We start from the raw sequence: 115,343 nt of genomic DNA on the forward strand, positions 1-115,343 counted from the left end.
CGGTGCCGTTACCATCCCTGAGCGGCATAACCTGCTGAAGGATGAGGATGTCAGGATACTGGATAAAATGAGCAGTGGGGTATCGTATTTTATTTCACAATGTATTTTCAATCTTGACTACGCGAAGCAGGTAATTGAAGACCTGGTAATCAGTTGTAAAGAAAAGAATATCGCTCCTCCAACGGTTATTTTTACAATTACTGCCTGTGGCTCGGCTAAAACGCTCCAGTTTATGGAATGGCTGGGTATTCATGTGCCGGATGAATTGAAGGAAGAACTTAAAAAGTCGGACGATATTCTTGAGAAATCGGTAAAGATATGCCTTGATATTGCCTCCGAGCTGACCACATTTTGCATGGAAAGCTCCATTCCTTTCGGCTTCAATATCGAAAGCGTGGCCATTCGCAAAGCTGAGATCGAAGCGTCTATCAGCATAGCAGACGGGATAGGCCAGATGCTGAAAGACAAAGGCGTCAGGAAAGGGGCGAAAGATTACGAAGTGCAGGTTGTGAAATAGACTCTTCTGTCTGGCATACTCTCAGCAAATGGTTTTCCGGGTAGGTAGGCAAACACAAGGTACCATCGTTACGGTGATAAATCACCTCTCATAACCCCTATCTGCCGCTAAGCCTGTTCCGGTTGTAGGATGCGAAGTCATTGAATTGTTTTGGCTCCTCTAATCTGAATATACTTTTAGCCATGCAGCACAATCACCCAATGGATTCAATAACAGCAGCGCAAACGAACATGAGAAGCGAGTACCGTAATGGCGCTACTGGGGTACTTGTTTCAGGAATTGTTTGGCTCACAACGGCCGGTGTCATCGACAACTTTTCTACGAAACACGGTATCTGGGCACTCCTTATTGGTGGTGCCCTCATTTATCCTGTAAGCACGCTGCTCCATAAAATGATGGGTGTTACTGCCGCTTCTAACAACAACCCGTTGACTGGCCTGGCTATGGAAGGAACCGTTTTTATGCTGATGACGATTCCCCTTGCGTATGGCCTCTCGCTACTGCGGTCAGAGTGGTTTTTTCAAGGCATGTTATTCATCATCGGTGGCCGGTACTTAACGTTTCACACCCTATATGGCAACAAATTATTCTGGGTATTAGGGGGATTATTAGGCGTATCGGCTTATGGCTTATTTGCTACAAACACCCACTCGTTGGGCACTACGCTGGTAGGCGGATGCATCGAAGTATGTTTCAGCCTTATTCTTTTTCGAGATGTGAGGTTGGCGAAGCCCTGAATTCGACGCTGTAAGACTACCCTTTGTCAGCCGATGCATTAACCTTTTTGTGAAATTATTTCACTTATTCTGAAGAGCTGCTGCTTTTCCAATTTAGATTCTATAGATTTTTTGGATTCTATTGCCATTGATTATCAGTCCAATAGGATCAAAAGGAGCTATAGGGTCATCTAGAATCTATTTTGCTTGAGAACTAGTTTCATGAGTCTCTTTAGCTCGTCAATCTCCCGTTGTTGCTTTTTGTTTTCAGCGTCTAACTGCTGATCTTTTTGACGAAGCCGTTGATTCGTTTTCTCTAACTCAATACTATACAACGTCAACTCTTCAATCTTCTCTAATAAGGTGGCATTCATCTTCACCAGGTCAACGCCTTCTCTGGCAACCTGTTCGGCTGAGGGCACACCCGGCAAATGCTGATTAGCCTGAACGAAGGTAGCCAGAGAAGACAGAGGCTGAAGTTGATAGGATGAGCTAAATACCTTATCGCTCCATTCAGAAGGATTGGTGATGTGCAGTTGATAGCGGGCTTTAACGATTTCGCCTTGTTCATTGACCGTTAGAAACTGGTCGGTTGTGCGACTGGCCGGGCTGGCCGTAGTCAGATTGGTTAGGGTTAATCCGCTGGTGTTGGGTAGTCCACTAACGACTTCCAAGCGATTGGTGGGTGCCGATGTACCAATGCCTACGTTGACCTGATTTCCTAAAATCAAGGCGTTACTGGCCGCTACCCGGCTATGGGCCCCGATGGCAATGGCATTCTGCAGCCCATCTTCGGCTTGGCTGTTGTAGCCCATCAAGACGTTGTCGTCACTGGTCGTAATGGCCGTACCTGAGTTTGGACCAATAATAATGTTGTTGCTGCCAGTATTATTATTAAATCCAGCCTGATAGCCCACAAACGTATTGTTATTGCCTGTAGTGGTATTACCCCCACTTGAAGCACCCATGAATGTGTTGTTGATACCTGTATTATTGCTATACCCTGTACTACTACCTACAAACGTATTGTAACTTCCTCTCCCATTGCTATAGCCAGCCTGACCACCCAGAAATGTATTGCTGGCCCCGGTAGTGTTGCCGATGCCAGCCGTGGAACCGGTAAACGTGTTGAGTGAACCGGTCGTATTTGAATAACCGGCCTGATTGCCATTAAAGGTATTATCCGAACCTGTCGAGTTATAGTAACCCGCCTGACTTCCGCCAAATGTATTGGCACTGCCTGTGGTGTTGGCATAGCCAGACCGATTACCCATAAACGTATTTTGGGCGCCGGATGAATTGGTATAGCCTGCCAGGGAACCGATCATTACATTCTCGGATACGGTGTTGTTATAACCCGCTGAGTCGCCGATCATGACGTTATGATGACCTGCGGCATTGCCATACAAGGTTTTGACCCCCATAGCAATATTGGCGTAGCCAGACGTATTGCTGTAACCGGCAAAGTACCCTGTGAAGCTATTCGCTCCACCTGTTTTATTATTGTAGCCTGCCTGGTTACCCTGAAAGGTATTATTCAACCCCGTCGTAGTTGCATAGCCTGATCGATAGCCAATCATCACATTGCCACTCGTTGTCGCGAAATACCCCGCCGAATCGCCGATAAATACATTATTACTACCCGTACTATTGGTTAGGCCTGCTTTGTAGCCAATCATCACATTACGGGCCCCCGTTGTCAGGCCAGCGCCAGCCGTGCTTCCCAGCACGACATTAAATCCACCGGAGACGATGACTCCACCGGATAAGTAGCCCATAAAGACGTTGTGACTAGCCGACGAGGGATTATCTGTGCCGCCACCACTCCCTACGATTGTATTATAGGACCCCGTTCCATTCCTATTACCAGCGGCCCCGCCCAAAAACGTATTGTTGGAACCAGTCGTATTTAAAAAACCAGCATTCACTCCTAAAAACGTATTGCTTTCCCCACTGTTATTGTTTTTCCCCGCCTGAAAGCCAAAGAAGGCATTAGCCGTACCGGTTGTGATCGAATTACCCGCTGCACTACCCACAAGTGTATTGTAATTAGCGGGCGTAGAGGAGTTGGCCGTATTGGCGACATAATTTGTTTGCGCCCATGAGGCAGATATACTTAGTGAGAGCGCGGCTAGTAAAGGCGGTGTTTTCATTCAGTTGCAGAAGTAAGTCAGCCTGACTGCGGTTAATATGCAACCCGCTAACGATGTCAGGCCAGAAACAGGGCAATGTTATCGATTCCGCAACTGAATGTCAATCGGATAAACATATGAGGCAGAGCCTACCTCCTTAAATTGGCTAGTACTCATTTAGTTTAGTTTCTATCGTTTCTTTGGCTTCTATTTCTCAGATAACCAGGGCTACTTAACTAGAAAGAATCGATAGAATCCCCTAGAATCTATGGTGCCACAGCACGAGTTCACCGTTGCTTTAGCTGTTTGAGCGACTAACTGACTTAGAATGAAACAAGACACGCAGAAGAAATAATCTGCGCGTACTGTTGAGGCTGTTTATGCAACCTTGGATAACGCCAAAAGAGAAGTTGTTTGCATATTTGGCCGGGCGTTTGGCTGTAGCATAATTCTGTTACAGCAGCTCCCTGAATGCTTTGGTTACCAGATCGACTCGTGGCAGTTTGTCGGACGATTTAGTTTGTTCCAAATAGTACGAAAGAATCAAGGCAACCAGGGCATTGCAGGTATCTTTCAGTAAGAAGGGATGCTACTTCTAATGGCTTTGCCGGAGCAAGGTCTTCCAACCATTTCAGAAGTCATGTATTGACGGGGATGGATTTTGTTTTTTAGCCGTTGATTTTGAGTTGCTGCACCTGTTTAAATTTGCCTCGAAAAGCCATTTTTGTCATTCCTTCTTCGACTACGCGTCTCGGCCGGAATGACAAAATATTCATTTTAAGCTTATTCTAAAAGGTTAAAATGCTTCAATTTAGCCCCTTTGCGGAGCGAGCCCAGGCTATTCGGTGGCTAAGCCAATAGGGAACTAACAAGACGCTTAGCTTACCAAGGGCTTATTCCGGTATCGGGGGCGTTGTCGTCGCTAAAAAACTGGCCTGTTGGGCCATCTGGACCCAGGGTGGCCACCTTTACCAACCGTGCTGCGGCATCAGGTACTGTGCCGGGGCCACTGTGGTGATTGAAATCGGTAGCCGTATAACCCGGATCGACCACGTTGACCTTGAACGGTGTATCGCGCAGTTCATAGGCCAATACAATAGTATAGGCATTGAGGGCCGCTTTGGAGGCTGTGTAGCAAGCTCCTTTTACATGATAGTATTTCCAGCTGGGATCACTATGTAGCGTCAGCGAACCTAAACCAGAGGTGACGTTGACAATTCTCGGTTCCTCAGATGCTTTCAGCAGGTCGATAAACACTTGCGTGGTTTCGATTATCCCAAACAGATTGGTTTCAAACACCTGTTTGAACACGCTGATGTCGGTGTCAAGTGCCGTTTGTGGAAAGCCCCCACTAATACCTGCATTATTAATCAGAACATCCAGCACAGGAGTTTTCTGACCCAGGGTTTTACGCGCAGCTTTTATAGATTCCAGATTGTCAACGTCGATGGCAATAGGCTCGACGCTGTCAAATCCTTCTGACTTTAATTGATCGACTGCCTGCTGGCCTTTTTGCGGATCGCGACTTCCCAGGTATACGTAGTAGCCCGCTTGCAATAACTGCCGGGCCGTTTCGAAACCGATGCTTTTGTTAGCGCCGGTAATTAACACTGTTTTCATTTTTCATCCGTTTGTGATGAGACAAAACTACGGCGTCCTTCACTGGCAGCTGACACACATTCTTCGGTATTACTGGTACATTTCGCGGGTGGACGCCCGATATTGTGCCGGGGTCATGTTCGTCTCTCGTTTAAAGAAGCGGCTGAAGTAGGAAGCATCGGAAAATCCGAGTTCAAAAGCGATTTCCTTTAAGGAATGCTGGGTGTGAAACAGTAGCCGTCTGGCTTCCAGCACCAGCCGTTCATGGATGTGCGTAATGGCGGAGCGACCACTTTGAGTTTTCACCACCTCACTGAGGTAGCCAGCCGACACATGTAGTAAGGACGCATATTCGCTCACCTGGTGCAATTCCCGGAAGTGTTCGTCAATCGTGGCCTGAAAGTTCTTAAGTAATAGTTTATCGATGGCAAATGGATCGTTCTCAAACTGCTCCATATACAGCCGGCTCAGATAAGTTAGTAACACCGTCAGGTAGGCGGTTATCATGCGTTGCTGCCAATCGCCAGGGCGGGTATATTCGGTATACAACTTGTCCAACAGCTCTTCGATGAATTGCACGGCGTCGGTCGACAGGCGTATCTCGTGGGCGTTGTGTGGATTTCGGATCAAGGGCAGTGTGGCGAGGGAAGCGCTCTCCTGTAAGGCCAGAAACTCGGTGGTAAACGCCAGCGCGGTGGCCCACATGGGTTTGGGTTCTTCCTTTACGGTTAACTGGTTTGGGGAGAAGATATAAAACGTGTTATCCCTGGTGATATAGGGGGCCATGTCTACCCAATGACGGCTATTGCCCCGGCGGGCAAACACCAGCAGGTAATAATCTTTGCGGTGTGGAATCAGTAATTCCGACTGATGCGTAAGCATGCCTTCAAAACTGGCCATACTAAACAGTTGGCCTCCCAGTACGGGGTCCTGGGCTAAGGAATAGATCGGTATTGGTTGATCAGGCTGGGTTAAAATCATTCCTAAAACTACATAAATACGGGAAGGTGATTGACTATTGTCGGCTACGGAACTTCGTTGCCGCCGATGTAGGTAAATTCTCAGTTATTTACGCACTTTTGGCGCTGGCTCCGGCGCTTTCAAATAGGGCAATAGTTTGGCTACGAATTGCCGATAGCCTTCGGCGTTTGGATGGAGTCCATCGCTGAAAAAAGACTCGTCAATTTTCCCATCTGGCTTTAGAAATACGGTGCCCGGCTGGATAAACGTAGCATTCACCTCACCCGCTACTTGAGCAATACGCTGATTCAGACTTGCAATACGTGCTTCCATTTGTCGGCGGGGCAGTATACCAATCATCAAAATGGCTGCGTTGGGCTGGCGAGCCTGTATGGCACGGACCAGAAAGCCAAGCCCTTCACTGATCTCGGCGTCGGTGTTATTCTGAAGGTTATTCGTGCCAATCATCAGAACAATCTGCGCTGGCGAATAGCCATCAAGTTCGCCATGATAGACTCGCCACAAAACGTTTTCGATCCGATCCCAGCCGTAGCCCATGTTCTGAACGCCCAATGGCTCCATGCTGGCATTCCAACTGTCAATGCCATTTGCTGGGGTCGATTTGGGCTCACCACCCCAGAAATGCGTGATGGAGTTACCGAAGAAAACGATGCGTGGGGGCTTGCTTTTCAGACGGGCCAGAATATCGTTATGGCGGGTTTCCCAATCGTAATTACGCGCGTCGCGGTATTGCGTAATCGGTTTCATGGTAGAAATTTCGCCAATAGGCTCGTTCAGAATTGGGCGAATGCTGCGTTCGTAAGCATCGGCATACTGCTCCATACCCAGATCAGTTGGGTGCGTACCATCGACCATCGAGTCATTGCTTAAATTGATGGCCGATTTTGGCAAGAGATACAGTTTTTGGATGCCTTCGCTTTTCAACTGGGCAAAGGCTTGTTGCATTAACTCATTTACCTCTGTGTAAAGTTGCCGTCGGGTTGGGTTCAACGATCCCTCTGTGTAGCCCGCATGCTCGACCAAGAGAATAGGCGTTGATGGTTTTCGTTGCCGGAGCGTTTTGACTGATTCAATGATGCGGTTTTTTATCTCGTCGGGTTTAATGCCGACTGTGGCTACCAGATTGGGTAAGCAATCCAACACATATAATTTCGCGTCTATTTCTGGCAACAGATCAACAACTTCCTTTTCCAACCGGCCATTGCCCGAAAAGCCCAGGTTGATGATGGGTCGATCCAGTTTGCGACCTAAAATGGCGGTCCAGGCCATGCCCGGCCGAGATGCACAAGCTCCCTGAGCGATGGATGTTCCATAAATAACGATTGGTTTATCGTTTCGAACAGCTAACGGAGTGAACGTTATGCCTTGAGGTACGCCAATTTCGAGCCAGCTAACAGAATTATAAAGGGGAAGATACAGCCGATATTCGCGTCCTTTCTGGTGGTAAGGATCATTAGGTTCGAGGCCGGTAAATCGGTACTGAATGGTATCACCGAATGTATATTTCCCGGCACACCAAAGCTGGTTACCGTCGCTATTGACGGCGTATAAGTCAACGCCACTAACTCCAGTGGCAGGCATGTGTGGCAAAGCCGTTTGTTTTCCGCTTACGGTGTATCGAACAACAACCTGATCGGTGCTGGCTCTGAATCGGATAAGGAGCCCCGCTGCATTATGAGATAGATTCCAGACTTCCTTCCGAACGCTTTTCTCGGCCTGAGCGGGTAAGCGATCGTAAGGTTTTTGAATCGACTGTCCCGACCAGCCCTGGCCTTCGATAACCGGAAACGTAGCCTGAGCCGGATTCCACCAGACGTACTCTGTAGCCTGTTGAGCAAAAACGGTCAGGTTCGTGAAACAAATGAATGCAACTAAAATGAATATTGTTTTTTTCATAGTCGAATGGTAAAACGGGCTGATCTATATTTTTCGACATGATTTACAAGATGCACAGGATTGATTTCTTTAATGGCCATCCTGTAAATCTTGTAAATCCTGTCGAAGAAAAACTTGTCCTACGACTAAAGCTGAGTATAGTCATCTACTAATGTGTTTTTGATAAGGTAGGGTACTAATTACGCAAGTATTTTTGCATCATGAATATCTCCCAGATGAGCCAAACGCTGTTTTATCTGATTGAACAGCAACCCAATTCTGAAAAAGCGGTAAACTACCTGCGCCAACAGGTAGATGCCTTTCACGCCAATCCGCAGGTTTCGGCGTTCTATCGTGTGTTTACGGCCTTACCTCGTTTTGTCGGGAAACAACAGGTTGAAGTGCCCAAAGACATGGCTTTTGCGTTGGAGCGTGTTCGGACGGGTTTTACCGTTACGGGTTGGACAATGGACCGACTAGCGCGGGTGTGGTGGCTGCTTCAACTTCCGGCCGATGACAAGGACGCGTATCACAATACCATCAGCCAGCTATTTAAAGCGGCTGAGATGAATGAATTAGTCGCACTTTATTCGGCGTTGCCTGTGCTGGCTTATCCCGAATCGTGGAAATTTCAGGCAACAGAAGGTATTCGAAACAACATCGCAGATGTGCAATCGGCGATTATGTTACACAACCCATTTCCAGCCGATTACTTCGATGAACTAGCCTGGAATCAGTTGATTATGAAAGCGTTTTTTACTGATAAAGATGTCACCCAAATTATTGGGCTGAACGAACGCAACAACGCCCGACTCGCCCAAACGCTGGCTGATTTTGCTGCCGAACGCCGAGCTGCCGGGCGAAGTTTGCCGGAGCATATGGAAGAGTTGATGTAAGTCTAATTTACCGTTTTTGGTTTTAGGTTTACGGTGGGCTAGCGCAAGCAGTATTCGTGCGTCAGCCCACCGTAAACCTAAAACCAAAAACGGTAAACTAAGCTAATACCACCGATACACAAGCCCTGCCGACAGCATCAGCGAGGGAGCTGAGTTCTTCAGCAGGTCATAATTGAAAAATACATTCTGATACTGCGCCTGAATTTCGGCACCAAACCCTTGTTCACGTCGGCCATAGTATTTCAAGCCGATGGCAGGGGCAATGGCTCCTTTGAAGCCATTCTTCTGATCGGCGAGTGGGCCGAAATAGTTAGTGTAATCCACAAAAGCACCACCGCCTGCTATTTGTATATAGGGTCGAATAGCGGCTGAGTTCTCCGCGAAGTAATACGAGAGGGAAGCCATAGCCGGAATGACGGACAACGTTCGGGTTTGGACCGCTGAAATCGACTGATCTTCATACTGGTACACCTGCCTTGGGAAACGCTGCTTGGTGTACTGATAGCCCGTTTTTAAACCTATTGAAAATCGTTTCGGAAATAGCCACTCAGCATCCAGCGCCAGGTTAGTTGGCGACACTTTATTAATGTAATCCTGCTGACTGCCCATTGGGAAAGCCACGCCGTACCGGGCCGAAAGATTGAACGTGACGTACCGGTCATAGATGGATGACTCAGGATTATACTCATTTTTATATTGCGCCCAGGCCGACGTTGTCAGGCCAAGCAGCGCAATGACTGCGATGATCCGTTTCATGATGTCTTAGCGGGTTACCTGTAAATAAGGTGATTGGTTAAAAATGGCGGTGGTTGCCAGATCGACGGCTTGCGTATCCGTAACATCTGTTCCCCGGATGGTGGCGTCATAAATGACATTCAACTGCTGTTGCTGACCATTACTGGTGGCGGGCCGGTTTTTTAGATCGACAATCTGAATTTCCCAGTATTGGTCTGTCACCTGATACGTGTAATAGCTGGGATAATAAGGCGAATAACCATAACCCCCGAAACCGCCATATCCCCAATAGTTTGAGTAGTACGAATAGGGGTTTGACGCAATACCCGTGTATTGGTTGTTGACCCGAATAATGGCCACACCCAAATCGGCACTATCACCTTTGGCCACTCGCTGAAACCCACGGCTGGTTAATGCACTAGCCACGTTCGTCACAAAGCGCGTTGAGATGCTGTTCTGCGCCATCGCATAGGCATCATTCGACTCTACGATTACCGAATCGGGCAGGCTGAACGTTTTGTATTGGCCAAAGTTTACGGATTGATCGTAATTCGTGATATAAACGGGGCTATCGGCTGGGCTTAAATCATTGATGGCATTTTCACGGCAGGCAGTAAACCCAATGCCTACCATCAGCAACAGTAGTATCGCCCACGGGCTTCCTTTTCCTGACTTGCGTTGTTGAAGCGTATTCATAATTAAATTTGTTGTCTACCCATAAAACGAATAGACTACTCGGAGGTTTGCAAAAGTTGAATTAAAATGTGGGTAAAAATCATCTGGGATAGGGTTAGATTTTTCAAGAACTTTGCCTGCTTATTACCCGCCGTGTTTACCCAATACGGTTAACCAAGACGTATTATGGATTTTATGGATTCCATTCGGGGCATGTCGTTTTTCGATATGCACGTCCACATGACCTCCCGAACTACTGACGATTATCAGGCTATGGCCGACGCGGGCGTAGTCGCTTTGGTTGAGCCTGCTTTCTGGCTGGGACAACCCCGCACGGGTGTTGATTCATTCCGGGATTATTTCGCTAGCCTGGTTGGCTGGGAGCGATTCCGGGCTTCGCAGTTTGGTATTCGACATTATTGTACTATTGGCCTCAATTCAAAGGAAGCGAATCAGGAAGAACTAGCCGAGCAGGTTATGGAAATCCTGCCGTTGTTCATCTATAAAGAAGGGGTAGTTGGTGTTGGCGAAATTGGTTTCGATGATCAAACAGCTGCCGAGGATAAATACTACCGAGCGCAACTGGATTTGGCGAAAGAAGCCGGTCTGCCGGTTCAAATCCACACTCCCCACCGTGACAAAAAACAGGGTACAACTCGCAGTATGGACATTGCCCTGGAACATGGTCTGGACCCAGGTATGGTGATTGTCGATCATAACAATGAAGAAACGGTGCGCGAAGTGCTTGATCGCGGTTTCTGGGCTGGTTTTACCATTTATCCGTTTACCAAAATGGGGAACGAACGGATGGTTGAGATTGTAAAACAGTACGGACCCGAACGTATTATGATCAACTCAGCCGCCGATTGGGGCATCAGCGATCCACTCGCTGTTCCGAAAACGGCTGCTTTGATGAAACAACGCGGTATTTCGGACGAAGCGATTAAACTGGTAACGTTTACCAATGCGGTAACGGCCTTTGCCCAAAGTGGTCAACTGAGTCTGGAAGAGCTTACTCAACCAATAGGCATCGACCAAAGCCAACGGTACAATGGCAGCTCAATCCTCCGTGGAGGACAGGCACCACGAGTAGACAAGGAATCAACGATAATTAAATAATGGTGAAAGAGCGAAAGAGTGAATGAGCGAAAAGTTACCCCTGATAGTCTTCGCCCATTCACTCTTTCGCTCTTTCGCTCTTGTACCATGCTAAAAGCACTTCTTTCCCTAACTCGCCCGGCCAACCTGGTTACGGCTATTGCCGATGTACTAGCGGGAATAGCTATTGCGGGCTATTTTCTGATCCCTGATTCGTCGCCCGCGCCTGCTGGCTGGCTTTCGCTGGCAACGGTTGGCCTCTATGGGGGAGGAGTCGTTTTTAACGATGTGTTCGATGGCGAATTAGATGCTATCGAACGGCCGGAACGCCCCATACCAAGCGGCATTGTTAGTAAATCGATGGCTATTGGCCTGGGTATTGCCTTACTAATTGTAGGAATTGGCGCTTCGTTTATCGTTAACCAGACGTCGGGTTTTCTAGCTATTGCCATTTCCATTGCATCGCTGGTTTATGACCGTTTCGGGAAACACCATAATTTACTGGGGCCGATTAATATGGGCTTGTGCCGGGGACTGAATTTGCTGTTGGGGGTCAGTATCATGCCCGATCAGGTGCTGCCTTGGGCGTGGGTCGGGCTAGTTCCGATTGCCTATATTGCCGCCATCACCATGATTAGTCGGGGAGAAGTGCATGGCGGTAGCCCGACTACTCTGCGTTTTGCAGGCATTCTGTATGCACTTGTGATTGGTTGTGTAGCCGCGCTGGCCCAACGTCAGCAGCAATTGGGTACAGCCTTACCTTTTCTGGCCTTGTTTGGTTACTATATTTTCCCACCCCTCTGGCGTGCGGTAAAAGAACCCGTTGGCAAAAATATAGGAATGGCCGTAAAGGCAGGCGTCTTATCCCTGATTGTAATGAATGCCGCCTGGGTTGCCGCTTTTGCGAATTTCCCGATGGCTTTTCTGGTATTTTGTTTATTACCGCTGTCGCGATTTCTGGCGAAGGCGTTTGCGGTTACATAAACGTAAAGCGGACATCCTGTCCGCATAGCTCAAACTACTGATTTGTTTTGAACTATGCGGACAGGATGTCCGCTTTACTCACTAATTATGCGTTGGCTGGCGTACAAAACTCTTCCAGCGCCATTTCGAGGTGTTGGGCAATCATCTGTGCCGAACGACCTTCAATGTGGTGCCGCTCAATGAAATGCACTAATTCGCCATCTTTGAAAATACCAATAGCTGGCGATGATGGAGGGTAAGGTAACAGATACTCCCGCATTTTAGCGACCGCATCCAGATCACCACCGGCAAATACAGTCACCATTTTATCGGGCTTCACTGCACTCGCAGCTAAAGCCGCTTTCACGCCCGGACGAGCTGCACCAGCTGCACAACCACATACCGAATTCACGACAACAAGCATAGTGCCTTCGGCATTTTCCATTGTGTTCACCACTGCATCGGCAGTCGTTAATTCTTCGAACCCAACGCTGGTCAGGTCTTCCCGCATTGGGACAAGCAAATGAGGAGGATACATAATTTTATTTACGATTTTTTATTTACGAATTACGATTTTGGGTAGCGGTTGCAATTCCTAAATTACGTTACGAACTACTTCGTAAATCGTAATTCAGAAATCGTAAATCACATAAATCCCAGTTCTAATTTAGCTACTTCCGACATAAGTTCGGTAGAGTAGGGGGGATCGAAGGTCAGTTCAACGCTTACATCGTTGACACCGTCAATAGCCCGTACTTTCTCTTCGATCTCAGCAGGAATAGAGCCTGCCGAAGGGCAAGAAGGCGAGGTCAGCGTCATCAAGATATAGACGTTGTTGACCGGAAATATCTTGATATCGTAAATCAGCCCCAGCTCGTATACATCCACCGGAATCTCGGGGTCATACACACCCTTAAGCGCTAATACAACTTGTTCTTTTAATTCTTCGTCTGTCATTTTCGTTGTCACGTTTTGTCAAGATTGGCCAGAGAGAAACAACCCTTGGCCATACCTGACTATTTTGACTATTCATTACCTGCAGAATAACCTCGACCATAGGCTTTCATTCGTTCAATCATCGAGGCCAGCCCACCAGCCCGCAACGATGTAATCAGGTTGCCCATACCCACTCTTGGAATGAAGTATAAGTCGGCATTGGCAATATCTTCGGGCTTTTCGCCCGATAATACCCGAATAAGCAAGCCAACTAATCCCTTGGAAATCTGAGCGGTTGGTTCGCTATCTCCATAAAAAAATAGCTTACCATCCTTCAACTCAGCATCAACCCATACTTTCGACTGACACCCCATAATCCGGTTTTCATCGTTTTTCTGAGATTCAGGCATGGGCGGGAGCTTCTTGCCTAGATCAATAATATATTGTGTTTTGTCGAGCTGATCGTCAAATAACTCAAACTCGTCAATGATTTCGTCCTGCTTTTCGTTAATGGTCATAATCATAACTTACCTAAGGGTCGGCCCATTGGACGAATGGCAAGTATTTTCAGAGTTTCTTCCTGCGTACTGTAAACTAATCTGTATCTGCCTACAAAGACTTCGCGAATAAATGAAATATAAAAGTCTGGTACCATTCGACCCATTTCTGGGAATTTAGTGATCAGATTTAGCTTCTTCTCTAACTCGTCTGTCCATTCATCAGCTACAGCAATTGATTGATCAAATAGGTACTCGTAAATTTCCCGGACATCTTCTCTGGCCGACTCTTTCCAGGCAATCATACTTTCTTGTTTAGCTCAGCCAACTTCTTCTGTTTTATGTCTTTTAGCTCCTGCATGACCTGATCATGAGTAACTTCAGTTGTTTCCCGTAATCGGCTTTCAATCAATTTTATAAACAGAATACGCTCGATTAAGTCTTCGGAAGATACTTTATCGGGTAATTCATTAAGACTGGCAAGTACCTGATTTTTGTCTAATAAAATTTCGTCAGGAAACATAGTAGTACGATTTAGCAATCACAACATCATTTTCTGAACCCGACGCAAGCCCTGTACCAGCCGGTCAACCTCATCTCTGGTGTTATAAACCGCAAAGGAGGCCCGCGTAGTTCCGGCAATACCCAGTCGTTGCATCAAAGGCATGGTGCAGTGATGGCCCGTCCGAACGGCAATACCTTGCTGGTCTAAAATGACACCAATATCCTGGTGGTGAATACCGTCCAGCACGAAAGAAATAACGCCAATTTTATCTTTGGCCTGCCCGATAATTCGTAATCCGTCCAATTCACTTAACTGCGCCGTTGCGTACTGAAGCAGATCATTTTCGTGAGCGGCAATGTTCTCTTTACCCAAACCTGCCATGTAGTCAAGGGCCGTTTTAACTGCTACCACATCGGCAATGTTAGGCGTACCCGCTTCAAACTTGTAGGGTAGATCGCTGTAAGTTGTTTTGGCGAACGTAACTTCCTTTATCATCTCCCCGCCACCTCGGAAAGGAGGCATGGTGTCTAGAATAGCCTTCTTGCCATACAGAACGCCCATGCCCGTTGGGCCATAAAGTTTATGCGCTGAAAGAACATAGAAATCAGCATCGAGTGCCTGAACATCAAGTTCGAGGTGGGAGCTGGCCTGGGCTCCGTCAATCAGGACAACGGCACCAACTTCGTGGGCTTTATCGATGATGAATTTAACGGGGTTGATCGTACCCAGTGAATTGGAAACGTGCACACAGGAAACGAACTTGGTTTTCTCCGACAGCAGTTTTTCGTATTCATCCAGCAGCAATTCACCCTCGTCATTGATCGGAATGACTTTCAGAATACAGCCTTTTTCTTCACAGAGCATCTGCCAGGGAACAATGTTGGAGTGGTGCTCCATCGTCGAGACAATAATCTCATCGCCTGCTTTCAGGAAGTTTCGCCCGTAACTCTGAGCCACCAGATTAATGCCATCGGTGGTGCCGTAGGTGAAGATGATTTCCTGCCAGTGTTTGGCGTTCAAAAAGGACTGAATTGCCCGACGTGACGCTTCAAAAGCCGCCGTTGCCTGCTCGGCCAAGTGGTGAATACCTCTGTGAATATTGGCATTATAGCCCTCATAATATTGGGTCAAGGCATTAATAACCGGCAGCGGCTTCTGATTAGTAGCCGCATTGTCGAAATAAACCAACGGCCGGCCGTTGATTTCCTGATCAAGTATCGGGAAATCCTGACGAATCCGTTGAATATCAAGGGTATTATCTATGGCTGGTTGCATGGGCTATTCGCGAAGAGGAGAATAAACTAAATACTGACAAAAGAGTCATCCGTAAAACGTAAATCGAGTACGGTTAGGTTCGGTCTGTTGTCTATCGTTTTCGTAAAACAATCACCTGATTTCGTAGCGTTCGATTGACTCGGAAATTATCGTCGGCTATGAGTACCAGCGTTTGGTGCTGTTCGTCGGCCCAGGCCATGGCTTCGAGGTTGCAGACATTACCGGGAAACTGGCGATTAAAATCGAAGGCCAGTTCTTTGGTTAAGGTATGTGTTTGCTCGTTGGGCATGGCTACGTATAAATTAGCCGTAACTCGTTTTTGACTGGCATCGTAGCATCGCTCTAATACCAGTACGCGCTGATCATCAATAGCTAATATTTCCGAAATACCACCTACGCGTTCTTCTCCCTGCGCAAACGAGCAACGATTGATAGGATAGGCAAAGCGTTCGACAACCGGATCGGCAGCGAGTGGATTTGGGTAGCGAAAGAATGTAATAGTATCCTGACTCATGCGGGTTTCGCCTTCCCAACCCGCTTCGGGAACTACCCACAAAGCACCTGTGGAGGTCATGGCCAACCCTTCGAGTCCTTTGTTCGGAGCAGCAAGCGGTATTTTTAGTAAAATTTGACTGGCGCTGTCACGCACGGTTTTTCCATACAGTACCGATGTGACAAACTCATGCTCATCAGTCCAGAAATAAGTGCTGTTTCGGGCGTCGTAGCGGATGCTTTCAAACCAGAACGGGTTTTTCTGTGCCAGCGTCAGGTGTGAGTCATCGCGTAAATCGCGGATGCTTTTGATGTTAGTAAAGACAAAATGCCAGCCACGGTCGCTCACAAAATGCCACTCGCCTGTAGCTGGAACGATCTCAAGACCTGAAATTCCCCGCAGACTATCCCGAACCGGTGGCAGCGTCAGCGAATCACCTTCAAAGGAGAATTGAAAGCCTTGCCCGAATGCGACATCACCCGAGGCACCGCCAAGAGTAAGCCAGCAGGTAAGTACAAGTAGGAATCTCATGGTTTATGTACGATAGGTTAGGAAGCAAATCGGTCAGCCACACAGCAAAAACTGGTTGACTGACCGATTTATTTACAGCCTCACAGGCAAATTACTTCGTTAATTTCTCGGTAACAACCCGCTCCAGGTATTCGCGGATGGGTTGAATTTTGATCTGGCTGATAACGTCCTGCGAGAAGGCGTATAATAATAACGTACGCGCTTCGTCTTTCGGAATACCCCGCGAACGCATGTAGAACAAGGCTTCGTCGTTAAGCTGTCCTGTGGTTGTCCCGTGAGAACATTTAACATCGTCGGCAAAGATTTCCAACTGAGGTTTCGTGTTCATCGAGGCTCCCGGCGACAATACGACGTTCTTGCAAGACTGGTAAGCATTGGTTTTCTGCGCATCGGGACGAACGAAAATCTTACCGTTGAAAACCCCCGTGCTATTGTCGTCCAGAATCCCCTTGTACAGCTCGTTGCTGTACGAATTCGGCATGGCGTGATCAACAAGCGTGTGGTTGTCCACGTGCTGGCGACCATTGGGCATATACAAACCGTACATAAACGCTTCGGCATACTGGCCGTTGAGCACAATGTTCAGGTTGTTTCGAACGAAGTTGCCGTTAAGGGTAATCGTAGCCGAATAAAAGTGGCTATTGTCTTTCTGGTTTACCTGTGTTGTACCGATGTGGTAGGCTTTCTCGGTTTCGTTCTGCACTTTATAAAACTGCATACGAGCATCACGATCGAGCACGATTTCGGTTACTACATTAACAAAGCTTGTTCCTTCGCCGAGGGTCCGATACGATTCGGCCATCATGACTTCTGCGTTTTTACCAACCACAACCAGGTTACGAGGTTGAGACGCCACGTTTTTGGTGCGTGCGTCGGTAATGAAACGAAGGATAATTGGCTGCTCAACGGTTGTATTATCGGGCACACGAATTACTACACCGTCAGTAGCCAGCGCCGTATTCAATGCTGTAAAAGCGTTGTCCTTATACTCGGCGTAATGCGCAAAGTGGGTTCCAATTAACTCCGGTTCACTTTTAATAGCTTCGGCTAAACTGGTAATTTTTACCTGTTCGGCAGGGCTGACAAGGCGAGAAAGTTCAGGATGGTACTGGCCATTGATGAAGTACAATAGATTGCCATCGAGGTTCGGAATTTCGAGCGGGGCCAGATCTTCAGCTGTTACCGTCGCGTTATCGTCGAGGTCAAACGATTGCTTTAATAAACCACTGACACTGGAATATTTCCATTCTTCGTTGCGAGTCGTTGGAAAGCCAAGCTGATCAAATTGCTTCAAAGCCGCCCGGCGGAGTTGATGTAACGGGGCTTTTCGCTCGCCGTTCATGCGCTCCTCGTTGTCCCGGAAAGCCGCCAGCAACTGGTCTTTAAAATCGTTATAGGATGCGTAAGAGGGAGTCATGTATTAATTTACGATTTCTGATGTACGATTTACGAGTTGTGAATTATGACGTACCTGAATTCGTACATCGTAATTCGTAATTCGTAAATCAGACCGCTTCAGCTTTTATCCAGTCGTATCCTTTTTCTTCCAGCTCAAGCGCCAGTTCTTTCGGTCCCGATTTTACAATCCGACCTTTGTATAATACGTGAACAAAATCAGGCACGATATAGTCGAGTAAACGTTGATAGTGAGTTACGACAATTGTAGCCCGTTCTGGTGAACGCAGCTTGTTAACGCCATCAGCCACAATCCGTAACGCATCGATGTCCAGACCCGAATCGGTTTCGTCCAGGATCGCTAATTTCGGTTCGAGCATCGCCATCTGGAAAATTTCGTTCCGCTTTTTCTCTCCACCCGAAAAGCCTTCGTTCAATGAACGACTCAGCAAGGATTGGTCGATGTTAACGAGCTTCATTTTCTCTTTCATCAGCTTCAGAAACTGAACCGCGTCGAGAGGGTCCTGACCGCGATACTTACGAATCTCGTTCAGGGCTGTTTTTAAAAAGTTAGTCGTGCTAACGCCTGGGATTTCTACGGGGTATTGAAAGGCCAGGAAAATACCTTCAGCTGCCCGCTCTTCAGGAGCCATATCCAGTAAATCCTTACCGTCAAATTCTACACTTCCACCCGTTACTGTATAGTCTTCGCGGCCTGCTAAAACAGAAGCCAGCGTGCTCTTGCCTGCTCCATTAGGACCCATTATGGCGTGAACCTCACCGGGGTTGACTTCCAGATTGAGACCTCTTAATATTTCTTTTTCGCCTATTGAGGCCTGTAAATTACTGATGGATAACATAATAAGTTATATCGTGACGGGCAAACAAAGCCGCAAAGTTAACAGATGAAATGGTATCTGATCTGGTAGAGTAACAAAATAGGCCGTTTAAAAGTTGACCACGCCGATTCTTCTTCGCAGATAATGAGCTTTATACGCTAAAAATACCAAAACCCGCCGTTGAGGTGCGGGTTTTGTAACGATCACACTGTTTTTTATACGTTAATTAAAAAGAGTTAATTCTGGATTTGGTTACCGTCTGACTCGTCTTGTCAATTTAACGACCAACGGCACACAGGCGTTTGCAGGACAGGTGCAGACAGAAGGAGTTAGCATGACCGTCGAATCTTTATAACAGCCTGAAGTTGAATAGATGCGTACTGTGAATGGTTGCGCTGAGGCCGGATTTGCCAGATTACTGACAATAACTCCGCCTGCCGGAATTGCCTGGGCCGGACCCGATAAAGCAACTGCTGAATTAAAGACAACTCCACCCGAGTACTGATACGTATCGCCCGTTGAGAATCCGTTAATCACAATCTTTCCGTTTTGAAGCGCCGTTGTTCCTGCACAGGTAACGGGTATGGCTGTAGCTACGGCAGTTACGCTACACGCCGTCGAGCAGGAGAGCGGGGCGGTGTACGTTGTACTGGCAGTTTGGCCCAGATAACTGACGATCACGGTATGTAAACCAGTTCCACTTGGTAATCCACTCAGTGAGTAAGGAATTGATGTTGCACCGGTGGCGACTGTAACCGTAAGACTACTGGAGCCATCGGTGATTGTGAGGACGCCAGCTGTAGCATTCGTCAGACTAACGACACCAGTTGTGTTGTAGGTATTGGTTCCTGGTATACAAACGCCCGGATCGGTAACTGATAGTCCCATGCCAACACTACAGGAGGAAGGCGCGGTATAGGAAGTACTGGTAGTCGAGCAACCAGGCAGACTGAGCTGTACCGTATGGCTGGCTCCGTCGGAAGTTAAGTTAGCAAAGACTGCTGTTAGGCTAGTCGTGGCTGAACTGGTCGAAAGAGTTTGCGTTTGTCCTCCGGTACTTACGGTCAGTGTTCCGGCTATGGGGTTAGTGAGTGAGATAACTACTAAGGTCGAATATGTATTGGTCGTTGCAGAACAAGACCCGGCTGTTGCCAAGGAGCTGATGGAGCAAATCGGTGTTAGCGAACAGGAACCCGGGGCGGTGAAAATAGCTGTGGTCGTTCCACAGGTTGGCGAACTAATCGTAGCTGTGTGGCTGGCACCGTCAGAAGTTAGCCCAGCCAGGACAGTCGTAAACGAACTGGTACCTGCGGCAACGGTTTGGCTACTCGGTGTTAGTCCAGGAACGCTAATGGTAATTGTTGTGGCTGATGCATTGGTCAACGAGACAACAACAGATGCCGAGTAGGTATTGGTGGCTGTGGCACATACTCCGGCTGTAGCTACCGCACTTAGGCTACAACTTGGTGCTACGGAACAAGAAAGCGGTGATGTGTAGGTGGCACTGCTTGTATGACCTAAGTAATTAACAGTTACTGTATGTGAATCTGTCCCACTGAGTAAACCACTCATCGAATAAGGTAGCGAAGTTGTTCCTGTACTGACAGAGACTGTATTAGTGATGTTTCCGTCGGTAATCGTAATGACTCCGGCTACAGCATTGGTTAGACTGATAGTGCCAGTTGTAGTATACGTATTAGTGGCCGGTAAACAGGCCCCAGGGTTTACTGCACTCAGACTCAAGCCTATGCTACACGAAGATGGGGCTGTGTAGCTACTACTGGCAGTTGAACAACCTGGTAAGCTTACCGTCACGCTATGATTCGCTCCGTCGGAGATCAGATTGTTGAAAATAGCGGTTAGGCTGGTCGTTGCCGAACTGGTTTGGAACGTTTGAATTTGCTCTCTATTCGTAACTGTCAGTGTTCCAGTTGTTGGATTGGTCAGCGAAATGACAACCGTTGATGAGTGTGTATTAGTGGCTGGCGTACAGGCCCCTACGGTTGCTATGGCACTGATCGAGCAAACGGGCGTTACCGAGCAGGATACAGGAGCGCTGTAATTAGCTGTTGTGGTACCACAGCCTGGCAAACTGGCTATCACTGTATGCGTTGAACCATCCGATTTTAAATCGGTGAACGTAACGGTAAAGACAGCGCTGCTACCGGCCGTTGTCACAAACGTAGCACTGCTTGGGCCATCCGAAACAGTCAGCGTACCGGCCACAGGATTGGTCAATTGGATGACAGCGGTAGATGAATATGTATTGGTCGCAACTGCGCATTGACCAGCTGTAACCGATGCTACGAGTGAGCAAATTGGTGCGACTGAACAGGAGCCGGGGGCCGTGTAAGTAGCTGTTGTCGTGCTGCAACCCGGTAATGAGGCTGTAACCGTATGGCTGGCTCCATTCGAAACAATATTGGCCAGCGTAGCGGTGAAGGATGCATTACTTCCGGCCGTAGTCGCAAACGTTAAGCTGGCTGGCCCATCGGTAACTGTGAGCACGCCTGTAGGTGGATTGTTTACGGTAATAACAGCCACAGTGGTAAATGTATTAGTCGCGGTTTGGCACTGTCCGGGCGTGGGCGCTATAGTAACAGAGCAGATAGGCGTTACAGAGCAGGAGCCAGGTGCCGTGAACGTGGCTGTAGTGGTTCCACAATCCGGAGAGCTAACGGTGATCGTGTGACTGGCTCCGTCGGAAGGCAGGTTAGGCAGGATGGCTATAAAACTGCTGGTGCCAGAAGCAACGGTCTGGCTACTAGGTGAGAATCCGGGGAGACTGATCGTAAGTGTGGTTGACGAAGCGTTGGTCAGCGAGACAACAACGGATGCCGAATAGGTATTTGTGGCAGTGGCGCATAGGCCCGCTGTAGCTGTCGCACTTAGGCTGCAGGTTGGGGCCACAGAACAAGATAGGGGCGATGTGTAGGTAGCACTGGCGGTATGACCTAAATAAGTAGCGGTCACCGTATGCGAACCTGTGCCGCTGAGTAGGCCACTCATCGAATAAGGCAATGAGGTGGCTCCCGCACTGACCGAGATGGTAGTCGTACTAGTGCCATCGGTAATCATGACAGATCCGGTTATAGCGTTGGTTAGACTGATAACTCCCGTGGCCGTATACGTATTGGTAGCGGGCAGGCAGGTGCCGGAATTTGTAATGCTCACGCCCAGACCGATGCTACAGGAACCAGGAGCCGTATAAGTGGTGTTGGCAGTTGAGCAGCCAGGTAAACTAACGACTACTGTATGGCTAGACCCGTCTGAAATTATATTATCGAAAATAGCTGCGAAGGTGGTCGAGCTACCTGCTGTAGTGGCAAACGTCAAACTCTTAGGGCCGTCGCTTACTGTTAACGTTCCGGCCATTGGATTCGTTAAACTGATGAGGGCCGTTGTTGAGTAAGTGCTGGTAAGGGGAGCACACGAACCAGGAGTTGCTGAAACACTGACGCTACAGCAAACGGTCGGTAATAGCACCGCAGTCACATCTGTATAGCAACCTGATGAATTATACACCCGGACTGTGTAGGACTGAGCGGTGGCGGGACTTGCCAGATTACTAACGATTACGCCACCTGCCGGAATGGTTTTAGGAGTGCCCGATAAAGAAGCTGCCGGGTTAAAATCTGTACCTAACGAATACTGGTAGGTGTAAACCGATCGGAAATTGCTTAGAACAATCTTGCCGTTGGCCATCGTCGTGCTACCCGTGCACGTAGCGGGCGAGGCAATAGCTCGAAACGTGGGAAGCGTGTCTTCCTGAACAATAAAGGGGCAACAACTAAAATCTGGACACTTGCCCGACACATTGTCTACGGCCAGACTATACGTGCCTGGGGCAGTTATATCCAGCGTATTCGTGGTTTGACTAGTCAATTCTACCTCATCCTTAAACCAGCGATAACTAGATCGGCCTGGTTTGGCTGTTAAACGAAAAACGTAAACGTCACCTGTACAGACCAGGATAGGGATGGACGTACAAACTGTAGCCGTATCGCCGGGTAGAGTGGCCTGATTGTAGAGCACGCCAGAACTGTCTACAGTAGCTTGATAAATTAGACTATAACTTTGGTTAGCGGTTAAAGAAGCCACCTTCCAGGTACTAACAGGCGTTCCCTGCGTTAGAGTGGTACCAGAAGGGGTAGTGGCTGAGCCAGTTACAAAAGTTAGCCCGGTTGAGAGTGAATCCCGAACCACAACATTGGTTGCCGTAGAGCTACCTATATTAGTTAACACCATTGTGTACGACAAAACATCGCCGAGCTTCGCTTTTGACTTATCGACCAGTTTTGTTAACGACAGTTGAGCGCCTACAGGTTGAGTGCAAGATCCTGGAGCCGAATAGGTGGCTGTTGCGGCATTACATCCAAACGGAGCAGCTGTTACCGTATGCGAATTACCATCGGAGATTAAACCCGTAAACACAGCAGTGAACGTGGCTGAAGTGGTCGCTGCAGTCGCTAGCGTTTTACTCTGATCCCCGTCTGTGATAGTCAATATACCAACTGGTGGATTGGTAATCGTTACAATGGCCGTACTCGAGTAGGTATTCGTGGTCGTGTTACATAAACCCGGAAGAACCGTAATTGTCGTTGAACACTGCGCGCGAACGACTTGGCTTGAAAGGAATATACCGATTGCTAAGACGCTTAGAAGGCATAACTTGAATGAATGAATCACCTGCAAATGATGAATAAGTAGCGCCTTTGCAGATGGGTTAGAAATAAACGTGAGCATATAGCAAATCGGTTGAGCACAGAACTTGATTTATTCGCAAGTCCAAAACTGCCATAGCAAACCATGTGCCATATATGGAGATATGATATTCTTGATAGGTTTTATTCTGTTGTATATGTATATTTTTTATTTAATAAAAATGATTATTTGTTACAATATGTTTAATAATTTTAAATACAGTAACATATCTATTGAATCTATTTTTGCTTTATTAGTTACGTGTAACGGTTTGGTCCGTTCTAAATTCTAATGTTCCAAAGGCTGGTTTTTCTCTCGCCAGCTAAAGCTTTTACCGAGTTTTCCATTGGTAAGTTACCGGCGCTTATAGCTAAAAAACGCGACCAATTGTTGTGGTGTAATTCGAAGGAAATATTGTTTTCTGTGTTGATTAAGTAATGGTATTTTCTGAAATTAATTACATCCTATTCGTACGTATAGCTGTTGATTATAAGGTAAATAAGGTTTTGAATTGATTGAGATGCCTGTTGCTGTCTAAGTTTTCTGCTCTTGTAAGAAACCGTTTTTTTAAATCCGATTACAAGGTCTTGTTAAGTCTATTTTCAGTTGCCAACTGGCGATATGTTAGTCGAATAATCAAATGATACATGTAGGAATGTTCATGTTTTATCCTGATGGTAAGCCAGGTCTATACGTGCTAAAAATGGTCGAGCCTGTCCGTCTTGACCTCGTTGTTTAATAGAGGAGTAAATTTTTTTTACAAAAGTCATTAAAAAGCAAAAAACGGAGCCCGCTCCGACTCCGAATCAACTCAAATGGAAGTTCTAAATCTGTTTTTCAGGAAGAAGCCACTCCCGAATGTCCAGTCCTCGGAAGCTGATCGTCAACGTCTCGAGTTCTGTTGGGGCACAGCCCGCTGCTGTTGAGTCAATGGGTTTTCCAGAATTAGCAACCGTTCCCGAATCTGCCGAAGTGTTTTAATACTGGCTTTATTACCGGCTCTGGCCGTAGTTAGCGCTATTTTTACACACTGGCGTAGGTTATTGGTACTCGCCCACTTAGAGATAGTAAACGCCGTGTCGGGTAAACAGCGGCCCTGATAAAAACTGAGGAGGTCGTCAAGCTCGTTCATAGTATAAGTATACATCTGATAAACTTGAGTGGTTTTTAAAAATTTCATTTATTTTCTAAACGGTATATCTCCTGAACCGCATAGGCCACTAAACGTACAGACTAGTAACAAATGTCATCTACTAAGTCTGTTGCTCTGCCTCCAATCTCGCCCGTTGATTTTAGGTACGTCGTGTAAACAAAAACGCTGATCCTATCAGAACCAGCGTTTGTAGTTGTTCACCCTCCCTAAGAGTGAAGTATATACTATTGACCGTAGTGGTCAGGCTTTTAACATTTACAGGTTTAAATTGACTTGATACTCTTTAGACACAGATATTCCTAAAAAGTAACAGAACTATGAAATTTTATTCTACAAATAATGACAATTTATTTCCTGCATACATTCACCGTCCCGATTCGTTGTTTGAGTAACAAAGAGTAAACTATAAATGCCGCTCTTTTGATTTATAGTTTTTCTCTTTGCGCAAAAGCATTTACTAATTGATCGTACTAGTTAAGGAGAAGCACCCGTTCCCGGACAGCCCAAAAACAGCTATGTTACCATTCATCGAACCTGGAAAAAAGGCGATCGGATGGATTTGCTTATTTAACCCCGAGTCTTTGCCCTGAACGATTCAATACAAACAATTAAGGCTAAAATAGCCATTGCATCCGGCCCTATTGTTTACTGCCTGGAAGGTATTGACAACCCAGAACAGGATGCCTATCAGTTCAAGGCGAATCCTCAATTGAAGCTGAATGATAAACCGGAGTTGCTGAACGGAGTCGATGTAACGGGCTAGCGCTTGATAAATCCTCGAAGGAAGTGCCATTTACAGCTGTTCCATTTTATGCGCTTGGGAATCGAGGTGGTTTTCCATACAAAGTCGGCTACGAAACACTAAATCCTGGTGGCCAAATCGTCATGATTTAGTGCCCAAAAAACGATGTCAACTCCTGTTGGTATCGTTTTTTTTTAGTGTGGCACTTTTGTTGCCTTTGTTAAGATCAATATCAATTAACAGGCTAAATGCGTTAATAATCACCATCTGACAGTTCAGACGAAACCAATCAGGAAAGGCCAATACGTAGGCTTTCCATTATATTTTCATTAATTATTTAATTTTATCATTAAATAATTAAACATTTGTTCTTATTTACCAATACAATGTAGTATGGGTGCTATAGTAAAATTATCGACAAAGAACGTGATCGATCTTTGGTTTGCCGAGGACACACCAATTCGACAATACAAAATCAGAATGAATCCGAACCTGTGGGCTATGTGCGAGCGGGTTAGTCAAGACTTTAAAGCGCCTTCTGGCAGGCAGTCTCCAAGTCAATACCGAAAGTCGGATAAAGTAGCTTTTGCTAAGCTTGTTCTGGAAAAGTTCTCTGAGGAAGAATCCGTTGCGGACAAGGATTTATATGAGTTAGCGTACTAAGTCTTACGGGTACTTAGATGCTAATCGGACACGAACAGAACACGAATCAAGTTGGGTAGTAATTCATCTGGTTCGTGATCAATAAAGCTAATTACTAAAAAACCCAGCCATTAAATGGCTGGGCTTAAGCATTTATGGGTTAGCTTGTAGATGATATTCTTAAGACGAGCCACCCATAAAAAGTAACTAATAACTAAAGTCGAGTTATTCTACGGTCAACATTTCTGCAAGGCAATCAAGTGGTGCTTAAACAGGATATTGCCATTCGCCCCGGTAGGCCCGACTCAACAGCTTATTTGCTTCCGGATCATTTGGAATCTGCTGGCCATCCCATTCAACACTGCGGCCAAGTTTCAGCGACAACATACCCAGAAGCGCCATATTCGTTGAGCGATGACCAATTTCGATATCGCAGACCGGTAGTTTATTGCTTTTTATACTACTCAGGAAATTAGCCCATAACAGCGCAATATTCTGGTCATCGGGTTTATCTAATTGGGCATCCTGATGAATAACCGGCTTTTTCGGGTCCGACGGATAGAATGTCCAGCCATCGAGCCAACCCATATGAAAGGTCCCTTCAGTTCCGTAGAAATAAACCCCTACAGCTTGTTGTGGATGTGTTTTCTCAGCCATATTGCCCCCAAATGTTCGGTGCTCCCAAACAGCTGTAAAGTCGTCATCAAACTCAAAGGTCGACACTTGGTGGTCAGGTGCGTCGGTACTATCCTTTTTGATGGCCCGACCACCTGTGGTGTAGACTTTTTTAGGATGATTTCGTTCGGTTACCCATAAAATTTGATCCATCCAGTGAATGCCCCAGTCGCCAAGGGTACCATTGGCATAGTCTAGGAAATTACGCCAGCTCCGTGGGTGCATAGCCGGATTATAAGCGCGCAGCGGAGCAGGGCCACACCACATGTTCCAGTCTATTTCTTTAGGCGCTTCGGCATCGGGAGTGGGCTGACCAGCTCCACCTGCATAATGCACAAATGCCCTTGCCATGCCAATCTTCCCAACCTTTCCAGACTGAATAAACTCTCGACCCGACACATTGTGGGGCGACACGCGTCGGTGCATACCTACCTGACAGATTTTTCCCGTTTCCCGTGCTGTTCGTACCATCGCCTTTCCTTCATTGATGGTATGGCTAATGGGCTTTTCGACGTACACGTGTGCGCCCGCCTTCATGGCCGCAATGGCAATAAGTGGATGCCAGTGATCGGGAGTGGCCACGATTACAATTTCGGGCTTCTCTGCAATCAGCATTTCGCGATAATCGCGGTAGAGCTTGGGCTTATCAGACGTTAGCTTACTTAGTGCATCGCTGGTTTTCTGAAGCTGGCGTGTATCTACATCGCAAAGTGCAACGATTTTCGACTCACCCGCCTGTACAGCATTCAGCAGAATATTACCACCCCACCAGCCTGTTCCTACCACCGCCGTGCGGTATTTTTTAGCTGGCTGACGTGTAATGAACGCTCGAACTTGAACAGGATCGGTAATGAGTGAAGCTCCGGCCAGAGCGGATGTTTTCAGAAAATCGGTACGGTTCATCGGAAAATCAAGGTTTGCGGTTATGACGTTGACAAGCCAAAGAATGGCCTTATACCATTCTAAAGTTGCCCGAACGCATTTTTTACCGTCAACTTGCCCGAACAACCAACAATGGACGCAGTTGTCAGTAATCTATACCTACTTTCCTACCTTCGCCTGCCCGAGTACACGAAGTAGGTTGCCGCCCCAGATCTTCGCAATATCGGCTTCCGTATAGTTTCGGCGAACGAGTTCGACGGTTAGATTTTCAATCTGGCTGACGTCTTCAAGGCCGTTTACACCTCCTCCGCCATCAAAATCAGATCCGATCCCCACGTGGTTGATTCCCACAAGTTTAACGATGTGATCAATATGGTCGGCAATGTCGGATAAGCTAGCCCGTTCCGATGCATAGGCCTTGGCCACAGAATCGCTCATAGCTGTCATCCGGGCTTCCATTTCGGGTGTCGATACTTTACCGACCTGAGCCATCCGAATTTTGGTTTTCGCGGCCCGGTGTGCATCGGACGGCTTTTTAAGGTAATCGCTCACAAAGTTCACCTGCACTACGCCCCCTTTGGCCGCAATCGCTTTAATCATATCGTCGGTCATATTTCGGGGAAAATCGCATAGAGCCCGACAATTGGAGTGCGAAGCGATAACTGGTGCTTTTGAGAGCGCCAGAGCATCGTAAAACGTGCTATCAGCCACGTGCGATACATCGATTAAAATACCAAGTCGATTCATTTCAGGCACCACCAGTTTCCCGAAATCACTTAGTCCCCCATACATAGGGCCATCAGGATCGGTCGATGAATCGCCAATCAGGTTATTCGCGAAGTGCGTCAATGTCATGTATCGGCATCCCAGGTCATAATAGGTTTTAAGCATGGCTAAATCCTTACCAACCGGATACCCATTTTCCATGCCGATAAACACAGCCCGCTTGCCCGCTTTTTTAATTCGATAAGCATCGGCTGGTGTAGTGGCCAGCTCAGCCAGATCAGGGTATTTTTTGAGGGCTTTATGAATCAGATCAAATTGATTTAAAGCATTTCGTTTTGCTTCGGCATGACCTTCGTCGGTACGCGGACCTTGTGAGGTATAGACCGCGAAAAACATAGCGTCCATTCCTCCCTGCTTCATTCGGGGGAAATCAATCTGCGAACCGTCGCGTTTGGTATCGTGGGCAACACCTACATCAAAGCCAGGCTTCTGCATCATAATTGGTGCATCGGCATGGGTATCCAGCGTTAATACCTTTTGATGGATTTTATGTGCTTTTTTCGCAATTGGATCGTCATCAACAGTGGGCTGAGTTACCAATGAATTCAGTGTCAGGAAGGTTAAGAAAAAAAGAGGAGACATAATAGGTCAAGTTGTATATGAGAAAATAGCATTGAGTCTAAACTACACATTGCCCACCGAAATGACAAACTTTCGCCAGAAACCTACAAATATGGCATTACCTTTGTATAATTAATTTAGAATGATTGAGTGATTGAATGATTGAATAGCTGACGCAAATTTTATTCGATCATTCAATCACTCAATCATTCAATCATTTACTATGGCAGTCGTTCCTTACAAAGATAAAGACACCTCCAAGCGCGAACAGGTCGCCGAAATGTTCGATAGTATTTCACCCAAATATGACTTGTTAAATCATGTTTTGAGTGGTGGCATTGACATTCTCTGGCGTAAACGAGCCATACGCGAGCTGCGCAAAGCCGCAGCCAAGCCCCCTAAACGGATTCTGGATATAGCCACCGGCACCGGCGATTTCGCCCTGGAAGCCTTAGCACTCAAACCAGAAAAAATCGTGGGGATGGACATCTCGGAAGGCATGCTATCCGTTGGGCGCGACAAAATGAAAAAGCGGGGTGTCGATCAGATCATTGAAATGCGTATGGGCGATTCAGAAGGTTTACCCCTGCCAGACAATGATTTCGATGCTGTCATCGTTGCATTTGGTGTGCGCAACTTCGAAACATTGCTTAAAGGCTTAACCGACATGTATCGCGTAACGCGTCCGGGTGGTGTATGCCTGGTACTGGAGTTTTCGAATCCGCGCCAATTTCCGTTTAAACAGCTATACAGTTTTTACTCCCGAACCATTCTCCCGCTCATCGGGCGCGTAGTCAGTAAAGATGCATCGGCCTATACCTACCTGCCCGAGTCTGTGCAGGCTTTCCCCGATGGTCCCGATTTTCTGCGTATTTACGAAAAAGCAGGTTTTACAAACACTAAATGGATACCGCTCACCTTCGGCGTTGCGTCAATTTACATAGGCCACAAACTGGCTTAAGGCTTCTCAATCGTTGCATTCGATTATCGGCACGATTTAGCATTGTTTTGCTCATGAGTATACTGGGGTATTATCAGGCAAACGGACAGTCGTACAAATACGTCCGGAAGCACCTCGAACGTTACGACGACAAAACAATTCATTACGGGTTTTTCTTTGCGGCTCCTGTCACACGGTTCAGTGTTGGCTATAGCCCAACATTTTTATCAGCCGATTCGGCTTATCGAATTTATTCGCCCAATAAGCCTGCTTTTCGTGTTGGTTTATCGATCAATGCCTATCTGAACGATCGTTTCGATGTACGATTGACACCTTCGGTATCGCTTTTCAGTCGAGAAGTACATTATGACTACCCAGGCGGAACGTCAAAAACCGAAACGCGCGAATCAACCTGGATCGATTTCCCGCTTTTGCTTAAGTACAAATCCGAGCGACGGAATAATACACGCATGTACTTACTGGCTGGCGGAACGTTCAGCATTGAAAGTAATGTGCGTCGGAAAGAGCTTCAGGGGGCCAGTAAGCTTAGTACAGGCACAATGGACTTTGCCATTGAGTATGGTATTGGTCTGGAGCAGTATTTCGAGTTCTTTAAATTCGCTCCCGAATTGCGCTTTTCTCACGGCCTTGTTAATCTTTACAACCCAAGCACGAACTCGGCGGGCATTGGGATCAATAAGTTGACTAGTCATTCGGTAACGCTGTATTTAAATTTTGAATAAGTGCTTCTTGATTATCAGGTGATTGTAAAAAAGTTAATTTTTTTTTGAATTAACACTTGCATAATGGTCATTTAGCTTTCTATATTTGCACTCCCAAACGCAACGAAGCAGGGACAAAAAGGGAGTTTAGCTCAGCTGGTTCAGAGCATCTGCCTTACAAGCAGAGGGTCGGCGGTTCGAACCCGTCAACTCCCACTACTGAAAATCAAGCACTTATGATGTAAAAATCGTAAGTGCTTTTTTGTTGGTGTACATTTTGGTGTACAAAAGTAGTTAGATTGCTGCAACACATTTCTTTGCCAGATAACCACACCAACTCCTCTCCGTGAAACACATTTTTACTTTTCTTCTGGTTATTCCTATACTTAGCTTGGCCAGATTAATTACATCGCCACTTCACCGGTCTCAGCAACGCCTGGATTTAATAATACGATGGTTGGCCCCTATGCGGGTAATCTGACTACAACAGGTTATAGCAATACATTTATTGGCTTCAAAGCAGGCCTTGCTAATACTACAGGATATTATAATGCATTTATTGGAGCTAGTGCCGGAGTTCGCAATACGACAGGTTATAATAATGTCTTTGTTGGAAATGAGGCTGGTATTTTTAATTCTGAGGGTGATAATGTGTTTGTGGGTAGTGGGACTGGCTATCAAAACTCAACGGGGTCTGCGAATGCGTTTATCGGGGCTAGAGCTGGCTTATCAAACACAAGCGGTGGCCTGAATACGTTTTTGGGGTATTATGCAGGTGTTGTTAACAGTACAGGTTCTAACAACACATTTATTGGTTCAAACACAGGCTATTCAAATTCAACAGGTACCAATAATGCCTTTTTAGGAAGTAATACGGGCAATTTCAATTCGGCAGGTTCATACAATACGTTTATAGGCTCTGCTACTGGGTATGGGAATTCCAGTGGATCATATAATACGTTAACTAGGTACCTGTCAGGTCATTTGCTAGAAAAAGGATACAGCAACGTTCTAATAGGAGCAGCAGCTGGTTTTAATATTCATGCAGGTAGTAATAACGTCGTGGTTGGTGATTCAGCGGGCTTACATAATACCGTATCAAATAACTTGTTTGTAGGCAGTAAAGCCGGTTACACGAACCAGACTGGTCAAAAGAGCACCTTCATAGGGTATCAATCGGGCTACAATTCGGTAGCGGATTCTAATACGTTTATCGGTTATCAGGCTGGCTATCAAAACACATTGGGTAAAGGAAATACCGTCATAGGTGTGACTGCTGGACGCAATATTTCCACGGGTTCACACAATACAATTATTGGCAATCAGGCGGGTACTGCTTCGATGGATTCAGACGATAATGTCTATCTGGGTTACAACACAGGGCAACATGACACAGGCTCACAAAACACATTTCTAGGTACGCAGGCGGGCGTACTTTTGACCGAAAAGAGAGAGTCGCTTCACAACGCCACAGCCATCGGAGCAGGCTCAAAGGTTGCTAGCAGCAACGCCCTAATCCTAGGTAATAATGCCAACGTTGGCATTGGTACCTAGATGCCTACAACCCGTTTAGAAGTCGTTAATGAAGCACCTGACGCTAGTGGATTGCGGTTATCGAATCTTACTACAACTAGCCCAGTAGCGCAGTCAACAGATCAGTTTTTATCTGTCGACCAGAAGGTAAACGTCGTTAAAGCCAGATATCAGCTTCGAATTAACAACCCATCCGAGTGGAGTGATAAGGTATTTATGCCAGGATATCGACTGACACCGCTGACTGATGTAGAAAAGTACATTGATGCTAATCAGCATCTACCAGGCACCCCTTCAGCTGAACAGGTGGCTAAAGAAGGTGTTGATTTAGTCAAGATGAATGCGACACTACTTGAGAAAGTGGAGGAGTTAACACTATATCTGATCGAGCAACAGAAGGCCAATAAAAAGATGAAAGCGGAGATTGAGGAATTGAAGCGATTGATTAGAAAATAACCACACCTAAAATTATTGGAACAATGAACACTGATAACTTACTAGAAAAACTACTTCTAGATATAGCCGCACTTGGCAACAAAAAAGGAGATGCTTGATCGTGCCTTTTCTTTTTATAATCAATGCTGTCAAAGGTTAGATAGAACACCCGTTACTTTCAAATTTGAAAGTAATTGATGGATTACAAAGTATCAGACAACTCAGATCAGAGGTTCATTACTTTATTATTAATCTGTGAATTAGTCTGTACTGAAAGCTACCTTTTTTTATTGAAGAACGTAAATACGGATTTGGGAGCCGTTTCCAATCGCTCAGTTAGAGGATTACGGACTCCCTACCATTAACTAAAGTAGCCTACTATTTTAACGGATTGAAAGAGTCGACTGATAAAGGAGCAGAAAGAATATGTACTTTCAATAGTCTATTCTGCCTGAACCTTTCCTGCAATGGCCTCTACCGAAAATCGTCCTTTCTACCTCGGTCTGTGTATGGCCGGGGCAATCTCTGCCGGAGCCTATACCGCCGGAGTCATGGATTACCTTATAGAAGCTCTCGACCGTTGGGAACAGGCTCGAAATTCGAAATTTCATGACCCGCGCATCCCCAAACATCGGGTTATACTAGATAGCATGACCGGAGCTTCGGCGGGAGGAATGACAGCAGCCATTGCAGCAGCTGCCCTCCACGATCATATTGATCCTGTAAACCAGAAAAATGGAGGCTACCTGGACTTTAAAGGGAAGAATAAACTCTATCAGGCCTGGGTTGACCTGTTGGCCGATGAGATGTTACCCATCATGCTCGATAACGACGATCTGCCCGAACATGGAGCAGCTTCAATATTAAACTCTAACTTCATCGACCAGATAGCGCAGGATATGCTTGAGGTTAAAGAGCCGTTTCCACCCCGGACATATGTTGCTGAAAACCTGGAAATATGCATATCTATGAGTAATCTGACTGGTTTTCAGGAGGTCATTAAGTTCGACAATGATTCCGAAACACACCGAGCTATCTCCGACCCCGAACATGAAGTTGATGGCCGGTATATTAGTCTTAATCACCGGGATTTCGGCCACTTTATTGTTAGTAAAGAGGAGAATAAAGATGGCATCATACCCATTCAATTCGGCGATGAATCGAACGATGGATTACGAACCTTACGAGACTGTGCTATGGCTACCGGAGCATTTCCGATTGGATTACGATGGCGGCCCGTTCACCGGGAAGGAAAGTATTTACGACTGAATCGATTTATAAACTATCGAGCCCCCAAGGCTATTTTCGGGCTGGAAGATGACAAAGTGTATGCCAGTGTTAACGTAGATGGCGGACTCCTGAATAACGAACCTTTTGAGATAGCTCAGGATATTCTGGAGTTTCGTAATCGGGAAAAGAAAACCGACCCCAAAACAGCAGAGGTCGAATGGAAATACATGCAGCAGGAACCTGAAGTGAATAAGGAAAGGTATGCCTGGGAAGTCAATAACTTGACCAGCGCTTCTGTTCTGATGATTGAACCATTTCCGACGGTTGAGAATGCCCCACAAATTAAGCCAGAACAGAGAATACTGCTGAAGACCCTAATCGGGCAGATTTATTCGACTATGCGAACTCAGCTTCGATTTAAGCAGGAGAATCTACAGCAGGCAGTTAACCAGAACCTGATTAGTAAGTATATAATCCCAGATATTGACCCCGAACATCTGGAAAAAGCTGCTGACGATCGTTCGAACCCAATTGCTCCCTTAGACGAGCCTAAGCCGGTTTATCCAGTTCGAACGGTAATGGAGCTACGTAAACTACTGGGGCGTTCCCGAACAGCATTGAAGACCCGATTGTTCGCCATCCTGAAAGCCAATGGTGCGTTTGCCAATCCCTGGATCGGGTTAGGGGTCCGGTTATTCAAGTCAAAAATAATGGGAGCGCTGGCCGATCAGGTGGAAGAGATCGTGATTGAGGATTTATACGATCATGACCTGCTCAAAAAGAACATTATCCGGTTGACGAAGGAGTTGCTGAAAAATCGTCCGGCTGCCGGAACGACCGATGCTGATTAAGCCGCCAGTGCGATAGCTTAAACATTTTGACGCTTTCGCGTTTGAACAGGGCCGTCTGAGCACTAGGCGCCATAGTTAGTAGACCAGCTTATTTATCATCCCTGCTAGGGGAGAAGCTGGTAATACCCAGAAACCCACTGTTGATAGGCTCGGTTATTGATGGTAATGAACTCGACATCCAATTGAATTTTCAATAACTTCAAGTGACCTATAGTCGCAAGGGTAAATAGAATTTCATGGCGAGCGTAAATTATTGAGTTTGCTTATCTGTAAGGTGTACGGCATCAAAGAAAAGTGACAAAGAAGTAAATCCACTTCCACAAACAGGAATCTGCCCGTAACGATCAAGCTGGATGCAATTAATGGTTACTTAATTAAATAGCTCGAAATGAGACGTATTCTATCAATCGTTCTATCGTTGACTACCTTTCTGGCTTTTGGGCAAAACGCTGAAATTGGCCGACAAGTAAATCAAAATCTACGCAAATCTAGCCTGAAGGCGGACGTAATGAACCAGCCAATCAGCACAACGCTAACCGGAAATGTAACGATAGGTGGCATTAATAAGGTCGATAAATTAACCTATCATACCCTCAATGCAACCAGTTCGCTATTCATCGCTATTGACCCTGTGAATGGGGACGATACAAAAGACCCTTCTGAATATACAGTTCAGACTGAAAGCTTTACGGGTGGGGTAGTGTTCAAAACCTTAGACAAAGCTTTCGAATGGATAAACGGTAGTTCGGCGTATAGCTATTATGTCAGTGTTCGTAATACGACGTCAGCGAATCCAGTTGTGCTGAGCCAAGATCACGGGGTCAGTAATAAGTATGTTTTCCTGTATTCGCCGGATTATCCCGCCCCTGCCTATGTAGTCTTGAATGCAGGCTTATATGCCAGTACGGGGTCAATGGTACAACTAATTACGCTTGATTTAACCTTAAATGGCTCAAATCGGATCGTATTAGACGGGGGTGATATAATTATTATGGGATCAACTCTTCGGCCTTCAGTGTCCTGCTCAAACCTGTATTATGTTACGATTGGGAGAATGTATCTGGATAATTCAACTTATATATTTAGCGCCAACAATCAGAGTATTTTACAGCCATCGGGTGGATACGGTGCGCAGGTGAGCGTCGGAATGCATGGCCCTTTGGTATTTACAATGGGTTCGTTCACAGGCCTTTCGCTTATATCGGCAGCCCATAGGGGTTATAACTTAAGTGTGAAGTGTAAGGATAATGCTACGTTTCCTACGACCTTAAACATCGAAGGCGGAATTTTTCAATATGGTCAGACCCTTGTGCAAGGGCAATCAGTTTTCGACCCTAGCAATAGCAGCTATAAAAGCGTATTACACGGCGCAACACCCATCCGGACTCCGGATATGACTAGTAACAGCGCAGATTTGACGGGCAGTTTAAAAACGGTGGTAGTCGATGAAAATGGCCGCTTTGGGGTTCGGGGTAACCGATTTACTACTGCGCAACGCGACGCACTGACGCCCTATGAAGGCTTGGAAATTTACAATCTGACAACCCACACGAAAGAGTTCTGGAACGGAACTACCTGGAAAACTATCCTGACCAATTAATGCTAGTCCAATTTAGTTTCTATGGATTCTTTTGATTCTACCTGCATTTTGTCCGCTGATTATCAGGATAATGTGGGAACTAGGATTCATTTTACTCGATGATGATTCTGAAATGATTGGAAGCAGACTGCTTGATCCAGCGCATTGTCCATCCGTAGGTACCACCCAAAGTTGAGTATAAGGTAACCGAGCTGGCCAGTTCTCTGAAACAGATTTTGTACTTAATGAACGAATGGGGAGAAGAGAAACTTGCGAATAGCCAATCCGGCCCTAATCATACCTAAGGGCATTTCATTTCCATATCAACGGTGTGTTTTACGTGGCTCTGCTACATTGGGCTAGACATTAAATTAAGACCAATCTGAGTTTGTAACTCATTGTTGTAGTTCTTGGCAACCGCCCCACCAAATGGAAACACGGGTTCTCAGTTGATTTCTGGTAGCCGCTCTTACTATAAGCATTTCATTAGCCACTTCATCTTCGCTAACTTTTCTATTCACCTACCAATTATCAACGTTCAACTACCACCAGGTGACGTTGACATACATTTCGTCTTTTTAGTTACCTGGAATAATCAATTTTGATAAAAGAATACTCTATTAGGTTCGCCTGAGAGCTAGATTATGAATCCGAAGGAGGCTATCCGTACGTAAATACATTATTTATGTCAATTTACCAACTTGATAAAACGACAACTTGCCATTTGCTCCTTAGCTATGAAATACTCGTCTAACGATTTATCGCTGTATCCCAATGAGTATTGTAAGATGACTATTTTGTTGAACTGCTGACGGCTCAGTGAATACCTTTATAATAAACTCAAAATCAGTCAATTAGTATTTTGTCCATTTTTTGTCCATATGCTCAACTAGGAATTAGATAGTGGTTTGTCTTCTTTTATCTGATTCTAACAGCAGCACCCTCAATCCTTGTTTTAATTATAAAGAGAACGTATGAAATATGTCTATCTTTCTAAGCCCAACTAGTCTATACCTCAGGTACATAGGTTTATTTAGTGGGTCTATACATTACTTATAAAATTATATACATACATGAGGATAATACAATAGAAATTGATTGCTTAGCTGATAATCTTTGATTCTCATAAGTAAAAAATTTTTAAGTCATTATTTAAATATATAATATTACTAATCATATATTAAGTATAGATACTGTCATCAATTAGTTAATAACAGGCACATCTAAAAATTGGGCTTAGTTTTTTATCATCAACGATAATACACTGGTGATTAGAGTACTTATTTCAATCCGTATTTAAACTAGATATGGAGCAAGTATAAATACGGAATTAATGATGTAAAAATTACCATTAATTCATGTTTTCGTAAAATGCCTAATCCAAAAAAACTATGAGTAATCGCTTTATTAATTCAGTTTCTGACGAGACATTAGTGTCAAATCTGCTTTTATCAGTACGAGTTAATGATCTTAAGATTGGTTGGCAAAGTAAACCAATCGACGACTTAATTATGATAAAAGGCGTTCGTGGGTATAGCTGGTTATACTGGAGCGATGGTACTAAGCAAATGATGGCCTATACGATTAAGCATTACGCCAGTCAGTTACCTATCGAAAACTTTATACGAGTTCATCAAAACTGCGTTATAAACCGAAATTATGTACAGAAAACCCAACTAACTCACCGGGGGCCACTGCTACGATTGGCTACTGGGGCCGAGATAGTGATTTCCAGGCGTCGTTGGTCTATGGTAAAAAAAGAGTTACAACATCTTCAGCCTGGAGCCTGATTACTAATCAGAATTACCGCGCCTTGTTCTGAAGTTTTCATAAATTACAGTTAGTTTACGTGCCCTTATCTTAATCCTCTATGCCTCCCGCTGCTCGTTTAACTGACCTGCACACCTGTCCGATGGTAACGGCTCTTGTTCCGCATGTTGGTGGTCCCGTTATCGGGCCAGGCTGTCCTACAGTTCTTATTGGTAATATGCCCGCTGCTCGTGCTGGCGATTCGGCGGTCTGCGTTGGCCCGCCCGATACCATCATCAAAGGCTCCGCAACCGTGATGATTGGTGGCGCCCCGGCAGCTCGCATGGGCGATACAACCGCCCATGGAGGTGCTATTGCGTTAGGTTTGCCAACGGTAATAATTGGTGGATGATAATTTATGGATGTTGTATCCCCGTTCCTCATAAGTTACATACTGATCGTCCTACTGACAGCAGGGTTGTGTATCACAACAGTATGGCTGAATCGTAAGTATGAACTAATGACTAATAAGCGGTTGATTCTGATCGCCCTGATTAGTTCATTCGTGCTAGGTATTGCCGGACTATTCGGCTTAAATGGCTTACAATTCATTCCCGTATACTACATAGTGGTACAGGTATTTAGCTTATTATGCGGTATTTTTTTCTTAAACCGGATGATAAACGATATGGGACCTGCGTTTTCTACCAGACCCGCGTTTGTGGTTCTGCTGACGGGAAGTATTGCAGGGCTGGGTATTGTCTTATTTACGCCTGCTTTTAATTATTTAAGCAGCCTGCGATATGGATTGCTTCAGTACGACTTATGGGCCTCTACTAGTTTATTGCCGTTTCTGTTGCCCGTACTGTTCGCATATACGTTTAATGCGCTAGTTAACGTACCCAACGAAATCTATAAGCTCTGGTATTATCCTCGGCATGCCGAGGAGGTAGCTATGGAAGGAGTCGATTATTACCGACTGATGCTATTGGAGGTTCAGATCTATAAAGATCCGAACCGGAAAGATCCCCCCATTAAAGTAAAGGCCCGTACGTCCGGCGATGTTCCATTTGGTATGTGGTTCCAAAAATTTGTGGATGATTACAACCATAAATTTCCAAACGATCCGATTCAGACGTTCGATGACACGGCCCATGAGTATGGATGGCTATTTTACAGCCTTAAGCCTTCGTTATTCCGCTTACGGTCGTACATTGATTTTGAACAGACAATCGCCCAGAATAATCTCCGTGAAAACTACCTGATTGTTGCCAAGCGGGTGGAAGAAATTAGCTAACTACTTATGTTATTTCCTAAAAACCACCTTCCGGTTAACTGGGTCGATGGAATGAAGCTGTCGCAACAGCATTTTGTTGAGACCGACCATCATGTTCAGGATTTAGTACGCGATTCGGTATCTCTGTTTCTTACCAGCTATAATTACGGCCTTTTGCCGCCAGTTAGGGGGACATCGGTTGCCCACGAATTTGATCTATTGGAAAAAAACAGCAACCATGTTGAGGTTCGCTTATATCGCTGTAATGCCATTACGCAGGGTGGTTGCCGGATTGCGATTAACCCAGATGTGCTGAAATTTACCGTTTTAACAGCCTCCTTTGAGATCAATTCGAGCACCGACGATCAGCTTCGCCCCGACTACGATGTTATTCTGGTCGTCAACCCATTTGAGAAAGTACCTATTGGGAATCCAGACCCGGAAGAATCGCCCTTACGGCACCCTTATACCGAGTATTCGTATCGATTAATGGTGGTTTCGTCTCAACAAGTGAACGCCAATGAATTAGGACACCATCACCTGATTATTGGAAAAGCGACCTATCTGGAAGGGCATTATGTTATTGATAGCCAATATATTCCTCCTTGCGCTTCGGTGGCCAGCCATCCCCGATTGATTCAGTATTACAAAAATTTTGGGTGGGGCCTGAATGAGATTCAGGTTAGTTCGTTCAAAATTATTCGTAAGGTATTTGACCAGCCCCAGCCGTCTGACCTGGCCCGCCGGGTTCAGGCCTTCTGCAACCGAATCCTGGATTATCTGGGCACCGTTTTTTTTCAATATCGTAACCTCGATCACCAGCACCCACCGGTCTATCTGGTTGGTTATTTTGCGAATCTGACGAGTATCATTTATACGGAATTATACTGCCTGCCGACTCGACAGAAAGAGGAACTACTACATTATTTCTATGAATGGACGGATGTAACGCCCGGCCAATTTGAGGAACTGCTTCTCCGCTTACTCGAACACGACTATAACCATCAGCAAATTGGGGTTTCGATGGTAGCGATTGAGCAGTTTCTGGCTGTTTTTACCCGGCTCTGGAACAAACTCAGTACACTCGAATATATCGGGCAGCGGAAAGATACGATTCTGGTGCGTGAGGAGGCTCCCATCCAGATCGCGCCCACCCGGCGGGGCTGGAATATTCTGGACTGATAGGTAGCCCCGTTGCGGCATCGAAATAGCGAAAATTGGTGTAAATCAGCCCAGCTTCCTGATCTTCGTATTGACCAATTCCCCGCAACGTATGCCAATGAGGTGGGCCAGTCTGGTTGTGCGTTTTCCCAAAGAGGCACCATCGCCATTCCCAAACTGGTTCGCCCTGTAGATTATGCAACGATAAAGGCTGCCCTAACCAGTTAGACACCAGACTATACCATTGGTCGCCAACCTGTAGCATAGTTGGTTGGTTTCCAGTTGTTGTGTACCAGGTTAATTGTACTGGCTCGCTACCCGGTTTCTGGTGCCATTCGTGAAGCAGTCGCTGACCATCCCACGCCCAGCGGACATGATAGTCGCCAACCTTTTTTTCAATACGTCGCCCGATGGCATCATAGCTGAACGTAACTATCTGGTTATTTGGTCGAATAACCTGCTTCAATACCCCCGACTCATGCCATTGGAACTGCCACAGTTGGCCAGACACACGTTTCTCACGTAGATAACCATCGGCGTCGTAATAAAAACGAGCTGTACCAACCGTTGTAACCTGCCATCCAGGTTCTGCTGTTTCGGTGGCTGGATTGAGGAGTTTCTGTTGATAATGAGATCGATCTGCAACCCATCGATCTGTCCACCCAGCCGAGCAGATGGCTTCGGTCGGGTCATTAAAGGTGTCATAGTGAAGCGAAACGGTTCCAAATCGATTATCGTCTATGCGCATAAGCCGCTCCTGCTCCCATCGGTAGGCCTGCGAACGGGAAGCCTGTAAGCCACTCCCCCAAAAAAGCTGATGACCGATTGGCCGTGAACCAACATCGTACTGCCACCGACTCCACAAACCACCCGGCATCTGGCGTTCGATCGGTCGCCCTAGCCGGTCGTATATAAACTGAAGTTGCCATTGCGGATGCTTCTGATCGCTTAGATAGCCCAGATCATCATATACATACTGCATAGCTTCCTTATCTGACGGTTGCCAGCTTAACCGTCGACCGGCTGTATCATACACGGTTTCTACACGAGTTGACCCCGCAGTTTCGGCCAAAACCCTGCCTTGTGCATCGCGCTCAAACTGAACGAGTGTGGTTGGCGTTGCGGCCTCCATTAACCACCCGTCTGAACGGTAGGTGTAATGATACCAGCTTCCATCACTGAAAAGTATCTCTGTTGGGCGCCCGGCTGCATCGTAGTGGAAATTCGTGGATGTACCATCCGAGCGAGTATATTCACGTACCCTTCCGGCCGCGTCCCGAATAAATTGCCAGTTCAGTCGATTGGTACGCCGAAGCCGAATGAGTAGACCGTCTGCATCATAGGTGGGCTGATATTGGGTATCAGGCTGACCACCATTGGGCGTAAGTGCGATTGACTGCTTATTCGTTTTTCTCACTACATCGGTTCTGGTTCCATCTGGATAAGTAATGCTAATTAATTGACCCAGAAAGGCGTAGTCCCAGGCGGTCTGACTACCCGTTGCATCAGTTTGTGATTTTCGATACCCGTACGAATCATACCCCCACCGAGTCCATTGTCCGTTGGGCAGCGTCATTTCTTCGGGCAAACCATCTTCCTGATAGGTAAATCTCGTTTCGGTACCAGTTGGATTTATGCAGGACAGCAGCCGCCCCGATTCGTCGTAGGTCCATTGCCAGAAACCATCAGCCCGATCCGTTAGGGCAATCAGTTGATTGGTATCGTTATACTGCATTTGCATGGCTCCTCCATCGGGCCAGGCAGCCTGCGTCATATTGCCCTGATCGTCGTAGGTAAAGAACGACGTATTCCCCAGCGAATCCTGTTCGCTCAACAGCTCGCCATACTCGCTGAAGAACCATACCCGTTGCCGCCCACCTGCACTGATAAATCGCTGAACAATTCCGCCTTCATGCACATACTGCCGGACTCCACCCGCACTATCAATAACCTGTGTCCGTCCTTCATCGGGCAAGTACTGAAACCGTAATGAAGACTGCTTCTTGTCCATATTGAATTCGATGCACAGGTACTGATTCCCTATTTTTTCGTAAGAGAGATAAACACTCTGACGGATAGACTCCGTCAGGCGGATAATCCGATGCTGGCGGTAATGATACTGAGCGGCAGGTTGTTCCTGAATAAGCACCTCTCTTAAATCCTGAACATCATCGTAGCGATACTCCACCAGGGGTAAGCGCTTTAAAGGCTGGTCGGGCAGTGTGATTTCCAGCCGGACAATGCGATGTTGAGCGTCTGGTATGACGTCAATTACCCGTTGAAAATCATCGCTTATTCGCCGTAGATGTCCTGTGCTGCTATAACTGAACCGGATACGATACGCTGTTCCAATCGCTTCGACAGCCGCCAATCGACAAAGGCTGCCACTGGGATTCAGGCCAAAACGATACCGCAATCCATCCGATTCCTGTAGCCAGTAGCCTTGCTCATCCCGATTGAGCCTGAGCTTTTCGGATCGATTCAGGAAGGTTTCTCCGGCTAGCAGGACTGGGAAAAACACTCCTCTATTATCAGGCAGTCGGATCAATACCTGCCTACTCCGCCGATCTTCCAGCAAAACAAAATCGTACGAATGCCGCCAGCCGTTGCCCAAAGAGCCAACCGTTAACTGATTGGAACGCCAGAAACGGCCCCACCGGAATGGTACTATGCCTGGAATATCAACATCCATTTGCTCAATCAGTACTTCGCCAGATGTCACATCTACAAATCGCCCGGCCAGGGTGCGCTGTGTGGATGGTAAGGCCTGGCAATCGTCAGGCCGAAGCTCCAACCGTTGTAGTAACTCGTCCAGTTGTCCATTGCTTACTTCTTCAGTAGCTAAACTACGAGTACTAGCTGGGTAAAGTAATCGACGCAAGCCTGAACGAAATACGGGAGATTCTGACATAGGGAGGATTCTGATTATAAAACTGCGTACTGTGCGTGGTGTCGGTTACTTATAACCGGCATGCGAGGTTTTGAGAAACCTCGTGTGGTTCGTTAGGTTTTGAGAAACCTAACGTGTCAGGTTGAAGAACCTGACATCACGATAATCATGGCATCAAAGTAAAAATCTACGTTTTACGCCAACCAGCACCTAGCAGCTGGTTTAGCAATTCTGTCACTTTCTGTCTTTTTTCGGGTGTTTGTTGTTGCTGCCAATAAAGTTGACCGATTTCGGGTAGCCGCGCCAGTTGATAGTGCTCCGCTGGTAGATGTTCTGCTAAGGTAAATAACTGGAGATAATGCGTTTCGGACAGCCGCATTCGGCTCTCCTGCGTATAAGCAGCTGCCAACCGACGATGGCTTTCAATAGCCAGAAGCCATTCCTGTAAGGCTTCGGCTCGTTCACTAGCCAACCCATAACAGTCGATGGCGCGTTGCCGCTGGCGTAGCTCCGTGTATACACTGCCCGCCCCCAACCAGGCCATAATGCTCATTCGGCCAGCAGTCTCGTCGCCCTGTTTGAATAAAATCTCCATTTGATCGATAACCCGATTGTAAAGCGAGAGCGCTTCTTCGTACCGACGATGATCAACATAGGCATGAGCCACGGATAGATTGACACTGGCTTCCAAACTACGCCAATTTTCCTGTTGGCAAATCAGTAGACAGTTGTTGGCAAAGTACTCCACATCACGCAGATTACGTTGTGCCATGGCGTTGGTCAGCTCGGCATGCCATTGGCGAAATTTCACATCAGGCGCGGTGGGTGGCCCAAAAGAGGCAAGTTGACGGGTTATTTTCTGGAGCTGGAGATCAATCGGATGTGAATGTACTGCCTTCCCAAAACGGCCCGGTAGTGTTGCCAATTGTTCTTCGCCAATTGTATCGGCTACAATAAGTCGAATATCGGGCGATAAATTAGCCTGCAACAGCGCCGTCAGCATCTGATCCAGTACGGTAGGACTTGCGAATGATTTTGGCAGTAAGCATAACACGAGTGCGCCGTCGGTATGGGCATTCAGCCCTTTCATGAATCGATTCAGATAACCGACAAAACGGGCCAGTGGGTCTTCCTCCGCTTTTTTCGGTTCGCTTGCCCAAACGATAGCCAAATTCCGGTCGGCCAGTAGTGTTACATCGTGGTTGATGAGGCTGGTTAACTCGTCTAATGCCTGCTCGAAATACGCCTGCCAATGTTGAACAGGTGTTCGGAGGGTCAGAAAAATATCGTTAGAAACCGCATCGGCCCCTGCCTGCTCCTGCAGAAAAGTATCTAAAAACCAGGCTTCTCCGGGAGCAAATAACCATCGGCACAAGCGAGCGTTAGAGAGTCGACGGAATTCCAGCCAAAGCCGCTCCAGAACCGCCAGCCGCTGACTTAGCGGATTTGTCGCAACAAACGGCATAAACTACTTAATGGATAGTATTTAAAGTATTGGTTATGAGAACAGAAGTTGACGACTTTTACATTATCCATTAAAGCTCTCCTTAGTTGATCATGACCATTGACCCCTTAACGGTTGTTATTCCTGAACTTTTCACATTCATGGTTCCGGTTCCTTCTACATCGGTCATGGCTCCCTTTATACCCACCGAAGCCGATCCTTCTATTTTTACCTGGGCTCCTTTGATGTTGACTGCCTGCTTTCCTTCGATGGTAACGGTTGTACCCGACAGTTCAATTTGTTGAGCCTCAACAGTAACTTTGGCTGTGGCCTTTATCAATATATCCTTTGACGACTGGACGGTGATGGCTCCCTGTCCGTTAGGTACTGAAATCTGGATGAAATTCTTCTCGTCAACTTTAACGTAAATCTCTTTGAGTGTTGGTTTCTCAATGAAGGTCAGCGTGCTGCCGCTGCCTACGCTGATATGCTTTTCTTCCTCGGGCTTACTGGTATCGATGCCGCTATTCTTTCCGTGCGGTAGTGCCCCAATCACAAAGGGGCGTTCAGGATCGTTGTATTCAAAACCGACCATAACCTGATCGCCAACGGTGGGTACGAACTGAAACCCACGCGTTTTTTTATTGTCGGCGTGAAGGCCAAAGTGCGGCAGAGTCATCCGGATAAACGGAGTCGTTTCCGGGGCTTTCATCCAAAGCATCTGTACTTTTACCCGGCCCATCCCTTTGGGATCTTTGTTGTCGGTAACGGTGCCAATTTGTGTTTGGGCCATTGGCCGCACCAGCTTACGTACAGGCATGGCCACCACATCGGCAGGAATAGCCCGAAACCGATTATGATACTGCCCAACTCCGCTCACGTAATGGACAATATCCGTGATGAGATAGGGGACCGATTGCCCACCTCTACCCGACGGAGCATCTTTTACAACAATCTTGCAACCGGGGTACAGGCCGGGCACTTTAGCCTGACCCTCCATATATTTTTCTTCGGCAGCCAGGGCCGCTTTACGATTGTCGCGATAGGGTGTCATATCGGCTGTTGCCTGAGCCGGGTGTGGGTTAATTCCCCCACTAGTTTCGGGTTTACCATAAGGAGCCAGATCCTTTCCTGTTTCCGATTCTAACTGCCGATCCTCTTCTGGCAAATAATCATAGTGTTTGAAATAAGTAGGTGCCGCTCGTACACCCGTGCGAAACTGAACCAGGTTGCCTCCAAACGTTAAGGTCAGGGCCGAAGGTGTGCCAGGGCTGGTAGTAAATTGCAGTTTGCCACCGTCGTAGTAAAACCAGGCCCCGAAATCATAGGCCAGTCGTTTAAGAAAGTCCCAGGTCGACTCTTGGTAACGAACGCAAAATGGCAGCTTGGAAGGTCCTAGCGGAGCAGTTACCTTCTTAGGCTGGCTGTATGAACTCAGGCAGGCCGATACCACATCCGAAATCGATTTATCAATAAACGTTTGTGTACCAGGCACCGTCCGCAGCGCTTCACAGTTTCCATGACCAATCAGCGTCATGAGCCCCCAATAGCCATCATCCCGCTGCCGTAATTCTGTTTGCGTAATAACGCCTTTAAACTCCAGCGGTGCCGAAGATGGATCTCCTTTGATGGTCAGATCAAGCGACTTCCGCTGTAGCTGATCAAATTTGTCCGAAAACAACGTCACCAATTCCTCAATGGCGTCGTGTTCGAAGAACACCCGAAATTCATGCGTAGAATGGATGGACTGCTGTAGCGTTAGCGATTGAAAAGACGAGATTTTTTTTCCGTCGATGAGCAATGTTGTTTCGGTGACGATGGAATAAACAGGCATGGCAAGAGGAGGTAAGGAGAAAAGGTTTTCCAACTACGATGAGAAATAGGCCTTCATTCCGGTACTGGAATTAAGCACGCCGAATGTAAGAAAATGCTTGTCGATTACCAACCAATTTTGTTTATTGGTTAGTCTTTGTTAAGACACCCTCTTCCTCTACCTGTAAACTGTTATGAATCAGTCACTTTACCGTCTGCCAATCCGATTTGGTCCCATCATGGCCGGAAAGGAAATACCAACCTGTGGGGTGGGCGTTTCCATTGCACAGACGCTCTATTTATTACTCCATACCCGTTACGGTGAACTCCGAAGTGACCGCTCATTTGGTTGCAAAATCTGGGACATCGAGTTCGACCGTACAATTAGAACCAGCCATTGGATTGACTACCTGCGCGAATCGCTTGAAGCGGCCATTCGGCAACACGAACCCCGCCTGCGAAATCCTAAAATTTCAGTAGAGTTCCGAGCCGTTGATCATCGCTCAGAAGGTGCTCCGGAAGATTATCGACAATTGGCGACCGTGACAGTAAACGCTACGGTGGTTGAAACGGAAGAGCCGTTCCGGTTTTCGACCCAACTCCATGTAGGGCAACTGGCAAGCTAACAAACGTATTTACTGGTAGTATCACTTTCCTTACCTGAACACCCATGCCGCTGAGTGACCAACGATCGTATTTTTCCCAGGAGGCTATTCGGCAACGTTTACTACTCCACATCATGCAGATGTGGGGAGTGCGGGACCTGAACAATCTCGATACGTTCGTCCGGATGCTGATCGATACACTGGCTAATGAGGTCTATAAGATCAGCAATGAGTTTATGGAGTCGGAGGGGCGGGTTCTGGAGCGGCTGGCCGATTTGCTGACGCCGGATTTGCTGACCATTCCTCGCCCGGCTCACGCGGTTATGCAGGCCTATCCGGCCGAACCGATCGTTGAGTTAGAGCCGACACAAAGCTTTCTTTATCAGCAGAAATACGCGTCGCAGTTGATGGGCGAACTGGACAGTGTGCAGGATATGTTTTTCTCACCCGTCGACTCGCTACGACTTGTTGATGGGCGTGTAGCCTACCTCGCTTCGGGTGCCCAGTTATATTCGATTCATCCGCAGTTGGGCAAACGCCTGGTAGTGCAAACCATGCCGCTGCATAAGCTTGCGCCAAAAACGCTCTGGATTGGTTTGGCGCTTAATTCGGCTGTTGAATCCCTTGATCGGGTAAATTTCTTCTTCGATTGGCCTAATGACGTAAACCCACAGCCGTTGCTTCCATTGCTAGCCTTAAGTAGCTGGTACCTGAATGGGGCTCCGCTACAAACAGCTGTTGGCCCGGCTTACGCAGAATCGAATCAGCGCCAGAACGATGGTCCGGCGCAGTTGCTGTCGGAATATGAGATTAGTTATCAACTCGAGAATGACATCCGCCAGATGTATCAGCCTCGCTTTGTTCACCTTAAGCAGCCTGTAACTGGGCAGCTGGAAGATGAAAAGTTGGCTTATCCGCCTGCGTTTGCAGAGGCTTTTGGCGTGAAGAATCTAGGCCCACTGGCAAGCGAATCATTGCTTTGGTTGCAGGTGACTTTTCCGGCCCGGTTCGACGAAACGATATTGGAAAAGGTATCGGTTGAACTGAATGCATTTCCGGCCTTGAACCGGAAAGCGAACCGGATTCTTTACCGGACAACCGCCAATTATAATCTGCTGCCTTTACGAACCGCTCCGTTCGAAACGTTGCTACTGGTCAGGATGGTTATGGATAGCAAGGAGCGCCTTTTCAGCCCCTTTCCGTTTCATAAAGCTGATCACATCGAAGAAGGCGGCTATTCCGTTCGGCGGGGTGGAGTAGAACGATTCGACGAACGAAATGCTCGTGAACAACTGACGTTTCTGCTCGAACTACTTCGGGATGAATCGGTTGCGTTTGCCGTATATGGGCAGGATACGGTGCGCTTACTGCTGACTCAGCTTCAGGAGAAACTTGAGCAGCTTGAGCGCAAAGTGCAGACTACCATGACGTCGCCGATAGCGCTTAATCAGTATGTGCTGTTTAAGCCGTTTGAAGAAGGAGATACGATGCAGGTCGATTTCTGGACAACCAACTGCGAACTGGCCAACCGCATTCCGGTGGGCACGCTTTTACAGGCTTTTGATACGAGCAGTTTGCACAACGACAGTATCAGGTTGTTAACGACCACTCTTGGTGGTCGGAATCGCCCTGATGCTCTTCACCGCGTTCAAACCTACCGATATGCGCTCATGACCCACCAGCGTATTGTAACGCTGGAAGATACCAGGGCCTTTTTCCACCATGAATTAGGCCCTTTGCTGGAGTCGGTAACCATAAAAAAAGGAGTTGCTACAGGGGGTACGGTAAAAGAAGGTCTGATGCGTACAGTTGATATTAGTCTGCATCCGGCAGAGGACTGCACCCTTACCCAGGCCGAATGGAATGTTGTTATGGAGGGACTTCTCCAGAAACTGATTCATCGGTCGGGGCAGGTTACTACGTACAGGTTATTCCTGGCCGACGTAGCCACACAAGTTTAGATTTTAGCCATGTATATCGTTTATGCGTATCGTTTTCTGGTTTGTAGTTAGTTATGCTGTTCTCGCCCTGGTTAATCGGGGTGTGGCACAGGATTCGCTACTCTACAATCCTAACCCCTTAGTATTAACCCACCCCACATCCATTGATGCTTTTGCCCCTTTTAAATGGCGATTGAGTGGTACTATTGGCTACCACCAGTTACAACAGAAAGGCTATTTAAATGATAATCTGTATCTGACAAATGGAGTTCAGACCACGCTTTCTGCCGATTATTTTGTTGGTCGAAATTGGGGGCTTGGCGTTTTAGCTGGCTATCAGAATTTACGGGTAAGCGATTTATACCGACTGGATAAGTCGATCCCTTTATTCCCAACTCCCCACGTGCTGCCGCTTACCTCCCAGCACAGTTTTATGCTGGCAGTTGGCCCCGCTTTTTCATTTCCACTGAGCCAGCGCTTACTGTTCGATGTAGAGCTTAGGGGCGGGGTATTTTATAACGATGCCCCTATTCTGGGCGCTTACATATCGGGTACTACACAGGATAATCTGTTGAATGGCACATACGTTACAACGGTTTCGCCAAGCGATCAACGGGCTCGAATTGGATTCACCGGGAGCGCTGGCTTCAAATACCAGGTTAGTCCGCAAATAGGACTAGGTTTATCGGCCAACACGACCCTGACCTCGCTTGGGTATACACAGGTAAACAGTTCAAATGGCTTTTCGCAGAAGCGTTTGGATATGAACACGATAGGTGTTCAGTTTGGGGTTTCGTACCGGTTTTTGTCGTCCAAACGACAAGGGTCCAACGACGTTCCCGCAAGAGCACCCAAGCCTGTTTGTTATCCGCCCATTCTGGACCCCAATCAGCCCAACGAATACGAGGTGGGTATAAATAGCAGACCGACGTTAAAATGGCGAAGTAGTGCGCCTATCTACACCGAGGGCGAACAGTATTCGTTCCGGCTGTATACGTTACCCGGTAACCGGCTGATCTACGAAAAAACGGGGAAAGATTCTCAGTTCATCTGGCCAACGCAACTCGCGTTGCCAGATTCAGCGAGTTATTTTTTCTACTCCGTTTCTACCGTTCGCAATGACGAATTTGAGCAATCGTGCCGCAGTGAGCCCGTTGCTGGAACACTCGGGTTTTATATACGCCCATCGGCCCGACAGGCAGCTATTCCCCGCGAACCGGCTCCGATCTTTGCGCTTAAACTGTATGAGTTGAGCTTAGAAAGGGTTGCCAGGGTTACGTCTAAAGCCACAAAACCTGCACCCAAGCCTGTCAGTCCGTCTGTTGCACGAACTGATACAATTCGAGCGAATTCGGTAAAAGTAGATTCGGTGAAAACAGCCGCCCTACGCCCTGACTCTGTGCGTTCTGATTCTGCGCGGACTAAGGCGATGCGATCAGATTCGATCCGAACGGATTCGATTCGTTTGGATTCAGCCAGGGCGAATGCAGTGCGTTCTGATTCTGCGCGCGCTATTGCTGTCCGATCTGATTCCGTTCGGGCAGACTCTGCGAAGATTACGGCAATACGTTCTGATTCTGTGCGGGCGAATACGGAGCTGTATTCGTCCAAAATCGTCTTTAGGCTTCTTTATGAAGGAGAAACGCAGGAACTGGACTTTAGCTGGCCGAGTCGTCTTCCACTGCCGACGCAGCCAACGGTGTATCAGTATACAATCAATCGCATCAATAGCCAGCAACTCCTGCAAAACAACTATATAATCGTTGAGCCCGATGGCTGTTCAATAGTCATTGGCGAAGCAACAAAAAATCAACGCTTACACTATATGGGTCCGCGCGCTGGCCCAATCAGGCAACCGTCGATAAAGAAACCAACGCGCTCACCAACGAAAAAAGGCAAGCCGTAATGCCGGGAAGCTACGATATGGTTAAAGAAAGGAATTGTAACCCAGAAATGTATCCGCTGTTTTAGGAGCACCTGGTTTCGTTAACACGGAAATGGATACTTCGCTGGAAACAGGTAAAAAATAGTCAATGAGATTATGCAATAGAGCAATCGTTTTTGAGTGTGGCAGAAAATCGGCCACCCGGTTATCCGGAACGGGACCAATACTAATCCGTATCCCATTCCAGTCGGCGTCGAAATGGTCGCTAACAACGGTATCGATGCCAAGTCGGCAGTTGTCCAGTCTTGGTAAGCCGCCCTCGCGTGTTGATTCATCTAATCGGCGTCCCGCTTCAACTTGAGCCGGAACCCCAAAGAAGAGATGGAGAAAGCGGCCAAACCAGGGCAGATTACTGCGGAGCAGGTGTAACCAGGGCAGTATTTGAATAAAAATACCCGCCTGACTACGGCTCATAGCGTTTATGATTGGCCAGTGTTCGGCAAACTGTTTGATAATCTCGGTAGCGCCGTCCAGATGGTCAACCGAACTATCGTAATGAACAGATAGGGTACGCAGGTGATTCAGTTCAGCATCGAAGGGAAGAAAAAACAAGCGCGCCTGTCGTTCTTCCTCCCGATCCCGTCGTATGCCGTCAAGAAGTTGATCGACATTTTCAGGACCTGTCGATTCGGCTGGGCTGAAAAATAGATAATGGGGCAGCATATCGAACAAGCCCTCGCGGGGTGTATCGATGCGGTTGTAAATGAAGGTCGAGCCTTCCAGCAACCAGTCGCTAACGTCCTCAATGTCTTTAGAGTAGGCTCGGCTATAGAGCCCGGTTGGATTGACAATGATCCGTTCGGGAGCCATCTGTTGATTAGCCAGGGAAGCCGCTAAAATTTCGGCCTTAAAATCGACGTCAAGAAGATCGAGGAAATAAGGAGATGAAACGGCCGATGGATCAGAGACAGACATGAGTTTATAAGGAGTTGAGGTATTGAAAGAACAAGTTATCAGTTTCCAATGAAAGAATCTTTCTACACGAATGAAATCATTAAATCATAAAGAGATTAAGCAGGCTTTCAATCATTTTTTTACCTGGTTTACCAGTTTATTGGTGGTAACGATACTCTGTGTGTATTCCTGTGTTCAAACAAGTTTGCGTCAGGCAACTCAATTAATTCAGCAAAAAGAAGCGTTTGATCGGGTCATTTATACCGATGCGATGCTGGCCGATAAGGTTGACTCATTGTACACCTATATGAGTCTGATGAACACAAATCGGAATCAGGATGACCAGCAATTACAACGGTTGGTTACCCGGAAGAAAGAAGAGTTTACCCGATTGGTCAGTCAGCAACAGAAAACTCAGCAGTACTTTGTGGTTTACAATCGCTTATTCAGTCACATAAACGAGATGTTATTGTTAAAAGACTCCCTGAACAAGTCGATGGTTGAAGAAGGCGACCTGCGGGATGAACTAAGAGGATGTCTGCAACAGGCTGTAGAGGAGAATCGGCAGAATAAACGGAGAGGGCCCATCGCTAATTAACCCAGTTTTATGAATAGTTTTTTTCGGCTTACGATGCGCGAACGTCGTCTCCAATTTATCTACCTGCTGGCGGCCATTAGCTTCTTGTCTGTAGTAGTTAGCTGGATTGCGTTTCGTAATAAAACGTATTCAAGTTCAGAATCGAAGTACCTGTCGAATCAAATCAAGATGAAAGAGCGGGTCTTGAAAAGTCAACTTGACAACATACCCTTGCTCGATTCGGCCTATCATGCCATTGTTGTCTATCGGCCTGAGATCAATGCTGTATTTATTGAAGTTGATATTGAAGATCGCCTGAATGAAATCCGTCGCCTATCCAACCCACAATCGGAAGGGACTCGGTTTCGGACGTTTGCGCAGATTGCCGACTTCTATAAGATGATGTACGTAGACAAAAAGCTGGTTTGGAGTAAACAGTCGAACATTAGTTTGTTTCGTAAACAATTGGATGACTGTAGCGTCGGTATGTTCCCCGGTGCTGCCCCAGCCTCAGGCGCAAACCCGTCTGTCACCAGTTCCCGATAAGTACTATGAACAGTAAAATGACCTTATCGGCCCGGGCCTTTTTGCTTACTGTAGGTATGCTGGTTGTGTTGTACTGGTATACCTCCGATGTAGAAATTCAGGCCAGGGTGTACCCGGTTCAGCAAGTGGTTGGCCAGCCGGTTCGCTATATAGATAGCACGAGTCAGGCCGAACAATGGCACTGGGAATTTGGCGATGGGCAGGAGTCTCCGCGAGCAAGGGGGGTAGTCCGCTATTATCGGCCGGGTACTTATCTGATTCGCTTACGGGTCAATAAAGAAGTAACCCGAACGTTTTCAGTCGTGATCAGGCCAGAACCGATGGTTATCCGGCAGGATTCTCTTGTGCAGATACAAGGGCCATCAACGGGTTATGAACGGGAGAAGCTGGTTTTTACGGCTGTGGGGGGGCGGGCGAGTCAGTTCACCTGGCGGTTCGGGGCTAGTGGACAGGTCGATTCCCGCGATCAGACGGCTATTTATAGTTACCCTGCCGACGAAGATCGTTCGAAGCCGCACACCTATACCATTGAGTTGATGACGGATGTAACGAAGTATCCGATCCGGAAGCAGATTACCATCATCCGGGGCTATAACAAGTTTGATCCCCCCATCGATTCACTGGATATCGTTGGCAGTGATATTCGACGTCGGCTTCAGCAAATTGCTGATGGACAATCATTTAATAGCAATTACAATTATTTGCTGAGCAAATACCTGTGCAACCGCAATAATTCGCTTGTCCAGATTAACAACACAAAAGCCAACGATTTTTATTCCTATTGCATGGGACTCCAGTTCGATCAGGGAGTCCATATTGATGGGGTTGCAGTTGTTTCCGATTCGGTTACGTCCTGCATTACACGCTTAAATGTGACTCAACATAAACCATGAAATGCCTGCCGATTTACTGGCCAGTTTATTCCCCTAATCGGCAGTTTCGGTTAGACCGGCTCTGGTATTGCTTTGTTGTTCTGACGTTTTGGCTCGGCTGTCCTGACCTGGCCAGAGCCCAATTGCCTTTTTTCCTGCGCGTGGCTCGTCAGCCCGACAATCTGGTACCCGTATCGGGAACGCCTAATCAGGTTCAGTCAGGTGTTGGCATATCAAAATCAGGCGCTAAGGCTAATCTCCAGCCACCGGGTGGGTCGCCCTGGATTGTCTATTCTGATCGCAATAACAACATAACGTTTCGGAGTTCGAACGGCACAACGCCCTTTAAGAAAATGGGGTTTATGGAAGCCTTTTACGTACTGAAAGAGCGAAATGGCTATTTAAAACTCATTAAGTACGATCCGGCGCTCGTTATCGGCAATAAGTTTTCAAAGCGTGTTATCCCCGATCGAAAAGCTGTTGTTTACTACGGCTGGGCGCTCAAAAGCCGCTTTTTACTGGCGAACCAGAGTAGCCGATCGTCTGATCAACGCCGGGCACAGATCGTGAGTGCTGTATTAGCCCAACCTGCCCTGCTGACGAACCCCGAGCAATACCTGTCGAATGATTCGATTCGGCTATATATGGACCCTTCTCAGCAGGCGCTTGCCGACACCAGAATGCGCCTGTATGATCTGGCCTATGTGTATAAGCTCTCCGAAACGCGTCGGCAAGCGCTGGTCGGGCGTGCATCCTGGTTCCCGACCGATAGTGTCAAACAGATCATGTTAGGCTGGACACCTATTGAAGTGTTACAACCGATAGGCCAGCGTTTATTCATCGAAGCCGACACCGCCAACCTATCGTCCAAGCCAATTTCCTTTTATCGATCCGTTTCGGCGCTACTTCGGGGAGGTCGTGATTCAACCCTCATTAACAGTACCTTTCCGGCTGTTTCCTGGGATCGGCTGGGGCCTAAATTTCCGGTACTGAAACAATACAGCGTTAAAGACAGCCAGGTTGTATTGCTGACCAATGCGCTAACCCCGCTGGTTGAGAAACGACAGGTTCCGGTGCTGAATGTGATCGGGCAGACGATTTCGAACCAGATACTACCTCGTGTCCGGGCCAATACAACGAATTACAATCTTGTTTACGTCGTAGAAGGGAGTTCCGCCATGCAACCCTATTGGGGCGAATTGATGAACACCATTCAGTTTACGATTACTCAGTTATCGCAGGATACGACTCGGACCATTTCGTTACAGGTCGGCTCAGTCGTTTATGACGATTATGAAAAATCGGATGACAACAAGACGCTCAAAGGTAAGGTCACACTCCTTCCCCTGACGGCCAATTACACGAGCCTACTGAGTCGGTTAAGTCGCATTGCGCCACCACCCCGGAATCGCCCGGAGGCCGAACCGAAATGCATCCGATCGGGCGTTAGCGAAGCCTTAAAACAATTTGCTAACCATCCTGACGAAAATAACATTATCATATTGGTTGGAATTAACGGCGATGTACAGTCGATTATTGATGGTAAGCTGATTCCAACAGCGCTGAAAACCATAGAATGTCGATTGCTGGCGTTTCAGCCTTTTGGCGCTCCGGGCGATATTCCTAATAACTTCATTCTCCACAGCCGGGAGTTGGTTATGGAGATCGCTAACAGAGGCAGCGATCTCAAAAAAGCACGGCTTGTTCGGCCCGATATGGTTACGGCTACGAATGAATTTAACCTTCGGATGGGCGACCGGAATGTGTACCAACTGGCGTATCCCGACCGCAGCATGGTACCGGGTTGGGTGCTTTTTCCCCGTAAAAATCAGGCACTACCCTTCAAGGAATTGTATGCCGCTACCGATAGTCTGTTTCAACAGGTCTCCAACGAATCGCAGAAAGTGACGGCGGCTTTAGAAAAAACCTTTCAGAAGCTGGAACCCCAGGGCGACCGGGTAAATCCAAAACTGAGCCCGGTGTATGCCTCTGCGGGACTGAAACTGCCTGCCAGCCCCTCAACGCTAACGCGTATTGACGAATATCCGTACCTGACGCGGGCATATACGCCAGAGCGGCTTAGCGGAGGGGCACGCTGGAAGTATATTGCCTTACTCCCGCTCGATGAATATGACGGTATTGGTCGATGGCTGGATATGCTAAGTGGTGATGACATCGACCCAAGCCTCTACCTCGACCGGATACGGCTCCATAGTCGCTATCGACAAGTGCTGAGTGAAGCCAGTTTATCTACACGAGGCTCCATCACGCTGGATCAGCTATTAAAAGGCCTGCTGGATTTGCCTGTTGCGAATCCATTGTTTAAACGCATTGCTCTTGGCGATTTGACCAGCCGTAAGCAGGTGTCCGATGCGTTGCTCAATCAGGTTTTGTATGTACTACGCGAACGACGCGACTATTTCCGACGCATACCCACCTTCCGAAACAGCCGATTCGCATCGAACGGCCGGACTTATTACTGGATTAGCGAAGATCTATTTAAATAAACCCTCTACCTCAACTCTGCTCAGTTATGCGCCACTTACCTCTGAATCAATCGGTCGAAAAAGCCTTACACATTGCTCGTGCCTTAGCGCGTGAGTATTACAATGAGAAATTTTCGGCAGCCCACCTCATGCGGGCTATGCTTCATGATGATGTGGGCGGGAGCGCGCTGCTGAACGCCTTACAGCATGATGTAGCTTATATTTTCGACTGGGCCGATGTCTGGATGGAAGAGCTGCCTCGTGTGGGTCAGGCGGTAACAAACCCAGAACCCGACGAATCGGTGGAGCGGGTTATGAACGAAGCAGACTTTCTGCGCGTCAAGCTGGGTCTGGATTATATCGAAATCATCTGTGTATTGGCAGCTTTAACCAAGCCGGGTATTGGTTTTTCGGCCGATCAGCTTCGCTCGTTACCGTTGCAGGAGCGCGATCTGATGGAACGGTTTGTGCGCGATTTATCGGCGGCACCTACGACATCTGGCGCTCAGACAGGAACAGGTACCAACGGGAGAGAGCAGACCAGTTATCCGTCGATGACCAAAGAACCCAAGTTCTGCATCGACAAAACCGCTCAGGCCCGCGCGGGCAAACTGGACCCTGTGGTCGGGCGAAATGAGGAAGTACGAACAATGCTTGAGATTCTGGGTCGACGTAGCAAGCCCAACGTGATGGTGGTGGGCGATCCGGGTGTCGGGAAGAGCGCGCTGATCGACGGGCTGGCGCAACAGATCGTGGCGGGTCTGGTACCTGCCCGAATGAAAAATGCCATTCTGCTGGAACTGGACCCCGGTGCCTTGCTGGCTGGCGCGTCGTACAAAGGTGAAGTGGAAGATCGGCTAAAAACGGTCATCAAAGACGTCAAGCAATACGAAAAGTGTATTCTGTTCATCGACGAAATCCACATGTTACTCGATCCGAAAGGATCGGCCGGAAATGGGGTGGCCAACTTGCTAAAGCCAGAACTGGCGCGGGGTGAACTGACTGTGATTGGGGCAACCACCCCCGAAGAATACCGTAAGCTGATTGAACCCGATCAGGCACTGAGCCGTCGGTTTGAGATGCTGACCGTAGCGGAACCCAACGAGAAAGTGGCCGACCGAATGATGCGCGGGCTGGTTCCGGCCTACGAACAGCATCACCAGTTAAAAATACAGCCGGAGGTAATCTCAACCTGCATCCGGCTGGCTCGCCGATACAGCAAGGAACGCCGATTACCTGACTCCGCCCTCGACCTGCTCGACCGAACGATGGCCGCCATTCGGATGGCAATCGAAACGTCGGGTACTGAACTGAGCCAGATTGAAAAGACCATTAACGAGTTGGCCCAGGGCGACTTAACGCCGGAAGAGGCTCTGGAAGAATACCGCTGGATTGATACGCTGCTGCATCACCAGGTCAGCCCGGTTTTGCTGGGCCAGTGGGAAGACGACGTCGACCCAGCCGAACTAGAAACAGCCGTAGCGTATCATGAGTACATCATAAGCAAACTAGGCCGTTTCAAGGAATTGGCCAGCAAACAGGAAGATACCGTTACAACCAGCGATCTGGCAGCTGTGGTAGCGCACAAAACGGGGATTCCGATGGGTAAGGTGCAGGCCCAGGAAAAGGAGCGACTGTTGTCGATGGAGAGTTTTCTGCAACGGCGTGTGGTGGGGCAAGATCACGCCTTACATGCCCTATCCGACGCTATTCTGGAATCGCGCAGTGGCTTGCAGCGAGCGGGCCAGCCCATTGGCTCGTTCTTCCTGCTTGGACCTACGGGTACCGGAAAAACCGAATTGTCGAAATCGCTGGCCGATTTTCTGTTCAACGATGAACGGGCGCTGATCCGTTTCGATATGTCGGAGTTTAAGGAAGAACATTCTGCGGCATTGCTCTATGGCGCCCCTCCGGGCTATGTAGGTTATGAAGAGGGCGGATTATTGGTGAATAAGATTCGAAAACAGCCTTACTCCGTTGTTCTGTTCGATGAGATTGAAAAGGCTCACAACTCTGTTTTCGACATCTTTCTGCAAATCATGGATGAAGGTCGTTTGCACGATAAACTCGGCAAGGAAGGCGACTTCACCAATGCGCTGCTCATTTTTACCTCCAACATTGGTAGTGAATGGATTAGTGGTGAGTTTCAGGCCGGGCGAATGCCAACGTCGCAGCAATTAATGACGCGGATGACGGGCCAGTTTCGCCCTGAATTTCTGGCCCGGATTACCGAGATCATCCCATTCTCCCCAATGAAAGAGGAAAATGTGGTCCGGATTTTTGACATCCAGCTGGCGCATCTGCACAAAAGTCTTCAGCAACAGGGTATTGATTTAACTGTCAGCGAAGAAGCCCGACGCCAGTTAGCCTTGCAGGGATTCACCCCTCAATACGGTGCTCGCCCACTGGCCGGTATCATCCGGAACCAGCTACGCCGACCAATCTCACGCCTGATTATTTCCGGGCAATTACAGAAAGGCCAGGCCCTGAACGTTGGCTGGGATGAGCAAGCCGCTGAGCTGGTTTGGCAGATAAACTAGGCGTTACCCGTTTTGTATACTTTATAGTTTTCGCAGTAAAAAAACGAGATTGGGCACTGATTGCGAGCGACAAAAAAAGATACCGTTTGTTTGAAATTACCCCCCTTGGCGAAGCGAGCATCTTGCTGCCTACCGTCTTATTAATAGCTTTGATAAACTTAAAAATCAGCTGAATAAGATATGTTTGACTTCGAAATTGGTGGTAACGAGATTAAGCCCGAATCAGCGGAGGGTATCGTTAATATCCCCTTCAATCGTACGCTGCTAGCACAAAAACTTACGCACGAGGCTCCGGTTAATCCAGAAACTGTCTATGGCTTGAAAACCGTTGAAGCTGTTTTCGATCACTTTAAGCCCGAAGTGGAAGTCGAGATGGAAACGATCGAGGGTATGCCAAAGAAAGAAACCTTAAAATTTCGGAGCGTAGCCGATTTTCGGGTTAAAGAAATGGTTGCTCAAAGTCCATTTCTTCGCTCATTGGATGCCCAGTATCAGGAATACACCCAGATCAGCCGTCGCTTACAGGGCCACCGGATTCTGCAAACAGCGTTGGGAAACCCCGATACCAAAGCGGCACTGATCGAAACGCTGGAAGCCTTAGTTGCAGAACTCGAAGCAAGCGAAAAAACCGAGGCTTAACGTATCAAACTCTTCTTCTTTTCTCTCAATCAGTCCCTTATACGTCTTCATGGAAAGCGAACCTACAGCATCTTCAGCACAACTTGATGCACGGCCCTCTACAGCAATTAGCCGTGGTGCCACCCTTCCCGGCATTCCTGCCCTATCTGCTTACGGTGGTTATGCCTTTATCGAAAGTTTTATTGATGGTTCACAAAATCTGAACCCCGACCGCAAAGCGCGGAAGAAAATATACATGGGCGACCCAACCAAAGAAACGGATCGGGCTGTCCTGAAAGAAAAACTCAAACTCTGGATCGAAGTATTAAAATCGTCTGACAATCAGAACGAAATGCTCGATACCGCGAAAGAAAAAGCTATAGAAGTTGAGCAGAATCTACGTAAAAATCTGCTCACAACGCTGGAAACAACCCGTGAACTGGAAACCAGCTATCGGGCACTCTCTTTATTCTACAAAAACGCTGAGGCCGACAAGCTACCAAACGTTACGATTGTCAACGCCAGTTTCGAGCAATTGACAGACCTCGACAACTCTCGCTTCATTGATTATATCAATGACGAATTGAAGCAAAACTTCGACCGTCTTGACCTGCGCCAGAACTATTCGCTGCTGGTAGTTCCGGGCTTCATGGGCTCTAACGCGGTGCTGGAAAAATGGGGTAAAATTGCGCACAACAACAAAGTAACCCTGTTTACGGACTTTGCTGATCTGGAAAGCTCCGAAGACGTTATCGATATGTTCGGCACGGCCAACATGACGGGCGCTGAGTTATTCCGCTCCAGCATTGTCATGACCTGCAACTGGGTTGTGGGCCGTAGCAAAGTGGCCGAAGTGGGCGAGGTTGAGAACTTGTACGTTCCGCCCTCCATGGCACTGGCCGGTAAAATCTACTATACACTCATGTCGCAGGTAACGGCTGGTAAGAAACATGGCGGTATGAACGAAGTACCGGGCGTTCGCTTCCCACTTCGTAAGAGTGAACTGTCGGCAGTTGAGCGTCTGAATTTAGTACCAATGATCGATGAGTACGGCCGGGTTATGGCGTTCGGTAGCAAAACCCTCTTCAATGGCGACAACATCGGGTTGCAAACCTACTCCGTTGTACGGGTATTCGATTACATCACGAAAGTACTGTTCGACTTCCTGAACCGCCGGGCGTTCGAAAACTGGAACTCGCTCATCGAGGCCGACCTGCGCCGTCAGATTGCTGGCTTCCTGGATAGCATTAAAGGGCCCGACAAGTTGATCGATCAGTTCCGGATCATGCGTCTGGAACGCGACGACAAGGTAAAAGATCGGATTTATCTCGACATCCGCCTGACGCCTTACTTCCCTGCTAAGAGCTTCGTGATTCGGTTGGATGGACGCCGGGGTGATGATGTGGAAAGTCCAGAATGGGTATCTGATTACGGTCAGGCTTAATCGCGTTTCCACTGACTATTCCTAACGTTTGATCTATAAATTTTTTCAATCTAACACTATGGCTTATTCAAGTACAATTGAACTGGACGGTCAAAAATTTGATATTCTGGGTGGCGATATTGGCTTTACAAGAAGCGTCGACGTTAAAGGTCGTCCTTCCAGCCACGTCATGGGTGGACAATTTTCATTCACGGTTGAAATTACCGACAAGTCGACGTTGGTCGAACATATGGTCAATACCCAGAACAAACCTTATGCAAAAGGCGAGGTAGCATTCACCGATGCTGGTGATGATGGTGTAACGCGCAAGATTGAGTTTGCAAACGCTTACATCGTTAGCTATAGCGAATCGTTTTCGGCGGCTGGCGCAGCTTACACGTGCTCAGTCACGATTTCGGCTGAAAAAATAACCATTCAAAAGGCAGTGCTAGATCAGCGCTGGCCCGTAAAAAAATAATAGTATAACCCTCTAACTAAAAAAACTATGGCAGAGGCAGCAGTGGGTTTTACCTCAACCCTTACTATTGGAGCCGCAAAATTTGACGTGCTTAGTTTTGGCACGTCTTTCAGCCGGGATTTTGATCAGAAAGGACGACCTTCATCCGCTGTTCGGGCGGGTGACATGTCGTTAACGATCGAAATCACCCAGAACGAAAATTTGATTGATACCATGATCAACGCCCAGAATAAAGCGATTGATGGAAAAATCGAATTCTGGCAGTCAGGAAAAGATGCCATTTTCCGGACTGTAACGTTCAAAAATGGATACATCACCAGCTACAAAGAAGGATTTCAGCCTGCTGGCTCCTCTAACTTTAGTGCCGATATATCGATCACGGCAGAGAAAATAGATATTGGCGTTGCCAAGTACGATGCAGGCTGGCCAATCAATAGCTAGTTGATTTCGCATGAGTAAACTGTGGGTATGGTGGATGGGATTGGGTATCTGGGTAATCGTTTCTGTTTGTGTGCATCTATTCTACATCAAACGCATTCGGTTATCAGAAGAGCCCGTTCTACCCCCTATCTACATTATTGATGGCTCGCAATTGCGGATTCAATTACGGGGCAATCTGTTTCAACAGGCGGGAAGTGATCTTAAAGCAGTAGGTAGTCGGTCAGCCAACGTCCGTTCGGGGCTCGATACGCTGGCTGATTACCTGAAAGCTAATCCTCGCCGGTTACTCACGGTGATTGGTTATCATACCCCTGCCGAAAGCAAGCTAACACTGGTGCCAAACTTAGGCGCTGTGCGGGCCACCAGCGTTCAGCAGTATTTGGTGGGCGCCGGGGTGCCCGAAGAGCAGATCAAAGTGTGGGGAGAAGTCTCCAATGCCTTGCAGTTTGTTCAGGATTCCACCAATGCGCTTTCGTTTGCCTTTCAGTCGATAACGATTGACGCGAACTGGCTGGCGCGGCACCAGAAGTATGTTGATCTGTTTCACCCATTGCAGCTGTATTTTCCAACGGGTAGTACGGCGTACATCCATACGCCCGACAACGAACAGTTTGCCCGCGAAGCCATTGCCTATCTGCGCAACCACCAACGGGATCGGCTGGTGATTACGGGCCATACCGATAGTGTTGGAACAGAAATACGGAACCTGCAACTGTCGCGGCTACGGGCGCGAGTGGTTCAGGATTCGCTGGTGAAACAAGGAGCCGATAAGCGATGGCTCCAGTTAGTAGCCCAGGGCGACAAATCGCCCATTGCGCCGAACGCTTTACCCGAAGGTCGTGAAGCGAACCGACGGGTAACGTTGCTTGTAGAACGACGTTGAGTATGTTTGAACTGAATCCGTTTCACCTCGAAGACGCCAGTCTGCTGCACTTCCTGATGCTTCAGGGAACAGCTGTACTGGCTTATTTCATTTTTCGGGAACGCTTCAAGAAGCAACTGAGCGACTTAGTAACTAAACGTCAGATTCTTCAGGAAGCGCTTGATATAGAGCAGATTATTGAGCCAGAAGTTGAGGAGGTATTTGTGGTGATGCCTGGTCGGGATGATTTAAAGGAGATTGCGGGCATTAATACTAAGTCAGAAGCGATTCTGAATAGCATCGGGGTCTTCCGATTTTCACAACTGGCCGAAACGCCTGTGTCTACCGTTCGTCGGGTGCTCGCCGAACATGGCCCACTGTTGCATACCTATGATCCGGCAACCTGGCCAGGACAAGCGTTACTAGCGACCGAGGGCCGTTGGGATGAATTACGCACCTGGCAGGAGCAAATGCGTCGGGGTGAATCCAGAGGAACTAGCCCACTCTATTTGCCATGAATCCGTTAAATCCCTGGGTAGCACTGATAGAAATTCTCCTCTTGCTGGGAGTGGCCTTCGGGTTAGGCCGGGGTATTGCGTGGCTGCAATACCGCAAGCAACTAGACGCACAAAAGCAGGCTATCCGGAAGTTACAGAAGAAATTAAACGTATTATCGAAATGACAAATGAGTGATGTAACAATGACTGAGTTGTTTGCGATCACGGCCAATTCGAATGCCCTGCAATGGGAATTAAATTGGCTGGAGGCTGTGATTTCGACTCGTTTTGAACTTTACTTCAATCAGGAAAGCCCCTATAGTGCCATTGAAGAAATTGATGAGCCTAATTTAACCGATAATCAGTCGGCCTATGCGCAGTTAGTTCGCGAACATAGCTTGGGCAATTATGAGCGGTTGATGTTGATTATGGCACTTGCCCCGCATATTCGGCCGCAAGTGCTCGACTTTTTTTTCACCCGAAACCTTACGTACGATCGGGCATTTACGGAATTTGGTGGGATTCGCGATAATAATCGGGGTGGTTTTTTACCAACGGTCGAGACAATTTTATTTCTGGTAGCTGGTGCCGACCTGACACGCCGTATCCGGTTACAGAGCTATTTATTTCATGATTCACTGCTTGTACAGTTGAACATTATCCAGATAAACCCCGCAGGGCCTAATGAACCCAGCACCTGTGGAGCGCTGACGATATCTGACGAATACCGGGCCTTGCTTACAACGGGCGAAAGCAACCGGCCTGATTTTAGTGCTGATTTTCCGGCCAGCCGCGTAACCACCACACTAGAGTGGGATGATCTGGTGCTTGATTATCAGATCATGGAGGAAGTAAAAGAGATAAAAACCTGGATTGATAATTCGGACACAATTTTAAAAAACGCCCAGCTAAAAAAGTACCTCAAACCAGGCTATCGCGCGCTGTTCTATGGCCCTCCCGGTACAGGTAAAACATTAACTGCCAGCTTACTAGGGAAATCGACAGGCCTGGATGTATACCGGATTGACCTGTCCATGATTGTTTCTAAATACATTGGCGAAACGGAAAAAAACCTGGGGCGGGTGTTCGATTTAGCGGAGCGCCGGCGTTGGATTCTGTTTTTTGATGAGGCCGATGCCCTGTTTGGTAAACGGACAGAAACAACGTCGTCGAACGATCGGCATGCCAATCAGGAAGTAGCTTTTCTTCTGCAACGGATGGAAAACTTTCCGGGTGTAATTGTTCTGGCAACCAACCTGAAAGATAACATCGACGAAGCGTTTGCCCGACGCTTTCAGTCCATGATTTATTTCCCAGCCCCCAATGCATCGAAACGAGCCAATTTATGGCGTCAGGCGTTTAAAGATTCGGTTGAGGTTGACCCAGCTATTGATTTCGACAAGTTAGGTGAGCGATTTGCGGTTACTGGTGCCATTATCATGAACGTCTTACGAGCCTGTGTTATGATTAACATTAATCGGCAACGGCCAATTACCGCCGATGATATTCTATCAAGTTTGAAACGAGAATTCCATAAGGAAGGAAAAACGTTGGAAGAAATTGGGAAGAAGACATTCCGAAATTAACAACTATTGAAGCTGTTTGAAATTTCCCGTTTTTGTCCTTTCGACGCAGGAGAAATCTCAAGTTCACTTAATGAAGAAATTTAAGATTTCTCCTGCGTCGAAAGGACAAAAAAGAAGAGTTAAACTAGTGCTGTTCAAATTTAGATTCTTTTGTCTCTATCGTTTCTGATTATCAGTATAATAGAATCGACCGCGCGGGCGGCCCCGAGGATCTATAGAAACATCTAGATTCTATTTTGCCAAAGTACTAGTTAACTAAAAAGTAGTGATTTAATTAATTCTCAACCACTTAAATTATATAGTTATGGAGTATATGAGAGAACGATTCCATCAGAGGTATAATAACAATCCCCAACAAATGGCCCAGGATGGAATGGCAGGCTATTTTGCAGCAACTGGTGCTATGCTTAGATGGGGTGGTAGACAAGCAGGTTTAACGCCCGGACAAATGCCAGCCAGAAGCTTTTCTGCTTTTAGAAGACAGATGGGCTGGGGTGTTTTACGAACACCTGGCGGACGGATGATGATGTTAGCCGGTGCTGCGACTGTAGGAACAAGGTGGGCAATTGGTCAGGCCATTGGCAATAATAATGACTAGTGCTTTGGCAAACTAGATTCCAGGGGATTCTATAGATTCTCGGGGCCGCCCGCGCGGTTGGTCTTATTGTGCTGATAATCAAAGACGATAGAATCCAAAGAATCGATAGAAACTAAATTGGACGAGTACTAGACTCTGTTAGGCGCTTAAGGGGTCACACAACATATAATACAACGCGAGCTATGAGATTGTAAATCGGCGTGATTGCTTATGTCTGACTGTATAATTCGATACAACAAATGCCGCACACAAATAAGAATCTTGATCGCTGGGTTACCCGAAAAAAAAGTGGTGTACCCTCCGTAGGTAGCCGGGGAACTGCCCAAATCCCCTCCGTAAAGCGTAAGCCTATCGTGAGTCAAGGCTATCAGCAACGGCTCATTTTACATGCCACCACAGTAAAAGGTCGTCCTACGATAGGTTTGCCTGCCGTATACGGCAAGTGGGGGCGCGATCAAATTAGCTCTAAAAAGTCACTGAACAAAAGAAGATACCGGATGAATCAGATTCAACACCGGGCCAATTTTGGTGGCACTGGGCTCGATGAAATGGTCAGTACAGCAACTGTTGACAAGATCGTTCAGCAAATGAAAGAAAATAAGCGATCACTTGAAGATATTAAAAAAGTAACGGATTTATTGTCAAGAGAGCGTGAGGAGGTTCGTTATCTCAACTGGACAACCAACGATCCTGAACGGCCACTAAGTGGGCATCCGGGATCGCTGAGCAAAAGCCAGACCGATATGCGTCAGGGACTAACGGGTGGTCATGGAACAAAAGATATAATACGTAGCAATTGGGTACTAAATCAGTACAATTCAAAAACTGGAACCGAAGAAGAAAGGCTGGCAGATACCAGTATCATGGCTAGTATCATGACCAATCAGCTATTCAGCGAACCCTTTGCTCAACTTAATACGGTTACGCCAACCCCAACTGCGTTAAAGGCGTATCATCCTGTTCATGGGAAAATTTATACTACGGGTCTTAATGGTCTAGTTACTAAAAGCGATGGCTTTCGAAGTGTGGCTGTTGGTACACACAATGCCCGTGAACGTCGTAAATGGGCAACGGCCGAACGATTGATGCATCGTGGCTACGGTAACCTGGTTCATCCAGAAATGTCTAAATGGATTATACAGGAGAAGGGATGGACAGGTGGGCTGGATTCATATATGAGGAGTGTGAATGGTGAACAAGATTCGGATACTGGGGCAACATCGTCAACGGCTTATGTACCTAAAGAAGGAGATGGTCTAGTTACGCTAAGTGATTGGAGCGAGGCTGCTAAGAAAAATCCTGCTATACTAGCTGTTGGCAAACCCAGGCCGTTAATGCGCCAGGCTATACCCATCATAAGTATAAAGTCTGCCCGTATGTATCAACAGAAAAAGCTCACCCACTACTTTAAGAGGAACCACAAATAACGTTTCTTGAAAGTATAATTACGACAGGTGATCGGGCTTTGCGTATATTTGGTGTTGATGAACGTCCAATCGTCCCTGCCTACTCCGCACCCTGCCAAAGCTGATTTACTGACTCAGATCCGGGCGTTAGAGGGTCAAATTGCACTATTGGAAGAAGAGAAAGCGGCCTGTCAATACCAGATTGGCCGATATTATCGCTTGTTCCGGCTTCAACTCGGCGACCTGCTTACACAGACCGTTGAACTTCAATTGAAATTATCACTCCGAAAATCAGCCCAGACTGGCCGACGGAGCGATGCCGAAGCAGCAAAAGTCTGGCAAGATACGTTTGAGCAAACCAACCGGGCCGTGCGGGAGGCCGTTGCCCACAGACCTACTGACTTCGACGAGATCACAGAACGGGAAATCCGACTACTCTATCGGCAAGCCGTTAGGCTGGCTCACCCCGATCGACATGTCGATGACCCCGATCGCATGGCGCAGGCAACAGCCTATATGGCTCGGCTCAACGACGCCTATCAGCGTCGGGATTTAACAACTGTCCGTCTGTTGGTGCAGGAGCTCAACGATGGCTTGCTCTTCATGGCCAGGCCCGAGACGACCCTTGACCTGGAAGCACTACGGGAATGGCATCAACGGCTGGTTGATCGCCAGGCGGGGTTGCAAACGGAAGTCAATCACCTGAAAGCAACCGAGGCTTATCAACTCATGGCCAACGACATTGACTTAATCGCCCATTTTGCCAACCTGCGGGAACAGATGCAGCAACAGATAAAGCATCTGCAAGGTCAATTTCAATCACCGTAACTACCAATCATTATCATGTCTGAGCTACAGCCCTTACCGTCTTACGCCCTGTCGGCTGCCGATTTACAAAAAACGGTACAGGAGGTGCTGCAACGACCTATCAAAGAGCGACCTTATTCGGCTCAGATCATGCGACAGACGCCTACGGCGTTTATTTTCCTGATCGATCAGTCGGGGTCAATGGATGAGCAAACGATGTATCGGGGGCAATCGCTGTCCAAGGCCGCAGCGGTAGCTCAGATCATTAATCAGACGTTGCTGGAACTAGTCCTGCGTTGCCAGAAAGGCGACGAGATCCGCCATTACTACGATATTGCGCTAATTGGCTACGGTGGTTACAGCGATGACAAAGCAAATTTGCTCTGGTCGGGAGATATGGCCGGGAAAACGTTTCTCTCGCCCGCCGAACTAGCAGCAGCTACCATTCGGGTAGAGGAGATTACCACGGAGCGAACCATCCGGGGACGAACCTTTTCCGTTACAGAGAAGCGTCCCGTTTGGCTGAATCCGGTTCATCGGCATCGAACGCCTATGAAAAGTGCCATCTGCCTGGCCGAATCACTCATACAACAATGGCTGGCGGCCCAAAATGGCAAAGACGTTTACCCGCCCACGGTCATCAATATTACCGATGGCGTAGCAACGGATGCAACTCCTGACGAATTGCTGGCCAGCTGCGACCGGCTGAAGAGCCTTCATACGATGGACGGACACGTGTTGCTGATGAATATTCACGTGTCGGACGAGCAGGGTAAAACCATTTTGTTTCCCTCCAAAGCCGCCGAATTGGGAACCGATCAATACGCACGATTACTCTACGATATGTCGAGTGAGATGCCCGCTCCGTACCATACCGACATTGCCAGTCTGTTTGGTCTCGATCAGCGAACAACCTATGTGGGCATGTGCAGCAACGCCGATATGAATGTGCTGGTCAAGTTCATGAACATCGGTACGCCTACGCAGCATAACCAGCGATTCGCTGCCAACCTTCAGGCAAACTCATAGAGGTTTTAAAACACAGAGGCACGGAGGATACAGGGGGGATGATGAAGCTGTTTAAACTTTCTAAATTTCGTTTAAACGTAAGTAGTTTTTTTGTCATTCCGACGACAGGAGGAATCTCAAAGTCGCTTATTAGTCAAGCTTGACCGGGCCGCCGGAGCGGATTCCTCCTGTCGTCGGAATCTCAAAAAACAGACTAGTATTTTCTATAAAACAAAAAGTTTAAATAGGTTCATTATCTCTCTTTATTCTCCGTGTCGCCGTGGGTAATAATACCTTCGCTCTTACAATTTAAGGATTTTGCGTACGGTTGATTTGTCGCCGATAGTGATGTGTAACAGATACGTACCGGCAGGCTCCTTGTTCAAGTCTAGCTGAGTCTGGCGTTTTTTGGTCGTTATCTGCTCGAAAACAGTCCCGCCAGGGCCTACCAATTGCAATTGTGCTGCTTCCTTCTGAAGCGGCAGATCAATATCGACCGTTACAGCGCCATCCGTCGGAACGGGATACACCTTTACTGAATTGCTCAACAAATCCTCTTCTGCCGTTAACACATCGACGCGAACCCGTACCGTGTCAACGCCTTCTATCTTGCCGGAACCACACCCGTTGGAGACCGTCAGCAGTTTATAAGTCGTTGTCGTAGTGGGCGTAACGGTCGTAGAAAACACGTTCGAATTTGTACCAAATGCTGCAACCTGTGTGCCATTCGAATAGGTTACCGTCCAGGGTGCCTCACCAGTCAACGCGAAATTGAGTTCAGTGCTTTGTCCGCTAAAAATGACATTATTGGTGGCACTTATTGAGGCAGTGGGTGCGGCTCTCACCGTAAGTAGAGTTGGGCTCCGTGTTCCCAGAATCGGATAAGGTGCGTTTAATGCCGTTACCCGAACATAATACTGGCCAGAAGCAAACGTACCCGGAATACTGGTGCTAATACCGCCACTTTGAACAACGCCATTTGAAATCGGGGTGTATTTTCGGGACGCTGAATCGCCAGTGGCACTCGCTATTTCGACCGTGAAGGCGTTTCCGGATACAAACTCGCCCGTTGTCGAAAATGGTACCACAAACGATGTATTGGTACAGACTACGGATGTCGACAGCGCATTGGTAGCAATAGTAGGAACCTTGACAGTTACTGTAGCCCCCCCGGTTACTGCGCCATTCCCACAGGCATTCGCGACAGCCGTTACAGCATAAGTGGTGCTAGCCGCCGGAGTAACTGAAATTTTGCGTACGGTTGCCTCCCCATTGGGGGCTGTTTCGGCCGTGCCGGTGGTTCCATCCGAAAGCGTATAGCTGTAAGGCCCTACGCCTGATAGTGTCAGAGTTAGTACCGCTGAATTTCCCAGATAAATAGACGAAGTACCTTCCAGTTTAGCCGCCGACGCTGAGTTAATGGTAACCCTGATTTCGGCTTTCCGGCTTTCACAACCCAGCACACTTGTCTGGGTAACCGAATAACTAGTGCCAGCGCTTACCACAGTGGTGGGTGGAGTCGGTGCGTTTGTCGTTACAGCTCCCGTTGGATCAGTCCATTTTAAATTGGTCCCCGAAGCCGTTAACGGTCTCGGGGTTGTGTTCTGACAGAAGGCAATGGGCGAAACAACCGTTGGCAATGGCGTAACGTTAACGACATAGTTAATTGTGGCTTTGGGACTCGTGCAGCCGTTGATCGTTTGCGTCACTTTATAGCTGTACGATTGGGTAATATCAACTTTAGTTACAGGCGTTGGGGGCGAAATCAGGTTGTCGTTCCCATCATACCATTGAAGGGCCGTACCTGTAGCGGTAAGCGGCTGTACAATGGCGTCCTGGCACCCGTTTTGATTGGCAGCTACCGCTGGCGCTGCTGGCAATGGATTAACAACGACCTGCGCCGTTGCCCGGGCACTTTCACACGAATTCACGGTTTGGCTGACGTAGTAAACAAACGTTCCGGGCACCGTGGTCGTTTGCGTAACCGCACTACCCAGACTTGCCGTAGTGGTTGCATCGGCATACCATTTCAGGCTTTGTCCGGCAGCCGCCAGAACAAAAGGCGTACTGTTCTGACATACTGGCGCTATTGCCGGGAAAACAGGTGGCGCGGGCATGGCCGTAATCGTCACGAGTAGCAAACTCCTGGGGCTTTCACAGCCATTGATATCGGTCTGACTCACATAATAAGGTAACGCACCCGAATTCGTTGTAACGGGTGTTGGTGCCAGGGGTGTGCTCGTTCCGCCCGTTGGCGTCGTATACCAGTTGAGCGAACCGCCACTCCCCGGCGTCGCGACAAGCGCTGTGGCCACCGAGCCCTGGCAGAAGGTAGCAGGTGTTACAGAAGGAGCCACCGGAAGCGGATTTATTTTAACCGTTACGGGTGCCCGGTTACTCTCGCAGCCATTGGCATCGGTCTGACTTACATAATAGACCTGAGTTCCGGGCGTAGTCGTTGGCGGAACCGGTGCTATAGACGAGGCACTGCCGCCCGATGAAGCTGTGTACCAGTTCAGCACACCGCCGTTTGGTGTAGCCGTTAAGGGAGCCGCAACTGCATTCTGACAGTACGTGGGCGAGGCTGTTACAGCTGGTACTGATGGAGACGCTTTTATGGTTGCGACCAGGCTAACCCGTGGCCCTTCGCAGCCGTTCACATTTTGGCTGACGTAGTAGGTAGCCGTACCCGCAGCCGTAACCGGCGGAACGGGCGGAATTGCGGAACCCGTACCACCCGTTGGGGTTGTATACCAACTTAAGGTACCACCGCTGGTAGCCACTGCCGATAAAGCCGTGGCTGGCCCTCCCTGACAATAGATTGGCGCATTTCCAACGGTTGGGGCGGGTGGCGTGGGCTGAATGATTACGGTAATAGAAGCCATTGGTCCTTCGCAACCGTTCACGGTTTGACTCACATAATAGGTAAAGTATCCTGGTGAGGTGGTTGGTGGTATAGGGGCTATAGACGAAGCCACTCCGCCCGTTTGCGTGGTATACCAGTTCAAACTGCCACCACTGGCTGGCGATGCCGTTAATGCAGTAGCTATAACGCCCTGACAATAAACGATTGGGGCTGTAGCAACACCGGGGGCCGTGGGCAGCGCTTTAATAGTAACAGCGATATTAACCCGATCGCCTTCACAACCATTAACCGTTTGGCTGACGTAGTAATTAAGAATACCTACCGCTGACGTTGGCGGAGTCGGCGCCGTCTGGCTCGGGCTTCCATTGACCGGCACAGTGTACCAGTTCAAGGTACCACCCGAGCTAGGGATGGCCGTTAAAGGAGCAGACGTCGTATTCTGGCAATAGCTCAGAGCACTGGCACTAAGACCAGGAGCCGAGGGCAATGATTTGATCGTAACGGCAACACTAGCTCGTGGCCCTTCACAGCCGCTGACGCTCTGGCTGACGTAGTACGTGAGACCACCCGCCGTTGATGTTGGTGGAGAAGGTGCAATGGGTGTCGATACGCCCCCAGTCGGGTTAATATACCAGTTCAACGTACCGCCAAGACTGGTTACTGCTGTTAGTGGTGCAGAAACGGCATTTAGACAGTAGCTTATTGCCGATGTGCCCGGTGCGCCAGGCGTTGCCGTAATGGTCACCGTAATGGCTACCCGAGGACCTTCACAACCATTAACGGTTTGACTAACATAATAGATCGTAATGCCTGGTGTCGATGTAGGTGGCGTTGGGGCAGTTGCACTTGGCGTGCCATCGGTTGGCACAGTATACCAATTCAGGATACCACCAGGGCTAGGCGTAGCTGACAACGTGGTAGCCACTGTACCCTGACAAAAGTTTACCGTACTGGAACTGATACTCGGGGCAGCAGGCAACGGCTTGATCGTGACAGTAATCGTAGCCTGAGGGCCTTCACAACCATTCACCGTTTGGCTGACGTAATAAATAGTAGATCCAGTTCCTGACGTAGACGGAGTTGGGGCCACCGAACTTGATGTTCCGCCGGTCGGAACTGTGTACCAGTTCAGTGTAGCGCCCGTGCTGGCTGTAGCCGATAGTGGAACGGATACTGCATTCTGACAGTAGTTCAGGGGATTGGTACTGACCGTAGGCGCTACTGGTCGAGGAAGGACGACAACGTCCAGACTGGCTCTTGGCCCTTCACAGCCGTTAATACTCTGGCTAACATAATAGGTGGTAGTACCTGTAGCTGATGTTGGCGGGAAAGGAGCGGTTGACGTTGGTACACCTCCAACTGAACTGGTATACCAGTTCAGCGTGCCGCCCGGACTGGTCGTAGCCGTCAACGCAACGGGCGTGGCATCCTGACAGAACGTAGCGGTTGTTGTAATGGGCGCTGTGGGTGTAGCAATAATCGTTACAGTAACACTAGCTCGGTTACTCTCACAGCCATTGACATCGGTTTGCGTTACATAATAGCTAGTTGTGCCGGCTGTAGTTGTTGACGGCGTTGGCGTCGGGATGACTGTAGTCGTTGTTGGATCGGCATACCACTTCAACGTTCCTGGGGCAGTAGCCGAAAGAATCGGAGCTGTCGTATTCTGGCAATAGGACAACGATACAGTAACCGTTGGTGCAACTGGTCTTGGATTAATGGTAACGGCAATGGTAGCCCGTGGTCCTTCACAGCCGTCAACGGTCTGACTCACATAATAGTAGGTAGTGAGTGATGTACCGCTGGTTGTTGGTGGAATGGGTGCCGTAGAGGAAGCACTGCCGCCTGTAGATACGGTGTACCAGTTGAGCGTTCCACCACTGACCGCAGTAGCCGATAAAGGTGCTGCGGTGGCATCCTGACAATATAAAACGGGGGTGGTGCTAACCGTTGGCGCTACTGGAAGAGCCTTGATGGTAACGGCAATAGCTGCCTGGTCACTTTCGCAGCCGTCCAGAGTCTGGCTAACGTAGTAGTTGATGGATGCTCCAATTACAGCAGTTGTTGGAATTGTCGCGGTTGTAATTGGCGTACTTGCGGGATTTTGGCCGTACCAGTTTGGCGTCGTGCCTGGATCGAACGTGGCGGTCAGAGCCGTAACCTGATTGGAACAGAAGCTAACGGGTGCCGTTCCGGGCGCATTGGGCTTGGGTTTAATCTGAACCAAAATGGATGCCCGGTCGCTCTCACAACCATTGGCGTCCGTTTGGGTAACATAATAGGTAGTTGGGCCAGGTGTGTTTGTTGACGGGGTGGGCGTTGGGATGGTCGCCGTGGTTGTTGCATCGGCATACCATTTCAGATTTGTGCCTGAAGCCGTCAGTGCAACCGGAGTTGACAACTGACAGGCCGCAATCGAACTGGTTACTGTGGGTACAACTGGTTTAGCAATCACCACAATGTTCAGGGCCGCCCTGGGTCCTTCGCAACCATCCACAATTTGGCTTACCGAATACGACTGAGGCCCAACAGCGTTTGTCGAAGGGGTTACCGACGTATAGACATTTCCTCCCGAATCATACCAGCGCAGGGTTCCCGTAGCGATGGCCGTTAATGGACTAGGCACCGAACTCTGGCAGAGCAATTGGGGGTTGGGCGTTACGGTAGGTGCCACAGGCAGTGGTTTGACCGTTACCACAACAGCGCTCCGGTCGCTCTCGCAGCCATCGCCACTGGTCTGGCTCACGTAGTACGTGGTGGACCCCACGGCAGAGGTAGAGAGAACAGGTGTTCCGGTGTACATAGTACCGCCCGTTTGGGCATCATACCATTTCAGATTACTGCCGGAGGTAACCCCCGTTTGTAACGAAACCGTACTGGCATTCTGACAAAGTGTAATGGAGGTTGTGGTGGGCGCAGCGGGTTTAGCATTCACTGTAACGGTGATAAATGACCGGGTGCTGCTCTCACAATTATTCCCATCTTTCTGACTGACGTAGTAACGAGTAGAGACAGCTGGATCGGTTGTTGGTATGGTGAAGCCTGAACCTGTTGAGGCTGTACCCCCAGTTTCACTCTGACCATACCATACGAGTGTATTTCCCGGAAGGGCTGTAGCCGTCAGGGAAACAGGTGTATCGTACTGGCAGTAAACGACGGGTGTTGCACTAACCGTTGGCGGAACAGGTCTGGAGGCAGTGACTACCGTGAACTCTGTGCGCGCGCTTTCACAACCATAGCCATCCGTCTGGCTTACATAATAGGAAATCGCACCCGCCACATTCGTTAGGGGAATAACGGGATTCGACAAGAGCGTGCCACTTGCAGTATACCATTTCAGGTTTGTTCCTGTAGCGGTTAGAGCCGCAGCCGTCACATCCTGACAGTATAAAATCGAAGGTGGAGAGGCCACCGTTGGAGCCGGAGGTAGTGGATTCACGGTAAAGGTGATCGCTGCCCGGTCACTCTCACAGCCGCTACTACTTGTCTGCGTAACGTAGTAGGTGGTCGTTCCTGTGGCAGTAGTTGATAGGGTGGGAGCCACTGTAGATCCTGTACCACCACTGGAGGCCGTATACCATGTCAGTGTACCCGTTGCCGTGACCGACGAGACTAAGGAACCAGCAACAGCGCTTAGGCAGGCGCTAGCGTTAGTTACGGCAGGAGCCGCTGGCTTAGCATTAATGATAACACTGATTTGTGATCGACTACCCTCACAACCAACTGGATCTTTTTGGCTAACGTAGTAGAAGAAAGTACCATCAGCACTAGTCGGTGGGGTTGGTGCCGTTGTCGAACCAGATCCGCCGGAGGAGTTCATGCCGTACCAATACAGCGTATTATTTGTAGCAGCCGTGGCGCTCAACGGAGCCGCCACCGTGAATTGGCAATAGGTAACTGGTGTTGTTACGGCTGGTGCAGCCGGTAACGTATTAACAATGATCGAAATGGTTGCCCGAGTCGTGCTCTCACACCCCTTTACGGTCTGGCTAACATAATAGTTGTTACTGGCAGCTGTTGAAGGAGTCAGGTCAGCATAAGGTGTTCCGCCTGTAGAAACAAGATAGAAATTTAACGTTCCACCGGGCGATGGGGTCGTAATTGCCGTTAATGAGGCTGCCGTTGCATTTTGGCAGTACGTTAGGGTATTTGGATTAACGGTAGGAGCCGATGGATATCCATTGACAATGAAGGTAAGCACCGCCCGATCGCTCTCACAACCGTTGTTGTCAACCTGACTTACATAATAAAGGGTTTGCCCCAACGTGGTCGTCGCGGGCGATGGAGCCACCGTGGAGCCAGTCCCACCCGTAGAATTCAGATACCACCGCAGGTTCGTACCTGAAGTAATGCCTGTTGCTAACGAAACAGGCGTCGTATTCTGACAAACATTAACGGGCGTGGTCGTAGGAGCAACTGGCCGGGTGTTGACCGTTACCTGAATAGTGGCCTTCGAACCTTCACAACTACTGACTGTCTGGCTAACGTAGTAATACGTGGTACCCGGCGAGGAGGTAGGGGGCGTGGGAGCTGTACTACCCAGCGAATTATTGGACGGTCCATACCAGTTCAGGGTTCCACCACTAATAGCCGTAGCCGTCAATGGACTCGCTACTGCATCCTGACAATAGGTTACTGGAGTGGTCACCAAGGGAGCAGCGGGAGCCGCTTTAATGGTTACCGTAATCTCAGCCCGGTCACTCTCACAACCACTCCCATCGGTTTGATTACTGAAATTCGTCTGGCTCACATAGTAGGTAGTCGAAATTGCATTATCGGTGGAAGGTGTGGGTGCTATGGTAGAGCCAACGCCCCCCAGTGCTGAGCTATACCATTTCAGATTACTGCCCGAGGTGACCGCTGCGGCTAACGAAGGAGCGGTGCTATTTTGGCAATACGACAACGACGAAACGACGGTAGGTTTAGCGGGTGGTGGATTTATCGTGACCTGCTGAGTAGCTCTGGGACCTTCGCAGCCATTGACGGTCTGACTGACATAATAGTTGGTGGTGCCTGTGGCTGAGGTGGGCGGGGTGGGTGCAACCGTCGTTCCTCCCCCACCCGTAGAAGCCGGATACCATGTCAGGTTCGTGCCCGTAGCGGTCAGGGGAGGAATGCCAGTAGCCCCTAAACAGTAAGCCACATTCGAGACTGTAGGTGCTGTGGGCAGGGCATTGACCGTAAATCCACTGCTGGGTGGACTATTTACAATCGCTCCTGATGTGCCTGATATGCGGATCAACCTGACCGTGTAAGTACCGGTGGTGCGATCCGCCGGAATCGTGCCTTGCATACTGCCATTACCGCCACTGACGACTCCTGTACTCCCTATAAATGCATCGCTTGTACCCGGTCCATTTAAATAGAGAAGAAGTGTACCCGGATCACCAGCGGTATAGCTGTAGGAAACGGTGATGGACGAGCTGGCGCAAACGGGATTCGGTGTAACCGAGGTAATGGTCAGTTGCTGAGCCTGGGTAATCGTAGTGCAAAGCAGCGAGACGATTAGTACACATATCAATACACGTATGTACGAAATCATAAATTGAGTTAGCTTTTGATGCATTGAGAATACGCACCGTATAATCTTGTCAGAGGAGTATAACCATGCATATTATCCCCGGAAGGCCGATAATGTCAAGCAGTTTCAAACAGGCGGTAGGTGAATTTGAGAAAGCTCACATGCGTCTTGTATCATGTAAGTTTTTTCTAAAAAAATCGGCCGCTACCTGAGCAGGTAGCGGCCGATTATCAAAGCCATCCAGTAAAATTCTTATAAAGCATTGATCACGCGGGCGTACACATTGTTGGATAGAACGCCATCATATTCTTTGGAGATATCATTCTGTACCGCTACGCCGATATTGGAAACGCTACCTCCGCTGGCTGTCGTTCGGATGATACTTACGCCCAGAATAGATGCCCCACCTGCCCCTATAAACTGGTCAGCCTTCATCGTCAGGAAGAGTTGCCGACTCGCCAGATTGGCCGTTATAGTCCAGTTGGTATTACTCACGGGAACATTGACCGTTCCTCCCGAGACATCAATACTGTTAATGAACTGATTAAACAGGAGCATATAGCCCACCGGCGCCGTAATAACAATACTAACGTTACCCATAGAGGTGGGCAGACCCGACACTTCAGATATACGTACTAGGAAGTCAACGACACTGCCCGCTGCCGGGAAGTTTGCCTGGGGCATAATGATAATGGGGGTTAAGTCGGTACCGGCCAGCGCTACACTGGCTGTTGAGAAGCAGCCATTCGCAGTGGTAACAGTTACGGAGTAAGTGCCCGAAACATTGGCCACCGCAGTTCCCGCTATAGAATTCTGACTGACAATACCCGGCCCACTGAACGCGTATAAGTTGCCTCCACCGGCGGTCAGCGTCGCGCTGGGAGTCCCCGGCGTTAGCGGCCCATTTTGGGTTAGAGTCGCTATGGGCACTGTTGTGTTGGATTGAACCGATGTAGTCTGCGTGGCAGCACAGCCATTGGCATTGGTAACGGTTACCGAATAGACACCAGCAGCCGTAACTACCGCTGTGCCAGATAGGGGATTCTGGCTAGCAATACCTGGCCCACTGAAACTATAGCCAACGCCCGTTCCGGCGGTCAGTGTCACACTGGTGATGGCGCAGGTCAGCGTACCACTGCTAACCAGCGTGGCATTCGGAGAAGCATTGATAATGACCGTAATGGAAGCGCGCCCACTTTCGCAGCCATTAGCATCTGTTTGACTAACATAGTACGCAGTGGTTCCAGCAGTAGTCGTTGGTGGAGTGGGTGTTGGAATGGTGGTTGTAGTGGTTGCATCGGTATACCATTTCAGATTTGTTCCTGTAGCAGCCAGCGTAACCGGAGTTGACAACTGACAGGCCGCAATCGGACTGACTACTGTAGGGATAGCTGGTTTGGAGATAACCACTACACTCAAAGCGGCCTTAGGCCCTTCACAACCATCCACAATTTGGCTTACCGAATACGACTGAGGCCCAACAACTGTTGTTGAAGGAGTTATCGATGTATACACATTTCCTCCCGAATCGTACCAACGCAGGGTTCCTGTGGCGATGGCTGTTAATGAACTGGCCACCGAACTCTGACACAGCAATTGTGGATTTGGCGTTACGGTAGGTGCCACAGGAAGGGCTTTAATCGTCACCACAACGGCGCTCCGATCGCTCTCGCAGCCATTGCCACTACTCTGGCTCACGTAGTAGGTAGTGACTCCTACGGCAGAGGTGGAGAGGGCAGGCGTACCGGTATACAGTGTACCGCCCGTTTGGGCATCATACCATTTCAGATTACTGCCAGTACTAACCGCTGTTTGTAACGAAACCGTACTGGCATTCTGGCAAAGTGTAATAGACGTTGTGGTGGGGGCAACGGGTTTGGCATTCACTGTAACAGAAATAAATGATCGGGTGCTGCTTTCACAACCATTTCCGTCCGACTGACTAACGTAGTAGCGGGTAGAACCGGTCGCGTTGGTCGAAGGGATGGTTGCAGTTAACGATGCTACTCCTCCCGTTTCATTCGTCCCATACCAGTTGAGGCTATTGCCTATAATAGCCGTCGCCGACAGAGGGGCTGGCGAATCATACTGGCAATAAGTGAGTGTTGTTGAACTAACCGTTGGCGGAACAGGTCTGGAAATGACGGTCACCGTCAACGCAGTGCGGGGGCTTTCGCAACCGTTGGCATCTGTCTGACTTACATAATAAATAACCGGAGGACCCGCTACATCCGTCGATGGAGTGACCGGATTCGTTAGGGCCATACCGCCCGAATTCGTCGTGTACCATTTCAGATTCGTACCCGTTGCCGTTAACGAAGTAGCGACTGAATTTTGGCAAAGGAACAGGAAGGAAGTAGCTACCGTTGGCGCAGTTGGATTCGGATTAACAGTGAAGGTAATTGCTGCCCGATCACTCTCACAACCGTCGCCAGACGTCTGACTAACATAATAAGTGCTGGTTCCTAATACTGTGGTCGAGAGCGTTGGGGCCACTGTAGAGCCCGTTCCACCCGTAGAGCCCGCATACCACTTCAGCGTACCTGTTGCGCCAACGGATAATGACAAAGAGTTGGGAACGGAGTTCAAACAGGCGCTGGCATTGGTCACGGTTGGTATGGCCGGTTTGGCATTCACCGTAACGGGAATATCTGCCCGAATACTCTCGCAACCAAATGGATCTGACTGACTAACGTAGTAATGAAAGACGCCTGCATTGCTGGTGGAGGGGGAGGATACTACAGTTGACGAAGTTCCTCCCGTAGCATTGGTGCCATACCAATTCAGCGAGAAGTTTGTGTTGGCCGTGGCACTTAATGGAGCAGCAGTAGCAAATTGACAATAGGCCGCTGGTATAGTTGTTGCCGGACTAGGAGGCAAAGACCTGATGCTGACCGTAATGGTTGCCCTTGGGCTCTCACACCCATTCAACGTCTGGCTAACGTAGTAATTATTGCTGGAAGTCGTTGAGGGAATCAGGCTAGCATAGCGTGTTCCACCCGTAGAGCCAAGATAAAAGTTTAATGTGGCATTGGTGGCAGCAGTAGCCGTTAGCGATGTCGCTGTTGCATTCTGACAGTACGCCAGCGAACTAACACCAGGGGCCGCCGGATATCCGTTAACAACAAACGTGATAACTGCCCGATCGCTCTCACAACCGTTGTTGTCAACCTGACTCACATAATAAAGGGTTTGCCCCAACGTGGTCGTCGCGGGCGATGGAGCTACTGTGGAGCCAGTCCCACCCGTAGAATTCAGGTACCATCGCAGGTTCGTGCCTGAGGTAATGCCCGTTGCTAACGAAACGGGCGTCGTATTCTGACAAACACTCACGGGCGTGGTCGTGGGAGCGGCTGGTCGGGTGTTAACGGTCACCTGAATCGTGGCCTTCGAACCTTCGCAACCGCTAAACGTTTGACTAACCGAGTAATAGGTTGTACCTGGTGCTGTTGTAGGGGGCGTGGGAGCCGTACTCCCCAGCGAGTTATTGGATGGTCCATACCAGTTCAGGGTTCCACCGCTAACAGCGGTAGCCGTCAATGGACTCGCTACTGCATCCTGACAATAGGTTACTGGAGTGGTCACCGAGGGAGCAGCGGGAGCCGCTTTAATGGTTACCGTAATCTCAGCCCGGTCACTCTCACAGCCACTCCCATCGGTTTGATTACTGAAATTCGTCTGGCTCACATAGTAGGTAGTCGAACCCACGGTTGAAGTTGAAGGCGTAGGGGCTATTGAAGAACCAACACCACCTAACGACGAGCCATACCATTTCAGATTACTGCCCGAGGTGACCGCTGCGGCTAACGAAGGAGCGGTGCTATTTTGGCAATACGACAACGACGAAACGACGGTAGGTTTAGCGGGTGGTGGATTTATGGTTACCTGTTGAGTAGCTCTGGGGCCTTCGCAGCCATTGACGGTCTGGCTGACATAATAGTTGATGGTGCCTGTGGCTGAGGTGGGCGGGGTGGGTGCAACCGTCGTTCCACCACCACCCGTAGAAGCCGGATACCATGTCAGGTTCGTGCCCGTAGCGGTCAGGGGTGGAATGCCAGTAGCCCCTAAACAGTAAGCCACATTCGAGACTGTAGGTGCTGTGGGCAGGGCATTGACCGTAAATCCGGCACTGTTAGGGCTATTCACATTCCCCGACGGTGTGCCCGATATACGGATTAGCCTAACCGTATATGTGCCGGTGGTTCGATTAGCCGGAATGGTACCTTGCAGACTACCATTGCCTCCGCCAACCGACGCGACACCTATAAGCACATCAGTCGTACCAGGCCCATTGAGGTACATGAACAAGTTTCCCCCATCACCAGCAGCATAGCTGAACGAGACAGTGATGGACGAGCTGGCACAGACCGGATTAGGCGTAACGGACGTAATACTTAATTGCTGGGCCTGCGTACCCGTAAAGTGCAGTAATGAAATGATCAGGATGAATAGAAACAGTCGTATAGGTGAAATCATAAAGGCTGAGCGGGCTTGGAAACCTATGAAGAAGATTGCATATTTATTTCTGGAAATCAGGAAAGTCAAGCAGTTTCAAACAGACGGTAGGAGAATTTGCCAAAGCAGCCACATGCCATACATCGGGTAAGCTTTTTTTCTGATAAAGGAATGTAGAGTGCGTAAGATTGGGTGGATTTGGCTATCGTTGCAGCGTCGTTTAGCGTTGACAACTAAAATTCATGAAGTAATGCCCTTTATATTGCAATCATTCCGAGTTACTAATTTCAGATCGATTGTTGATTCGGGTGAGCTAGATATAAGCGATTGTACCTGTTTAGTAGGCACGAATGAATCAGGTAAAACAAACCTGCTGGTTGCTCTGCATAAATTAAATCCGGCCGATGGGGCACGTATTGACCCGTTGATTGATTATCCCCGGAAACAATACGCCACCTACGATACAAACTCTGCTAAAGAACCCTTCATTCGGGCAACCTTTACCATAGCCCCCTTGGTCCGGGAGCAATTGGCATCAACATTAGGCTATTCAACGGAGCTTTTGGCAACGGTTGAGGTCGCTCGTTACTACACGGGCTTATATGATGTAAATTTCCCAACTTCTTTTCTTGCGCAGTACCCCAACAAATACATCCATACGTTACTCAGCGCCTTTCTGGAAAAGTATCTGGCAAGCGATCTGATTATCAAGGATAAGGAAGAAATCTTGCAGGAGTTCCGGGAGTTTACGGATCGCCTGATCGCACTTCTGCCAGAATCGGGAAATTTGGGCGAATATGATGTGTATAACCTGATCGCTCAGATCGATGAATTTATTACGACTAAATACTCCCGTCGGCAACCGTTCCGGCTATTTGCCGACGAACACCTAAAAACCCCGCTCGAAAACATTGCCCGCTTGCTGAACAACAAGCGAATTGTACTAGCAGCCGATCAGCAGCAGTTGTTTCTGGAGCAATTGCCACGCTTTGTCTATTACTCGGAATACGGCAATCTGGATGCGGAGATTTACCTCCCCCATGTTATCCAGAATAGTACCCGACAGGATCTTGGTTTACGGGAGCAGGCCCGAGTGCGAACGCTGAAGGTGCTGTTCGATTTCGTTCAGCTCAAACCAGAGGAAATTCTGGAATTAGGGTCAGAAGTAAGCCAGACACGGGTCATCACCCGCGATTCGTACGGTCGGATTGATAATACAGTAGTAGAAACTGCGCCAGAAACCACGGTTGATCAGGAACGGGAAAACAAAAAGAAACGGGAAGTTATCCTTCAGGCGGCTTCCGCTCAGCTCACGAAGGCTTTTCAGGAGTGGTGGCATCAGGCAACTTACCGATTTCGATTTCAGGCTGATGGGAACCACTTTCGGATTTGGGTGAGCGACGAAAAACGTACCGAAGAAATTGAGCTGGACGGACGCAGTAAAGGGTTACAATGGTTCTTTAGCTTCTTTTTAACCTTCCGGGCCGAGCAGGCCAAGGGTCATTCCAACTGTATTTTATTACTTGATGAGCCGGGTCTTTCCCTGCACCCCGTTGCTCAGCAGGATTTGTTGACGTTTCTTCAGTCGCTTTCTCAGAGCAACCAACTCATCTACACAACGCATTCGCCTTTCATGATCGGTAGTCGGATGCTCAATAACCTTAAAATGGTGTACGTTGGTCCTCAGGGCGATTCGGTTATTTCCAACGATTACCAGGTAGGCAAGTCGGGCGCCAGCGCGTCGTTTTATCCTATACAGGCCGCCTTAAATTTAAGCGTATCGGAACAGCTACTAACCGCCCGCTTACCTGTTCTGGTGAATGATGTTGCCAGTCAGATTTATCTGCAACTTCTCCAATCCTATCTGCTAAAAACGGGCAGCCATCCACCTACCAAAGACCTTTTGTTTATCCCCTCATTATCAGATACGGAACCCTTATCGCAGATACTGTTTCAACAGCTTGGGGCGATGCCCTATGTACTACTTGAGGGTACGATTTCAGGGCATACAGTAGCCCAAAGCTTACGCCACACGGGGTATAAAGAATTGCCTACACGGATCATCACCTTGAGCGAGTCACCGACGGACGAACAGACGCTGGAAGATTTAATTCCTGTTCATGATATTGCCCGCCATTTTGCCCGGATGTACCGCGGTCTGGAAACGGATGACTTTGATTATCTGGTACTTCCGGGCCAGCCTATTGTCCGTCAGATGGAATCATTTGCTGTCGCCAATGGCTATGTGTTACCTGGAGACTGGCGCCCGACCCTCGCCCGAAACGTGGCTAAAACATTTGACAGTATGGCATCCAGAATTCAACCAGACACAGTTCAGAAGTGGGTGACGCTATTCAACAAGCTGAGTTGATTGATAATAATAAGGCCAAAGTGGGTAAGAGTCCTAATTAAACTCGTCTATACTTTATCCCAGTACATATGCCCAGTCCGGTCAATATAGATCAGCCGATTATTCTTGCGAACCAGCGCCAGCCCATTATGGAAACGATAGGCGTGATCTAACGTACAAGCGATGACGAGGTCGCCCTGTTGGTTGATGTACCCCCATTTTCCCCCCAGCTGAACAGCGGCCAGCCCCTCCGAAAAATTGTCTGCATCGGTAAATTGGTAGGGGATGACGAGCTGGTTTTGCTTATCGATATAACCGAATAAATTTCGTTTTCGGACCAACGCCAGCCCTTCGGTAAAGGGCAAAGCCGAACTGAACAGAATCTCATCAAATTCGAAGGGAATGACGAGTGCCCCTTCGTGATTGATAAAGCCCATTTTTCTCGCTTTTTTCACCGATGCCAGCCCCTCGGCAAAAATACCGGCTAAGTCGAACTGGTGCGGAATCGTGAGCAGTCCATCCTGATTGATGTACCCAAACTGTCCGTTCTTTTCAACAGCCGCTAATCCTTCCGAAAAACTGTCCGCAAAAGGGAGTTCGCAGGGTATTTGCAACGTGCCTGCTACATCAATAAAACCGTAATTTCCGCCTAGTTTAACCCTGGCCAGTCCTTCGGCAAAGGACACCGCCGACTCAAACTGAAAGGGAATGACCAATTCGCCCTGTTCATCAATAAAGCCATAGGCATTGTTTTGACGGACCAGCGCGCGGCCTTCGGCAAAATAGCCGATTTCTTCATAGGCACAGGGGATAACTGGCTGCCCTTCTGGGTTAATAAATCCATATTTACCTAATTGCCGAACCACCGCCAAACCGGCTCTGAACTCCCGGATTTCATCAAACTGACAATCAATAACTAACTGGCCCTGTACATTACAAAAGCCCCATTTGCCCTGTTTCCGAACGGGAGCCAGTCCCTCCGTAAAAGGGGCAACACTTTCCCATTCGCCAGACCCAACAAATTCACCCGACTGATTGACGAATCGCCACTGCCTTTTCTGAAGATATGGAATAAGTGTCTCCGGCTTTGTGGTTATCGTAATGGAATCAGATTCTGGCATGTGGAGCAAGTCCATGAGGCCAGCAATAGGTTTGGGGGCTAAATGAATAGCGTGCTCCAACAGGCTTGCCCGAAGCGATACGTTAGCTGATGATAGACTACGAAACAGATTCCACTGGTCAGTATGGAAGGGATCATTAACGATACTCAGATTGAGTAGTAACGTATCACTATCGCTGTACAATCCCGGAGACAGACTCAAGGCATGGAGTTCAAGAGAAAGACCGAGCAAGCTGAAATCATCCAGATGACGGTCGAAGTGAGCGGGTGTTCGGGCAGGGTGTCGATATGGTAGAGTGCCTGTTTCCGTAGCCTCCTTGCCCGACAAAGCGGGTACGAAACAGCCATCATAATCAATAAGAATCAATCGTCCATCGGGTCTTATCAGAATGTTATCTGCTTTTAAATCTCCATGGGCCATTGGCTGATTGAGCAGCCATCGCACCAGTTCATCGAACCGATGAGCCAGTGCGGTAAGCTTTTGGTGTTGCTGGTTACGGCAACAATCGGCCACATACTGACTCAGCGTTTGTCCCTCTACCCAGGGCATCACCACCACGTCGAATTCGTGTTCTTTACCAAAGCGAGTGTCGACCCAGATTTCGTTCAGGTGAAGGGTGAACGGGAGCAGATAGTCCGATGGGTTTTCGGTTAGGTAGCGTGCAATGGCCCGAAGCCGTTCCCGTCGGCCGGGAACTTCTCGCAGAAAACAACGCAAGGCAACCTGTTTGCCCGTTTGACTATCCTGCATGCGAAAGACCACGGCAAAATTTCCACTGCTGAAATAGACCTGCCCATCTGCCTTTCGAACAGGCACCAACTGCTTCAGCCGATTTAAGGTTTCACTGGAGAGTTCGATGGACTGTACGTATTCGCTGATAGAAGGCAACATGTGAGATCAGAATTCAATCAAAATACAGGTATAATCATCACCCCCAAGTAACTGAGCCGAACGTAGGTATTGGGTATGTTGCAGAAACGTGTCGGTCGACGCCAGGGCTTGCCAGAGTGGTTGCCATACCTGTTCATTAAAATTCCCCACTTCAGCTTGCCAAAAGGTTTGGTGAGTCATAGCTCTGGTACCCAGGCCGGTAGGCAACTGACTTACAATGGCTAATTCGTTCTGGTCGCCCTGAAGTGCTTTATATCCCATGAGCAAATACTGCCCCAGGGTATCAGAACACAGCACAATTTGCTGACCGGGCTCTTTAATCCAGGTCCCTCTTCGGAACCCTTCTGCCGAGCAGGGTAATAACCAGTTTAGCAAATAAGGCGCTTCCGTAAATTGGCTTAAGGCTGGGTTCGACGCCAAGAGTTGCCCCGTTGCTGGATTGAACGACAACACCAGGGCATCGCCGTACACAGACCAGTGCAGTAAAGAGTCCTGCTGATGTAGTGTGGCGAGTGTGGCCCCGGAGCCTTCATTGAGAAACTTCAGTTCGGTCAGATAATGGGCGCCTGCCTGCGTCTGGAACTCGTCAAAAAAACGACCCCAGTGATCAGTTACCCATTGAGCAACCTCCGCAACCTCCCTGAATGGCTGAGCAGGCACCTGCTCTACCAAAAACTGGGCCCACTCGCCTGCGTATAACCCTGTTCCACCTGCACCATCGGCAACAGCCCAAAGGTGTGCCGCTGTATCGACTCGCCAGGCGTCTTCATTGTCAACATACAAAGGAAATTCTTTGCCTATCGATACGTGTCTAATAGCCATAAGTCGAACCGTAGATGCGGCAAAAATGCTAATTATTTTGTGCCGAAGCGCAAATTTTTAGGCTTGTTTACGCTTCGGCCCGCAGTACATCCAAGGGTGGTCTTGTCAATACGTCGCGGCTATTGAAGACGCCTATCAGAACGGTCAGAATGGTTACTACTGCTGTAACAATAAGTAAGGGGATCGCATCAGGGCGATAGGGGACTTCGAACACAAATCGGGCTAAGGCCCAGGTGCCTACAATCGACAACAGAATGCCCGATAGTGCCGATAAAAGCCCCAGTAAGCCATATTCGACAACTGTGATACTCAAAATCTGTTCCCGACTGGCCCCCAGTGTTCGAAGTAATACGCTTTCACGCAGACGTTGGTATTTGCTGATAACTACCGAACTGGCAAGTACCAATAGTCCAGTCAGAATGCTGAACAAGGCCATAAACTGAATCACAAACGAAATTTGAGCCAGAATTTCATCGACCGTTTTTAAGATCAGACCAAGATCGATAGCCGATACGTTCGGGAATCGACTGACCAGATTGCGCTGAAGTACAGCTGAAACGTTGTTATCGGGTACTCTAGTCATCATTACATGAAACTGCGGAGCCTGTTCCAGCACACCTGCAGGAAAAACAACCAGAAAATTAGTCTGCACCCGATTCCATTCAATCTCGCGGGTACCACCCACAATGGTTTGAATAGGCGCTCCCTGTACGTTGAAATTCAAGGTATCGCCAAGCTTAAGGTGCATCCGGTCGAAGAAGTCTTTGTCAATGGATACGTATACGTTGCCGTCGGCCTGATACGGCGCTTTGCCTGATACCAGTTTTTCTGATGAGATCAACGAGTCACGGTACGTAACGCGGTATTCGCGGGTGAATGCCCATTTCGGCGTTTTCTGCGAGGTGTCTTTGCGAATCACTTCGCCACTTTTGCCATTAATATCCGATAATCGCATCGTAACAATGGGCGCTTCCTGTAGAATAGGTAGCTTTTGCCCCGTCACCAGCGATCGAACGCCATTAAGTTGCTCATTCTGAATGTCGAACAACACCATATTAGGCTGTTTACCACTTCCCGATAACTCTACTCGTCCGAGTAACAAACCTTGGGTAAGGTAGAGCGTGGCGATCAGGAAAGCCCCAAGCCCAATGGATGTTACCAGAATAAGCGTCTGATTATTGGGCCGATAAAGGTTTGCCAAGCTCTGTCGCCATACGTAACTCCAGGATGTTGGAAAGAATCGACGAACCAGCCAGATGAGCCCCAGGCCGAGCGCAGTCAGAATACCAAACGCCACGGTTAAACCAGCCGTAAAGCCAAGCGCAAGCATCAGGTTTTTCGTCTGTAAATAGGCGAACCCAACGATGAAGCCAATAACGAGTAAGTACACAAGCCACCGCAGCGGGTCGCGGCCACTTAAGTCGTCTTCGTATGACGTCCGCAACGTTCGTAACGGCGAGACGTTCCGGATGGCGAGTAGAGGGAGCAGTGAAAACAGGATTGAAATCAACAAACCGGTACCGATACCCCCCAGAATAGCTGGCCCCGACAAGGACGTTTCAACGGTAATCGGTAGAAAATTACCGAAAATACGGGGTAATACTAACTGTACAACCGACCCAACCAGCGCCCCAATTGTTGCCCCAATCAACCCCATCAGGGCCGTTTGTAATAGGTAAATCAGAAAGGCCTGTCGGCCGCTGGCGCCCAATGTACGCAGGATAGCAACCGACGTTACTTTCTCTTTTACGTATAACTGGACCGAACTGGCAACGCCTACGCAACCAAGCAACAGCGCAACAAAGGCAACCAGGCTTAGGTATTTGGTCAGATCGCCAAAGGAACGTCCGGTTTGTTTTTTACGACCTTCGACCGTGTCGTAGTTAACTCCTTCTTTATCCAATCGACCCGAAACGGTTTTGACGAATTTCTCCACATCGGTGCCCGGAGCAAACTGGTAATAATATTTATAGGCTACACGGCTACCCCGCTGCAACAGTCCCGTATTGGCCAGAAATTGATTGGGAACGAAAACCGTTGGTGCAACGGTAGCTGCAATGGCGGCCTGGCCGGGTGTTTTGGTCACGCGACCTGCAATCAAAAATGATAGATTTCCTACTTTAACCGAGTCGCCGACTTGAGCACCCAATTGAACTAATAGCCCGTCATCAACCAAGGCTACCCGGCTAGAGGCTTGTCGGAACGTTTGGATAGCCGAAGCGGGTTGGACTTCCCAAACCCCGTAATACGGAAAGCTGCCCTGTAGCCCTTTTACCTGCGCCAGTCGGACACCCCCAGTTTTAGGTATAGACACCAGCGATGCAAACGAGACTTCGTAAGCCCGGTCGCGACCTGTTGTTTTCAATAACTGCTGTGTTTTAGGCGATGGCGGCCGCGACCAGGATACCGTGAGATCGGCCCCCAAAAGTTCGCGGGCCTGATCGTCGATACTTTGGGCAAGGTTGTCGCCAAAGGAATTTATAGCGACCAAAGCCGCAATGCCGAGCACAATAGCCGACATAAATAAGAGTAATCGTTGGCGGCTCCGGCGACTATCGCGCCAGGCCATTCGGAAGAGCCAAGACATGTTTAAAGAGCGAAAGAGTAAATGAGTGAAAGGGCGGATTTGTGTGCAATCACTCTTGCACTCTTTCGCTCTTTCGCTCTTTAGTATCTATATCTGATATGACCGTACCTCCCTTAATACGAATGATGCGTTGGGTGCGTGCGGCTAACTCCATATCGTGCGTAACGAGAACAAGCGTGGTGCCAGCCTCGCGGTTGAGTTCAAAAAGAAGGTCGACAACAGTCGCACTGGTATCGGCATCCAGATTTCCCGTTGGTTCGTCGGCGAAGAGCAGTTTAGGACGATTCGCGAAGGCTCTCGCCAGTGAAACGCGTTGTTGCTCACCACCCGATAATTGAGTTGGATAATGGTGTCCGCGTTGGCCTAAACCGACTCGGTCGAGCAGTGATTGCGCTGTTTTGGCGGCTCCTTTCTCACCCCGTAACTCCAGTGGCACCATCACATTTTCGAGCGCCGTGAGGGTGGGTAATAATTGAAAGTTCTGGAAAATGAACCCGACGTGCTGGTTACGGATAGCGGCCCGTTGATCTTCATTAAGTGTATCCAGTCGAATATCGTTGAGGTAAACACTGCCCGACGAAGCCCGGTCTAATCCGGCACACAAGCCTAATAAAGTGGTTTTGCCGCTGCCCGATGGACCAACAATCGAGAAGGTATCGCCGGGTTCGAGGGTGAAATTTACACTATGAAGTACGGTCAGCTCACGGCCACCACTTGAATATGTTTTAGTAAGATTTTCGACGCGCAGAATACTCATTGAAGCAAAAGGTTGTTCTAAACACGGAGATAACGGAGATTTACACGGAGAACAAGGCGAGGAGAAAGGCTCTGTGCACTCCGTGCAATCCTCAATGTTCTCTGTGTTTAAATCAAACCGTCATAAAACCAATGAAGTTCTGCCTAAATCGACAAACGACCTATTCTGTGATAAGCGGCCTACTGACGCTCCTAACGGTCTGGGGATGTGGTTCATCCGACAAAAAAACAACGGAAACAACTGCTACGACTACGCAACCTGAATCGAAATCCGTTGCTACGACCAAAAAACAAATCGTGCTGTTTTATGGCAATAGCCTGACAGCTGGCTATGGCGTTGAGCCGTCGCAGGCCTTTCCGGCGTTGGTAGGTCAGAAGATAGATTCCGCTGGACTGAACTACACGGTTGTTAATGCCGGATTGAGTGGGGAAACGACGGCTGGTGGCAAAAGTCGAATTAGCTGGGTGATGCGTCAACCAGTGGCTGTATTCGTGCTGGAGTTGGGCGGGAATGATGGCCTTCGGGGGTTGCCTCTGACCGCCACCCGTCAGAATTTACAAGCCATCGTCGATACCGTTCGACTAAAAAGTCCGCAGGCTGCTATTGTGCTGGCTGGCATGCAGATTCCGCCCAATATGGGAACATCATACTCGAAGGAATTCCGGGAGTTATTTAAAGAACTGGCTGATAAGAACAAACTTATTCTGATTCCCTTTCTGCTCGAAGGTGTTGGCGGCATTCCGAAACTGAATCAGCCCGATGGTATTCACCCAACACCTGCTGGTCATAAAATTGTGGCTAATACAGTTTGGGAAGTGCTTAAGCCGGTATTGAAGTAAGTTTAAGGTTTCACGTTCAAGGTTCCAAGTTGTGTTTTGGTAATCTGGAACCTTGAACATGAAACCTTAAGCAAAATCAAAACGGATAACCTACAGCGATATTAAATATCAGATTTTGCTTGCGCCAGTCGGTTTTATCGAAGGCCATCTTATCAATGACCCACTCACTGCCGTCTGTCTGGTAGGGTTTGCGTAGGGGAGTGGCAATGTCAAGGCGGACCAGAAAGAACGATAAATCAATTCGAACACCAACTCCCGTTCCGATGGCAATCTGTTCGTAAAACCGTTTGGGGAACTGCGCTTCAGGGCCAAATGTGGTTATATCTGAGTACGACCAGACGTTTCCGGCATCGGCAAAAACAGCCCCTTCGAGGTACTTGTTGAATTTAATCCGGAGTTCGGTATTAGCCTCTAGCTTAACGTCACCACCGCCATCCTGAAATATGGGGACATTCCGTAAAGTATCGCGCGTAAATAGGCCGGGTCCAATGGCTCTCGGCCGGAATGCCCGAATACTATTGCTTCCTCCAACAAAGTACTGTTTGGTAAAAGGCAATGATTTGCCTTTTGAATTGCCATAGGTGATCCCAACGCCTGCAAACAGGCGATTGGCCCAGGTTATTTTTTGAGTTAATTTACGATACAATCGCCCATCAACATCGAATCGGAGATATTGCGCGTAAGGAACCCCAAAAATCCCATTTCGATCATCGTTTTCTAATGGCTTTCGAAAGAAAAGGCTGGCCAAATTGCCTGCTGCTTCTGCATTGGCACTTATTCGATAACTGGTAGGGGAGAGCGAGCGGATTGGCGAATTGAAGTTGAATGTATATAAAGAGCTTAAAATAAGCTGATCTGATCGGAAGACCGTGTTAGTATACTGCTGCTTTACAATAGAAGCAACATCGGGGTCCGCAAGAATTTCATAAACGCGGTCGGTAACCTGATTTAGGGGGACAAACACGTAGTTAATATTGAACGGCTGAAAAACGTGTTCGACTTGTTGATTTTGTCGCCAGGCATACCCAAACGTTGTTTGCGCCGAATTGATCCGATATAAGCCTCCTCGAAGGATTGTCTGATAACCAATGGTTGCATTCGTTTTGGGTAGGGCCTGCCGCTGATCATATTTGAACCGGAAAGGAGCTACCAATCGTGGGAAACTTAGGTTTGCATCGAGGCCGAAGCGATAATTGGTTACTCCTTCACCAGCGTCGCCAACCTGAAATTCAATCCCGGCATTGGCATTAATGGTCAGTAATTCTGCTCGTTTGAGCGCATTCCGGGTTCGCCAGCTTATGATGGCCTGTGTACCGTTGAAATTATTCGAACGTGAGGTTCCATCAATCTCCAGCCGTACCGATTTCGTTGGATAGGGGGTTAGGTAATAATGGACATCCAAGACGGCTGAGTCTCCCTGTTGGTCAGGATCAAATCGATTGCGAACAAATTTAAATGCCCCTACATTAATGAACCGCGAAAGGGTAAGATCCTGCATGCGGCTGTTGTAGCGCGTGCCAGGTTTCACCGTTACAATGTCGCGAAACAATTTCTGATCGAACCGTCGGGTAGAGTCGATAACCTGGAACTGATCTTCCGTTGTATAAGCCCGTCGTCGATTTGTATCATTTCTGGCGGTCGACAGGTTATAATTCGGGTAAATGTAAATATCTCGAATGTAATAGGGAACGCCAGCCGCTTCGGGCATATCGGGCTTGATGGCGAAATATAATTTTGTCCGGTGTCGCGCCGTATCGTTGTCGGCAATGACAGCTATATAGTCAGGCAGAAAATAATAAAAACCACGTTGTTTGATGGACTGACTAATACGTTCGCGCTCTAGTTTGATGTTGTCGAACACGTAAGGGTCGCCTTTTTTGATAACGGTTCGTCGGGCCGATGCCAGCAAGGCTTTACGAACAGGGGTGGAGTCAACCAGAAAACCTGCTGAATCGATCAAAAAGCGCTGTTTCACATTTACGTCATAAGCACCACGCGCCTTATAGCCATCTTCGGTTAGTTTCCCGGTAGCATCAGACCCGAAATAACCCTGATTCTGCAAGGTCGCCTTGAAAACCGGAATATTTGACGTAATAGCTTTGGCGCTGGCCAATACAGGCTCCTGCCCAAATTTTTTCCGGAACCACGACCGGAATCCTTTCGGTTTTTTGGGCTCTCCGAACAGATAGTACAAACCAACTTTGTAGGGATAACCAAAGAGCTGTTTATTGGGACGAGGGCGAGCCAGGGCTGTTAACTGCTCTTTCAGGCCAGCTTGCTCTGTGGCCGAAACAGTTGAATCGGCATGAATAGTAATGTCGGTACCCATGTACAGCCGCTCATTCGATGGTAAATGCTTGGCTATGTTACAGGCACTGAGTAAAATACATAAGCTATACGGTAATAAAGAAGTGGCTAATCGACGGTTCTTTACCTGTATACGCAAGGTAAAAAACAGCCCATTGAAAAAAGATTTTATCAGCGATAGGTATCTCATAACGAATTAATTCAGCGCGGGGCCTGGCGATGACCGACGGAAAATTTCGGACAGTGTATTGTAATCCATCGAGATGATGAACCCAACCCCTGTTTCGATAATATAGCCATCTAGCACGGCCTGATAATCATTTTTTCGATAGGCCCGAAGTACATAACGACCATCGCGGGTAATGTTGTAATTGGCCGACACGTTGTCGAATACCTGATTCTGGCTGGGTACGGCAGCCTGAGCCGAGTTATCCAGAACGAAGTTTTTGCCGACTGAAACGGTTACGCGACCTGCCAGAAAACTACGCGATATCCCTACGTTCAGATCGGTGCGGGAGCCGTTTGTAGTGCCGCCTGTGTTGGAGCTACCTGCCTGCGATAATAAGTTGAAATCGACATCGAACCCTTTTAGCACCCCCGACGCCAACCGGCCCAACTGATCCGAGATTAGTTTACTAACACTGCTACGAGCGATGTTTTCAGCCTGGGTATTCAACCCGCCATTATCCGAGCCAGAGAAGAAGTCCGACGAGTTTTCGGGGAGGAATCGATTCAGAATCAGGAGGGCAAACACTTGTTTGTTGACTTGCGCGGGGTCTTGCCGAAGTTGTTTAAGCTTATCTTCAACCGTTGATCCCAGGTCGCTATATTGACTTGTGCTGTTGTTTTCTATCTCAGGAGAGCGAATATCAAAGCTCAATTTGGGCGCTGCCAGATTATCGCTGATGGTGAGATCGACCTCAAAAGGAAGCTTACGTTTGAGCGCGGCCGCATCGATTGACGACGTCTCATTGCCAATCAGGTCGCTGGGGGGAGCCGAAACTTTATAGACCGCCGTCATATTGATGTCGGCTTTGAGCGGATCGCCAGTAAAATTGATGTAACCGCCTTTCTGAATCTGGAACTGTCTTTTTAACACCTGATAAGTCAGGGAATATTCGCCCTCGGTCACTTCGTAGCGACCAAGTACCGTCAGCTGTCCTGATGCATTGACACCTACATTAAGTCGGGCGTTGCCGCGTGCCCGCAGGTAATCACCGTTTAGTTCATCGACAACAATGGTCAATTCTGATTTTTCATCGGCTTCCAGATCGACCGAAATGGTTGAATTGCTTAACTCCTCAAAGGCTAATTTGGGGGCAAGCGTGTCCTTTTTGGGCTTGTATAAATATTTAGTTAGCGCTAGTGAATCGTTGTGGTTGATAAACGTCACGATTCCGTTCGATTCATCTGCACTCACCGATTCATCGGGCAATACCATCGAGATTTTGCTATCATCATCGAGCCGTACCGTACCATTAATCGATGCATTGGACCCTGTTCCTTTAATTCGCAGATCCGTACTGACGGCGGCCTGTCCGTAGGCATAATCATTGTCTTTTCGGCTGGCGTTGAGTATCTGGAAATGATCAGCCTGAACGCGTAGGTTGTAGGCTACGTTAGGCAGGTTTTTGAGGGTAACGGTTCCATTTGTCGTCAGCGTCCGGTTCAGGGTATCCCGCAATTTGAAGTCATTAAACGTAATGGTTTGATTCGAGAAAGCGAGTGCCGACTTATCGATTCGGTAGGTAGAATTGAGCTGTTTGATATTAAAGGCAACAGAATCAAAATCGACTTTACCATCTAATTTAGGACTGTCGGTGGCTCCCGCTACGGTAAAATCACCAACGAGTTGACCCTTCGCCTGTCGTAGCTCACCAAAACTGAAGGCTTCAATGGTTCGGGCATCCAGCCGTTTCAGATTAATCGCTAAGTCCAGTGCTTCCTTGGCGTTTTCAGGATTATAAAAACCCGTGACCGTAACGTCGTTATAAGGCCCCGTAAGGGTGGTATTTACATTAATTCGGCCATCGTCACCATTTCTCAGCCGGGCTGTCAGGTTACCAATCGGTTTCTGCATCACCTTCAGGCTATCGACGTAAATCGATCCAATAAAGGAGAGTTTATTTGTCGTATTCAGGTAATCCCGCACAATGATGGTGCCGTTCAACTGACCGCTGGCCAGCGTTGTATCCTGATTGGCCAGCCGGGCCAGGTTAGCCAGCTCAATGGCATGTGCTGTTACACGAATCGGCGCATTTTCGTATTGTTCGGTATTGCTGATGTCGAGCGATTGTTGCCCGGTTTCCAGGTGAAGGTTATTGATCCGTACGCCATTTTTACCGTACTGGGCAAAACCGGTGGTATCAGTCTTCCAACGTTCGTAATTGGTAAGTAGCCCATTCGGTGCAAACTGGAATCGATAACTCGAATCGACAATACTCAACGTGCCTGCTAAGCCATGAAGATCCTGATTGATGGAATCTTTATTGACGACGGCAAACCGGAACTGATTGTTAGCGGCTATACCATTCAAATCAGTCTGGCGAATGGTCATGCCGTTGTAGAGTATGCCATTGATTCGGCCATCTACTTTCAACCGATTATTGGCTCCCCGAATGGCAAAGCTACTTCCCTGAAGCGTCGTTGTATCGTACACCACAACACCCGTACGAAGGGTAGCCGATAAGGTTGTATCGCGGTTATTATCCAGATAGGCATCGAATCGGACGGTATCCAGGCGCGTTAAAGCCGGAACAAAAGCCTGAAACAACGGATTCTGGTAGGCTTTTAGCGACATGGTAAAGGCGTGTGGGGGCGGAATTTTCTTGTAGGCCAGCGATGGTAAGGCAATGTACTGGCTGATTTCGCCCGCAATGATGTCATACAGCTGTGCATAATCAAACTGACCATTCAGTTTAAGTTGGGCACCCGGCAAGCGGGCAACTACGTTCTTTGTATTGCCATCAGCCGCCAGTTTCGCATAAAGCGAATCGATGGGGTAGTTTTTTCCATTCAGACTCAAAACGGCATCGCTCGCCGAAACGGTACCAACAGGCTTCGCCGGATCGGTTGAGGCCATGTCGAGTATAATTTTCCCTTTAAGCGAGAGCGGATCTTTATAAAACTTGAGTTTTTGTAGGTTCAGCTCCTGGATTGCCACTTCTCCGGCTACACTGGGGAAATCGCCTTTCAGCCCAACTTTGGTATCGATGCTCAGATTGGCATTGGGGTCTTTAAGCGCACCGGTTAGGTTCAGAAGACCATTCGATAGTCGGCCTTTCGCGTCAAGATTTTGGTAGACGTAGCCGTTTAAATCGGCTGATTGTATCGCAAGATCAAAATTGGTTGTCAGCGTTTTTACGTCAATGCCTCGTCCATTGACAGTGGCCCGGCCCGTTATTTTGCCGATCGTTCCAGTTTGTTTGAGCCACTTACCAGCATCGAATTCATTGAGACTGAGGGAGCCCTTGTAGGTTTGATTCTTGCCGGTAACAAAGCCCGCCAGTCGCCCATCGAAATTGGCCGTGCCCCATTCTGTATTCAGTTTGGTATCTAAAATAAGGTCATTCAACTGACCATTGATTTTACCCGTCAACTTTAAGGACTTGGGTAAATCAATTGAAGAAGGAATAGACCCTTTAGGTGCTAGTTTAGTAATGTCGGCCAAACTTGTGCTGGCTTCCTGTACCGTCATGGCCACGCCTAAATGATCTGGATCGGTAACGTTTGTCAGCTTGCCACTAGCGCGGACTCGGGTTCCTGATAGCATCGTCAGTTCGACGCGTGGTAGATTCAGGGCGGCCAACGTACCAACCGCCTGCGCATTGGCTTTGAAAATTCCCCCCTTATTCCCCGCAAATGGGGGCGTATTGGCCAGATCGGGAGCCAGCTTCAATACATCATCTACCGACAGGCGACTGTCGCGCAGATTTACCCGAACGTTCACCCGTTTCGCAAAGCGTGGATTGCTTAGTTGAGCCAGCGAGTCATAACGCAACACCACCTGATCGCGAAGGAGTGTGGTTGGCGTTTGGATATAGAGTTTGGTTAGCGTTGTGGTGGTATCGGTATAAAGCAGATTTCCGTCAAGCTGCTGGAGTACAAAGGTATCGCCAGCCTTTGCCGTAGCGGCTCGGAAACGACCGTTGCGCAGTTGTCCACTAATCCGTTGCCCGCGCTTACCTAAATCCTGATAAACGAGGAACTTGCCATCGATCCCCAGATTTTGTAAGTCAAGATGGCCATAATCCAGCCCTTGTTTCTGACGGGGAGCCGTTTCATCATCGAATCGAACCCGATTGTTCGCAAAACGAACATTAGTCAACTTCGCTTGCCAGCCGGGGGCTGTTGTAGCTGTAGCTGAGGTTGGTGTAGTGGTAGTTGGCTTCTTGGTCGGCTTGGTTAACGTAGCGGCAATATCGGCATTGGTGAGATTGAGCGATTTAAGGCCAATTTTTTCACCTTCCAGATATAGATAGTCGGATTCCATGGCGAGTTGATCGGCACTTCCCTGGGTTTTGAAGTCGGCCGTTTCAACCCGAACGTCCCATTTTGTGTGGTTCAGCTGCCATTTGCCGAGTGCCAGATCAAGCGTGTCGCCGGGTTTGCTGGGGGCACTTGGTGGCGTAGGCAAGCCTTCATACAGACGAGTATACACGTTCAGCCCATTCGCTGCCACATTGGCTAAATGATATTGCGATTTTTCGACATCCGTTTTATCAAATGTTGCTTTCAGGCTATCCAGATAGGCATTTACATCGGCTCCTGCTACATCATCTTTATACTTAATCCGAACGTCGCGAAGCGCAATCCCCTTCAGGTTTATCGCCATTGGCGTCGACACGGTGTCGGACGGCTCTGGTGTACCAGTGGGTTTTGTAATGAACGCGTTGAGAATGTATTGGAAATTAAACGCGGTATCGGGGAGTGTACGAGTAACATTCAGCTTGATGTGCTCTAGTTCTATCTGATTCAGAGCAACCCGATTGTTGAGCAGCCCCCACATATCGAGATCAACGCGCATTCGGCCACCGTTCAGCAGGGTATCGCCTTTGGGCGTTTTGAAAAACACATCTTCCAGTTCAATCCAATCGGGAATAGAGTATTTAATATGTCCAATATGAAAGGGCGACTGAAGTTTTTGGGCGAGGTAAGAGTTTACTTGTTTCGTTACAAACTGTTGTCCCCAGGGTGTCGTAGCCACAAGCACCACAAATCCTCCCAGCAGCAGGACGAGGGCAAGGATACCAAGAAGAACACGAACGATTATTTTCGCCACAATAAATCAAGTTTCCGGTTGCCACGAAACCGGTTTAGTGTTTGCCAGAGAAAACATGGGTTTCCTTCCATAACGAGTATGGCCGGAAAATGTTACGAGATAATCCCAAAGCTGCTAAATGTCCAGATACATCTCCAATTTATCAAATTGAGCCTGTAGATGACCAAATAGGTGGCTTAGTATTGATTTCATTAATAATACGATATTAGACGAACTACTATGCTATACGTCAACCATGACCATTAACCGATTGGCTAGTTAGGCAACCTTTTGTCCGGTTCCAGGGCTCTTTCTTGAACAAGTTGTTGCAGACCCGAGTCTCAGAGGGTAATTTTGGGCTTCACTTCGGTTCAACCATGAGCAACCTTTTTACTGCTGAATCTATTATCAGTCTGCTAACCCTGACATTTTTAGAAATTGTCCTGGGCATCGATAACATTATTTTCATCTCCATTGCGGCCAATAAGCTTGCGCGGCAAGACCAGCCTAAAGCCCGAAATATCGGTTTAGCGTTGGCAATGGGATTCCGGCTGGTACTATTATTGGGTATTTCATTTGTGATATCACTGAGTAAGCCGTTTACGCACGTTGATGCGGGCTGGTTCAAAGCGGCTTTTACGGGGCAAAGCCTGATTCTGTTCGGTGGTGGCCTGTTTCTGCTTTATAAAGCTACTTCCGAAATTCACCATAAGTTGGAGGGGGGAGATCATGAGGAAACGGGCACGGTAAAAAGTAAGACCACTATTTCGAGCGTGGTGACGCAAATTGCCATTACCAACATCGTGTTCTCCATCGACTCGATTCTAACCGCTATCGGTCTGACGCAGAACGTTGCCATCATGATGATTGCCGTTGTGTTATCTATCCTGATCATGATGTTCTTTGCTGGGCCCGTTGGCTCATTTGTGAACGAACATCCTACGATTCAAATGCTGGGGTTGGCTTTCCTGATTATGATCGGGTTTATGCTGGTAGCCGAAGGGGCTCACTTATCGGAGGTCGAAATTTTCAATCAGGAAGTTGGTTCTGTGCCCAAAGGTTATCTCTACTTTGCTATCGCCTTCTCGCTGCTGGTTGAATTCCTGAATATTCGCCTGCGCAAAAAACAGAGTCCCGTTAAGCTGCATTCGTACGAAGGCCAGCCCGATCAGGACGGAATGATTTAATATACAGTATATAGGAGTGAGGAGCGAGAAGAGAGAATGCTCCGCCAGAAAAGCTTGCGCCAGCCATTCTCACTCCTCGCTACTTGTTCCTCACTTCTTAAGAAAAAACCTTGTCCCTTACCGATCAATTAAACGACATTATTAACAGCCTCGGTGGTTTTGGACCAGAGGTGTGGCTATCGGTGGCTTTTTGTGGGCTGCTCGTAGCTGAACTTGTTTTAGGTCGGGTAACCTCTTTGCCAAAAGTTCGCCGGTGGTTAGCTGGGTTAAGCGTTGGGATTGTACTACTAGCGGGGAGTTGGGCTCTGTTGGGCCACGTGCGAGGCTATCTGTTTATGCACCTCTTGTTTGTTGACAATCAGGCGATTTTCATTCAGGTGATCGTTGCATTGAGTGCCACAGTTGTCTTGCTGTATGAAGCCTTTACTTCGTCAGAACAGGTTAATGTGCCGTCCAGATTACCGCTTGAATGGTACGCTCTATTGATTGCTATGACGCTTGGGCTGTTTTTGATGGCGCTGTCAGTCAATTTATTGAGCATTTACCTGAGCATCGAATTAGTTTCCATCTGTTCTTATTTACTTACGGCACTCAATAGGGAGCGGAAAGCATCGGAAGGAGGGATTAAGTACTTGCTTTTTGGAGCCGTTAGTTCGGCCGTTATGCTGTATGGCATGTCGTTACTATATGGCATGACCGGTACGCTGGACTTGACCGCCGATGTTTTTGGAGCAGAGCTTGCCCGGCAAGATGGCGCTATAGCAACCGTCGCTTTGCTGTTAACCGGAGCCGGGTTGTTTTTCAAACTAGCGGGTGTGCCGTTCCATGTCTGGACTCCGGATGCCTATGAAGCCGCTCCCGTTCCCGTAGCGGCTTTCTTTTCGGTTGGGCCTAAGGCGGCTGCCGTACTCGTGCTCATGCGGATCGTAACAGCCTTACCGGCCGAGTCGGTGTTTGGTGATGCGCCAGCTAATTCGCTCCAAACGCCATTAGCTGTGCTGGCATTGGCTGGTATTCTGATTGGGAATCTATCGGCGCTGCGCCAAACCGATGCGAAGCGATTGTTGGCTTACTCAACTATTGCTCACGCGGGGTTTCTTCTCGTTGGGGTTGTAGCCATGAGTCAGGCAGGCTTTGAGGCTGTTTTGTTTTACGTCGGTACCTATTTGTTTATTTCGCTGGCTGCCTTCTTCCTGGTCGACTTACTAGCCAGGAGCGCTGGTTCAGATTTAACGATTAGCAACTTCGCGGGGTTGGGGCCAAAGCAGCCCTTATTGTCGGTGGCGCTAACAGTAGTTATGCTTGCCTTAACGGGTTTGCCGCCAACAGTTGGGTTTACAGCCAAACTCTTGTCGTTTTCGGCGCTCTATGATGCTTACCAGCAAAGTGGTAATTCCTGGTTACTTGCTTTATTTGGGCTAGGTTTGCTGAACGCGCTGATTTCGTTAGTCTATTATCTCAAAATTCCTTTCCTGCTCTTTTTTCGGCCCAGCCTATCTGCCGAAAACTCCCAACAGGTAACGCAAATACCCAAAGTTGCTGTCTGGTTGAGCGTTGGATTAGTCATACCAATCGTCGGTTTATTTTTGAAGCCAGAAGTCCTTCTGCATTGGCTGGTGAACTGGTAAACAATGCCCGGTTGCTCAACTACGGCTACGATTACTCAAAAAAGGGGACTTTTTTCGTTTCTTTGTGCTTCAATAAGTTGTTGTGTGCCTATGAATCCGGTCCTGGATATGACCATCGATGAATTGTTTGAGCAATTCGATAAACTCCGCGTTCTGATTATTGGCGATGTTATGCTCGATTCCTACGTATGGGGACGTGTTGAGCGAATATCTCCCGAAGCCCCTGTTCCAGTTGTGACAGTCGATCGGCGGGAGTTGCGTTTGGGGGGAGCGGGGAATGTATTGCTGAACGTACAGGCACTCGGAGCCGAAGCCATTATTTGCTCAATCATCGGCACAGATGGGCCGGGAGATCAGCTTGAAAAAGAACTCTGTGATCGGGAGTTAAACTGCGATGGTCTCATCCGAAGTGCCGACCGAATTACGACCATTAAAGAGCGAATTATTGCTGGATCGCAGCAGGTGGTTCGTGTTGATACTGAAACAGATAAATATATTACAAGCGATGAACGGAAGCTGCTCATTGCGAAAGCGAAGGAGTTAATTCCTACTTGCCATGTCGTTATTTTTGAAGACTACGACAAAGGAGTTCTGAGCAAAGAAGCCATTGCCGAAATTACCGACTTTGCCAATGGGCAAGGAGTCCCAACGGTCGTTGATCCTAAAAAGAGAAATTTCCTGTCTTACCAGAATACTACGCTTTTTAAGCCGAATCTGAAAGAGCTTCGCGAAGGGTTGAAAGTAGAGTTTGATGTAGACAATGCCGAGGAATTTCAAGCGGTTGTTACCCAATTGAAAGAGACACTGAACCTAAAAGGTGCACTCATTACGCTTTCGGAACGAGGAGCCTTTATTGATTATAATGACGAGAAATTGAAACTCCCTGCTCACGTTCGGAAGATTGCCGACGTGTCGGGGGCGGGCGATACTGTCATTAGCATTGCAGCCTGCTGCGTTGCGCTGAAACAACCTCCCAGTATTATCGCAGGTTTATCGAATCTCGGCGGTGGATTAGTTTGTGAATCAGTTGGCGTTGTGCCAATTGATAAAGCACAGCTAAAAGAAGAAGCAAAAGAGAATTTGTAAGGTAGTGTGGCTGGAACGCCAGCCCGGTGGAAAGCCGCGTACCTAAAAGCCTCGGCGTGGTGCAAGATTCTTCAATCTGGCACAGGTAGGTTTCTTAATACCTACCTGTGCCAGAAATACGAAAGGTTTTGAGAAACCTTATTTGGCAGGTTTTAGAACCTGCCATCACAGTATTGAAAACTCCTTCACCGCATCCACAAAACATCTTGCTTTGTCCGGATCAGTATCAGGGTAAATACCGTGGCCGAGATTAGCAATGTAATGCTGATGGCCAAATGAACTGAGCATTTGCTTTGCTTCGGCCCGAATCTGGGAAAAATCAGCGTAAAGAACACAAGGGTCAAGGTTTCCTTGTAAGACTCGATCCGGGATCAGTTGTCGTGACTCGTGCGGGTCCATATTCCAGTCGATACCTACCACATCGCAGCTCAATTGGCCAATTTCGTGCCGCGCAAAGAAGGCTCCCTTTGCAAAAACGGTCACGGGTACTTCTGTAATAAGGTCGCAGATCTGCTTGATGTAAGGCAGCGAGAATGTACGGTATTGTTCTGGTGAGAGAATGCCGGCCCAGGAGTCAAACAACTGGATTAAATCAGCGCCAGCGCGTACCTGGGCTTGTAAGTAAGCAATGGTGCTATCCGTAATTTGCTGAAGCAACGCATGGGCAAAGTCAGGATCAGTGTATAGCAGTTTCTTCGCCACCGAGAAGGTTTTACTGCCTTTGCCTTCAGTCATGTAGCAGAAAATAGTGAATGGTGCACCCGCAAAACCAATGAGTGGCACGCGGTTATTCAGCTCTTTTTTGGTCAGCTTAATGGCATCCAATACATAACCCAGATCGCTTTCGGCGTCAGCTACCCGCAGGCGACTCAGATCAGCCATGTTACGAACTGTATCAGGAAAAACCGGTCCCCGGCTTTCGATCATTTCATAAGGCAGACCCATCGCTTCGGGCACTACCAGAATGTCGGAAAATATAATAGCGGCATCCACATCGAAGGCGTCGACTGGCTGAATTGTTACTTCAGCGGCCAATTCGGGAGTTTTTGCCAGTGTGATAAAACTTCCTGCCTGTTCCCGAACGGCCCGATACTGAGGTAACACGCGTCCGGCCTGGCGCATCATCCATACAGGTACGCGCTCGGTCAATTCGCCCCGTGCGGTGCGGAGCAGCAAATCATTCTGTAAAGTCATGGTGCAAAGATAATCTGAATTGCATCGGCAACCCGGCCGGCTTTTTATGATTTAAGTGATTATCTGATTTTGTGAACTCAGCGCTTGGGCCACTTCTTACTAGCCTAGCCGGAATCCTACTGGAATTTCTCAACTTTGCCAAAAAATGAATCGAATGCCCGCTCTCTTTATCGACGCCGAACGCTTGCGTGACCTCAACAGTGGTTTAGGACAAGTTTGTCTACATCTTGGCCATGAACTGGTTCGCCAACGCCCCGACGACGAATCGTGGAATATTACGTTTTTGGTTCCGAAGGGTAAATCAGGCGTTTTTGGTGACTCTGTAAATTATATTGAAGCGTCGTGGCGACGAAAGCTCTGGATTCCTGGGCAATATGATGTTTGGCACTGTCTGCACCAGGATTCTGATTATTTACCCAATCAGTTTCAACAGAAGCATACAAAACTAATTCTTACAATCCACGACTTAAATTTTCTGGAGCGGCCCGATTATAGTCAAGAAAAGAAAGCGCGAAAACTTGCTCGTCTACAGCAGGTTGTGGCCCGGGCGACTGCCCTGACGGCTATTTCTGAGTATACAGCTTCGATTGTAAAGGAAAAGCTTTCGACGACTAAGCCTGTACAAGTCATTTCTAATGGCGTAGCCGTCAATCCAAAGGATACACCTACTGCCTTACCTACTCATTCACTCATTCATTCATTCACACAATCATCTTTCTTTCTCTTCGTCGGCGTCATTCATCCAAAGAAGAACGTACACACGCTTCTGCCGCTACTCGAAGCGTTCCCTGATTATCGATTAGTGCTGGCTGGTCCCGACCAACATCCATACGCACAACATATTCGGGAACAGGCAGAAAAACTCGGTGTGGCTGACCGTTTATTGATGCCTGGCGCAGTTGATGAAGCAACTAAATTATGGCTTTACGCCCACTGCGAAGCGTTCTTATTCCCATCGCTGACCGAAGGCTTTGGACTACCCGTTGCCGAAGCCATGACGTTTGGTAAGCCTGTCTTTATTTCAAATCTGACAAGCCTGCCCGAAGTTGGTGGTAAGGAAGCTTACTATTTCGAGGATTTCGAACCGGAAAGCATGGCTAAAGTACTTCATGATGGATTGCACGATTTTGGACAGAATCCACTGCGCGAAGAACGATTACGTCGGCGAGCCGCTAGTTTCAGCTGGCCCAGCGTGGCAAAGGAGTATTGGGCGTTGTATGAGGGGCTAATAAAGTAATGTTAGCCTCATCGGCTTGGCGCATATTCGTAAAGCAATTCATGCATGTAATGTGATGTGAGCATATATAAACATACACTTGCCAGATATATTGATACCAAGACTGCTTGCATAGGAGATGGCAAAAGTGGCAGCAACCATACATATCCTAAAAGTCCGGTAGTATACAGTATTGTCGTGAATAGCCCCTGTCGCTTCATCATATATAATCCCTCCGCTGGAATGTTATGAATACCGTTCCGAACTATAGACTTTAGATAAGGCCATAACATTGCTAGCTGATTAATAACAAAGCCCACAACAACTCCCATTAAGGTTCCATTAGAAAAGGCATCCCATTTTGAACTGGCGCTTGAATTCGTCATTATGCTAAAGAACGAGAACGCAAGAAGTACAGCATATGATGGTATTGTTTGCCGCCAAAGTAATGGCTTTTGAAACTGAACAAGTAAAGCCTGTTTCCAGCGCTCGTCATAATGCCGGAAGGTTACGCGGTTGTAGGCTCTCTCCATTTTCTGCAAGCCTTTACGTCCGCCAAAAGCAGTTTGTATAGCTGTCAGGGCGCTATCAAACGTCATTCCTTTTTCCATTCGATCGCTTAGTGCGACTGTGTAATGGTCTGTTAATTCAATAATCAGCTCTTCATTAGTAAGCAGGTTAGTCTCACGAAGATGATAATCAAGGGTGGCTTGTTGGGCAGGAGTGAGCATGGTGATTAGGCTATTTTTTTGATGGAATTTTGGCGGTTATTCAACAAGAGTGTTCGAAGGGAAATGATTACAGCTATGTAGTAAACTATACAAAGCGTTTCCAGGAGGGTATTTAGTAGTACTATTGAGCTATCAGATAAGCTAAAAGAGAAGGTCGGGAATAAGTATTTGTTGGCTAATAGTAAGGATAAACTGGTTAGGTAAGCTCCTATATATAACGCAGAGTTTGAACGCAGGATAACTGGATTAACCTCTCGTAGATTTCGATAGAGAGAGATAAAACCGCTCAATAAATTGCCGACGACAGAACTTGAGACAAACCAAAAGCCCATACTTAAAGCTGATTCAACCGTTTCCTGCTGGTCCAGAGAGGTATTTAAAACAAACAAACTTATAAAGATGCCAACGCTAATGAACCAGCGAGGCCCATAAGTAAACGATTGAATCAGCCGCCATTCCATCAGTTTAGTCTGATGAAACTTCTGCGTTTGATATTCTTCCTCCATTTTCAATAATCCTTTCCTGCCACCAAAGCCTGTATGAATCTCCCGCAAAGCCACGTCGAAAGCCATGCCTTGGGCGAGCCGGTCTTCTATGCCTGCTACATAATGGTCGGTGAGTTCAGCAACCAGATCTTCATTGAGCAACCAGTTCTCCTTGCGTAAATGATTATCAATAGCGGTGAGTTGGGTGGGAGTGAGCATCATTAAATACTTGGTTTCAATTTCAATACCAGATTCAGATTTTCCAGAAACGAGGTTAGTTCAGCGATTCGCCCGGCGGCTTCCGTATGGCCGCTCTTGGTGAGCGAGTAGTATTTGCGGGCGCGACCATCTACAACTTGCGTTTCGGTGGTGAGCAGACCTTCTGCTTCAAGTTTGTGTAGGGCAGGGTAAAGGGCTCCTTCCGTAATGGTCATTTCGCCCGCTGTCAGGTCTTTTACCTTCTGCGTAATCTCGTAGCCGTACATCTTCTCGTGGTCTTCCAGCAACCGCAAAATCATGACCGACAGACTACCTTTCAATAAAGAGGAATTATTGGACGTGTTCATAGTTCAAACGTACAAAAGAAATCTATATACCTCCAAATCTTAGGTATAGTCTGAACCGGGATTTTTATGATTTTACTGACCGACTATGATTCTGTGTGGATTAATAAAAATCATAGTCGGTCAGTAAAATCATAAAAATCCCGGTTCAGACATACCTTTGCAGGATAATGAAAACGTACCTTCGATTACTCTCGTTTGCCAAACCGCTGAGCCGATTCCTGACGCCGTTCGTCTTGACGTCGCTATTATCCAGCGTATTTGGTGTGTTGAATTTTACATTACTGATTCCGCTGCTCAGTATCCTGTTCGATAAGGTCGACGCCAAGCAAATGCAGGCATTTTTGAATCAGCCTGCTCCTTCGTTGACAAGTGGCCCTACCGATTTCTTCAAATACTACCTCGCGCAAATATTTCAGGAGTATGGCAAAGTGGGCGCTTTGCAATTCGTCTGCTTTGTGATTGTCCTTTCTGTACTGTTCAATAATCTGTTTAAGTATTTGTCAGTAAGGCAATTGGAGTCGTTTAAGGCGAGAATGGTGGCCAAGTTGCGTGAAGCGGTATTTTCCAAAACGCTTCAATTACATCTTGGTTTTTTCTCGAATGAGCGGAAAGGGAACCTGATTTCCCGCACTACGACCGACGTACAGGAGGTAGAAAACTCAATCGCCAATACGCTTTCTGCTGCCTCGAAAGAAGTCTTTTTGCTAATTGGCTACATCATTGCCTTACTCGCGACTTCGGTGAAATTAACCCTGTTCGCTATTCTCGTGATTCCCGTTTCGGGTATATTCATCGCCACCCTTGTTCGGCGAATGAAGCGTGATGCGCAGGATGTTCAGCTTCGACTAAGTGGCTTGTTGAGTTTGCTCGATGAAACGTTTGGCGGCATGCGTGTCGTAAAAGGCTTTGTGGCAGAGGGTTTTATCTTGGATAAATTTCGTCAGGAAAACGAAGGGTATCGGGATGCTGTCCGCTCGTTGGCCAATCGGCGCGAACTGGCGTCTCCTTTTTCGGAAGTAGTCGGAGTCGCGGTTGTTGCTAGTATTTTATTCTATGGCGGATCGCTGGTGTTGAGCGGCCAGTCGGAGTTGACGGCGGCTGAATTCATTACCTACATCGCTATTTTTTCGCAGGTGACGCGTCCAGCCAAAGACATTTCCAATGCGTTCAGTGCCTCGCAACGGGGACTTGCTTCGGGCGAACGGGTTCTGGAACTGATCGATATGCCCCCCGCTATTCAGGACAAACCCAATGCTATAACGTTGACGGACTTCCGGGATCGGATTTCGATGCAGCATGTTTCCTTTGCCTACAATCCGGATACGCCGGTTCTGCAAGATATTAGCTTTGACTTGCCAAAAGGCAAAACGATAGCGTTGGTTGGGTCATCTGGAGGGGGAAAATCGACGATTGCCGATCTGGTCCCTCGGTTTTACGATCCCACAGCCGGGCAAATTCTGATTGACGGCGTGGATTTGCGCGATTGTAGTATGGCGTCGTTACGATCGCAAATGGGTATTGTTACCCAGGAAAGTATCCTGTTTAACGATACAATTTTCAACAACATTGCTTTTGGGAATGCCGCAACTGAGGCACAGGTAATAGAAGCCGCCCGGATTGCCAATGCTCACGATTTCATTATGGCACAGCCCGATGGCTACCAGACCATTATTGGCGATCGGGGTGGTAAATTGTCGGGTGGACAACGGCAGCGTATCAGCATTGCCCGGGCTATTCTGAAAAACCCACCCATTCTTATTCTGGATGAAGCAACGTCGGCGCTCGACACCGAATCGGAAAAACTAGTGCAGGAAGCGTTAACTCGCCTGATGGCTAATCGGACAACGCTCGTAATTGCTCACCGACTAAGCACTATTCAACACGCCGATGTCATCCTGGTTGTGAATCAGGGCCGTATTGTAGAACGGGGCCGGCACGACGACCTGTTAGCCTTAGAGGAGGGCTTCTACCGGAAATTAAATACAATGCAACATGTTTAATTAGATTCTGGCGCAAGCATTTGCTCGTGCCAGAATTCATTTACTCACCACAATCGTCCAGGCTGAGCCACTAAAGACCTTATATTTCTCCGAAAAATTGCCCTGATTGACCGCAATCGAAAAATCCATCAAGCTATTGATATATGCTACATCATCGCCAACGGGTGCTTCGCCAAACGTATTTACCCATCGGGCCGACTTATCGTAGACTGATTTACCATCCTGAAAAATCTGAACCCGAAGCATTTCACCTGGTTTAACACCCAGTTGCTCAATCATCGCTTTGGGAATATTGCTCCAAACGTTGCCGTACTGAATATCGAGAATGGGAATGGTCCCTTTCACCAGGCCATCTTTGTATTCGGCTTTCTGATACGGTAAGCGTACTACCTCATTTGGAAGTTTGGCACCAACTTGTGCAAACGTAATCGTGTGAGATGCCAGCCGGGCAGCTGTATAAGCGTATACATCACGGCCATGGAACGTATACGACTCGTTCGAATTTTTGCGTCGGTTAATCGCTTCGTTGATCTGCCGAATCTCCCGGATACCGAGTTGCTCAGCAATCAGCGTGAGCGTACCGTTGTCGGGTGTCACAATATAATGACCAGATTTTGTTAACAACACCACCGAACGCCGTTCGGTACCCACACCAGGATCGCACACCGATACAAACACGGTTCCTTTAGGATAATACGTTGCCGTTTGGTAGAGTCGATAGGCGGCTTCCCAGATGTTATAGGCTGGTATTTCGTGCGTAAGATCAAACAACTTGAGCGTCGGCGAAACACCCAGAGCCACTCCTTTCATTGCCGAAACAGCCCCGTCTTTCAGCCCAAAATCGGACTGAAAAACCACAATGCCATTTTGAGCTTGTGCTATCTGCTGGGTAATTAAGGCGAATACGAGAATAAGCCTGTAAATGATATGCATAGGAATGAGTGGTGAATAAGGTTAGATGTTCGTCTGCCAACGGTTTGAGTTGACTAAATAAACAACTATCCCTATACCAATCAAACTGATAAGGTCGGTGATCGTAAACGCCAGATGTATCCAGTTGAAATCGATAGGAGCAAGGGTGAGGAAATAGCCAATGAAATAAATTCCCCAAGCTCCAGCAACTGTTAGGGCTGATAGCCGGAAGGCGGGATGAGCCTGGCTACCAGCCTCTTTCCAGAGCTTATTAAGTGTAAAGACAATCGTAACGTAGTCGATCAGAGCGATGAGTCCCCAGACTAATTTAGGTATAGTTTCTATTTCGTTGTCAAAGGAAAGCTGTTCATGACCAATATAGCTGGCAAAAACCATAAATAAGGTGGCCATTATTAATCCCAGCAGTTGCCTTTTGTAGGTACTAAACGGAAGGCGAAGGAGCGCGATTAGCTGAACCAGCAACAAAGGAATCGTGATAAACCAGGCTATGTATCGGTATTGACCAATAGCATTGTAGGATTCCCGAATCAGGGTTTGGCGATCAGTTGGATCGCTTACGGTCGCCATTTCCGCCAGTATATCGTGATAGTACGACTGGATTAAATAATAGGTGAATCCTGCTATAACCGTACTAATCGTAGTCAGGATGAAGCTATTGGGTTCTGTTGAATTGCGCTGCTCTAAAGAAGAAATTCTTGGCGTGATAAGCGATATTATAAATGTGCCTAGAAAAGCAAACGCGGCTACGACCAGGAAAAAGTACGTGACCATCGAAAAAATACCAACAGTACCTGCTGTTGGTATGAACGTATTTGTTACTTCCATAAAACTAGAAATGGTAGGCCTGAATATACCTACCATTTCTAAACGCCCGTAAGAACGCTCTGTTTATTTAATTGTCGCCTTAAGTTGGGCAATCTGCTGTGTTGATTTATCAATCAACCCCTGAGCATACGTTTTCAGGGTAGCGTTATTACCATATTTTAGGTAAGTCGTCGCCATATCGATCGCATCCTGACGTTGATCCATCAGTAATGTTGAAAAGTTTTTATCCAGGTTACTGGTCAGTTTATCACTGCTACCTGTTTGTTGTAACTTCAGGCTCATAGCCTCAATATTACGACTCTGGGCCTGCGTATAAGCCTGGTTAGGGCGCGTTGGCTTCAGCTGACGCATGGTGCCATCCAGTAGCGTAACGTCGGCATCAACGGTGGGAAGCATGGTCTTGGCCATTTTTATCAATGCCGTGTCTTTCCCGCTCTGAATTTCCTGTTTCAATAAATCCTGAACACCTTGAGCATGAAGCTTTGCCTGAAAAGAGTAATCGAAATCGGGATCGCCCGTAGCTACCAGTTTTTTTATTTTCGTAACGGACTGCTGTAAAGGCGTTAGAAGCGTTGTTTTAGCAGGATCACTAGCTGTACTAGTTGCTGCGGTTGAGCCAGTTGTTGCCTGGGCACAGGCTGTTAAAGAACCACCAGCTAGCAGGGCCGCAATTGCCCAAAGGGATAAATTAGATTGGAACGTTTTCATTGTGTGTACTGATCTAATGGACTATGTTTTGCCGTTAAAGTAAGCGGGTTATACTCTAAAGACAAGAATTAGGCCAGAAGGTTTAGTGAATGTGCCTTAGCAGCAAGGAGATAGATGGCTTATAGCAAACAAAAGAGGGGCAAAATCTGCCCCTCTTCGAAAAAATAGCCTATTGTGTAAGTGACTAGATTACAACCGGATAATCTCCGCGCCAATCGCATTCAGACGCGTGTCGATGTGTTGATAACCCCGGTCGATCTGCTCAATGCTGTCGATAATACTGGTTCCCTTAGCCGACATAGCTGCAATCAGTAACGCAACCCCCGCCCGAATATCTGGCGACGACATCCGAATGCCTTTTAGAGGAACCTGACGGTTTAAGCCAACAACCGTAGCTCGGTGGGGATCGCAGAGAATAATCTGAGCACCCATGTCGATTAGTTTATCCACAAAGAACAGCCGACTTTCGAACATTTTTTGGTGGATAAGTAGCGTTCCTTGCGCCTGAACAGCGGTTACGAGAACAATACTGAGTAAGTCGGGCGTGAAGCCAGGCCAGGGAGAATCGGCAACGGTCATCATGCCGCCATCCAGAAAACTTTCGATCTGATAGTGCTCCTGAGCAGGAACGTAAATGTCATCACCCCGAAATTCCATCTGAATGCCTAACCGTTTGAACTGGTCAGGAATAATGCCCAACTCAGGAATCCGGCAGTTTTTGATCGTAATCTCCGATTGTGTCATGGCCGCTAAACCAATGAACGAGCCAATTTCGATCATATCGGGTAGCATAGTGTGTTCGGTACCTTTCAGTTCCGTAACACCCTCAATCGTAAGCAGATTGGAACCTACGCCAGAAATTTTTGCGCCCATCGAATTGAGCATCCGGCTCAACTGTTGTAGGTAAGGCTCACAGGCAGCATTGTAAATGGTTGTAATTCCTTCGGCCATAACAGCGGCCATCAGGATATTAGCAGTACCCGTTACTGACGCTTCATCAAGGAGCATGTAGGTACCTCGAAGATTACTGGCATCAACCTGATAATAGCCACCGTCATTGGCATCATAGTTGAATTGGGCACCCAGTTTCTCGAAACCTAAAAAGTGCGTATCTAACCGCCGACGGCCAATTTTGTCGCCACCAGGCCGGGGAATACGTCCTTTTTTGAACCGGGCCAGCATGGGGCCAAGTAACATCACCGAGCCGCGAAGGGCAGCCGCTTTGCGCTTGTATGTATCGGTTTCCAGATAATCCAGATTAACATCACTGGCCTGAAAACGGTAAGAACTTTCGCCAATTTTAGTTACCCAAACACCCAAATCACCCAGCAAGTCGATAAGCTGGTTGACATCGCGAATACCTGGAATATTATGGATGATAACGGGTTCTTTGGTCAGGAGTACAGCGCAAAGAATTTGTAACGCTTCGTTTTTGGCGCCCTGTGGAATAAGTTCGCCTTTGAGTTTACGCCCTCCTGTAATTTGAAAAGATGCCATTTGTAAAATGATGAATGATGAATGATAAATTATAAATGATGAGTTAGGCTGATTATGTATGCATTCATCGTTTATAATTCATCATTGGAAAATTATCGTCTCCGTCTTTGGTTGTCAGAACCATTTCCAGATCCCCCATCACGGTCGTTCCGGTTCCGGTCGTTATTCCGATTGGGGCCGCCATTTCGGTTGCCGAAGTTGCGTTGACCACCCCCGTCTCGGTTTGGCCGCCCGCCCTGATTCGAACCTGATCCCCCATCACGTGGTCCGTCATTACGGTTGTTTCGGTTACTGAAATTACGCTGGCCCCCATCTCGGTTTGAGCGCCCCTGATTCATGCCTGATCCGTCATTGCGGTTGTCGCGGTTCCGATCGTTCCGATACGTATTACCGCCCAGGCGTTGTGGCTGGTCGCCGGTGCGCTCACGGGGAGTCGCTTCAACAAGGCCTTCTTCCCGAATCAGTTTAATATCATCGTAAAGCTTACCATTCGAGAGTTCGATTAGGCTCTGGTAAATGGTCTCGTCTTCGACCGATTCTTTGTTCCAGGCCTGATAGAACGTACGCATCAGACGTGTTAAATAAGAAACGAAAGCCCGCCGTTCGTCGGGGTCTTCTAACGAGACAGCCTTGGCAATCAATAAATCTACGTTACGACCAAAATGTTTAAACTTCAAATGGTGCGTATTATAGGGAACTCGCTGCGGTTTTTTGCCGAGTGCTTCTTCGGATGGAGGTGGATAAGGACTGTCAACATCCAGTGTGAAACCAGACATTATATATAGGTCATCCCACAACTTGTTGTAGTAATCCTGACCATCTTTCATGTTGGGGTGAATTTGCCGCATCAATTCAATCAGGATATGCGCGTATCGGGTGCGCTTTTCCCGATCTTCGATGTTGACCATGTTGTCAACCAACTTTTGGATACTACTGCCGTATTCTTTCAAGTCCTTGTCGGATTTGTGATAGTAAAAACAAAAGTACGAAGAAAGGAGCGAGGTGCAAGAAGCACGGAGCAGGGTGTGCGGAGTTGTTAGGTAGAATATGTTATTTTTGTGGCCTGCTTCGCGCTCCTTGCACCTCGCCCCATGCTAACCAACTTCCGCACCGAACTTTCTGACACGATTCGATTGAGTATACCGATTATTATTGCTCAATTAGGCGTGGTATTGATGGGGGTAACCGATAACTTGTTTGTTGGGCGATTACTGGGCGCTGTACCATTAGGAGCCGCTGGGTTGGCCAATTCGCTCTCATTCCTGATGTCGAGCATTGGGGTAGGTGGATTGTCGGTTGTGGCTGCCTTAGTTTCCAAGGCGTACAACCAAAGCGACGTGGCTGGTATTAACCGATTGTTTCGGGCTGGGCTTCGGGTTGCCTTATTACTAAGCGTTGTATTGGGAGGCCTTTCGGCACTGCTGGCATTTAATTTTGAGTTGTTTGGTCAAACGCCGGAGGTGACGCGGCTGACGCGGGATTTTATGCTCATTCTGAGTGTATCGTTGCTGCCGCTGATGGTGTTTGTGGCCGCCCGTCAACTTTGCGATGGCCTGCGTTATCCACGAGTGGCTATGGCTATTACGCTTTCAGCTTTGCTTATTAATGCCCTTTTTAATTATGTGTTGATTAAAGGAGTAGGGCCGTTTCCGACGCTGGGGCTTATGGGTTCTGCCCTGGCTACGCTTCTCTCCCGAACGTTTATGGCTGGCGTAATGCTACTCTACATTTATCGGGCTGAGCGTTTCAAAAATTATCTGACAACGGCTTATCGTTCGTTACCAACGGCTGAATATGTATGGGAGATTCTGCGTCTGGGTATTCCTGGCGGACTTACGTTTTTCTTTGAGGTGGCGACTTTTGCGCTGGCCGTGGTGATTGTTGGCTGGCTTGGGGAAGATCGATTAGCGGCTCACCAGATTGCGATCAATATGGCTTCGGTTACCTACATGATGGCTACAGGTATTTCGTCAGCGGCTGCGATTCGGGTGAGTGCCGCCGTTGGTCGGGGTAGCCGCGAGGGCGTATGGCGGGCTGGGGTAGCTGCTTTTATGCTTTCCGTCAGTTTTATGGGGGTGATGGCCTTGGTATTCCTAACCGCAAACGACTGGCTGGTCACCTTATATATTCGGGACAATCCGGCAGTTATGCAGATCGCAGCTTCGCTGGTGATCATTGCTGGTTTCTTTCAGCTTTCCGATGGGGTACAGGTTGTTGCATTGGGTAGTTTACGGGGTTTATCGGATGTTAATATTCCGACCCTGATTACCCTGTTTTCGTACTGGGTTGTGGCCTTACCACTAAGCTATGTACTCGCTTTCCCTGGTAAGCTAGACGCTGTTGGCGTCTGGATTGGACTACTAACGGGCCTAAGCATAGCTGCCGTTTTGTTAACCTGGCGATTTTTCAACCAGATCAAACGGGTTAATTTGACGCTAACAAACACGCCTGACGTAGTAACCCACTAGGATTTACTTCATGGCCTCCAGCATTTCTGCTCGTGTTGGTCGTTCTGTAGCGAGTTCATACGCAATACCTTCCCGATCCAGAAGATTCATAAAATCTGAATAGTCAGTTTTCTCGACCGAAAATATGTACCAGCTTTCGTAAGGCTCGTTGAATCGTTCAACCTCCGTTAGCAATACCTGTTTTTGTAGGTTCTGATATTGTTTTGTATCAAGATCACCTTGCTTGATGAGAAAATACCACACGTAATGATTGATGGTTTACAGTTTGTGATTTACGATTTAGTATAAAACCCCGCGTAACAAGTTGCTACGCGGGGTTTTATAGTGACCAATCCTGACAACCTCCTGGCTAGAATTATTTATTGACAGCCAGAATGTAATCGGCCAGAACAAGACCTGCTTCATTGAGATAGAGGTCTTTTTTCTTCTTGGGCGCATTAGGCGATGGGGTGCCAGTTTCATCAATTGGAGCCGATGCCTGAGATACTT

Annotated in this window: 87 protein-coding genes, 1 tRNA gene and 1 pseudogene (2 of these 89 only partly in view); 47 read left to right on the forward strand and 42 right to left on the reverse strand. The window is 48.0% G+C overall.

Annotation, left to right across the window (positions count from 1 at the left end):
• Positions 1-517 carry the 3' portion of a methylenetetrahydrofolate reductase gene (locus ACYVGR_RS20535; protein ID WP_460960118.1) on the forward strand. 449 nt of this gene lie to the left of the window's left edge, so 517 of the gene's 966 nt are visible here — the last part of the coding sequence; its start codon lies beyond the left edge, outside the window; its stop codon occupies positions 515-517.
• A gap of 182 nt (positions 518-699) precedes the next feature.
• Positions 700-1,254 carry a DUF7010 family protein gene (locus ACYVGR_RS20540; RefSeq protein ID WP_460960120.1) on the forward strand — a complete coding sequence of 185 codons (555 nt, stop codon included), beginning with the start codon at positions 700-702 and terminating at the stop codon, positions 1,252-1,254.
• A 170-nt stretch (positions 1,255-1,424) separates the two neighbouring features.
• Here ACYVGR_RS20540 and ACYVGR_RS20545 read toward each other — a convergent pair whose 3' ends face one another.
• The 4 genes from ACYVGR_RS20545 to ACYVGR_RS20560 form a co-directional block, all read right to left on the reverse strand.
• On the reverse strand, positions 1,425-3,386 hold the full coding sequence (locus ACYVGR_RS20545; RefSeq protein WP_460960122.1) for a beta strand repeat-containing protein: 1,962 nt from the start codon (positions 3,384-3,386) through the stop codon (positions 1,425-1,427).
• A gap of 861 nt (positions 3,387-4,247) precedes the next feature.
• Positions 4,248-4,985, reverse strand: a complete 738-nt coding sequence (locus ACYVGR_RS20550; RefSeq protein ID WP_460960124.1) for an SDR family oxidoreductase — start codon at positions 4,983-4,985, stop codon at positions 4,248-4,250.
• 69 nt (positions 4,986-5,054) lie between these two features.
• Entirely contained in the window at positions 5,055-5,945 is an 891-nt protein-coding gene (locus ACYVGR_RS20555; protein WP_460960126.1) for a helix-turn-helix domain-containing protein, read from the reverse strand.
• Between the two features lie 84 nt (positions 5,946-6,029).
• Positions 6,030-7,841 carry an SGNH/GDSL hydrolase family protein gene (locus ACYVGR_RS20560; RefSeq protein ID WP_460960128.1) on the reverse strand — a complete coding sequence of 604 codons (1,812 nt, stop codon included), beginning with the start codon at positions 7,839-7,841 and terminating at the stop codon, positions 6,030-6,032.
• 200 nt (positions 7,842-8,041) lie between these two features.
• Here ACYVGR_RS20560 and ACYVGR_RS20565 point away from each other — a divergent pair, with 200 nt between their 5' ends.
• Positions 8,042-8,716, forward strand: coding sequence for an EboA domain-containing protein (locus tag ACYVGR_RS20565; protein WP_460960130.1), 675 nt, complete (start codon positions 8,042-8,044; stop codon positions 8,714-8,716).
• A gap of 102 nt (positions 8,717-8,818) precedes the next feature.
• On the opposite strand, the gene ACYVGR_RS20570 is transcribed toward ACYVGR_RS20565, so the two are convergent.
• Together ACYVGR_RS20570 and ACYVGR_RS20575 are read right to left on the reverse strand one after the other, a co-directional pair.
• The gene (locus ACYVGR_RS20570) at positions 8,819-9,472 is read right to left on the reverse strand and encodes a hypothetical protein (RefSeq protein WP_460960132.1); all 654 of its coding nucleotides are present in this window, start codon (positions 9,470-9,472) and stop codon (positions 8,819-8,821) included.
• A gap of 6 nt (positions 9,473-9,478) precedes the next feature.
• Complete coding sequence (locus ACYVGR_RS20575; RefSeq protein WP_460960134.1) at positions 9,479-10,147, reverse strand: DUF4136 domain-containing protein; 669 nt, start codon at positions 10,145-10,147, stop codon at positions 9,479-9,481.
• Between the two features lie 165 nt (positions 10,148-10,312).
• On the opposite strand from ACYVGR_RS20575, the gene ACYVGR_RS20580 reads away from it, so the two are divergent.
• Both ACYVGR_RS20580 and eboC read left to right on the forward strand, forming a co-directional pair.
• Positions 10,313-11,245: a TatD family hydrolase gene (locus ACYVGR_RS20580; RefSeq protein ID WP_460960136.1), complete on the forward strand. Its 933-nt coding sequence runs from the start codon at positions 10,313-10,315 to the stop codon at positions 11,243-11,245.
• 87 nt (positions 11,246-11,332) lie between these two features.
• The gene (gene eboC / locus ACYVGR_RS20585; protein WP_460960138.1) at positions 11,333-12,208 is read left to right on the forward strand and encodes a UbiA-like protein EboC; all 876 of its coding nucleotides are present in this window, start codon (positions 11,333-11,335) and stop codon (positions 12,206-12,208) included.
• Between the two features lie 85 nt (positions 12,209-12,293).
• On the opposite strand, the gene ACYVGR_RS20590 is transcribed toward eboC, so the two are convergent.
• The 11 genes from ACYVGR_RS20590 to ACYVGR_RS20640 form a co-directional block, all read right to left on the reverse strand.
• Positions 12,294-12,725: a BrxA/BrxB family bacilliredoxin gene (locus ACYVGR_RS20590; protein ID WP_182460267.1), complete on the reverse strand. Its 432-nt coding sequence runs from the start codon at positions 12,723-12,725 to the stop codon at positions 12,294-12,296.
• A gap of 107 nt (positions 12,726-12,832) precedes the next feature.
• A complete protein-coding gene (locus ACYVGR_RS20595; protein WP_162387681.1) occupies positions 12,833-13,144 on the reverse strand; it encodes a DUF59 domain-containing protein in 312 nt (103 codons plus the stop codon).
• Positions 13,145-13,212: 68 nt separating this feature from the next.
• Positions 13,213-13,641, reverse strand: a complete 429-nt coding sequence (locus ACYVGR_RS20600; RefSeq protein WP_460960141.1) for a SufE family protein — start codon at positions 13,639-13,641, stop codon at positions 13,213-13,215.
• A gap of 2 nt (positions 13,642-13,643) precedes the next feature.
• Positions 13,644-13,925, reverse strand: a complete 282-nt coding sequence (locus ACYVGR_RS20605; protein ID WP_460960143.1) for a type II toxin-antitoxin system RelE/ParE family toxin — start codon at positions 13,923-13,925, stop codon at positions 13,644-13,646.
• Complete coding sequence (locus ACYVGR_RS20610) at positions 13,922-14,143, reverse strand: hypothetical protein (RefSeq protein ID WP_460960145.1); 222 nt, start codon at positions 14,141-14,143, stop codon at positions 13,922-13,924. The genes ACYVGR_RS20605 and ACYVGR_RS20610 overlap by 4 nt, the downstream gene beginning before the upstream one ends.
• Before the next feature lie 18 nt (positions 14,144-14,161).
• A complete protein-coding gene (locus tag ACYVGR_RS20615; RefSeq protein WP_460960147.1) occupies positions 14,162-15,400 on the reverse strand; it encodes a SufS family cysteine desulfurase in 1,239 nt (412 codons plus the stop codon).
• A gap of 91 nt (positions 15,401-15,491) precedes the next feature.
• On the reverse strand, positions 15,492-16,424 hold the full coding sequence (locus ACYVGR_RS20620) for an esterase-like activity of phytase family protein (protein WP_460960149.1): 933 nt from the start codon (positions 16,422-16,424) through the stop codon (positions 15,492-15,494).
• A 91-nt stretch (positions 16,425-16,515) separates the two neighbouring features.
• A complete protein-coding gene (sufD, locus tag ACYVGR_RS20625) occupies positions 16,516-17,841 on the reverse strand; it encodes a Fe-S cluster assembly protein SufD (protein ID WP_460960151.1) in 1,326 nt (441 codons plus the stop codon).
• Between the two features lie 88 nt (positions 17,842-17,929).
• On the reverse strand, positions 17,930-18,679 hold the full coding sequence (gene sufC, locus ACYVGR_RS20630) for a Fe-S cluster assembly ATPase SufC (protein ID WP_460960153.1): 750 nt from the start codon (positions 18,677-18,679) through the stop codon (positions 17,930-17,932).
• A gap of 231 nt (positions 18,680-18,910) precedes the next feature.
• Positions 18,911-23,404: a hypothetical protein gene (locus ACYVGR_RS20635; RefSeq protein ID WP_460960155.1), complete on the reverse strand. Its 4,494-nt coding sequence runs from the start codon at positions 23,402-23,404 to the stop codon at positions 18,911-18,913.
• 841 nt (positions 23,405-24,245) lie between these two features.
• Entirely contained in the window at positions 24,246-24,494 is a 249-nt protein-coding gene (locus ACYVGR_RS20640; protein ID WP_460960157.1) for a hypothetical protein, read from the reverse strand.
• A gap of 646 nt (positions 24,495-25,140) precedes the next feature.
• Between ACYVGR_RS20640 and ACYVGR_RS20645 the strand changes: the two genes are divergently transcribed.
• The gene (locus ACYVGR_RS20645) at positions 25,141-25,278 is read left to right on the forward strand and encodes a hypothetical protein (RefSeq protein ID WP_460960809.1); all 138 of its coding nucleotides are present in this window, start codon (positions 25,141-25,143) and stop codon (positions 25,276-25,278) included.
• A 372-nt stretch (positions 25,279-25,650) separates the two neighbouring features.
• Positions 25,651-25,920, forward strand: coding sequence for a hypothetical protein (locus ACYVGR_RS20650; RefSeq protein WP_182460277.1), 270 nt, complete (start codon positions 25,651-25,653; stop codon positions 25,918-25,920).
• A gap of 246 nt (positions 25,921-26,166) precedes the next feature.
• On the opposite strand, the gene ACYVGR_RS20655 is transcribed toward ACYVGR_RS20650, so the two are convergent.
• Together ACYVGR_RS20655 and ACYVGR_RS20660 are read right to left on the reverse strand one after the other, a co-directional pair.
• The gene (locus tag ACYVGR_RS20655; protein ID WP_460960160.1) at positions 26,167-27,477 is read right to left on the reverse strand and encodes a Gfo/Idh/MocA family protein; all 1,311 of its coding nucleotides are present in this window, start codon (positions 27,475-27,477) and stop codon (positions 26,167-26,169) included.
• 138 nt (positions 27,478-27,615) lie between these two features.
• The gene (locus ACYVGR_RS20660; RefSeq protein ID WP_460960162.1) at positions 27,616-28,824 is read right to left on the reverse strand and encodes a dipeptidase; all 1,209 of its coding nucleotides are present in this window, start codon (positions 28,822-28,824) and stop codon (positions 27,616-27,618) included.
• 202 nt (positions 28,825-29,026) lie between these two features.
• Here ACYVGR_RS20660 and ubiE point away from each other — a divergent pair, with 202 nt between their 5' ends.
• The 12 genes and pseudogenes from ubiE (at position 29,027) to ACYVGR_RS20720 (ending at position 40,300) form a co-directional block, all read left to right on the forward strand.
• The gene (gene ubiE / locus ACYVGR_RS20665; RefSeq protein WP_182460279.1) at positions 29,027-29,764 is read left to right on the forward strand and encodes a bifunctional demethylmenaquinone methyltransferase/2-methoxy-6-polyprenyl-1,4-benzoquinol methylase UbiE; all 738 of its coding nucleotides are present in this window, start codon (positions 29,027-29,029) and stop codon (positions 29,762-29,764) included.
• Positions 29,765-29,817: 53 nt separating this feature from the next.
• Positions 29,818-30,486, forward strand: coding sequence for a type IX secretion/gliding motility protein PorT/SprT (gene porT / locus ACYVGR_RS20670; RefSeq protein ID WP_460960165.1), 669 nt, complete (start codon positions 29,818-29,820; stop codon positions 30,484-30,486).
• 120 nt (positions 30,487-30,606) lie between these two features.
• Positions 30,607-30,681 (forward strand) — tRNA-Val (locus ACYVGR_RS20675).
• 237 nt (positions 30,682-30,918) lie between these two features.
• Positions 30,919-32,019: a hypothetical protein gene (locus ACYVGR_RS20680; RefSeq protein ID WP_460960167.1), complete on the forward strand. Its 1,101-nt coding sequence runs from the start codon at positions 30,919-30,921 to the stop codon at positions 32,017-32,019.
• Positions 32,020-32,454 carry a hypothetical protein gene (locus tag ACYVGR_RS20685; RefSeq protein WP_460960169.1) on the forward strand — a complete coding sequence of 145 codons (435 nt, stop codon included), beginning with the start codon at positions 32,020-32,022 and terminating at the stop codon, positions 32,452-32,454.
• A 446-nt stretch (positions 32,455-32,900) separates the two neighbouring features.
• Positions 32,901-34,514 (forward strand): patatin-like phospholipase family protein, encoded by a 1,614-nt coding sequence (locus ACYVGR_RS20690; protein ID WP_460960171.1) that lies wholly within the window; start codon positions 32,901-32,903, stop codon positions 34,512-34,514.
• 388 nt (positions 34,515-34,902) lie between these two features.
• Positions 34,903-36,114, forward strand: a complete 1,212-nt coding sequence (locus tag ACYVGR_RS20695) for a hypothetical protein (protein ID WP_460960173.1) — start codon at positions 34,903-34,905, stop codon at positions 36,112-36,114.
• A 170-nt stretch (positions 36,115-36,284) separates the two neighbouring features.
• Positions 36,285-36,398, forward strand: a pseudogene (locus tag ACYVGR_RS20700) (hypothetical protein); the annotation flags it as partial.
• A gap of 1,086 nt (positions 36,399-37,484) precedes the next feature.
• A complete protein-coding gene (locus ACYVGR_RS20705) occupies positions 37,485-37,883 on the forward strand; it encodes a LytR/AlgR family response regulator transcription factor (protein WP_182460285.1) in 399 nt (132 codons plus the stop codon).
• Between the two features lie 80 nt (positions 37,884-37,963).
• Positions 37,964-38,254, forward strand: coding sequence for a PAAR domain-containing protein (locus tag ACYVGR_RS20710; protein WP_182460286.1), 291 nt, complete (start codon positions 37,964-37,966; stop codon positions 38,252-38,254).
• A 6-nt stretch (positions 38,255-38,260) separates the two neighbouring features.
• Positions 38,261-39,139, forward strand: coding sequence for a TssN family type VI secretion system protein (locus tag ACYVGR_RS20715; RefSeq protein WP_460960176.1), 879 nt, complete (start codon positions 38,261-38,263; stop codon positions 39,137-39,139).
• Between the two features lie 6 nt (positions 39,140-39,145).
• On the forward strand, positions 39,146-40,300 hold the full coding sequence (locus ACYVGR_RS20720; protein ID WP_460960178.1) for a hypothetical protein: 1,155 nt from the start codon (positions 39,146-39,148) through the stop codon (positions 40,298-40,300).
• Here ACYVGR_RS20720 and ACYVGR_RS20725 read toward each other — a convergent pair.
• The 3 genes from ACYVGR_RS20725 to ACYVGR_RS20735 all read right to left on the reverse strand — a co-directional run bounded on the left by ACYVGR_RS20725 (position 40,194) and on the right by ACYVGR_RS20735 (position 46,447).
• Entirely contained in the window at positions 40,194-43,190 is a 2,997-nt protein-coding gene (locus ACYVGR_RS20725) for a DUF6531 domain-containing protein (protein WP_460960180.1), read from the reverse strand. The genes ACYVGR_RS20720 and ACYVGR_RS20725 overlap by 107 nt on opposite strands.
• Positions 43,191-43,356: 166 nt before the next feature.
• Complete coding sequence (locus ACYVGR_RS20730) at positions 43,357-44,634, reverse strand: hypothetical protein (protein ID WP_460960182.1); 1,278 nt, start codon at positions 44,632-44,634, stop codon at positions 43,357-43,359.
• 82 nt (positions 44,635-44,716) lie between these two features.
• Positions 44,717-46,447 carry a type VI secretion system Vgr family protein gene (locus ACYVGR_RS20735; RefSeq protein ID WP_460960184.1) on the reverse strand — a complete coding sequence of 577 codons (1,731 nt, stop codon included), beginning with the start codon at positions 46,445-46,447 and terminating at the stop codon, positions 44,717-44,719.
• Between the two features lie 172 nt (positions 46,448-46,619).
• Here ACYVGR_RS20735 and ACYVGR_RS20740 point away from each other — a divergent pair, with 172 nt between their 5' ends.
• The 3 genes from ACYVGR_RS20740 to ACYVGR_RS20750 are packed head-to-tail and all read left to right on the forward strand — an operon-like array spanning position 46,620 to position 50,876.
• Positions 46,620-47,051, forward strand: coding sequence for a GPW/gp25 family protein (locus ACYVGR_RS20740; protein ID WP_460960186.1), 432 nt, complete (start codon positions 46,620-46,622; stop codon positions 47,049-47,051).
• Between the two features lie 44 nt (positions 47,052-47,095).
• Complete coding sequence (locus ACYVGR_RS20745; protein WP_460960188.1) at positions 47,096-48,991, forward strand: hypothetical protein; 1,896 nt, start codon at positions 47,096-47,098, stop codon at positions 48,989-48,991.
• 22 nt (positions 48,992-49,013) lie between these two features.
• Positions 49,014-50,876, forward strand: coding sequence for an outer membrane beta-barrel protein (locus ACYVGR_RS20750; protein ID WP_460960190.1), 1,863 nt, complete (start codon positions 49,014-49,016; stop codon positions 50,874-50,876).
• Positions 50,877-50,897: 21 nt separating this feature from the next.
• On the opposite strand, the gene ACYVGR_RS20755 is transcribed toward ACYVGR_RS20750, so the two are convergent.
• Positions 50,898-51,830 carry a type VI secretion system baseplate subunit TssG gene (locus tag ACYVGR_RS20755; protein ID WP_460960192.1) on the reverse strand — a complete coding sequence of 311 codons (933 nt, stop codon included), beginning with the start codon at positions 51,828-51,830 and terminating at the stop codon, positions 50,898-50,900.
• 70 nt (positions 51,831-51,900) lie between these two features.
• Here ACYVGR_RS20755 and ACYVGR_RS20760 point away from each other — a divergent pair, with 70 nt between their 5' ends.
• The 17 genes from ACYVGR_RS20760 to ACYVGR_RS20840 all read left to right on the forward strand — a co-directional run bounded on the left by ACYVGR_RS20760 (position 51,901) and on the right by ACYVGR_RS20840 (position 68,575).
• On the forward strand, positions 51,901-52,407 hold the full coding sequence (locus ACYVGR_RS20760) for a hypothetical protein (protein ID WP_460960194.1): 507 nt from the start codon (positions 51,901-51,903) through the stop codon (positions 52,405-52,407).
• A gap of 9 nt (positions 52,408-52,416) precedes the next feature.
• Positions 52,417-52,932: a type VI secretion system TssO gene (gene tssO, locus ACYVGR_RS20765; protein ID WP_460960196.1), complete on the forward strand. Its 516-nt coding sequence runs from the start codon at positions 52,417-52,419 to the stop codon at positions 52,930-52,932.
• Between the two features lie 5 nt (positions 52,933-52,937).
• A complete protein-coding gene (locus ACYVGR_RS20770; protein ID WP_460960198.1) occupies positions 52,938-53,825 on the forward strand; it encodes a PKD domain-containing protein in 888 nt (295 codons plus the stop codon).
• Positions 53,822-56,311 (forward strand): type VI secretion system protein TssR domain-containing protein, encoded by a 2,490-nt coding sequence (tssR, locus tag ACYVGR_RS20775; RefSeq protein WP_460960200.1) that lies wholly within the window; start codon positions 53,822-53,824, stop codon positions 56,309-56,311. The genes ACYVGR_RS20770 and tssR overlap by 4 nt, the downstream gene beginning before the upstream one ends.
• 26 nt (positions 56,312-56,337) lie before the next feature.
• Positions 56,338-58,830 carry an ATP-dependent Clp protease ATP-binding subunit gene (locus ACYVGR_RS20780; protein WP_460960202.1) on the forward strand — a complete coding sequence of 831 codons (2,493 nt, stop codon included), beginning with the start codon at positions 56,338-56,340 and terminating at the stop codon, positions 58,828-58,830.
• A 180-nt stretch (positions 58,831-59,010) separates the two neighbouring features.
• Positions 59,011-59,469, forward strand: coding sequence for a hypothetical protein (locus tag ACYVGR_RS20785; protein WP_460960204.1), 459 nt, complete (start codon positions 59,011-59,013; stop codon positions 59,467-59,469).
• 49 nt (positions 59,470-59,518) lie between these two features.
• On the forward strand, positions 59,519-60,892 hold the full coding sequence (locus ACYVGR_RS20790) for a type VI secretion system contractile sheath protein TssC (protein WP_460960206.1): 1,374 nt from the start codon (positions 59,519-59,521) through the stop codon (positions 60,890-60,892).
• A 58-nt stretch (positions 60,893-60,950) separates the two neighbouring features.
• Complete coding sequence (tssD, locus tag ACYVGR_RS20795; RefSeq protein WP_460960208.1) at positions 60,951-61,349, forward strand: type VI secretion system tube protein TssD; 399 nt, start codon at positions 60,951-60,953, stop codon at positions 61,347-61,349.
• A gap of 27 nt (positions 61,350-61,376) precedes the next feature.
• Positions 61,377-61,790 (forward strand): type VI secretion system tube protein TssD, encoded by a 414-nt coding sequence (gene tssD, locus ACYVGR_RS20800; protein WP_460960210.1) that lies wholly within the window; start codon positions 61,377-61,379, stop codon positions 61,788-61,790.
• 10 nt (positions 61,791-61,800) lie between these two features.
• Complete coding sequence (locus ACYVGR_RS20805; RefSeq protein ID WP_460960213.1) at positions 61,801-62,673, forward strand: OmpA family protein; 873 nt, start codon at positions 61,801-61,803, stop codon at positions 62,671-62,673.
• Between the two features lie 2 nt (positions 62,674-62,675).
• Complete coding sequence (locus ACYVGR_RS20810) at positions 62,676-63,170, forward strand: hypothetical protein (RefSeq protein WP_460960215.1); 495 nt, start codon at positions 62,676-62,678, stop codon at positions 63,168-63,170.
• The gene (locus tag ACYVGR_RS20815; RefSeq protein WP_460960217.1) at positions 63,167-63,334 is read left to right on the forward strand and encodes a hypothetical protein; all 168 of its coding nucleotides are present in this window, start codon (positions 63,167-63,169) and stop codon (positions 63,332-63,334) included. Before ACYVGR_RS20810 ends, ACYVGR_RS20815 begins: the two co-directional genes overlap by 4 nt.
• 3 nt (positions 63,335-63,337) lie before the next feature.
• On the forward strand, positions 63,338-64,735 hold the full coding sequence (locus ACYVGR_RS20820; protein WP_460960219.1) for an ATP-binding protein: 1,398 nt from the start codon (positions 63,338-63,340) through the stop codon (positions 64,733-64,735).
• A gap of 358 nt (positions 64,736-65,093) precedes the next feature.
• Complete coding sequence (locus ACYVGR_RS20825) at positions 65,094-65,333, forward strand: hypothetical protein (RefSeq protein ID WP_460960221.1); 240 nt, start codon at positions 65,094-65,096, stop codon at positions 65,331-65,333.
• A gap of 239 nt (positions 65,334-65,572) precedes the next feature.
• Entirely contained in the window at positions 65,573-66,760 is a 1,188-nt protein-coding gene (locus tag ACYVGR_RS20830; RefSeq protein ID WP_460960223.1) for a hypothetical protein, read from the forward strand.
• A 57-nt stretch (positions 66,761-66,817) separates the two neighbouring features.
• Positions 66,818-67,567: a hypothetical protein gene (locus tag ACYVGR_RS20835; RefSeq protein WP_460960225.1), complete on the forward strand. Its 750-nt coding sequence runs from the start codon at positions 66,818-66,820 to the stop codon at positions 67,565-67,567.
• Between the two features lie 15 nt (positions 67,568-67,582).
• Positions 67,583-68,575: a vWA domain-containing protein gene (locus ACYVGR_RS20840; RefSeq protein ID WP_460960227.1), complete on the forward strand. Its 993-nt coding sequence runs from the start codon at positions 67,583-67,585 to the stop codon at positions 68,573-68,575.
• A gap of 281 nt (positions 68,576-68,856) precedes the next feature.
• On the opposite strand, the gene ACYVGR_RS20845 is transcribed toward ACYVGR_RS20840, so the two are convergent.
• Together ACYVGR_RS20845 and ACYVGR_RS20850 are read right to left on the reverse strand one after the other, a co-directional pair.
• On the reverse strand, positions 68,857-76,962 hold the full coding sequence (locus ACYVGR_RS20845; protein WP_460960229.1) for an Ig-like domain-containing protein: 8,106 nt from the start codon (positions 76,960-76,962) through the stop codon (positions 68,857-68,859).
• A gap of 231 nt (positions 76,963-77,193) precedes the next feature.
• Positions 77,194-81,417 (reverse strand): Ig-like domain-containing protein, encoded by a 4,224-nt coding sequence (locus ACYVGR_RS20850; RefSeq protein WP_460960231.1) that lies wholly within the window; start codon positions 81,415-81,417, stop codon positions 77,194-77,196.
• A 229-nt stretch (positions 81,418-81,646) separates the two neighbouring features.
• Between ACYVGR_RS20850 and ACYVGR_RS20855 the strand changes: the two genes are divergently transcribed.
• Complete coding sequence (locus ACYVGR_RS20855; protein WP_460960233.1) at positions 81,647-83,767, forward strand: AAA family ATPase; 2,121 nt, start codon at positions 81,647-81,649, stop codon at positions 83,765-83,767.
• 47 nt (positions 83,768-83,814) lie between these two features.
• Here ACYVGR_RS20855 and ACYVGR_RS20860 read toward each other — a convergent pair whose 3' ends face one another.
• The 4 genes from ACYVGR_RS20860 to ACYVGR_RS20875 all read right to left on the reverse strand — a co-directional run bounded on the left by ACYVGR_RS20860 (position 83,815) and on the right by ACYVGR_RS20875 (position 89,924).
• Complete coding sequence (locus tag ACYVGR_RS20860; RefSeq protein ID WP_460960236.1) at positions 83,815-85,758, reverse strand: WG repeat-containing protein; 1,944 nt, start codon at positions 85,756-85,758, stop codon at positions 83,815-83,817.
• A gap of 6 nt (positions 85,759-85,764) precedes the next feature.
• Positions 85,765-86,580 carry a hypothetical protein gene (locus tag ACYVGR_RS20865; RefSeq protein WP_460960238.1) on the reverse strand — a complete coding sequence of 272 codons (816 nt, stop codon included), beginning with the start codon at positions 86,578-86,580 and terminating at the stop codon, positions 85,765-85,767.
• Positions 86,581-86,647: 67 nt separating this feature from the next.
• Positions 86,648-89,167 carry an ABC transporter permease gene (locus ACYVGR_RS20870; protein ID WP_460960240.1) on the reverse strand — a complete coding sequence of 840 codons (2,520 nt, stop codon included), beginning with the start codon at positions 89,165-89,167 and terminating at the stop codon, positions 86,648-86,650.
• 49 nt (positions 89,168-89,216) lie between these two features.
• Entirely contained in the window at positions 89,217-89,924 is a 708-nt protein-coding gene (locus ACYVGR_RS20875) for an ABC transporter ATP-binding protein (protein WP_460960242.1), read from the reverse strand.
• Between the two features lie 131 nt (positions 89,925-90,055).
• On the opposite strand from ACYVGR_RS20875, the gene ACYVGR_RS20880 reads away from it, so the two are divergent.
• Positions 90,056-90,763 (forward strand): arylesterase, encoded by a 708-nt coding sequence (locus ACYVGR_RS20880; RefSeq protein ID WP_460960244.1) that lies wholly within the window; start codon positions 90,056-90,058, stop codon positions 90,761-90,763.
• 76 nt (positions 90,764-90,839) lie between these two features.
• On the opposite strand, the gene tamL is transcribed toward ACYVGR_RS20880, so the two are convergent.
• Positions 90,840-93,260: a translocation and assembly module lipoprotein TamL gene (gene tamL, locus ACYVGR_RS20885; RefSeq protein ID WP_460960246.1), complete on the reverse strand. Its 2,421-nt coding sequence runs from the start codon at positions 93,258-93,260 to the stop codon at positions 90,840-90,842.
• A gap of 6 nt (positions 93,261-93,266) precedes the next feature.
• Entirely contained in the window at positions 93,267-98,351 is a 5,085-nt protein-coding gene (locus ACYVGR_RS20890) for a translocation/assembly module TamB domain-containing protein (RefSeq protein ID WP_460960248.1), read from the reverse strand.
• A gap of 356 nt (positions 98,352-98,707) precedes the next feature.
• Between ACYVGR_RS20890 and ACYVGR_RS20895 the strand changes: the two genes are divergently transcribed.
• The 3 genes from ACYVGR_RS20895 (at position 98,708) to ACYVGR_RS20905 (ending at position 102,231) form a co-directional block, all read left to right on the forward strand.
• Positions 98,708-99,517, forward strand: a complete 810-nt coding sequence (locus ACYVGR_RS20895; RefSeq protein ID WP_460960250.1) for a TerC family protein — start codon at positions 98,708-98,710, stop codon at positions 99,515-99,517.
• Between the two features lie 110 nt (positions 99,518-99,627).
• On the forward strand, positions 99,628-101,145 hold the full coding sequence (locus tag ACYVGR_RS20900) for an NADH-quinone oxidoreductase subunit N (RefSeq protein WP_460960252.1): 1,518 nt from the start codon (positions 99,628-99,630) through the stop codon (positions 101,143-101,145).
• Between the two features lie 90 nt (positions 101,146-101,235).
• Positions 101,236-102,231 (forward strand): bifunctional heptose 7-phosphate kinase/heptose 1-phosphate adenyltransferase, encoded by a 996-nt coding sequence (locus ACYVGR_RS20905; RefSeq protein ID WP_460960254.1) that lies wholly within the window; start codon positions 101,236-101,238, stop codon positions 102,229-102,231.
• A gap of 165 nt (positions 102,232-102,396) precedes the next feature.
• Here ACYVGR_RS20905 and hemE read toward each other — a convergent pair whose 3' ends face one another.
• The gene (gene hemE, locus ACYVGR_RS20910; protein WP_460960256.1) at positions 102,397-103,425 is read right to left on the reverse strand and encodes a uroporphyrinogen decarboxylase; all 1,029 of its coding nucleotides are present in this window, start codon (positions 103,423-103,425) and stop codon (positions 102,397-102,399) included.
• A 154-nt stretch (positions 103,426-103,579) separates the two neighbouring features.
• Here hemE and ACYVGR_RS20915 point away from each other — a divergent pair, with 154 nt between their 5' ends.
• Positions 103,580-104,662, forward strand: coding sequence for a glycosyltransferase family 4 protein (locus tag ACYVGR_RS20915; protein WP_460960811.1), 1,083 nt, complete (start codon positions 103,580-103,582; stop codon positions 104,660-104,662).
• Positions 104,663-104,670: 8 nt separating this feature from the next.
• Here the strand turns inward: ACYVGR_RS20915 and ACYVGR_RS20920 are convergent, their stop codons facing one another.
• The 3 genes from ACYVGR_RS20920 to ACYVGR_RS20930 are packed head-to-tail and all read right to left on the reverse strand — an operon-like array spanning position 104,671 to position 106,423.
• A complete protein-coding gene (locus ACYVGR_RS20920; protein WP_460960258.1) occupies positions 104,671-105,372 on the reverse strand; it encodes a hypothetical protein in 702 nt (233 codons plus the stop codon).
• Positions 105,373-105,377: 5 nt separating this feature from the next.
• Positions 105,378-106,079 (reverse strand): hypothetical protein, encoded by a 702-nt coding sequence (locus tag ACYVGR_RS20925; protein ID WP_460960260.1) that lies wholly within the window; start codon positions 106,077-106,079, stop codon positions 105,378-105,380.
• Positions 106,079-106,423 carry a PadR family transcriptional regulator gene (locus ACYVGR_RS20930; protein ID WP_460960262.1) on the reverse strand — a complete coding sequence of 115 codons (345 nt, stop codon included), beginning with the start codon at positions 106,421-106,423 and terminating at the stop codon, positions 106,079-106,081. Before ACYVGR_RS20930 ends, ACYVGR_RS20925 begins: the two co-directional genes overlap by 1 nt.
• A gap of 167 nt (positions 106,424-106,590) precedes the next feature.
• Here ACYVGR_RS20930 and ACYVGR_RS20935 point away from each other — a divergent pair, with 167 nt between their 5' ends.
• Positions 106,591-108,423 (forward strand): ABC transporter ATP-binding protein, encoded by a 1,833-nt coding sequence (locus ACYVGR_RS20935; protein ID WP_460960264.1) that lies wholly within the window; start codon positions 106,591-106,593, stop codon positions 108,421-108,423.
• 36 nt (positions 108,424-108,459) lie between these two features.
• On the opposite strand, the gene ACYVGR_RS20940 is transcribed toward ACYVGR_RS20935, so the two are convergent.
• The 5 genes from ACYVGR_RS20940 to ACYVGR_RS20960 all read right to left on the reverse strand — a co-directional run bounded on the left by ACYVGR_RS20940 (position 108,460) and on the right by ACYVGR_RS20960 (position 113,336).
• Positions 108,460-109,356: an SAM hydrolase/SAM-dependent halogenase family protein gene (locus ACYVGR_RS20940; RefSeq protein WP_460960266.1), complete on the reverse strand. Its 897-nt coding sequence runs from the start codon at positions 109,354-109,356 to the stop codon at positions 108,460-108,462.
• Positions 109,357-109,377: 21 nt separating this feature from the next.
• Entirely contained in the window at positions 109,378-110,181 is an 804-nt protein-coding gene (locus ACYVGR_RS20945) for a bacteriorhodopsin (RefSeq protein ID WP_460960268.1), read from the reverse strand.
• A gap of 63 nt (positions 110,182-110,244) precedes the next feature.
• Positions 110,245-110,889, reverse strand: coding sequence for a DUF305 domain-containing protein (locus tag ACYVGR_RS20950; RefSeq protein ID WP_460960270.1), 645 nt, complete (start codon positions 110,887-110,889; stop codon positions 110,245-110,247).
• A gap of 189 nt (positions 110,890-111,078) precedes the next feature.
• The gene (gene murA / locus ACYVGR_RS20955) at positions 111,079-112,386 is read right to left on the reverse strand and encodes a UDP-N-acetylglucosamine 1-carboxyvinyltransferase (RefSeq protein ID WP_460960272.1); all 1,308 of its coding nucleotides are present in this window, start codon (positions 112,384-112,386) and stop codon (positions 111,079-111,081) included.
• A 92-nt stretch (positions 112,387-112,478) separates the two neighbouring features.
• A complete protein-coding gene (locus tag ACYVGR_RS20960; protein WP_460960274.1) occupies positions 112,479-113,336 on the reverse strand; it encodes a DUF4290 domain-containing protein in 858 nt (285 codons plus the stop codon).
• A gap of 141 nt (positions 113,337-113,477) precedes the next feature.
• On the opposite strand from ACYVGR_RS20960, the gene ACYVGR_RS20965 reads away from it, so the two are divergent.
• Complete coding sequence (locus ACYVGR_RS20965) at positions 113,478-114,854, forward strand: MATE family efflux transporter (protein ID WP_460960276.1); 1,377 nt, start codon at positions 113,478-113,480, stop codon at positions 114,852-114,854.
• 3 nt (positions 114,855-114,857) lie between these two features.
• On the opposite strand, the gene ACYVGR_RS20970 is transcribed toward ACYVGR_RS20965, so the two are convergent.
• Positions 114,858-115,097 (reverse strand): hypothetical protein, encoded by a 240-nt coding sequence (locus ACYVGR_RS20970; RefSeq protein WP_460960278.1) that lies wholly within the window; start codon positions 115,095-115,097, stop codon positions 114,858-114,860.
• A gap of 112 nt (positions 115,098-115,209) precedes the next feature.
• Positions 115,210-115,343 carry the end of a carboxy terminal-processing peptidase gene (locus tag ACYVGR_RS20975; protein ID WP_460960280.1) on the reverse strand. Its footprint extends 1,957 nt past the window's final position, so 134 of the gene's 2,091 nt are visible here — the last part of the coding sequence; the start codon falls outside the window, past its right edge — the gene reads right to left on this strand; the stop codon is at positions 115,210-115,212.

This window comes from Spirosoma litoris, from assembly GCF_054776755.1.

Coding starts and splice junctions, on each gene's coding strand:
- ACYVGR_RS20540 (WP_460960120.1), top strand. CDS start 700: ATGCAGCACAATCACCCAATGGATTCAATAACAGCAGCGCAAACGAAC.
- ACYVGR_RS20545 (WP_460960122.1), bottom strand. CDS start 3,386: ATGAAAACACCGCCTTTACTAGCCGCGCTCTCACTAAGTATATCTGCC.
- ACYVGR_RS20550 (WP_460960124.1), bottom strand. CDS start 4,985: ATGAAAACAGTGTTAATTACCGGCGCTAACAAAAGCATCGGTTTCGAA.
- ACYVGR_RS20555 (WP_460960126.1), bottom strand. CDS start 5,945: ATGATTTTAACCCAGCCTGATCAACCAATACCGATCTATTCCTTAGCC.
- ACYVGR_RS20560 (WP_460960128.1), bottom strand. CDS start 7,841: ATGAAAAAAACAATATTCATTTTAGTTGCATTCATTTGTTTCACGAAC.
- ACYVGR_RS20565 (WP_460960130.1), top strand. CDS start 8,042: ATGAATATCTCCCAGATGAGCCAAACGCTGTTTTATCTGATTGAACAG.
- ACYVGR_RS20570 (WP_460960132.1), bottom strand. CDS start 9,472: ATGAAACGGATCATCGCAGTCATTGCGCTGCTTGGCCTGACAACGTCG.
- ACYVGR_RS20575 (WP_460960134.1), bottom strand. CDS start 10,147: ATGAATACGCTTCAACAACGCAAGTCAGGAAAAGGAAGCCCGTGGGCG.
- ACYVGR_RS20580 (WP_460960136.1), top strand. CDS start 10,313: ATGGATTTTATGGATTCCATTCGGGGCATGTCGTTTTTCGATATGCAC.
- eboC (WP_460960138.1), top strand. CDS start 11,333: ATGCTAAAAGCACTTCTTTCCCTAACTCGCCCGGCCAACCTGGTTACG.
- ACYVGR_RS20590 (WP_182460267.1), bottom strand. CDS start 12,725: ATGTATCCTCCTCATTTGCTTGTCCCAATGCGGGAAGACCTGACCAGC.
- ACYVGR_RS20595 (WP_162387681.1), bottom strand. CDS start 13,144: ATGACAGACGAAGAATTAAAAGAACAAGTTGTATTAGCGCTTAAGGGT.
- ACYVGR_RS20600 (WP_460960141.1), bottom strand. CDS start 13,641: ATGACCATTAACGAAAAGCAGGACGAAATCATTGACGAGTTTGAGTTA.
- ACYVGR_RS20605 (WP_460960143.1), bottom strand. CDS start 13,925: ATGATTGCCTGGAAAGAGTCGGCCAGAGAAGATGTCCGGGAAATTTAC.
- ACYVGR_RS20610 (WP_460960145.1), bottom strand. CDS start 14,143: ATGTTTCCTGACGAAATTTTATTAGACAAAAATCAGGTACTTGCCAGT.
- ACYVGR_RS20615 (WP_460960147.1), bottom strand. CDS start 15,400: ATGCAACCAGCCATAGATAATACCCTTGATATTCAACGGATTCGTCAG.
- ACYVGR_RS20620 (WP_460960149.1), bottom strand. CDS start 16,424: ATGAGATTCCTACTTGTACTTACCTGCTGGCTTACTCTTGGCGGTGCC.
- sufD (WP_460960151.1), bottom strand. CDS start 17,841: ATGACTCCCTCTTACGCATCCTATAACGATTTTAAAGACCAGTTGCTG.
- sufC (WP_460960153.1), bottom strand. CDS start 18,679: ATGTTATCCATCAGTAATTTACAGGCCTCAATAGGCGAAAAAGAAATA.
- ACYVGR_RS20635 (WP_460960155.1), bottom strand. CDS start 23,404: ATGCTCACGTTTATTTCTAACCCATCTGCAAAGGCGCTACTTATTCAT.
- ACYVGR_RS20640 (WP_460960157.1), bottom strand. CDS start 24,494: ATGAACGAGCTTGACGACCTCCTCAGTTTTTATCAGGGCCGCTGTTTA.
- ACYVGR_RS20650 (WP_182460277.1), top strand. CDS start 25,651: ATGGGTGCTATAGTAAAATTATCGACAAAGAACGTGATCGATCTTTGG.
- ACYVGR_RS20655 (WP_460960160.1), bottom strand. CDS start 27,477: ATGAACCGTACCGATTTTCTGAAAACATCCGCTCTGGCCGGAGCTTCA.
- ACYVGR_RS20660 (WP_460960162.1), bottom strand. CDS start 28,824: ATGTCTCCTCTTTTTTTCTTAACCTTCCTGACACTGAATTCATTGGTA.
- ubiE (WP_182460279.1), top strand. CDS start 29,027: ATGGCAGTCGTTCCTTACAAAGATAAAGACACCTCCAAGCGCGAACAG.
- porT (WP_460960165.1), top strand. CDS start 29,818: ATGAGTATACTGGGGTATTATCAGGCAAACGGACAGTCGTACAAATAC.
- ACYVGR_RS20680 (WP_460960167.1), top strand. CDS start 30,919: ATGGTTGGCCCCTATGCGGGTAATCTGACTACAACAGGTTATAGCAAT.
- ACYVGR_RS20685 (WP_460960169.1), top strand. CDS start 32,020: ATGCCTACAACCCGTTTAGAAGTCGTTAATGAAGCACCTGACGCTAGT.
- ACYVGR_RS20690 (WP_460960171.1), top strand. CDS start 32,901: ATGGCCTCTACCGAAAATCGTCCTTTCTACCTCGGTCTGTGTATGGCC.
- ACYVGR_RS20695 (WP_460960173.1), top strand. CDS start 34,903: ATGAGACGTATTCTATCAATCGTTCTATCGTTGACTACCTTTCTGGCT.
- ACYVGR_RS20705 (WP_182460285.1), top strand. CDS start 37,485: ATGAGTAATCGCTTTATTAATTCAGTTTCTGACGAGACATTAGTGTCA.
- ACYVGR_RS20710 (WP_182460286.1), top strand. CDS start 37,964: ATGCCTCCCGCTGCTCGTTTAACTGACCTGCACACCTGTCCGATGGTA.
- ACYVGR_RS20715 (WP_460960176.1), top strand. CDS start 38,261: ATGGATGTTGTATCCCCGTTCCTCATAAGTTACATACTGATCGTCCTA.
- ACYVGR_RS20720 (WP_460960178.1), top strand. CDS start 39,146: ATGTTATTTCCTAAAAACCACCTTCCGGTTAACTGGGTCGATGGAATG.
- ACYVGR_RS20725 (WP_460960180.1), bottom strand. CDS start 43,190: ATGTCAGAATCTCCCGTATTTCGTTCAGGCTTGCGTCGATTACTTTAC.
- ACYVGR_RS20730 (WP_460960182.1), bottom strand. CDS start 44,634: ATGCCGTTTGTTGCGACAAATCCGCTAAGTCAGCGGCTGGCGGTTCTG.
- ACYVGR_RS20735 (WP_460960184.1), bottom strand. CDS start 46,447: ATGCCTGTTTATTCCATCGTCACCGAAACAACATTGCTCATCGACGGA.
- ACYVGR_RS20740 (WP_460960186.1), top strand. CDS start 46,620: ATGAATCAGTCACTTTACCGTCTGCCAATCCGATTTGGTCCCATCATG.
- ACYVGR_RS20745 (WP_460960188.1), top strand. CDS start 47,096: ATGCCGCTGAGTGACCAACGATCGTATTTTTCCCAGGAGGCTATTCGG.
- ACYVGR_RS20750 (WP_460960190.1), top strand. CDS start 49,014: ATGCGTATCGTTTTCTGGTTTGTAGTTAGTTATGCTGTTCTCGCCCTG.
- ACYVGR_RS20755 (WP_460960192.1), bottom strand. CDS start 51,830: ATGTCTGTCTCTGATCCATCGGCCGTTTCATCTCCTTATTTCCTCGAT.
- ACYVGR_RS20760 (WP_460960194.1), top strand. CDS start 51,901: ATGAAATCATTAAATCATAAAGAGATTAAGCAGGCTTTCAATCATTTT.
- tssO (WP_460960196.1), top strand. CDS start 52,417: ATGAATAGTTTTTTTCGGCTTACGATGCGCGAACGTCGTCTCCAATTT.
- ACYVGR_RS20770 (WP_460960198.1), top strand. CDS start 52,938: ATGAACAGTAAAATGACCTTATCGGCCCGGGCCTTTTTGCTTACTGTA.
- tssR (WP_460960200.1), top strand. CDS start 53,822: ATGAAATGCCTGCCGATTTACTGGCCAGTTTATTCCCCTAATCGGCAG.
- ACYVGR_RS20780 (WP_460960202.1), top strand. CDS start 56,338: ATGCGCCACTTACCTCTGAATCAATCGGTCGAAAAAGCCTTACACATT.
- ACYVGR_RS20785 (WP_460960204.1), top strand. CDS start 59,011: ATGTTTGACTTCGAAATTGGTGGTAACGAGATTAAGCCCGAATCAGCG.
- ACYVGR_RS20790 (WP_460960206.1), top strand. CDS start 59,519: ATGGAAAGCGAACCTACAGCATCTTCAGCACAACTTGATGCACGGCCC.
- tssD (WP_460960208.1), top strand. CDS start 60,951: ATGGCTTATTCAAGTACAATTGAACTGGACGGTCAAAAATTTGATATT.
- tssD (WP_460960210.1), top strand. CDS start 61,377: ATGGCAGAGGCAGCAGTGGGTTTTACCTCAACCCTTACTATTGGAGCC.
- ACYVGR_RS20805 (WP_460960213.1), top strand. CDS start 61,801: ATGAGTAAACTGTGGGTATGGTGGATGGGATTGGGTATCTGGGTAATC.
- ACYVGR_RS20810 (WP_460960215.1), top strand. CDS start 62,676: ATGTTTGAACTGAATCCGTTTCACCTCGAAGACGCCAGTCTGCTGCAC.
- ACYVGR_RS20815 (WP_460960217.1), top strand. CDS start 63,167: ATGAATCCGTTAAATCCCTGGGTAGCACTGATAGAAATTCTCCTCTTG.
- ACYVGR_RS20820 (WP_460960219.1), top strand. CDS start 63,338: ATGAGTGATGTAACAATGACTGAGTTGTTTGCGATCACGGCCAATTCG.
- ACYVGR_RS20825 (WP_460960221.1), top strand. CDS start 65,094: ATGGCCCAGGATGGAATGGCAGGCTATTTTGCAGCAACTGGTGCTATG.
- ACYVGR_RS20830 (WP_460960223.1), top strand. CDS start 65,573: ATGCCGCACACAAATAAGAATCTTGATCGCTGGGTTACCCGAAAAAAA.
- ACYVGR_RS20835 (WP_460960225.1), top strand. CDS start 66,818: ATGAACGTCCAATCGTCCCTGCCTACTCCGCACCCTGCCAAAGCTGAT.
- ACYVGR_RS20840 (WP_460960227.1), top strand. CDS start 67,583: ATGTCTGAGCTACAGCCCTTACCGTCTTACGCCCTGTCGGCTGCCGAT.
- ACYVGR_RS20845 (WP_460960229.1), bottom strand. CDS start 76,962: ATGATTTCGTACATACGTGTATTGATATGTGTACTAATCGTCTCGCTG.
- ACYVGR_RS20850 (WP_460960231.1), bottom strand. CDS start 81,417: ATGATTTCACCTATACGACTGTTTCTATTCATCCTGATCATTTCATTA.
- ACYVGR_RS20855 (WP_460960233.1), top strand. CDS start 81,647: ATGCCCTTTATATTGCAATCATTCCGAGTTACTAATTTCAGATCGATT.
- ACYVGR_RS20860 (WP_460960236.1), bottom strand. CDS start 85,758: ATGTTGCCTTCTATCAGCGAATACGTACAGTCCATCGAACTCTCCAGT.
- ACYVGR_RS20865 (WP_460960238.1), bottom strand. CDS start 86,580: ATGGCTATTAGACACGTATCGATAGGCAAAGAATTTCCTTTGTATGTT.
- ACYVGR_RS20870 (WP_460960240.1), bottom strand. CDS start 89,167: ATGTCTTGGCTCTTCCGAATGGCCTGGCGCGATAGTCGCCGGAGCCGC.
- ACYVGR_RS20875 (WP_460960242.1), bottom strand. CDS start 89,924: ATGAGTATTCTGCGCGTCGAAAATCTTACTAAAACATATTCAAGTGGT.
- ACYVGR_RS20880 (WP_460960244.1), top strand. CDS start 90,056: ATGAAGTTCTGCCTAAATCGACAAACGACCTATTCTGTGATAAGCGGC.
- tamL (WP_460960246.1), bottom strand. CDS start 93,260: ATGAGATACCTATCGCTGATAAAATCTTTTTTCAATGGGCTGTTTTTT.
- ACYVGR_RS20895 (WP_460960250.1), top strand. CDS start 98,708: ATGAGCAACCTTTTTACTGCTGAATCTATTATCAGTCTGCTAACCCTG.
- ACYVGR_RS20905 (WP_460960254.1), top strand. CDS start 101,236: ATGAATCCGGTCCTGGATATGACCATCGATGAATTGTTTGAGCAATTC.
- hemE (WP_460960256.1), bottom strand. CDS start 103,425: ATGACTTTACAGAATGATTTGCTGCTCCGCACCGCACGGGGCGAATTG.
- ACYVGR_RS20915 (WP_460960811.1), top strand. CDS start 103,580: ATGCCCGCTCTCTTTATCGACGCCGAACGCTTGCGTGACCTCAACAGT.
- ACYVGR_RS20920 (WP_460960258.1), bottom strand. CDS start 105,372: ATGCTCACTCCTGCCCAACAAGCCACCCTTGATTATCATCTTCGTGAG.
- ACYVGR_RS20925 (WP_460960260.1), bottom strand. CDS start 106,079: ATGATGCTCACTCCCACCCAACTCACCGCTATTGATAATCATTTACGC.
- ACYVGR_RS20930 (WP_460960262.1), bottom strand. CDS start 106,423: ATGAACACGTCCAATAATTCCTCTTTATTGAAAGGTAGTCTGTCGGTC.
- ACYVGR_RS20935 (WP_460960264.1), top strand. CDS start 106,591: ATGAAAACGTACCTTCGATTACTCTCGTTTGCCAAACCGCTGAGCCGA.
- ACYVGR_RS20940 (WP_460960266.1), bottom strand. CDS start 109,356: ATGCATATCATTTACAGGCTTATTCTCGTATTCGCCTTAATTACCCAG.
- ACYVGR_RS20945 (WP_460960268.1), bottom strand. CDS start 110,181: ATGGAAGTAACAAATACGTTCATACCAACAGCAGGTACTGTTGGTATT.
- ACYVGR_RS20950 (WP_460960270.1), bottom strand. CDS start 110,889: ATGAAAACGTTCCAATCTAATTTATCCCTTTGGGCAATTGCGGCCCTG.
- murA (WP_460960272.1), bottom strand. CDS start 112,386: ATGGCATCTTTTCAAATTACAGGAGGGCGTAAACTCAAAGGCGAACTT.
- ACYVGR_RS20965 (WP_460960276.1), top strand. CDS start 113,478: ATGCTAACCAACTTCCGCACCGAACTTTCTGACACGATTCGATTGAGT.